This is a genomic window from Cytobacillus sp. ABV4_503 (assembly GCF_056158445.1).
The window spans coordinates 4,084,673-4,197,874 of sequence record NZ_JBSWTH010000001.1; the positions used below are offsets into that span (position 1 = coordinate 4,084,673).

Here is a 113,202-nt window from a genome sequence, read left to right on the forward strand (position 1 = left end):
CAAATATTATTAAATGTGTTCCTTGGGTTTATGTGGATGTTTTTAACAGGATCATACGAACCGGTTGCGTTCCTTAAAGGATACCTTTTTGGCCTGCTCATCATCTTTACTTTCAGAAGATTTTTCGAATCACGATTTTATCTATTAAGAGTTGTGGCGGTAATCAATCTTTTGTTCCTTTTCATCAAAGAGCTTATCTTAGCGAACATCGGTGTGCTCAAAGTATTGTTAAGACCCAAGCTTGATATGCGTCCAGGCATTTTTGCCTACCCCACTGTTCTGAAAAAGGACTGGGAAATTACAGTGCTATCGAATTTGATCACACTGACTCCGGGGACATTGGTTGTAGACGTTTCCCCCGATAATAAGATTCTTTACATTCATGCAATTGATATTGAAGATGCAGAGGAAACCATTGATTCAATCAGGAACTCGTTTGAAAAAGCAATCTTGGAGGTGAGCCGTTAATGCTGAATACTATTGTTCTAAGTGCCATCCTTATCATTTCGGCTGCCACCATCGGTTTGATTTACAGAGTGATTAAAGGGCCGACCACACCAGACCGTGTGGTTGCACTTGATGCTATTGGCATAAATCTTGTTGCAATTGTTGCATTGATTTCTATCGCCCTTAATACAAGTGCGTTTGTGGAGGTTATCCTTCTGATAGGGATTCTTGCATTTATTGGGACCGTAGCCTTCTCTAAATATCTGGAGAAGGGGGTTATTATCGAAAATGAACGAGATCGCTAATATCATCATTATTGTGCTGATTATTTTGGGAGCCTTTTTAAGCCTTGTCGCAGCGTATGGTGTTATCAGGCTTCCTGATATCTATACCAGGAACCATGCGGCATCAAAGTCCGCTACACTGGGGGTTATGTCCATACTCCTCGGAGCCCTGCTGTTCTTTTATGTTAAAGATGGCTTTTTCAATTCCAGAGTGCTGCTCGGAATTATATTCATCTTCCTGACTTCGCCTGTAGCCGGGCATTTAATTGCCCGGGCCGCATATAACTCTGGTGTAGAGCTATGGGATAAAAGTGTACAGGATGACTTAAAAGATGCACCACATATGAAAAAGGCAGGCAGCAAGGAACAATAATAAATGGGAAAACCGCAAGAAATCCTCTTGCGGTTTTTTTATTTTATTTCCTTTTTATTACGGCCATTGTGCATCTGGATGTGCAAATCAGCTTGTTATTTTCATCCGATATTTTTATATCCCATACCATTGTGGTTCTTCCCTGATGCAGCACTGTTGCGACAGCCGTCACAATTCCATCCTTTTTAGCACGTATATGGTTGGCATTGATCTCAAGCCCTGCAACAGATTCCGTTTCTTTGTCACAAAGCTCAAATGCTCCTATGCTTGCAACAGTTTCCGCAAGCGCGACAGATGCCCCTCCATGCAGCAGGCCAAACGGCTGGCGGGTGCGTTCATCAACAGGCATAGTAGCAACTACACGGCCTTTTTCAAGTGACACGATTTCCATTCCGAGTGTTTCGATTAAAGTATCTTTCAACTCCATTCCCCTAACCCCTTTCCATATGTAAAATGTTGTCATACTATACTTCATTATATAAGATCAAACTATTTATGTCCTGCAGGACAATCATAAAAAAAGAGGTGACCGTCATGAATCGCGTTCGCGAAGGATTAATTCCAACTGTTCTCGGCACCGCTGTTACTGCTGCTGGATATGCAATGAAACAAAACCGCAGAACCAATAACATGTTATCAGATACCATCGTTGGTTTCGGGCTCGCTCATATTGTACTTGGAGCCATCGACCTGGTAGAGCACCGCAATCAGTATTAAGTAAAAAAGGCAGCCTGGGAGCTGCCTTTTTATTTTAAAGTCCCAGCCCCTGATCATGCAGCTTTTCCTGATCCTTCCCCCGCTTTCTTCTGGTAAAGCGAAAAATAAGGAGGAGCAATGCAAAGCCTGCAAGGCCAAGCAGTAATTCTTTTTCATGTTTGATGATGGCATCAATATGATCTCCAAATACATAGCCAATCGTGAAAGTCACAGACAGCCATATTAGTGCGCCGCTGTACGCAAACAAAGCGAATTTTTTAAATGGCAATTTACTGAAGCCGTATAAGAAAGGGAGGAAATTTCTGATACCCGGAACAAAATAACTGAAAGAGAGGGAAAAGGCATGATACTTTTCCATTAGTTTTAAAGAAGCATTAATGGTTTTAGACATCCTTTTACTTTTATGGAAGTATTTAAGCAAGGGCCGGCCAATCAAACGTCCGATTGTATAACAGGTTGACAATGCAGCCAGGATGCCAAGATAAATGACAATGAAAGCAAGCACAGGGTGAAGTGTTTTTAAAGAGGCAGAAAGCCCAACAGTCATCACGATTAATTCATTCGGCACAGGAAAAATAAAGACCCCTACCCAAAGCCATAGAAACAGCCCCAAATATCCGTTATTCTCAATAATTTCCAAAACCAGTTCCAGTTCCATCCGGGGCCTCCCATCTATGTAAGCAGTGCTCACTTATTTATATTCATTACACTAATATATTCTTCATGCAGTTCTTATACCCCTTTTCTAATTATATCAAGCCTTATTAAAATTGCCTTTCTAATGCACCTTCTGCAACCCCTTTTTATCTATGCAGGGTGCAAGCCGCATTTATTCGCGAAAGCATTTTCATTTTGTTTTCTCATAGGAATAGCCTTCGTTTCATATATTGGGAATGCGTGCATTGATTATTAATCGAAAGGGGCAGAACCGGATGTACCCCTATTATTATTTTCGCTACCCAAAACCTGGATACAACCCTCAGCTTCAAACCTGCTGGAATTATCCGCAAGCCTGCCAGTCTTATTATCATCCTGTCCATCTCTACAGAACCTTTCCAGCTGTCGATCCTCAAATGTTCATGAGCTCCGCTAAAAAAATGGAAGTCCTCATGAAAGACGCCAGCACATTGCTTGTAAATATGGCAGAGTCAAAAAAGTTTTCTTATGAACTGATGTCAGCGGCTCAGCAGTCAAAAAAAGATGCAGTCGATAAAATGATAAAATCAACAGGAATATCCCGAATTCCTAAGGTGTCCTATACACCTGACGGGCTAAGCCTCCACTTTGAATCGGATAAAGAGGATCCCCAGAAATGCTGTGATCTGACACTAAAGCTGAGATGGTTGTAAGTAAACATTAATAAAAAAGCTCTCAATCAAGAGAGCTTTACATGTTTAGCGATAATAAGGGTTTCCATATGGTCCATAGCCAGGGTATCCGCCTCCGCCATAGGGAGCATATGGTGCAGCTGGCGGGCCATAGAATGGCGGCGGAGGTCCATAAAAAGGACGTGGAGCAAATAATGCTGCTCCCAGCCCTCCTCCCAGGAAACCGCCGAGCAGGCCGCCGACAAAAGGAGCTCCTAAAAAGAAGAACCTTTCGCCCCCGTTTCTATATGGGCCTCTATAATAATACATGCAGGGTAACCTCCTTAATTTTTAATGCCTTCTCTATTTAATATGCAGATGTCCTCATTTTGAGTGGGCTACTAGAAAAGCGGAAGGCGCCCTTTTCAACAAGGAACGCAGACTAAAAACGCCACGTCCTGTGGCAACGTCTGCATGACCCGCATCCTGCGGGCCTCAAGCATAAGACGAGCCGGCTGAAAGGTTGTTCTTTAACCTTTTGGACGGATTGAAGAAATGTTGAGGAGACTGCCCAGGGACGACTAGCATAAGACGGTCCCTGAAAGAAGGGGTTTTTTCCTTCTGGAAGGAACGGCTTATGACCTCGAGTCCCTAGGAGCCGAAACTAGACAAGCTTATGACCTCGAGACGATGGCGCCTGGAGCTAGACAACATTAGAAAAGCGGAAGCGCCTTGCTCACCCCCGACAAGCACAAGATGAGCCTCTCGGAAAGGCGATTTTTGCCTTTTTGGGAGGATTGGCTTGTGACCTCGAGGGGGTAGGCGCTGGAGCTAGACAGCATTAGAAAAGCGGGCACCCGCTTTAAAAGGAACGCAGACTAAAACCGCCACGTCCTGTGGCAACGTCTGCATGACCCGCATCCTGCGGGCCTCAAGCATAAGACGAGCCGGCTGAAAGGTTGTTCTTTAACCTTTTGGACGGATTGAAGAAATGTTGAGGCGACTGCCCAGGGACGACTAGCATAAGACGGTCCCTGAAAGAAGGGGTTTTTTCCTTCTGGAAGGGAACGGCTTATGACCTCGAGTCCCTAGGAGCCGAAACTAGACAAGCTTATGACCTCGAGACGATGGCGCCTGGAGCTAGACAGCACTAGATAAGCGGAAACAACTATGCATAAAACAAAATCCCCTTAGCCTCTGGCCAAGGGGATTTAAGATCTATTAGTTAGCTGCTTTTACTTTAGCAAATGCATCTTCGACAGAAACATACTCATAGCCAAGATCTTTCGCAACCGCTGGGTATGTGATGCTGCCGTTTACAACGTTAACGCCAAGCTTAAGTGCTGCATTGTCTTCAATAGCTTTAATAACGCCTTTGTTTGCAATCTGCAGCGCGTAGTTGATTGTAACGTTTGTAAGAGCAATTGTAGATGTTCTTGGTACGGCACCAGGCATGTTCGCAACAGCATAGTGAACAACGCCATGCTTATCGTAAGTTGGGTTGTCATGAGTTGTAATGTGATCAACTGTTTCAAAAATACCGCCCTGGTCAATCGCCACGTCAACTACTACTGAACCAGGCTTCATTGTCTTAATCATTTCTTCTGTTACAAGCTTAGGCGCTTTAGCTCCTGGGATTAGAACCGCACCAATTACCAGGTCAGCATCTTTAACAGCTTGTGCAATGTTGAAAGGATTAGACATTAAAGTTTGGATGCTGTTTCCGAAGATATCGTCAAGCTGGCGCAGACGTTCCGGGCTTAAGTCGATAATCGTAACTTGTGCGCCAAGCCCGATTGCCATTTTCGCTGCGTTGATTCCAACTACACCGCCGCCAATGATGGTAACTTTTCCGCGTGAAACGCCTGGAACACCTGCCAGAAGAATACCCATACCGCCATTTGTCTTCTGGAGGAATTGAGCTCCAATTTGAGCAGACATGCGTCCTGCAACTTCACTCATTGGAGTAAGAAGAGGCAATGTGCGGTTTACTTCTACTGTTTCATAGGCGATAGCTGTAACACCTTTTTCAGTTAATGCTTTTGCAAGCTCTGGCTCTGCTGCAAGGTGAAGGTATGTGAAAAGTACCAAACCTTCACGGAAATAACCATACTCTGAAGCTAGAGGCTCTTTAACCTTCATAACCATTTCAGCAGCCCATGCCTCTGCAGCAGTATCTACGATAACAGCTCCTACTTCTGTATAATCTTCATTTGTGAAACCGCTTCCAATTCCTGCATCGATTTCTACAAATACTTTATGTCCGGCTTTTACTAATGCGTCAACGCTTGCTGGTGTTGCAGCAACACGGTTTTCGTTATTTTTAATCTCTTTAGGTACTCCAATAATCATGGAAAAATCCCCTTTCAATCTATCAAATATGATATTTACTATTGACAGTATAATAATTTTAATAAAGCGCTGTCATTGTTGAATCGGTAAAATAAAAGAGCCTCCATTTGTGAAAATCTACAAATGGGGGCTCTTCTTTTCGATTCTCCGGATTTTAAGTTCAAGATATAATGAAAGTTTTGTATTTGTATTCTTCAAATCAACTTCCCCGATATCGGTTATCCTCTTTAAGCGATAATTCAAAGTATTCATATGGATATGCAGCTTTTTAGCTGTTTCATTCACATTGCTGTCATGATCAATGAAGGCTTCCAGAGTAGTGAGCAGATTGGTCCGATGCTCAAGATCGTATTTGTTAAGCTTTTCGATAGCCGGATGCTCATATGGTTCCAGCCGTTTCTTTTCGAGTATGGCATCAAGATAGCGGAAAATGCCAAGCTGCTGATAGCTATAGACATGATGGATCTCTTCCGGAAATTGTTCTTTAAGACGCAGGACCTGCAGTGCCTCCTGATAGCTTTTTTCAACTTTCTCATAGTGCTGATAAGTTGTTCCAGTTGCCCCGCTAATATGATCAATGTTAAATCGTGTCTTCATTTGATCAATGAAAAAATGGATGAAGTCTATAAAAGCATTTTCGGAAAGAGCAGGTTCCGGCGGCGCAGCCAGTATAATAAATTCATTTCCCATCGCTGCATGAAAGGTTATATGAACCTTTTGGCTCGTCGTGATCAGATAAATGATATTTTGTTCTATTTTAGAGGTAACTTCTTCTTTAAACCTAAAGACAAGTACAGCAAACGGCGTTGGCGGTTTAATGCTTAAGTCCTCAAATCTTTCTGCGATTTCATCATGAGTATGGAAATGGCCGGTTAACAGTTCCCAGAAAAAATCCCGGTATCCCTCAGCTCTTTTTTTCTTTTGGGCGTTTAATCTCAGCATTTCCGTCCTTGCAGACTTTGCAGCAAGCTTTAGCAGGTTCAGCTTGCTTTCTGTTAACAGGGCTTCTTCTTCGACTGCCCAAATGTAGCCTAATACTTCATTATGATTGCGTATGGAAATGGCTACCCGATTTCCCAGCCCTATTTCCTTTATTTCAGGGATTCTAAGTGGTTCTCCGCTTTGCATCAGCTGAGGAATCACACGTTCTTTCCATAAACGATTGATCACCTTTTCAGGAACCTTTCTGCTGATGATTGTTGCGATTCTCGCGGTATCTGTCTGGTCATCATGTGTACTGTAGGCCAGCAGGCGATGGTTAACATCTTCTATTGTAACAGGGCATTCCAGGACATCGCGAATCTTATCTACCAATTCCTCCAGATCACTAAATGCCCTCTTAAACGGATCTTTTTCCATTTTATCATCACCCAATCGTAAAACTCCTTTAAACGCCAATTCACTTTTTCTATCCTATTATATTATACCTCAATCCCAACCTGCACTCTACCAAAGCCATCAAGCCATTCGACATATTTCGCTCGGTGCCCGACCTCCTTTTTTAAAAAATTGCTAATAGTTTTACTTCTCCCATTTGACTTGAAGTTATATTCAGATAATTTTACAATAGGACATGTTCACAAAAAAAGCATATAATAATAGTTTTGTTCACAGCAATTGAAAGCGTTAACATATAGGAGGCGATGGAATTTATGCTTGAGACGCTTAATAAAATTAACGGGGTGCTCTGGGGCACACCAAGTTTGATTTTGCTTTTTGGTACTGGTGTTCTTTTAACATTCATGCTGAAGGGCCTTCAATTCAGAAGGCTGATATATGCGTTTAAATTAGGGTTTACCAGAGAAGGACAGGCTGGATCTAATGATGAGGGTGATGTCAGTAACTTTAAGGCGCTTATGACAGCCCTCGCAGCAACAATTGGCAATGGTAATATCGCCGGGGTTGCCACTGCGATTACACTTGGAGGACCAGGGGCCATCTTCTGGATGTGGATTGTTGGCCTGCTGGGAATGGCAACCAAATATGCCGAAGCCTTGCTGGCAATGAAATACCGGGTGAAGAACGCAAATGGCGAGTACTCCAGCGGACCAATGTATTATGTTGAACGCGGTCTTGGCAAAAAGTTCAAATGGCTTGCAGTTGCATTTGCAATCTTTGGAGCATTTGCAGCACTTGGAATCGGAAACAGTGTTCAATCGAATACGATTGCAGCAGTTATGGATACTTCATTCGGAATTAATAATTGGATTACAGGTGTCATTCTTGCTGTACTGGCTGCTTTAATCATTTTTGGAGGCATTCAGCGTATTAGTACAGTTGCTGGATTCTTTGTACCAGTCATGGCGGTTCTTTATATTGGCGGTGCTTTAATTATTCTGGCTGTTAATTATGATCAAATTATTCCTGGTTTCCAGACTATCTTCTACTATGCCTTCAATCCGGTTGCAGCGACTGGCGGTTTTGTCGGTGTTGTAGTATCTGAAGCGATCAAGAATGGTGTTTCAAGGGGTATTTTCTCTAACGAAGCCGGTCTTGGTACCGCAGCGTTAATCGCAGGCAACGCGAAGACAGACCACCCTGTAAAACAGGCTCTTGTTGCGATGACTGGCACATTTATTGTGACAATCGTTGTTTGTACGATGACTGGACTGGTGCTTATCATGACTGGCTTCTGGGATACAACAGGAGGATTGATCTCTGGTGTGGCGCACGATGGCAGCCTTGACGGCGGGGCATTAACAAGTGCAGCCTTTACTCATGTCCTTGGAACAGCGGGTGAATATATCGTTGCATTCTCTGTTATATTCTTCGGTTTCTCAACAATCGTCGGCTGGTATGTATACGGCGAAAAATGCTTTGAGTACCTGGTTGGCACAAAAGGAATAATGGGATACCGTGCCATTTACATCTTTGCGACTGGAATTGGTGCGGTTGCCAACTTAACTACCGTTTGGGCCTTCGCTGACATGGCAAATGCATTAATGATGATTCCTAACTTAATTGCATTAATCCTTTTAAGCAAAGTGGTTGTTAAAGATACTAATGAATTCTTTGAAAACCACTATAAAGCAGCAAATAAGCAGCTTAAGAAAGCTGGCTGATAAGAAAAGCCCCAGGCGCCCGCTTATCGGAGCCCGGAGCCAGAAAATTATCGAAGTTCAAAGTTTTATACTTTCTTATTTTGTATATGTAAAACAAACACAGGTCCTGAATCTGTGTTTGTTTTTGGTTTTAAGCTGTGATACTAAAATATCTGCCGATGGAATAACGAACCTTCATTTTTATCGTGAATATAGGCAAATATTCGATAGTGATAGAGAAAATTGTCAGTTAATATTGCTTCTCCTTCAAAAGAATAAGCATCTATAAAAGCTTCAATTTTGTCTTCATCCTCTTCATCCCATACCCCGGTCAACCAGATTTTATAGGCAAGCTTGCTGTTTAAACCGTGATATCCGCTATCTTCAAATAGCTCCTCTATTTGCTCCCTTTCCACCTTTTAAGCCCCCCTCCTCTATATTATCCAGCCTTTTCTGTTTTTATCTTCCTTATACATTTTGGGACAAGGCAAATATACAATTTTAGCACCACATGGAGTTAACTTGTCTATACTATATCGAAGTCTATTTTATTCAGAAGGATTGATTTTTAAAAAGACTAAGGGAGGGATAACGATGAAATTGAACGAGTTATTTCATTTAGGCAATAAAACAGCAATTGTAACAGGAGGAGGCCGCGGACTCGGCGAGCAAATGGCAAATGCACTTGGGGAAGCAGGAGCAAATGTTGTCGTCTGCTCACGAAGCATTGAAGCATGTGAGCATGTAAGAAAAAGCCTTGAAGCAAAGGGAGTTAAATCTCTGGCGATTGAATGTGACATAACCAATGAGGAAGACATTCAAATGGTCATCAGCAAGACCTTAGAGACATTTGGAAGCATTGATATTCTCATTAATAATAGCGGAACATCCTGGGTTGCGCCATTTCTTGAACTGCCTGCTGATAAATGGGACAAAGTCATGAATGTGAATCTAAAGGGACTGTTTTTATTTTCACAGGCTGCGGCAAAAGTGATGACGAAGCAGGGCAGCGGCAAAATCATCAATATTTCTTCAGTAAATGGATTGAGGGGTACTCATTCCGCATTTCTTGATGCAGTGGCCTACAGTACAAGTAAAGGAGCTGTTATCGCACTTACGAAGGATTTAGCTGTAAAATTAGCACCTGCCGGCATTCAAGTGAATGCTATTGCTCCCGGCTTCTTCCCTACCAGAATAACAAAGGTCCTGGAAAAATCGAGTTCAGTTATTCTCGGAAAAATTCCTGCCGGAAGATTTGGAAGTGAACATGACTTAAAAGGAGCTGCTGTCTTCTTATCATCCAAAGCGTCTGATTACGTGACAGGGCAGGTTCTAGTCGTAGATGGAGGAATGACAGTGTCACTCTAAGTCCGTTGATTTCCCTGGATTGACTTCATAGAAAGGAGAATGTTTATGTCTATTAACCATACTGAAGCCCTATTACAGGCAATAAAAAAGGTAGGGACAAAAGTGGAAAGAGAACTGAACGAATCCATTCAGAACTCTATTAACAAGGAAGAAATATTTAAAAATCTGATCACCCGTTCCGAGGTGACCGCTGCAAGCATGAAAAAACTCCAGGAAGCTATTGAGACACTATCCATCCCTCTTAATTTCCCTACCAAGACAGACGTGGCAAACGCAGCAAAATTAACTGTGCAGGCTGAAGAAAAAATGGATCTGATTGACGAAAAAGTCATTGCATTGGCTCAATCAGTAGAAGAAATAAAAAAAGCACTTGGCAGCAGTGAAAGCGCGGGAAAATAAATGGCACAACATACCGCTTCCAAAAAACTGCATGGATTCTTTAAGACCATGGTTCAGCCCGATCCGGAGATTCATTTAACTCCCAGGACTGCTGTCTGGAAAAAAAACAAGGCAACGCTCTGGCACTATGCCCCTTCCAGTAAAAAATACAGAATTCCGGTGTTCCTGGTTTATTCGCTTGTCAATCAGCCATTTATTTTAGATCTGGGGCCGCAAAGCAGTTTAATCGAAGCTTTGGCTAACAGCGGGTACGATGTCTATCTGCTGGATTTCGGGACTCCCGGTTATGAGGATAAAGACATTACGATGAATGACTATATTACGGAATACATCCAAAAGGGAGTAAAAAGAGCTTTATATCACGCCAGAGCAGAGGAAATAACCGTAATGGGCTTTTGCCTGGGCGGCACTTTTACAGCCATTTATGCGGCCATTGCGGAGGAGCCGGTCAAAAACTTAGTATTGTCTGTCTCACCAGTTGATTTCAGCACCGTGCCTGTCTTTGATAAATGGGCAGAAGAATTGCGGAATGGAGGAGGCAGCATGGATTCCATTTTTGATGCATGGGGACTTATCCCCGCCTTTGCCATCAAATCTGGTATGCGGCTATTTACTTCACCCGTTTATTACTCTCCTTATTTATCGCTGCTGGCGAGGGGCGACGATGAAGCATACGCATCCAGGTGGAAACGGTTTAACACCTGGACCAATGGCCATATTCCATTTGCCGGGGCAGCGCTGAAGCAAATCAATCATGATCTTGCAAAAGAAAATAAGCTTGTGAAGGGCACATTAACCATCGGTGATAAGAAGGCTGTTCTCAGTGCTATTAAAGCTAATTTACTCGCTGTTGCTTCGGATAATGATCGCCTTGTTCCAAAAGAGCAGATTCTTCCGGTCATGGACCTCGTGTCAAGCGCTGATAAAACTTTTCATCTGCTTCAGGGGGGACATGCCAACCTTACTTCAGAAGGAAAAGTTCCTGACTACATGGACAAATGGCTGTCATCAAGATCAGGACAAATATAATATTCCATTCCCCTGCATCTGCAGGGGATTCACGTTTAAAGGAGGTATCTTAATGACTTTCTGGAATTACCCAAATTATATTATAAGCGGCCATACCATCAGTGCCTATATGGGTTTCGCTTCATTTGTGTTTAAAGATTTATTCTATGTGTAGGCTTTTAAAACCATGCAGCTGCTGCATGGTTTTATTTTTTTAATGTCTTTACTGAAATTGTGTTTTTAAGTGCAGATTTGCAAATAATAAGATAATGAACAAAAGTTTGAAGTCCCTCCCAAAAGAGAGCCTGACAGCAGGAATAAGCCTAATGACAAGAGCAAAGGAGACTACTAATGGACATGAAGATTTTCAAGGCAATCAACCGGTTGTCCGGACGTATTGCTTTCATGGACTTTTTAATGATTCTTTTATCAAATAGGGCAAGGTATTTATTTTTATTTGTACTGGGATGCATGTGGCTGGCAAAAGGCCCCTCCAAAACAGCCGCTAAAAAAGCGGCTGCAGCTTCCCTGATCGCTATCCTGGTAAACAAGATCATTAAAATTTGTTATTTTAAGCCCCGCCCCTTCATAAAAAACAAGATTGGCATATTGATCCCAGCCAAAAGAGATTCCAGTTTTCCAAGCAAACATACAGTGGTGTCATTTGCTGCCTCTATCGTCATTTTTTACGGCAATCGATTTTTAGGTCGTATTTTGCTGTGGGTTTCAGCCCTTACAGGCTTCGCGCGTATCTGGGCTGGCCACCATTACCCTTCTGATGTAATAGGCGGCGCCCTAATTGGCGGCGCAATAGGCTGGATGACAGAAAAATGTCTATATATGAATTCAAAATCCGTAAATCAGGATGATAAAAAAATGTAAAATCCGCACTATCTTTGCCGAAAGAAAACTTGTTTTGTCAGCCTGGAAGGACTTCCCGTTATCCGGATAGAATCCATTGTGAAAACGGGAGGGGATCAGAATGAACACAAGTGCTGCTGCCAAATTGTTAGGAGTTTCGCCAAGCACTATTCAGCGATGGGTTAAACAACTGGGACTCCGGACGGAACGCAATGAACTAGGCCATTACTTATTTACGGAAGAAGATATTAACCTGCTTAAGCAGGTGCAGGATCAGCTTAACCAGGGGATTATATTGCAGGACGTTACGGTAAATGGCAAAAAGGCCAGAAAAGGTACGGTTCAGGGAGAAACAGCGGAACCAGCCATGGAGAAAATATATTTGAAGATCAGTGAGCTTGAACAGCGGCTGAACGGAAAAGCGGATGATGTTGTCTCCTATCAGCTGCTGCAGCACCGCAGCGAAATAGAAGAGCTGCAAAAAGAGAATGCACGCCTGCTCAAACGGATTGAGGTTCTTGAAGCCAGGACTGCTGTAAAAAGCCGAAGCATCCCCGCTGACACCCTTTTGGTTTTTGATCAGGAGAAGCCCAGGAAGAAATTGAAAAAGAAAAATATTTTTACTATGCTATTCGGGTTTTAAAAGGCAATAAAGCGTTACGTGATGTAACGCTTTATGCTGATTAATCATCCCAGCTGAATCGCTGCTCACGGAAGGGGTCACCATAGTTATGATAGCCGTTTTTCTCCCAAAATCCAGGCTTGTCAATTTCAGAAAACTCGATGCCTCTAATCCACTTTGCGCTTTTCCAAAAATAAAGATGCGGAATCACGGCTCTTAGTGGAAACCCATGTTCAGGAGTCAGGAGCTCACCGTTATGGGTATGGGCAAGCAGACTTGTGCTTTTTAAAAAATCTTTAATGGGGAGGTTCGTTGTCCAACCTTCTTCCGCATGGAGGATTACAAATTGTGCGGTTTCTTTTACACCTGCCTGCCTGGCAATTTCAGCGGCGGAGACTCCCTCCCAAACGTTATCAAGCTTTGACCAGCCCGTAACACAGTGGATATCATTTTTGTACTGTGTCTGAGGAAGGTTCATTACCTCCTCATGCGAAAAGGATAATTCCTTTTCCACTTCCCCAAATATCTGCAGACTCCATTCCTGCATATCCTTATAATGCGGAACATTTCCATAGTGCAGTACAGGAAAGGCAGTCGTAACATTTTGATTTGGCGGTACCCGGCTTGAGGCCGGTTTTCTGATTTTCCCAAAATACACTGAAGCCACCTCAGTTCTTTTTCCTTTATCGTACCCTAGTTTACGAACTGATAAAAGCAGTGAGAAAGCAGCCCCCTTTATGGAAGCTGCTTAAAATTATAAGATAATTGCCGCCAGCCATCCAAACAGGATGAGCGGAATGTTGTAGTGAAGGAATGTTGGCACACAAGTATCCCATATGTGATTGTGCTGTCCATCTGCATTCAAGCCTGCTGTAGGCCCCAATGTACTATCTGACGCAGGCGAACCGGCATCTCCAAGAGCAGCGGCGGTCCCTACTAGAGCAATAGTTGCCATCGGACTGAAGCCAACCTCTAGTGCAAGCGGCACAAATATGGTTGCAATAATCGGGATGGTTGAGAATGAAGATCCAATCCCCATTGTAACAAGTAAGCCGACAAGAAGCATAAGCAATGCAGCTAGTGATTTATTATCACCGATGATTCCTGCCGCCTGTTCAACAAGGCTTTCAACATCGCCTGTTTCTTTTAAAACATCTGCAAATCCAAATGCAGCCAGCATAACAAATCCAATAAATGCCATCATCTTCATGCCCTCTGTTAAAAGCTGATCTGCCTCGTTCCATTTGATAGCTCCGCTGATATAAATAACTAAAATACCTGTCAGCGCCCCAAAGATCATTGAATCCAGCTGCAGCTGTACAATGAGAGCTGCTGCAATCGCAATGAGAGAAAAAATAATGCTCTTTTTTGAATAGTTGCCTTTCTCCGTCTCCATTAATTCTGATGGGCGATAATCCCTTTTTTTACGGTAAACAAATAATGCAGCTAAAAGACCAGCTGCCATGCCGGCTACAGGAATAAGCATGGCTTTCGGGATGTCTGCCATTTCCACAGCCAATCCGCTATTCTCCATATTTTCCGCGAGTATTCCGTGGAAAATTTGGCCAAATCCCGCAGGAAGCAGTATATACGGAGCTGTTAAACCAAATGTCAATACAGATGCGATCAGCCGGCGGTCCATTTCGAGCTCATTCATAACCTTCAATAAAGGGGGAATTAATATCGGAATAAACGCAATATGAATTGGAATCAGATTCTGAGAAAAAATAGACATTAATAAAATAGAAAATATGATAAGTGCCTTTGATAAGGTTTTCCCTCTGGATTCCCCGTCTTTTCCGACCTTTGCCAGAACCCATTCCACTAATAGATTCGGAAGTCCGGCTGCGGAAATGGCTAAGGCAAATCCGCCCAATAACGCATAACTTAATGCAACCTCTGCACTGCCGCCGAGCCCATTTGAAAAAACTTCAATTGTTTTATCTATGCTTAAACCGCCTGCCAGCCCGCCTGCCAATGCTCCAGCCACTAGGGCCAGAACCACATTGACACGCAAAAGGCTGAGAACAAGCATAATCAAAACTGCAAGTATAACTGCATTCATGATGATACCCTCTTTCTGTACTTATATCCCATTACTTTACTCCGCTAAATTGGTAGAGAACTAAAACACAAGTATTAAACTATCATACTTCCACTTTTCGTGTCAATGATTTTGGGGAGATTCGAAAATGGGAGTTTGCGCCAGACGCTGTTTTCGCCGGTATTTTTTAGGAATTGGGCGGATAAATTGAGGGTTTTGGCCGGTATTTCAGGTTAACCGGCGGGTAAAGTTCATTTTCACCGTTCCATTGAGAATTCAAGCTAAAAAACTGCAAAAAAACTCCGGATTTCTCCGGAGTTCTGAATTCATCGTTAGTTTGCTTCAAACCTTTCAACCAGCAGTGCCAATGTACGCACCATAACGCCTGTCGCGCCGTCTGGTCCAAGATCATGGCTTTTGGCTGTTGTGGCTGTACCTGCAATATCAAGATGCACCCATGGTGTGTTTTCGGCAAATTCACCTACAAATCCTCCGCCCATAATGGCATGGCCGGCACGTCCAGGCGAATTGTTCAGGTCCGCAACCTTGCTGCTTCTGATTCTTTCTTTATCTTTTTCAAAAAGAGGCAGACGCCAGATTGGTTCGCCAGCTTCATAGGATGCTTCCAGCACCTGCTCAAACCACTCTTCATTATTGGTTAATGCACCAGTTGTTTCTTCCCCCAGTGCAACGATGACACCGCCAGTCAGAGTTGCAACATCCACCAGGTAATCTGCTCCATGATGCTTTGCATATGTGACCGCATCAGCAAGAGCCAAACGCCCTTCTGCATCCGTGTTAAGGACTTCAATGGTTTTCCCGCTCATGGATGTTATGATATCATCCGGCTTAAAAGCTGTTCCGCTCACCATATTATCTGTAGAAGGAATAACAGCGACAACATTTTGTTCAGGCTTCAGTTCGCCGATGACTTCCATTGCGCCAAGCACAGCGGCTGCACCGCCCATGTCGGTTTTCATCCCGACAATGCCGTCTTTCGGCTTAAGGGAATAGCCTCCTGTATCAAAGGTAATTCCTTTGCCCACCAGGCCGATGACATCCTTCCATTCCTCCTTGCCCTGATATTTAATGACAATCATCTTAGGAGGCTCTGCTGATCCCTGATTAACTGCCAGAAGAGCACCCATGCCAAGCTTAAGCATATCTTCTTTTTCAAGGATTTCCACTTCAAATCCGTATCTCCATGCCAGTTCAGAAGAGTAATTTGCCAGATCAGTGGCAGTCAGCATATTGCCTGGCAGGTTAACTAATGTACGGGCTGAGTTCGTTCCTTTCCCGTGGGCATACCCTACAGTAAGGGAGGCCTTTACATCTTCCTCATCTGCGGCTTCACAAAAAACGGCAATACTTTCAACTTCCTTTTCGGGTTCGTTCGACTTCTGTTTGTAATCTTCAAATTTATAGGTGGAAAGAGCAAACGCCTCGCTGGCTGCATGGGCTGCATCAAGCGCATCAACATTTCCTCCAATAAATGTATCAAGGTAAACACCCGCATTTTGAAGCCTGGACGATTTCACTTCCTTGAATGCCCTGCCCAATGCTTCACGCAACTCTTCAAAGCTGAATTCTTTTTCTTTTCCTAGGCCGACTGTAATTAATCGTTTAGGCCCGATTTTTCCAAAAGTATGTATTTTTGCAATGGCTTTTTTCTTGGCAGAAATATCCCCGCTTTTCACCAGTTCTGTCAGCTGGCCGTCAAATTGGTCATCTGCACGGGCCAGCACACCTTCAAACCTGGCTGGTTTATCGAAGACACCAACAATCAGGCATTCCTGTTCGGCTGAGAAGTCAAACTCTTTCTTTACTGAAAACATTCTCGCACCCCCATAATATATTTTTCATCTTATTATATCGAAAATATTAAATTATTTCGACTATCTAATTTTATGATGTTTCTGCTCTTGCTAATCTTCCAAATATAGCACCAGCTGCGGCAGTTTAGGAAGAGTTTCTATCATTTCAAATGGGATCCGATCGATATCTTCCGGAAAAATAGAGAGGCATTCTTCAATAAATCCATACACATGCTCAAGATTAATCCCCCAGTGTTTTGGCCGGTAAGACTGCAAGTATTCCTGTGCCGCCTGCATCATCAGCCTTGCTCCTTTGACATTGCCGTATTCATAATGATAGATGCTGACACTCATTTGCAGCAGGCCTTTCAAAAATAGATTGCCTTTGTCAGTCATCCATATTTCCTCAAGAAGATCATGGCATGTGTAATAGTCACCTTCATTGAAACTGACAAAGAATTCGTAATATTCAAGAGGATAATCTTCCATGAAATCACCCCATGTTCAGAACTTCCTATCACTTTCATTTTAACAAAAACGAAAGTGATTATCCTATATGTACAATCCTTAAGTATATTCTTTAATTATTGGGTAAAGAAAATAGAGACAGAAAGGAGAATGATATGGATCCTCTATTATTTGCAGCCTTTGCAGCGGGATATATCCTGCTATTCTTCTGGGCGCTATGTGCTGCAAAAGACAATGGCTCCATTAGTGCTGCTTTCCTGCTTCCTGTTCTTCTCGGGTTAATTTACGATAACGCTATTCTGGCTGCCGGCCGTTTTATCGGGGAGGGCAATATTTTAAAGCATCTGAATTATGCCCGTTTTTGGATACACGCTTTTTTCACCCCACTGCTTGTCCTTTACTCCTGGAAAACTTTAAAACAAGCAGATCTAGAATGGGCCAAAACAGGCACATCCAAATCGATGGCCTATTTGCTTACAGCAGGATTAATTATTCTGGAACTTGCTGCTGAAGTATTCGGACTTAATCTGGAACCAAAATGGGAATTTGGCGTTCTTAGTTATTCAGATTCAGAGACATCAGGAGGCCCTCCCCTTATGGTGCTGATTGTATCTGCTGTGCTGCTGGCGGCATCTGTTGTTGTTTGGCGCAAACAGGGCTGGTTCTGGTTTTTTTCCGGAACTGCATTGATGATTATCGGAAGCGCCATTGATATTCCAATTGAAAGTGAAGCTGCCATAAATGCCTTTGAATGGCTTCTTTTGTTTTCAATGACAGCAACAGCTTATTTTCAGAAAAAGCATCGATTAACAAAAACTTAAAATAGATCAGCTTGCAGGAAGGAACAATCTGTTGGAGAATATTAGTTAGTATAGCTTTCGGCAGTTCCGGTAAACTGCCTATTTGAAGCTGCAGCGGGAGTATCATACACTCAAGAGGTGGTCTCATATGGAATTATTGACGAATTTCCCTTTATGGTCTGCATTGGCAGCCATCTTCTTTGCCCAATTTGTAAAAGTACCCATTCAATTTATTGCCACCCGAAAAGTGGATTGGTCCCTTTTGACAAGTACTGGCGGAATGCCCAGCTCACACTCAGCAGCAGTAACTGCCCTTTCAACCGGAGTGGCACTAGAGACTGGAATAGACTCCGCTGTATTCGCTGTCTCAGCCGTATTTGCCATTATCACGATGTTTGATGCTACCGGAGTGCGACGCCAGGCTGGGGAACAGGCGATTGTATTAAACCAGCTTGTTGCCGACTTCAATAAATTTGTTGAAGAAGCAAAGACATGGCAGAAGAAAGAAGACCAAGAAAAACAGAAAGAATTGAAGGAGCTGCTGGGCCATAAGCCGATAGAAGTTCTATTTGGCGGCCTGACTGGAATCCTATTAACTTTAGGACTTCATTATTTATTTTCCTGAAGGTTGTGATTTGAAGTGAAAATCCTTTCCTTATGCCCAAGCAATACGGAATTAGTGGAATACTTGGGTTTTACTGATATGCTCGCGGGGGTGGACGATTATTCGGATTGGCCCGGCCAAATCTCCAAGCTGCCCCGGCTTGGCCCTGACTTGTCTATTAATATGGACAAAGTGGAAGAATTGAAGCCTGATCTTGTGCTCGCATCCCTTAGTGTACCCGGCATGGAAAAGAATGTAGCGGAGCTTGAAAAAAGGCAGATTCCCCACATTGTTTTAAATCCTCAAAGCCTGGCAGATATTGAACAGGACCTGGTTTTTGCAGCTGAAAAAATTGGGAAGCCTGAAAGAGGCATTTTGGCTGCTAAAGAGTTTGCTGCAAAAATAGAGGAACTTAAGCTCATCTCAAGCAGGATTGAAAAAAAACCTAGCCTCTATTGGGAATGGTGGCCCAAGCCCGTATTTACACCGGGCAAGGTCAATTGGCTGACGGAAATCAGTGAAATTGCCGGTGGAACGAATTTATTCAGGGATGTTGAGCTGGCAAGTATACAGACTGATTGGGAAGATGTCCTAAATCGCCAGCCTGATTATATCTGTCTCGCGTGGGTCGGTGTCAGAAGAGAAAAGGTAAATCCGGAAGTTATTCTGAAACGTCCAGGCTGGAGTGAAATGGAAGCAGTTAAGCAGAACAAAGTCCTGATTCTGGAAGAAGAACTTTTTTGCAGGCCATCACCACGCCTGATTGAAGGAGCTATCAAATTAGCTAAAAAAATTCATCCGCAGTCATTTTCAATGTTATAAAAATAAAGAGGCAAATCCGATTAGTTTCGCGGATTTGCCTGCATTCCGTAATTATTTTTTCTCAGATTTAATATATTGCTGTCTAAAAACCTGCATAGATTCATTTTCATTCAGTAACTTTAATTCTTCTTCCGTCAGGGTTCCATCGCCCATTTCAACGATGTAAACATCGAGCGTTTTCTTTCCCCAGTTATTGTAAACATCATCCACTGTTTCATAATAAAGGTCCAATTTATTCCCTTTAATGGCACCGCCCTTATCGGCTACAACACCATATCCATAATCAGGGATAAACAATATCGTTCCAATCGGAAAAACATTCAAATCTGCTGCGACGGTAGAGTATAAATCCCTTTTTACTTTAACACCTGAGTATGTAATACCAAAGGACGGATGATCCGGATTTTTGCCTGTCGACTCGTAAAATGCCGTATACCCAGTAGCTATTACTTGTTGTTTCTGATACTGTGACCAGTCAATCGATTCTTCCAGGGTCGGCGGCTGTTCACTTGCCACAACTTCACTTGCTGAAATCTTAGGCTCCAGACTCACTGCCTGCTTTAAAAACTTAAATGCTACGCCAACCGATTTTAATGTATGGTCAAACTTTGAATTTCCATCCTCGTCAGCTTGTTCAGCATCACTTTGATGCAGCTGAACAATTGATCTTGCATCCACTCCGGAAATCGAATGGAAAGTTGTCAATAACGCGCCAATAAATAAGGCTGACATTACCGAACGTTTCATCCATATTTTTAATTTGCTCATCTATTACACTCCTCCCAAAGTTATTCATTTCCCATCTTCGAGAGAAATATTCATAACTCAGGGGAGCGGCGGCCTCCGAGCATCCGTTTTCAGACAGGCTAAAGCCAGTGATACCATAGGCTTAGGCGATTTGATCACACTAATCAAAAAAAATAAAAAATCCCTGCCTTCAGCAGAGATTTCATAACCAATTTAAAACATCCGATATCCTTTTTTACGGAGCAGCCTAATCGTAATTCCAGCAACGATGGCGCCTGCCATTCCGCTGCTTAATATGAGGATGTCAGCCAGAGCGAGGCTGGACAATTCAACGCCAAGACTGGAAAACGATTCCCCCGGGTTTTGAAAATATTCAATAAAACGAACTTTATCAATGATAAAGATGGCGATAATAGGATAAATAATGGCCATGATCCAAGACATTCTTAACAGCATATTTAATATAAAACCTATCCCAAAAAACAGCACAAAAAATAGAAGCATCGAAATAGGCAAAACGAAAATCGTCATTTGCATGAACTTGTTTCCTCCCTTAGCACATCAATATTTAGTGTACTTTAATGTGGATTGGGGAGTCAACAAGAAAAGCGGAAGCGTCTTTCCCACTAAAAGATCGCAGATTAAGAACGCCACGTCCTGTGGCAACATCTGCATGACCCCCATCCTGGGGGCCTCCTCGAGGGGGCAGGCTGCTTGCGCTGGAAAGTTATCTAATTTCAGAATTTATGCTTTCTCCTTTGAAAAGAAAAACTTCGCATTCCGCGAAGTTTTTTGTTTATTCCTTTTTCTTTCCTGTACCGCCACAGCAGCTGCAAGTTTCAGATCCACCTAACAATAATTGGAAATACCCTTTCCCTGAACAATACATACACTCTTTATTTTCATAATTCTTAGCTGTCATTTCGTTCATCTCCTTTGAATTTCGTAACTGAATTTTCTGATAATATATCAAGGATATGAATAAATGAAAAGCTCCATATTTCATGAAAAACTATCGTTGGAAACGCATACAAGCACTGTTTGCTTCTAATTTCTCGTTCTATCTCTAAATTTCAGAAAATTATAAAAATAATTTATATGCTGTGTATCCGAAAGTATCTCCGGGATTAATGCCGTTAATCAAAGGCTTTATAGAGGAATCAGAAGAGTCTAATATGTATTTTAATAGAACTGATGCATCCGGATCATTGGCGAGCTCTTTCGGATCGCGATACTGCACGTCAAAAAGTTCACTTTCCTGAACTTTTAATGATTGTCCAGGTTCAGCCTCCAGTAAAAACAAAACCATATTATCGCTGACTTCCCCTTTGATGACGCCTGTACGCAATCCAAGCAAGCCTTTCACTGAACATTTGATTCCCGTCTCTTCTTCTACTTCACGAACTGCTGCTTCATCAGCAGTTTCGCCTGTTTCCACAAACCCTGCCGGCAGAGACCATTTGCCTTTAAGGCCTCCGTATTTCTTTTTAACGACCAGCCATTTGCCATCCGCGGAAATAACAAGCCCGGAAACCGCCAGCCAGACCTTTCCCCTTTTATGTTCGACTCCCATCCAAAAACCCCCTTTTACATAAATTCTACCACGAAAAATCTCCAATAAAAAAGGGACAGACTATAGAGTCCATCCCCTTATATAAATGATAGCTGATTTATTAAAGAACGTTGAATTTACCTTTTTTCAATACAAGAGATGGTCCGCCAACCATGTAAAGAGCACGGTTATCGATCATCTTCTTCATGAATGAAGCTTTAGTACCAACCATTTTCTTGCCGAATGCAACACCGATCGCATCGTGTTCACCAAGAGAACATACAGTACCTTTAATATCTGGAGTAAATGTTTCAAGTTCAGTTTTATTGCGGATTAATGCAGTAATGTTTCGTGCACATACTTCACCCTGCTGCATAGCAATTTGTGCAGTAGGAGGGTATGGACGGTTAATTTCTTCATTGATGATTAATGAGCAGTCACCGATGATAAACAGATTATCATGGCCAGGAGCACGCAAATCAGGCTGAACCTTTACACGGCCGCGCATTGCTTCAATGCCGGAATTTTCAATAATGGAATTTCCGCGTACACCTGCAGCCCAGACAACAGTTGCAGCTTTGATTTCTTCTACTTCATCCTCGCCCTTACCAACGATGATGCCTTCAGGCGTAGCTTCCTTAATAGCTGTTCCAATCATGAATTGTACGCCTTTTTTCTCCAGGTGAGATACAGCGTAATTAACAAGCTCAGGATCGAAGCCAGGAAGAACCATTGGTGCTGCTTCCACGCAAATGATTTTCACTTTGTGGTAGTCTACATCATACTCTTTGCAAAGCTCAGGAACACGGTTTGCCAATTCTCCAAGGAATTCAATGCCCGTGAAGCCTGCACCGCCGACAACTATTGTAAGGCGCTCGTCTTTTTTCTCGGCGTCTGTATTGTAAGTAGCAAATTGATATTCAATATGCTCACGAATCTGACGCGCAGCATTAACATTGACAATAGAAAATGCATGTTCCTTAAGCCCTTTAATACCGAATGTTTCCGGCTCAGCTCCTAGAGAAACAACTAGATAATCATAGTCAATTTCGCCATTTTCCAAAATGACTTTCTTTTCTTCTGTTTTAATTTCGAGAGCAACTCCCTGAACGAATTCAACTTTGTTGCGGTCAATAACATCTTTTATATCATAGCGTACACGATCGTGATGAAGTGTTCCGGCTGATGCCTCATGCAGCCATGTAGTTTCATAATGGTAGTCATTCTTGTTCACTAAAACGATTTCCGCTTCGTTTGCTCCTACAGATTTCTGCAAACGGGTTGCAACCATCAAACCTCCGTAGCCTGCACCGAGGATAACAATCTTTGGCTTTCTCAAGTGTATCACTTCCACCTTTTTTAAGTATTTTCTAATGTTTTCTTATCTTCCACTGCTTTATATTTTTTATAGCAAAAAACATAAAAAAACTTTGTGATGTTATTCACGAATTAGTTCAAAAAAACTCAACAAAATTGTCATAAAATATTAACATTATTCCTCCATTACATCTTATTCTACTTCATATAGTTTTTCAAGCCTAAAAAAATAGACGAAAAACTTAAAAATCTCAGGATAACTTAAAAGAATATACGTGTTTTAAATTCAGTGTTTCATTTGAAATCTTCCCATTATTCATAATATTTACCTCGATTGATGAGGTTTTAAACGATTTATGTTAGAATAAAGAGTGGAATTTCAATACATACGTGGGGGGATATTGCATGAAAGAAGATCAAAAAGTGTATGACATAACCATCATTGGCGGGGGGCCAACTGGTTTATTCACTGCTTTCTACGGGGGCATGAGACAAGCATCAGTTAAGATTATTGAAAGCTTGCCCCAGCTTGGGGGACAGTTATCTGCTCTTTATCCTGAAAAATACATATATGATGTTGCCGGCTTCCCGAAAGTCCGCGCCCAGGAATTAATTGATAACCTTAAAGAACAAATGGCTAAATTCGAGCCCACTGTATCACTTGAACAATCTGTTGAAAAATTAGAGAAACAAGCTGATGGAACATTTAAGCTTACAACCAATAAAGAAGTACATTACTCAAAAACCATCATTATCACTGCCGGCAATGGCGCGTTCCAGCCTCGCCGTCTTGAACTTGACAGCGCAGCTCAATACGAAGGCAAGAACCTTCATTACTTCATTGATGATTTAAATCAATTCGCCGGCAAGAAAGCAGTTGTTTTCGGAGGCGGGGATTCTGCAGTAGACTGGGCATTAATGCTTGAGCCTATCGCTGAACAAGTAACGATTGTTCACCGCCGCGATAAATTCCGTGCGCATGAGCACAGTGTAGAGAATCTGCAGAGCTCTAAAGTCGAAATCAAAACGCCTTATGTGCCCGCTGAGCTTATCGGTGACAGCGAAGGAATCAAACAAGTCGTCCTGGAAGGTGTTACTTCAAAGGAAAAAGAGGTATTTGATGTTGATGCTGTAATCGTAAACTACGGTTTCGTTTCCTCCCTCGGTCCTATTAAGGAATGGGGTCTTGAAATTGAAAAGAACTCCATTGTTGTTAACTCAAGAATGGAAACAAATATCGAAGGCATCTATGCTGCCGGTGACATCTGCACCTACGATGGAAAAGTGAAGCTTATTGCCTGCGGTTTCGGTGAAGCACCAACTGCAGTGAATCACGCAAAATCCTACATTGATCCAAAAGCGAAAGTCCAGCCAATGCACAGCTCTTCCATGTTTGGCAAATAAAATATGAAAAGGACGCCCCCTTTGGGGACCGTCCTTTTTTAAGGCAGCTATTCGAAATCAGTTCAGTAACTGTCTAGAAGCTTTAAATGCAGTATTTAGCACTCTTCCGGAGTACCTGTATTTGAAGCGGTACGGAAAGAGGATCCACATCCGCAGGATGCAATGGCATTGGGATTGTCGATTGTGAATCCGCCGCCCATCATGGATTGTTTGTAATCAATTTTTGTGCCTTTTAAGATAGGGGCGTCTTCCTTGCTGACAAGAACCTGGATACCATAGTGATCTGACTGGATATCATCTTCCCCGACTTCGTGGGCAAACCCCATTCCATAGGAAAGTCCGCTGCACCCGCCTCCTTTAACGGCTACACGCAAGAATGCATCTTCTTCCTCATTTTGTTTCATCATTTCTTTTATATGCAAAGCTGCAGCTTCTGTTATATCCACAATTTGTTCCATGTTATTCCCTCCTGTCCATGTAAGGATACTTCTATATTCATAGTATATACAGTAAAGTGCATGTGCTCAACTTAAGAGACTTTTTCTTTTTATTGTTTTTTCTGAACAATGCTTAATAAATAGTTCTTTACACCCTGAAACCAGCAGGAAATGGTACAATAGTCATAATAGTTATCTTCGGAGGTGGCATTCTATGCAGCAATTAAAGCCTGCTTATGATAAAAAATGCGGATGCAGAGTCTGCAAAAAGAGTTTCACCACAAAAAAACTCCGCTCCCGATTTGTAAAAGTATTTAATTATGACAGTGATTTTTGCCCAAATTATTCTGGTGAAAGCATGAATCCTCTTTTATATTATATTAATACTTGCCCGCAATGCGGCTACTCAGAATCAGAGGACTTCTCCCCTTATTTTCCGCCCGGAGCCCTGGACATGATCATTTCTAAAGTTGCGGGTGCCTGGATACCGCAGGATTATTGCCAGGAACGCACCATCACTGCTGCCATCAACACCTATAAGCTTGCCATTTATTGCGGAACTTTAAAAAGGGAGAAGCATATTATTATGGCTGGTTTATATATCAGACTTGCCTGGCTCTACCGGAGTATAAAGAATGATCATCAAGAACAGCGATTTTTGAAACTTGCTCTAAAAGAATATTCGGACTCTTATATGTCAGATGATTTTAAAGGATCATCCATTTCTGAAACGAGGATTTTCTATCTGATCGGAGAGCTATCCAGAAGGACATATCAGTTCGAACAGGCTGTTAAATACTACTCGAAAGTAATTGAACTGCAAAGCCGCTCCACTGAACCTAAATTAATTGAAATGGCCAGAGAACGATGGTATGAGATGAGACAGGCACAAAAAGATGCTGCTGCCAACTAAGGAAAGCAGCAGAACCATACCCGCCTCTGACTTCTCGAAGGGGCAAGTGATGGAGCCGTGAAACAAGAAAAGGAGCGAAATTTAATCGCTCCTTTTCTATATTAAAACATTGGATTTTCATCCAGATATTGATATATATTTTCAACCAGTTCATCTGGCGTTTCTCCAGTAACCACTTCTCCGTTCACAAGCGCAAAAAGAGTGCTTGCACATTTGCCGCAATACCCGAGACAGCCATATTCTATGACATCCAGGTCATAATCCTTTTCCAGCTTTTCCAGTGCTTTTTGAGAGCCGCTGGCCAAATTGCTGATGCAAAATTCGATGATTGGCTTAATCACATCTTTCACCTCTCTACCCTGTTAATGCTACCTTTTTTATTTGAATTCTGCAAGATTTGGATTCCGTTCTCGCCTTTAAAAGTGCACATATTTACCACTTCATGTCGTTTATTGTCAAGTTTTCTGCTGATATGTGTTGTGATTTTGACACAATTTCGTTATACTTTTTATGGGTTTGAGGTTATTAATATCATTAATTTATTTTTTTAAGATAACTAATTAACGTTTATTTGAGTTCGGATAAATTAAACAGTACGGACATAAAGGGGAAATATACTATGAAAAATCTTGTGATACTTGGCGGAGGTTATGGCGGTATGAGGGCGCTTGCCCGACTTTTGCCCAATCAGCTTCCTGATGAGGTCTCCATTACACTAATAGATCGTGTGCCTTATCATTGTTTAAAAACTGAATATTACGCTCTTGCAGCAGGCACCATTTCTGATCAGCATGTGCGCGTATCCTTCCCTGAACATCAAAGATTGACCATAAAATACGGTGAAGTGACAAAAATCAGCATCGAGGAAAACAAGGTATATCTTCAGGGTGAAGAGCCTGTATCATATGATGATATTATAATAGGCCTTGGATGCGAAGATAAGTACCACAATGTTCCAGGAGCCGACATTCACACATATAGCATTCAAACAATTGAAAAATCCCGCAGAACGTATGAAGCTTTAAATAATCTGCCGCCAGGCTCTGTTGTTGGAATTGTCGGTGCAGGACTAAGCGGAGTGGAACTGGCTTCTGAATTAAATGAAAGCCGTCCAGATTTGAAAGTCAAATTGTTCGATAGAGGGAAGCATATACTGTCCGCATTCTCTGAAAGATTAAGCACGTATGTAGAAAGTTGGTTCATAGAACATAATGTAGAAATTATTAACCAATCAAATATTACTAAAGTAGAAGAAAAAACCCTTTATAATCATGACGAAGCCATCCATTGTGATGCCATCGTATGGACCGCAGGCATCCAGCCGAACAAAGTGGTTCGTGAGATGAATGTGGAAAAGGATCAGCAAGGACGCGTAGTTTTAACGAAGCATCACAATATCCCTGGAAATGAACATGTCTATGTGGTAGGGGATTGTGCAAGCCTTCCCCATGCACCAAGTGCCCAGCTTGCTGAAGGGCAGGCAGAGCAAATTGTTCAAATCCTATTGAAACGCTGGAAAGGTGAGGAACTCCCTGAAACATTGCCAGTAATCAAGCTAAAAGGAGTTCTTGGATCTCTGGGCAAAAAGCACGGATTCGGTCTAGTCGCAGAACGCCCTATCACAGGACGCGTTGCCCGCCTGCTAAAATCAGGGATTTTATGGATGTATAAATACCATAATGGATAAGAGGGCCCATTGCGGGCTCTTTTTTTACGTTTTAACCCCAAATAGCGGATAACGATAGAGATTAATTCATATTTGCACCATGACTTAGCTGAAAACTTGATTTGAAGGGAAGTAACCGATTAAATCAAAAAACTGACCGATATTTATGGTAAACTGACCGATAAAATCAAAATCTGACCAATATTCTTGTATAAATGCTGGAGAGAAGAAAATTTAACTACAATTCCGGAAGAAAACAAAAAGTTTAATCACTGCCGTCAAAAAACGATAAAATCTAACCTCCAGCGCAGCAGAATCAACTGTTAATATAAAAAATCTTTCCAAATAAAAAATGAGCATCCCTTTCGATGCTCATTTTTTATTAAACTGCCTGGTACCCGTACTTTTCCATTTCCGCATAGATTGTTTTTAATTTCGGATTGCCCTCACCGACAATTTCATCCTCAATCAGAACAACAGGGTAAAACATATCTTCCTCTATCACTCGCATGGCGAACTCCTTTTTGGCCTCTTCTTCGGGTGGATTATGAATGTCAACATACACGATTTTAAAAGCCTGATTGGCGAATTTGCGGGATACTGCCGCCTCCAGCCATTCGTATGTCTCCTTGGATGATGGCAGATTCACACAGCTTGGACAAAGCTGCTCCGCACCATACACAGTGATTTCAATTTCTTTTTTCAATCTTTTCTCCCCCTATGCAAAACTTGGTCTTACCTTCATTTTACAACATTAACAAAGAGCAAACCTAATAAAATATTCTCCTAATGAGTGGAAATTACGCTCTTGGAATAGATTTTTAAGACTGATTTGATTATAATAAATGTATGGAAAGGAGTCGATTTCACATGGCAGAACAAACGACTATGACTGAACAAGTTCAGGAAGTATTAGATAAATTGCGCCCATTCCTTCTTCGCGATGGCGGGGACTGTGAATTGGTGGATGTTGAAGATGGCATCGTTAAATTGCGCCTTCTTGGTGCATGCGGCAGCTGCCCAAGTTCAACGATTACGTTAAAAGCCGGTATTGAGCGCGCTCTTTTAGAAGAAGTACCTGGTGTAGTCGAAGTAGAACAAGTATTTTAATTTTACCTTATTAAAAGCGATGTCGGCATGACATCGCTTTTTTTATTTATACTATATGGCCGACTTCCAGCTCAGCTAGGCTTTTTTTTAAAACAGTGCTGCCTTCCTGATCAATTTTAAGGCAAAGTATTTCCATTTCCGGGAGAACCCGCTGAAGCCCTTCAGTCACTGCTGGAGCACATTCTGATTCAGCAAGGCAAAGAACTGCCGGTCCAGCGCCGCTTAAGGCAACTCCAAATGCTCCTAAAAGAGGTGCTTCCTTTTCAATGACCTCCAAATGAGGAACCATTTTCTTTCGGTAAGGATGGTGGAATAAGTCAGCACTCATCATCTTGCCTGCCAGGGAATAATTCCCGCTAAGCAGAGCTGCTACCATGACATTGCCGACTGCCCCAGCCTGTACGGCTTCTTTAAAAGACCATTCTTCAGGCAGGACGCCTCTTGATTCCTTTGTAAGGAGCTCTTCTTTTGGCACCACTGCTATAACATCAAATTTTATATCTTTAATGCTTTGAACAGATACCTCATCCTCTGACATGCAGCCAATGACAAGGCCTCCGAGAAGGGAAGCTCCCGCGTTATCAGGATGCCCCTCCATTCGTGATGACAGTTCAAGCTTTTCATACTGGCTCAGTTGAAGATCACAAAGCGCGTCAGCCAATTCAATTCCCGCTACAATGGCTGCAGCGCTTGATCCAAGTCCGCGCGTTAAGGGAATATCACTTGAAATCCTAGCTTTACATCCTGGAAGCTCTTTTCCATATTTCTTTGCGGTATCCATTGCAACTTGAAAAATAAAGTTCGATTCATCTGAAGGGTAGATGCTTAGCGGCTCTGATAAAGGAACCATTTCAAACTTATCTGACTTCTCGGCTTCAAGCGTCAAATACAAATTTAACGCGAGGCCAATCGAGTCGAAGCCAGGTCCGAGATTTGCCGTGCTGCCCGGTACTTTGATGAGAACCATTTCACCTTCGCTCATATGTGAACGGCTCCTCTGATATGATCTGCTACTGCTTTTTCATCATTAGGCAGTGAAACTGGTTTAACAGGACTGCAATCAATGGCTGTATTAGGATCCTTCAGTCCGTTACCAGTCAGGATGGCCACAACCTTTGTTTGATGAGGAATCTCTCCATTGCGCAGCTGTTTGTATACACCCGCAAGCGAAGCACATGAAGCTGGCTCAGCAAAAATCCCTTCAGATGAAGCAAGTTTACGATACATGCATAGAATCTCTTCGTCGCTGACTTCATCAATTTTACCATTCGATTCAGCCAGCGCTGCATTGGCCAAGTGCCAGCTCGCAGGATTTCCGATTCGGATGGCTGTAGCAATCGTTTCGGGATTTTCAAACACACGGTTATGCACAATGGCCGCTGCACCTTCAGCCTGTACTCCATGCATTTTCGGAAGTCCTGTACTCCTTGCTTCATTGTATTCCTTAAACCCTTTCCAATAGGCAGAAATATTGCCTGCATTGCCCACAGGAAGAGCAAGGATATCCGGAGCGCCTCCAAGCTGGTCGCAGATTTCAAAGGCCGCTGTCTTTTGGCCCTCAAGACGATACGGATTAACAGAGTTTACGAGAGTAATAGGTTCTGTTTCGCTTATCTTCCGCACCATTGCCAGTGCCTGGTCAAAATTACCTTCAATAGATACAACTTCGGCCCCATACATAACAGCCTGCGCCAGCTTTCCCATGGCGATTTTCCCTTCAGGAATGACAACCACACATCTCATGCCGGCTCTGGCTGCATATGCAGCCGCTGCTGCAGAGGTATTGCCGGTGGAGGCACAGATGATGGCGTCACTACCTTCTTCTTTTGCCTTTGCAACAGCCATAACCATGCCTCTGTCTTTAAATGAACCTGTTGGATTTGCTCCTTCCGTTTTCACATAGAGGTCAATCCCCCAGTCCCTCGAGAGTTTATCCAGCCTGATCAGGGGAGTGTTGCCCTCATTTAAAGTAAGCATTGGTGTATTTTCATTAACAGGCAAAAAATCTTTATAAGTTTTTATAAGGCCTTCCCATCTCATACTCTGGCGCTCCCTTCCACACGATACGAACTTTTGATTGTTTGGACTGCCGGCAAATCTCTTAAACTTACTAAAATATCTTCATAATCCTTTAAAGATGCCTGGTGGGTAACCAGCACAATTTCAGCAAGCCCTTTTTCTTTTAAAGGAAGCTGCAGGATTTTTTCGAAGCTGACATGATGATCAGAAAAAATGGATGTGATGTTGGCAAAAGTCCCTACCTCATCTTTTACATGCAATCTTAGAAAATACTTCGAATATATCTCATCTGCACCTTTTAATTTCTTATCATATTGAGGTGCTACCGCGCTTTTTCCATTTACGCCAAGACGCATATTTTTCATGACACCAACAAGATCCGATACCACAGCTGTAGCTGTAGGCAGACTGCCCGCCCCGGGTCCGTAGAACATCGTTTCCCCTACCGCTTCACCGTAGACATATACAGCATTGTATTCATCCTGAACTGATGCAAGCGGGTGAGACTCGGACAGCAGAGTCGGCTGGACACTTACTTCCACCTTCTCCCCCTCCCGATGGGCAATCCCGATCAGCTTCATGGTGTAGCCAAGCTGATTGCCGTACTGCAGATCCTCTTCTGTAATCTCTGTAATGCCTTTAACCTTTACATCATCAAGGTCAATATTCATGGAAAAACCAAGTGTTGACAGGATCGCCATTTTCCTTGCTGCATCAAGGCCCTCCACATCTGCAGTCGGATCGCTTTCCGCATATCCCAGCTCTTGGGCTTCTTTTAGAACTTCCTCATAAGCGCTCCCATTCTTGCTCATCTTTGTCAAAATAAAGTTCGTTGTCCCATTCACAATTCCCATCATTTTTGTAATTCTGTCTGAAGCTAATCCATCTACCAGCCCTCTTAAAATTGGAATGCCGCCGGCCACACTTGCCTCATAAAAGAGATCACATCCGTTTTGCGCTGCAGCAGCCAGCAATTCAGGTCCATAAACAGCCATTAGATCCTTATTTGCCGTCACCACATGCTTGCCATTATCCAAAGCTTTCTTTAAATGATCTCTTGTTTCCTCTATGCCGCCCATTACTTCAATTACTACATCTATATCAGCATCATTAATAATATCTTCAGGATTTAGTGTCAGCAAATTCCTGTCCACTTTAACTGCTCTTTCTTTATCTGCATCTTTAACAAGAACTCTCTTTACAACAACCGGACAGCCGACTTGGTGCATGAGCTTATCCTGGTGTTTCTCAATGATTTGCACTACACCCGATCCAACTGTTCCTAATCCTAATAAACCGATTGAGATTGATTCCACGCTAGCTCCCCCTTTAGTGTTCACTATGTAAGTACATTTGTATTTGTATAGTAGACATTATAGGGGGCAAGCGGCATTTTTACAATAGGCAATTTTCCGAAAATAGTACTTGGAAGCGCTTAACATACTGTTTTATTGCGCTTTAATTTTTTTAAATTTTTTTATCTATCAATAAAGGCACCCTGCTTTGGGTGCCTTCATCACTTTTATTTGACTTGTGTCTTCGGTTTCTTTTCTGAAAGGACGAGATCAATGTTTTCCACACACAGCTTCATCATGGCATAGCGCGTTTCTATGCTGGCACTACCTATATGTGGAATAGCTACCACATTCTTCAGCCCCAACAGCGGGTGCTCTGCACCAATTGGCTCCTCCGCAAAAACATCCAAACCTGCAGCGGCAATCTCTCCAGCCTCCAATGCTTCATATAAATCTTGTTCATTTACAACCGGTCCTCTGGAGGCATTCACAAAAATAGCCTTGTCTTTCATCTTCTGGAATGCGTTCCGGTTAAATAAATTTCTTGTTTCTTCTGTCAAAGGCGTCAGGCAGACAACGAAATCTGAGCGTTCAAGCAATTCATCAAAGCTGACATATTGGGCTCCCAGTTCCTGTTCCGCATCCGGTTTCCTCGTGCGGTTGTGATATAGAATCTCCATATCAAATCCTGCGGCACGCTTTGCAACTGTTTTCCCGATATTCCCCATTCCCACAATACCGATTGTTTTATGATGCACATCAATACCTGCCAAAAGCAGCGGACTCCAGCTCTTCCAATTGCCCTTCTTCACAAACTCAGCAGCCTCCACCATTCTGCGGGCTGCAGCGAGCACAAGTGCAAAGGTCAGGTCGGCAGTTGAATCATTTAATACCTCTGGCGTATTGGTCACCGTGATTCCGAGTCTTTTTGCTGTCTCAACATCCACATTATCATAGCCTACAGCCATGTTGGCTATGATCTTCAGCTTCCCTCCTGTTTTCAGAACCTCTTCATTCACCGGCTCTGATAGCATAGTTAAAAGGGCATCTGCTTTTCTCGCCTCTTGTATGAATACATCGTAAGGAACCGGCACATCTTCCCGATCCCACATTTCAACTGTGTACTTTTCTTTTAAAATGGCAATAACATCTTCAGGCAGCTTCCTGCTGATAAATACGTATGGTTTCATAATAATATCCCCTCTTTACATTCTCAGCTTTATGTTCCTTTCGCCAAGAAAGAGGTATTTCCCTGCCTTTTTTCATCTCTTAATCCAATTCACCAGAGGTATCCTGAGTTTTTTGATGGGAACCTCGGCAAATTCAAAAAATCCCCCCAGGAAACGCTCATGGTCATCAGATTGCCAGAGATACTTCTGCAGGCGCTCCTGAAGCACTAGCTTCTGCTGTTCAGAATCTGCGCCATAATAATTTTCTACTGTTTCAAAATAATGGAGAGGAAACAATAGACGTGCGTAGTATAGCCGCCATGAGAAGGAGGATAATGGCCCTACACTTTGATATTCCGATAAAAATTGGCGGAGATCCGGCTGATACGTTTTGATATTATGGAAGTATTTTTCTCGCGTCCATTCCGCCAAATCTCTGGATGAATGGTCGAATACCCAGTCAAATGGATTTTTCATATAATAACTGTCGCCCCAGGTGGCCGATGTTAGTCTTATATGACAAACGGTTCCGCTGTCTGCCATTTCGGGTTCGTCATCAAGCTCTGTATCCACAAGATACTGAATCGAATTTTCAGCCAGCCCCATATAGTATGGAAACGACTCTAAAAACATTCTCTCAAAATCATTTTCAGGTTTTTGGAAAAGCATCTCATTCCACACCTTTTCCATTTGGTCCAGCCTCTGTTCCCAAAGCTGTTTCCACTGACCGATTCTGCTCGTTTTTTTCACTGGAAAAGAAATGCTCCTGCCCCTGTAATGGAACTTTGCCAGCTTGCGCCCAAACTGATTTTGTTTTCTGCTCAGTGTATGCCGATTAACAAGAATGCAAAAACGGCTATCGTTCCACTCAATTGACTGTTTGCCTTCCTTCGTTTTCAAAAAAGTGCTTATGTTCCTATCCCCGTTATTGGAAAGGTGTTCAGCCATTAGGTCCAATTCTTCGAGTTCCTCTTTATCTGTATGACCCGCAGGCACAAGCAAATAGAGCTGTCCCTGCTTTCGGCACGCATCATATTTTCCAATTCTCATCGTATCCTCAGCTTCTATGCCAAATTGTTCTTTCAAAAGTGTTCTAAACATTATACCACCTCATTTTGGAGTGATCCTTATGGGATATATATGATAGAAGACTTTAAAACTTGTTGTTTTCTTGGATAAGACTATGTACCATGGAAATGATATAGGAAATGAAATTTTTCCGTTTCAGCTGCAGCGGGCATATTTGATAAAAAAAGGGTATATACATAGTGAAAAGAATCTAAAAGTGCATAACCACAGGACCTTACGTTAGGCCAGGACTTTCCCGCAATTATTTAATAACCAGAAAAGGTGAAGCCAATGAATGAAGAAAAAAAAGCAGTTAACGTTACAGAGCAGACAGCACGTAAATGGCTCCATGAAAGAGGGGTAGAAATTCAGGATATAGCTGATTTAGTGTTCTTCCTTCAAGAGAAATATCACCCCAGTTTACAGATGAAAGATTGCATTTATAATGTTGAGCGTGTTTTATCAAAAAGAGAAGTCCAAAACGCCATTTTAACAGGCATTCAGCTTGATATGCTGGCCGAGGAAAAGAAGCTCTTAGAACCGCTGCAGTCGATTATCGCTACTGATGAAGGATTATACGGAGCGGATGAAGTATTGGCCTTATCCATTGTAAACGTATATGGTTCCATCGGTTTTACCAATTTTGGATATATCGATAAATTGAAGCCTGGCATTCTGAAGGATCTGAACGATAAAAGTTCAGGAAGATGCCATACCTTTCTCGATGATATTGTAGGAGCTATCGCTGCAGCCGCTTCGAGCAGACTGGCACACAGTGCCGAAAATGTGGAATAGAAAAGGATGGAGAGCTATTCTCCATCCTTTTTCTACTTAAAGTCCCAATCCGCTAATGATTCGAGCACAAACTCAGGCTTTTTCTCATACCCCTTCAATAACTCTTTCGTTGTTACACCCGTATGGACAAGCAAGGTGTCCATACCTGCATTCATTCCTGCTAAAATATCCGTATCATAGTTATCTCCAACCATCAGAGTTTCTTCCTTAGCTGTTCCCAGCACCTTTAAAGCCTGCTCCATGATAATCGATTCCGGCTTTCCGATAAATACAGGCTGTGTTTGTGTCGATACTGTGATGACAGAGGTTAGTGACCCATTACCCGGCAGCAGCCCTCTTTCTGTTGGAATGGCAATGTCACCATTTGTGGAAATGAATACTGCTCCATTCCGGACAGCCAGACAGGCGATGGATAGCTTTTCATAGTTAATCGAGCGGTCAATCCCCACCACAACGTAATCCGCATGCTCCTCAGCAAAGCTTAGCCCCTTTTCAGCCAGTGCTTCCCGTATTCCTTCCTCTCCGATCACATATACAGAAGCATCTTTTTGCTGTTCATATATGTAGTTAGCGGTGGCCATGCTCGTAGTAAAAACCTGACCCTCTTCGGCAGGGATGCCAAACTTCACAAGCTTATCCGCCACCTGGGCTGGTGTTCTAGAGGAATTATTCGTTACAAACAAATATGGCAAATCCAGTTCCCGAAGCTTATTGACAAAATCAGCTGCCTCACTGATCAGCTCAGTCCCTCGATACATGGTGCCATCTAAATCGATTAAGTATCCTTTATATTTTTTCACAGCCATCACTCCCAAATGATTTATGCTTTTAATATCCCTATTTTTCAACTGAACTATCGCCCATAAAAGCTATCTTAAAGGAACGTGGTGCATTGTGCAATTTTTCACGATTGAAGGGATAAATAAGACAGTAATTCCCGCAAAAAAACTCCTTGAATAGGAGCCCTCGCTTAATTTTGCTTTATTATATAATGACAGCACCCATCACCGGCAGCCATACACGATTTTATATCAACATGATCAGCAGAAAGAAAATCTTTGATAAACTCTTTTTCAGACCTGCAGATTTGTTTAAATTCTTCTGCTGTTTCAATATATGGACAATTAAACTCTTTAAGATGAACTTGGCCTTCCTCTATTCGCACTTCCGGCATAAAGCCTTCAAGCAGGAGGAGGTCCTCAAGAACTTGAAGCTTTTCTGAAAAAGGTTTCCCGGCTGTCTGAATCTCATACTGCTTTACAAGGCGGTTTTTTCTTCTGGAAAACAACTCTGTAATTAAATGGCCCTGCCCCATGCTTTTTAGTTCTGTTAATAATTCAACACTTAACTGCTTGTATTTTTTCGGAAACAGATCTTCGCCTTTTACAGTTAGCTGATAAAGCTTTGAAGGGCGCCCTTTAGTTTGCCTCTGGATGTCAGATGTAATAAAACCATCTTTTTCAAGAGTCTGAATATGTTTTCTGACGGCCATTTCTGATATTCTCAGCTCTTTGGCCATTTCCAGTATGGAAAGTTTCCCCGTTGTTTTGATTAATCTCAAAATAACTTCTTTTGTTGAATTTTCTCCAACATGCATGACATTCACCGCCCTTCTCTTTATTCAAGCTAATATGCTCCATAGAGAAAAAGATCGGATTTCTCCGATCTTTATTGAGGTTTAAAAGCAGAAACCGGTCCCAGCTCATTTATTAAATACTCCCTGACCCTGCCCGGAAACTCTTTAATCATGGGCATATGACTGTTTATAGCTGTTATTAGCCCCTCATGATTGACATCTGTGTAATTTTGGACGAGCATTTTACGATATGTAATGAACTGTTTAAAGCTATTGCTCATTTCTTTGCTGATTACTTTTTCGTCGTCAAGAATATCCACGATATCATCGTAGCTGCCTGGATCCCTCATGATAAAGCCGTCAATCATCGTATTTCCAGTATCAAGGACAGCTTCGATCATAATTTGGGCAATCCGTTCCAAGGCTGCCTTTTCAATAGGGGATGTCCACTCTTTCACTTCTTCAAAAAGGGAGATTTGCTGTTCCAGATAACTAAGTGTGTCTTCGATCTTTTCCCTGTCTACGAAATACATAATGCTTCCTTCCTCCTATGAAGATTTCAGGCTCTTGGTTAAAGTATCCGGCCGAGCGTAGAAATATCCCTGAGCTAAATCGACGTTGTTTCTGAATAGAACCGAAGCCTCCCCTTCACTTTCAATTCCCTCGGCAACCACCAGTGAACCCGCTTCTTTCGCCACTAAAAGAAGACCCTTCAGCATGGATTCTTTTACTCTGTTCGTATCAATGCCTTTAATGACGGAACGGTCGATTTTTATAATATCCGGCATAATCTCACTTATGGAATTTAAACTGGCATAACCTGCACCCGTGTCATCCACAGCCACCCGAAATCCTAATGTTCTTAATACCTTTATATTGTATATAAAGTTTTCAATACCTTCAATGGGATCACGTTCAGTAATTTCAAGTGTGATCTGCTCAGGGGGGATATTTTTATAGCCTGTGAGCATTTTCTTTACGTCCCTGACAAACCTTTCATTCCCCATTGTAATCGGGGTGAAGTTAATAAATATATCCTGGGTGCAGCCTGTCTTGGTTATTTGTTCGAGTGTTTTCTCAAATACGATAAGCTCCAGATCATAAAGACTGCCCGTCTGCCGCGCAATGCTAAAAAGCTGAAGAGGGCTTTCCAGGGAAGTGCCGTGCGGGCCTCGTGTAAGCATTTCCCATGCCTTCACCTCGCCTGTAGCCACATTAATAATGGGCTGTGCCAGCATTTTGATATCCTTTTTAGCTATAATCTTATTCATTTTGTACATCATTTCATTAAACTCGGATCTTGCCCTTTTTTCGGCCATTGCGAGAGCATGCTGATGGGCTTTGTAAATTGCTTCCTGAACAGACGAATGATGCTTCTTTTCAACAAACATATATCCCGCATCAATAACCTGCTTTATATGAGGTGTATCAATATTTATGTAGTTTTCAGCTTCCCTGACAATTTTTTTCAGTGTTTGATCAATCTCTGTCACACAATCCCTGCTATGGTCCACTTTCAATATTAAGGCAAGGCCATCGCTATAATGATCATGAAGGATAATAATTTGATTATCTTCAAGTTCCCGCTGAATGACAGCCAGAAATATTTTCTTGATGTTTTTTATAAACTTTCTGAAAGAAAGCTCACCCAGCTGTTCGGACAGGTCTTGCCAATTTCTAAAATTAAAAACAGCTACGGCCACTTCAAAACCTTGTTTCAGCGCCAGATTTACTCCTTCTGCAACCGGGTCACGAATAATGAATTGGGGAGGGAAATACTTTATCTTATTTAAAGGAAGCATAAGTTTGCCCCAATTTCCAATCGGATTAAATCTCTTTATGTAATGGTGGACCATACCTTTCATTCCTCTCAGGTGCCAGCTTTATTTTTAAATTGCCTATTAAGCCTTTATTACTATGCTACCCTACCAGCTATTGTATCACAATATTTTGAATTGAGTATTTATTCCTTTGGTAGAAAAAATTATCAATCCAGCTGCACTCGCACCCATTCAAGGGTGAAAAGAGAAAAAAGAATCATCACCTGCGGACATAAACCTGCTAAGGACATGCTATAATTGGATATAAAACAACTAAGGAGTGTTATATTTGGCAGAACGCTTTTTCTTATATGATGATCTTGAAGATACAAAAACCAGATTCGTCAGCTTTATGGGAGAAAACCAGCGATTCGATTTGGCTATTGTTCGTTCCGATCGCTATTACGGCAAACAATTGGTCCTTGATATCCAGGGAAGCAGATTCGCCATTATTGGAGAAGATGATTTAAAGGAAGAAGGCTATCTCGAGCATGTCTTTCAGCTTTCGGAGGAAGATGCAGAGGAGCTTAAGTCATTTCTAATGGAAATCGTTTAATATACGATAATAAACAGATACTAAGGGGGAACCTATTTTGGTGGGTTCTCCTTTTTCTTCTTTAAAGACCCTGCTCATATAACTTCCTAAGGAGTGATAGCATGGACGATAAAGAAAGACGCACATACACCGATTTCTCAAATGTGGAAACGCAAAGGAATTTCCTTATTCCCGAGGACTTGCCTGAAGGTGCCTATGGCTCTCCCAGAAATGCGGATGAGCCGGTAGAGAACAAAAGCACCCCATGGCGAGAGGGCCAGCGCTATTACAGCGCCTTCAATTATGAATTTAAGTCCCTTCACCAAAACTTGCCGCGGCAAATGCCAGGGGCGCACCCGCCGCATGATGACCCTGATAAAAACGAAGAGCCGCCATATACAGAGACTTAAAAAAAGCGCAAGCACACTCAAGGGGGCAGGCGCTGGAGCCGGACAGTATTTCAAAAAAGGGCAGGGTTTCCCCCAGCCCTTTTTTAGCTTTTCACTTTTTTCACAACAAAATAGGCACATCCGAAATTACAGAATTCATATAGATATTCTGTAAGTGTGCTGATTTTTGTATCAAATGAAGCCTTCTGGTTCTGATCATCGAAAAAACCGCGGAGACGAAGCTGTCCATATCCCCAGTCCCCAACAATATAGTCATATCTGGATAAAATTTCGCTATATCTACCCCGAAATGCTTCCTCATTGAAACCATTCCGTTCTTCTTGAATTAATTCATAACAAACATTATTAATGCAAACCATTTTTTCACCTCTTCTTAAGAGCATATGTACAAATATTATATTGGAAATAACAGGATATGAAAACAAACCAATGAATTGTCCTAATTAAATTATAACTGATTCCCCATCAATTACTAAGAGAAAAAAATTCAGCTGTGGCAATTCTATAGATGAGGAGGTGTCTATAGTGAAAAAATCACTAATTATTATTGGTATAAGCGGTATGGCTGCATTGACTGCCTGTCAAAACAATGCCGCAAAAGAAGATATTTATGAAGAAACCGGTCACACAATAAATGTAAATGACCAGCGTGCCGATTTGTATAATAGAGATATGGGCAACGGCCGAAATGGCCGAAACAATGTCAGCGAAGACTTTGGATATGTCCGCCATCAAAAAAGCCCAATCATGGGAGACAACGTTTCAGCGGACCATTATGCTGCTATCGACCGTGAGCAGGTGGCAGATATTATTGGGAAATATTGTACTGAAGTGCCGAATGTGGATGATATCTCCACACTTGTTACCGACGAAGAAGTCCTGATCGTATATAACACTGACACCAAAAATCGCAATCAGACAGCTGATCAGGTTAAAAAGATGGCCATGTCTGTTGTTCCAAGATGGTATCATGTCTATGTAAGTGATGATACATCCTTAAGAAAAAATGTTGAAAACTATGCAACGGTTGATTCCGATGGCCGAAATGCTGAAAATGGCATCAACCAATTAATTAAACAAATGCTTAACTCTCCTCAAGGAGAAAGAATGAGTGATAGTGAAAATGAAAACGGTGAAATGCAAGGCGAAAGAAATGATGATATGGATAAAGATGACCTTGGAGAAACCGTCAAAAAAGCAGGAAACCGTTAACCACGAAGAACGGAAGCGCCTTGCCTATCCTCCCCGATACCTTGAGGGGAAAGCAGGCTGCTTGCGCAAAACAGAATCGACGTTTAAAGTTCTTTACTTGCTATTTTTTAAAAAAAGAGTCCAGCGATGGCGCTGAACTCTTTTTCATTTTATGCCTGCTGGATTTCCTTTTCTCCCATAAGCTGCTTTTGTTTAGCTGCCGCATTTACCTGCTCATCTGCATGGTAGGAAGAGCGGACAAGAGGACCTGCTTCACAATGGCTGAAGCCTTTGCTCATGGCAATGTCCTTCAGCTCCTGGAATTCTTCAGGTGAATAGTATTTCAAAACCTTAAGATGTTTCTTGGATGGCTGCAGATACTGCCCTATTGTCATAATGTCAACATCATGAGCACGCAGGTCTTCCATTACTGCAATTATTTCCTCTTTTGTTTCGCCAAGCCCGATCATTAAGCTGGATTTTGTAGGGATATCTGGCTGCATCTCTTTTGCACGCTTTAAAAATTCAAGAGAGCGCTTATATTTTGCACGAGCTCTTACTCTTGGAGTCAGGCGCTCAACTGTTTCGATGTTATGGTTAAGAATATCCGGCCGGGCATCCATAAGCATTTTCAGGTTATCGTACACACCGCCCATGTCTGAAGGCAATACCTCAATCGTCGTGAAAGGGCTTTTTCTTCTGATGGCACGGACCGTTTCTGCGAAAACCGCAGCACCGCCGTCCTTTAAGTCATCTCTTGCTACAGCTGTCACCACTGCATGCTTTAAGTTCATTAGCGCTACTGAATCTGCCACACGTTCAGGCTCCTGAAGATCCAATTCAGTTGGCAGACCCGTTTTAACTGCACAAAAACGGCAGGCACGCGTACAAACATCCCCAAGAATCATGAACGTAGCAGTTCTTCTTACTGCCCAGCACTCATGAATGTTGGGGCACTTAGCCTCTTCACAAACAGTGTGCAAATTCTTTTCTCTCATCATTTTTTTCAGGCCAGTGTAATTTTCATTTGTGTTTAACTTTATTTTCAGCCACTCCGGCTTGCGCAAGTACTCTTCTTTTTTGCTCATTTTCCCACTCCTTAAAAGACTGAAGCTAGACGTATAGAAAAGCGGAGGCGCCTTGTTCACCCCCGACAAGCACAAGACGAGCCTCACAGAAAGGCGTCATTTGCCTTTTTGTGAGGATGCTCGAAATGTGGAGGCGACTGCCCAGGGACGACAGGCATAAGACGGTTCCTGTAAGAAGGCGTTTTTCCTTCTGAAAGGAAACGGCTTATGACCCCGAGTCCCTAGGAGCCGAAACAAGACAAGCTTGTGACCTCGAGGGGGTAGGCGCTGGAGCCAGACAGTAATCTAATTTCAGAATTTATACATTCTTGCCAATTAAAAAAGCCAGTCATAAGCAAATTCCGACTAAGCTGATTAGGCTTCACCTGATGCCACTTTATCATAATGAATGGAAGAGGACAAGCCGAAGATTCTGGTATTACCATTAATTGATATTTATTAAATTATCTATTCCTCACAAACTAAATAAGCAGACCATAAAAGAAGGGAGGATTTCCGTGCGGATATTACTTACCGCAGCTGCGGCCTTATCGTTTTTTCTGATTTCCTTATGCACAGTGAACGCTCAAGAAAATCCAGCTGATGTATATAAACAAAGAATGACCTTATATAAAAAAGTTGAAGCTGTTACGAATATTCCCTGGTATTACCTTGCAGGGATTGATCAGTATGAACGGAATGTCAGGCAGTCCAGAAGGGATATTCCCAAAGCCGAAGGCATTACAGGCATCTATTTCAAACCTGAAGAATGGGCGGGGATTTTGAATCCAGATCCATCTGATGAAAATCCTACATCCATTCAATTTTTCAACGGAATAGGAATAGACGGGGACGGGGACGGAAAAGCCAGCTTGAAAAGTGATGAAGATGTTCTTCATTCCTTTGCCAATTTCCTTCTCTCCTATGGTACAGACCATGATAATTTAAAAATTGGATTGTGGAACTATTATAAGCGTGATAAAGCTGTCGGCATCATTATCGGCAAAGCCCAGATTTATAAGCAGTTCGGCCGCCTTGATCTTGATGATCACGCCTTCCCTGTCCCCCTGAGGAGCAATTACAGCTATAGAAATACCTGGGGTGACGCAAGAGGATGGGGCGGAAGACGGATTCACGAGGGAACCGATATTTTCGCTGATTACGGGGTGCCCGTCCGGGCTACATCCTATGGAATAGTGGAAATGAAAGGCTGGAACAAATATGGGGGATGGAGAATCGGAATCCGTGATATTAATAACAACTATCATTACTTTGCCCATTTAAGCGGATTTGCAAAAGACCTGAAAGTTGGGCAAATCGTTGAACCCGGGATGATGATAGGAGGGGTAGGAAGCTCTGGCTACGGGCCTCCGGGTACATCAGGCAAATTCCCTCCCCATCTCCATTATGGCATCTACAAAGACAATGGCTATACTGAGTGGTCCTATGATCCATATCCTCATTTGAGATTATGGGAAAGACAGGATCGGATAAAAGCCAGGAGAAAATAATGTAAAAAAGGACTGCCCTTTAAACGGACAGTCCTTAATTTCAATTATTTAGCTTGTTTTGCTTTAGATACGGCATTCATGATACTTGCTGCCAGACCGCCCCAGATAATGAGCATCCCAACCACCATCATTGTAATTGCGCCACCGGACATTATTGAGATACCTCCTTATCATTTGGGATCGTAAGTTTAGTCTGTGTTTCGTTCTTTTTAATTGCCATAAATACAAAGCCTAAGATAATGGCTCCAATTGCTACTCCCCAACCTGAATAGAGCAGGAAGCTTGTAGGATATCCTTCATAATTATCTTTAACATTGGTAATAATGTTTTGAATCATCATATAACCAAGAACGATTGGTGTAATTCCAATTAGACACACTTTCCACCATGCTCCAAGTTTAATATCGGAAACAGCATCTGCATGGTTTTGAAGATTTTTCAATTCTTTCAATACCCATCCAACAATTACAACCTGGACAAGTCCTGCCAGGGCAACGCCAAACTGGTTAATGAAGTAATCCGCTGCATCAAGGAAGTATAAACCGCCCTGTGTCGCAAAAAGGATGGAAATAACAGCAGACAAACCGCCGCCAACAAGAACAGCTTTATTACGTGACACATTAAACTTATCCTGTACTCCGGCAACAAATGTTTCAACAATTGATATTAGCGATGTTAAGCCCGCAAGTGTTAAACAGATAAAGAAGAAAGACCCGAATAGCCCATTAAAAGCAGGGAATTCGTTAATGATTTGCGGGAATACCACAAATGCTAATCCTACACCGGATGATACCACTTCATTAATACCTACACCCTGCTGTGCAGCCATGAATCCTAATGCGGCAAAAACCCCGATCCCTGCTAGAAGTTCAAATCCAGAGTTTGCAAAACCTGTAATGAAAGCACTATTTGTCAGATCCGTTTTCTTAGGAAGGTAGCTTGAATATGTTACCATGATGGCAAATCCAATTGATAAGCTAAAGAAGATCTGGCCATATGCTGCAACCCAAACTTTAGGTTCTGCAATCATCTCCCAGTTAGGCTTAAAGAATGCATCCAAGCCTGCGATTGCTCCATCAAGCGTCAATGCGCGAACAACAATAATTAAGAATAAAACTACAAGGACAGGAATAAAGATTTTGTTCGCGATTTCAATACCTTTTTTAATTCCCTTGAACAGGATGCCAAGTGTTACTACCCAAACAATTATTAACGGAATGAAAACTCCTGGTACAATCCCGCCTACATCTCCTGGCGTTTCAGAAAGCTTCAAATATTCTCCAAATAGGAATCCGTTTGGATCGTCACCCCATTTAAGATTAAACGAGAAGCCTGCGAAGGACATTGCCCATGCGATAATAACCGCATAATATGTTGAAATGACAAATGAGATGGCTACCTGCCACCAGCCTAACCATTCGTATTTTTTACTTAATCTAGCATAAGACAGTGGTGCTGAACCGCGATACTTATGGCCAATGGTAAATTCCATAATCAGAAGCGGTATACCTGCTGTCAGCAGAGCAAACAAGTATGGAAAAAAGAATGCTCCCCCTCCATTTTCATATGCAACTGCAGGGAAACGCCAGATGTTTCCTAGACCAATTGCAGAACCCACCGCTGCCATTATAAAGCCAGCTCTGGATCCCCACTGCGGACGATTATCCATAGTAATTACTACCCCCTGTAAATATTCCCAATTAAAAAGAACAATGGGAACTTTTTATATTTTCAGATAATTAAATCTAACTAAGCCTAGTATAGCTAGTTTTTGATAATCTGTCAAAACATTATTTTCCTAATAGTATTATTTTTCGAAATAATAAATTTTAGTACATTGCCAGAGTAAAGCACATAAGAAAATTAGTATACTCGTATTTTAATTATCATTAGAATTCAACTCGGCCAGGAGTTATTCCAGCAAAGCTGATCAAGTATTTCTTTGTCCTCACCCCCTTAGTAAAATTTATTCTTAAAAGTAAAAAACTTTCGTTATTTATTCAGATAATTCAAAATAATATTGTCGGTATGCCAATATTATCCTCGTTTGGTCTACCAGGTCCCGGGAATATAACCAGTGTGCTTAACCATTACCAAATATAGCATAAAGCACTATAAAGGAGGTTTTACAAATGGATGCCAATATTATTGGAGTTTATAATTCACAAAGGGAAGTAGTAAATGCCATTCAAGAACTGCAGAATGACGGATACCCTGTTCAGGATCTATCCATCATTGGGCAGACAGAACACCTGGATACGTCTCTTGAAGATAAAACCGGTGTTCAAACAGAAACCTTCGAAACTAAGGATCGAGAGAGCAGTGAGAGCGCAGGATTCTTAAATAGTCTCGCATCATGGTTTGATGATGATCGCATGAGCAGTGACTCTCCAGTTGAAAAATTCAAGGAACTGGGCTTGTCAGATGATGAAGCCCGCAAATATGAAACTTATGTGAACGAGGGAAAAATCATTTTGTACAGCGATAGAATTGATACTGCAACAGGTCTTACCAATGCAGGGACTTCTGAAGCCAATGTGGATAGCACCTACACTGGGGGTTATAGCCAGCAGAGAAATCCCGCGGAAGAAGATGAACAATCATTAAAACTTCGGGAAGAACAGCTGGATGTGTCAAAAGAACGTGTTCAAGCCGGAGAAGTTGAAATCCATAAAGACGTTGTGGAAGAACAAAAAGCAATCAATGTACCGGTAGAGCATGAAGAAGTATATGTAGAAAGAAGAAAAGTGGATGATCCAACTGGCGCAAGCACCTCACCAATATCAGATGAGGAGACAATCAGGATCCCAATTACAGAGGAGCGAGTGGAAGTCTCCAAAAAGCCTGTTGTCACCGAAGAGATTGTCGTAGGCAAACGGGAGGTTCAGGAAACGCAGCAGGTTAAAGAAAACCTCAAGAAAGAAGAAGTGCATCTTGAGGGCGGCCGTGAATATGTTACTGACGATGAAGACTTAAATCGCTCTCTTAAAAGAAGAAATAATGACAACCTATAATTAAAAGGGTCCCTTCCGGGGGACCTCTTTAATCATGATGGATGAACACCAAAAAAGGCCTTCTCAAAGAGAAAGCCTTTATCTATGGTTTTTTAACTAGCTCTATTTTCCTGCCAGGCTTCTTTTTTGCCACGGGCAAGGAAAGCAAATGCCGCTACAAGAACAGCCACTGTAAGTAATGCGATTGCAGTACTGCCAGTAAAACCGACAATTAAATAACCAACAGCAGCGATTCCCGCTGAAATCAATGCATATGGAAGCTGGGTCATCACATGGTCCATATGATTACATCCAGCCCCGGTTGATGAAAGAATCGTTGTATCGGAAATCGGTGAACAATGATCCCCGAACACTGCACCGGCGAGAACTGCTGACATAGCCGGCAATAACAGAGAGATATCTGTTGCAGCAGCAATGTCTCCTGCAATTGGAAGCAGGATGCCGAAAGATCCCCATGAAGTTCCAGTACTGAATGCCATAATTCCAGCTATGACAAAAAGTAAAAGCGGAAGCCATGATGTGCTCATATTTGAACTTTCCACAAGACCGGCTAAATATTTTCCAGTTTCCAGACGGCCGATCAAATCAACAATCGCCCAGGCAAACAGCAAGATATAGACAGCTGGAAGCATAGACTTAATGCCTTCCCATACCCCTTTACCAAAAACATTTGGGTTAACACCTTTCAAAGCATAGGCTTGTCGGAAGAATAGTCCCAATGATACCAATAGACCCACCAGGCCTCCAAGGATAAGAGATTTTGAGACATCTGTATTCTCAAATATTTGTAAAATGGTCGCACTTCCTTCAACCGCCTGTGACCCAGTCCAAAACATCGAGCCCACTGTACCAATGACAAGTGCTATTATCGGCCACACAAGATCTCCGACCGATCCTTTTGAACTTGTAGGAAGGTCATCCTTCAGTTCACCAGGCGCCGGCTTCTCAGGATCCATTACTAGCCCCTCTTCAACTGCACGCTTCTCATGAACCTTCATTGGTCCAATTTCAAGGCCTCTTAATGCAACAATAAACACAATAGCGAGGGTAGCCCATACATAAAGATTCATTGGAATCATCTGAATAAATGCCGAGAAAGCTGAATACTCGGTAACATTATGGGCAGCAAGGATAGTTCCAATCAGCGCAATAATGTATGCTCCCCAGCTTGATACCGGTGAAACCACACAAACAGGTGCTGATGTGGAATCAATCAAATAGGCAAGTTTCGCACGGGATACACGCTGGCGGTCTGTAATCGGACGTGATATCTGGCCGACAGCCAGAGCATTGAAATAGTCGTCAATGAATATGATAATACCTAAAACAGCTCCGACAATCTGTGCGCCTGCACGGGTCTTGACCCGCTTCATCGCCCATTCTCCAAAAGCGCGGCTTCCGCCTGAAATAGATATAAATGCAGTAATAACTCCTAATACAAGCAAGAATAAAATAATATATACATTCCAGGTGTTCAGCTCTCCGTCTGAAACAAAAATTCCTTTTACAGCATCCCAAATGATGCTGAATGTTTCTGTGATGCTGAATTCAGCCAGCAATAGTGCGGCTGTTACGATCCCCACTCCCAATGACAGCAATACGCGCCGGGTCAGGATAACCATGGCGATTGCTACCAAAGGCGGCAGAAGGGAGAAAATCGTGTTTGCCATTACTTGTCCTCCTCTGAAATTTGATTGGTGTCCAGCTACAGGCTCCGATAAGCGGGCGCCTGTAGCTTTTCGTAGGGGAACAACAAGGATGATGACAGAGTCAAAATAAAAAAAGAGTAACGATAGAGAAAAATCTATCATTACTCTTTTGAAGTAATTAGTTTCTCCATCACGATCTGTAGCTCCCCATTATGAAGGCTTTGACAAAGTATATTCATACTTTCCCCTCATAATGACAGTGTTACTCCTATTCGAAGTAACCCCAGCAAGATTAGTTCTGACTCACTAATCATGCTTCGGCAACATTCCCTTTCGGCTGCGGTCCTAGTTGTCATCCTCGCACAGCGTACTCTTAAATCTTGCGCCTCTACCCCATCGGATATGATAAGGTTTTTATGAAATTATATTGAAATTTTATCAAAATACTAATCTTTTTGCAAGTGTTATTGGCCGGCCGGTATTTCTATTGAAGGCGAGGTGCCCCCTCCGCCATTGTAAAATTGCGGGACTTTTCCCGGATAAATGCCATAAGCGGCCAGTACATCCTCCTGTACAGTGATAATCTTGGTGGCAAAAGGTATAATGATTTGAACCTGCACATCCAGACGGACCAGTACCTTCACTTCAACATTATTAATGCCGTGATCCTTTGTTTCCGTTATAAAGTTGGAGGTAACAGAACCAACTGCATTAAATTTAACCGGTATCCGGGGACCCAGGTTTCCGAGAAGCGCATTATTGGTTGCCTGGCCAAGCGGCACGTAATAAACTATTCCATTTGTATTCTGCATTTGTTCCGTAGTAATTTCCACATCTGTAAAGGACTCCAATGCATCCAAATCGCCCTTTTCCGCTTTCTTAATATTATCCTGAACAAGTTCGGTTACTTCCGCTTTGACCCTGTTCAGCTTTTCTACGTTTATGCTGACAACCCCGCTTTCACTTGCTTCAAACATATCTTCCAAATCCATCACATTGGTAATTTTTTTATTAATCGCATTGTTTATCACCAATGATGCGATTTTCCTTGTCTGTGAATCGGCATAGCTCATGAGAGTGGGCTTAAGCCCTTCGTTGATAATCCATAGGCCGGCAGCAGTTGAGATGACGAAAAATATAAAGGTCAACAGAAATACATAGCGAAATGGCAGAGGACCTTTCCGGGGCAGCCGGCCTCGAAATTTTGCCAAAACAAATCCCCCCTTTACAAGCTATATGTATGCTGTAAAGGAGGGAACTAGGCTCAAAAATCCAAAATAGTTTATTGTTGTACAAAAGTCGTATCGCAGCCTATAATGACAGAATTCAATTCAATCCTCAAATCTGCTTCATACGGCTCCACATTCCTGCCCTTTTCTTCAAGTACGCGGATGACAGGCCTATCACTCAGACCCGTGTTCTGCCGGCAGACAACACCTTTCCTGCCATCATTCAGCTCGACTGTAACACCCACAGGATATACCGCGACCGCTTGACGAAAAACTTCTATTATCCTCTTATCAAATAACTTTTCTGCCCCTGCATACAAAATCTCCAGGCCTTCATGCGGGAGCATAGCCTGTCTGTAAATGCGATTAGATGTTACTGCATCAAACACATCTGCAATCGCAATAATCTTGCCGAAATCATGTATCTCGTCTCCCTCAAGGCCGCGCGGGTAGCCGGAGCCATTCAAACGCTCATGATGCTGAAAGGCACAATGTGCAACAAGGAGCGGAATCGTCTCTACTTTTCTTAATATATTAAATCCATCTTCAGGATGCTTCTTTATTGATTCAAATTCTTCAGCTGTCAATTTACCCGGTTTCAAAAGAATATCTGCTGGCACCTTCATTTTACCTACATCATGGAGAATAGCACCTAGCCCCAGGATTTCAAGTTCCTTTGGCAGGAGCTGTAGCTTCATCCCGATTGCCAGAGAATAAAGGGTTACATTCAGGGAGTGTGTGAAAATATAGTGGTCATATGTATAAACGTCTGATAGGATCGAAAGCAGCTCTCTATTTCCCCTTATTTCACCGATTAGCTGACGAATTAGCCCTGATAGCCGTTTTGAGGCTTTCTCAATCACTAAAGAGCCTGATAAATCTTTATTTGCTTCTACTTCCTTCAGAACAGATTCTATGGTTTCGATTGCCTTCGTGCGCATTTTGGCAGTCAGAGGGTCCCTATATTGGATATCCTCAGTGCGCCAATCCCTTATATACACATAAGTAATACCCATTTCCTGCAATTTATGTATCAATTTATCAGCCAGCTCCACACCTTCATGCAAGAGGACCTGACCCTTGTCATTATATATAGCCTTGGCCAAAACGCTGCCAGTCTCAATTGTATTGGTTGCTGCTAATCTCATATGTATCTCCCATATCCTTTTTTCAGTGCTACTTTTTATTTCGGGTATAATTTGGTTTTATTTACATTATACGACAAAATTCCGGCATTGGCGGAAGTTCTCACAGTTTTTATGAAAATTGATTCTTATGCCGTTTTTAAGGATAACTTTAGGGTGCCTGTCTTCACTCCGGGGAGCTATTTTCCTCAATTATGTATTTTATGTGCGGATAACCTTTTTTTATATGCGGATAGCTGTTTTTATGTGCGGATAAAAAAATTTATGTGCGGATAACCCTTTTTTACGTGCAGATAAAAATTTATGTGCGGCGAAGGCTCGTATATGACCAAATAAAAAAAGACAGCCCTATTAAGGCATGCCTTTAGATCATTTTTAAAAGTGCTTCTCTTCCAATAGTCCCTTTAACTATGCCCAGTTCCTCTGCTTCATAAGTGACAGATTCAAGGGGGGCATTTAACAGCTGCTCTATGGTTTTTACGCCGACCGCCCTGCCGGCAATTACTTTGCGGTCCTTAAGCTTCTCATTCAGTAATGCTACATCAAGGGCGCCGCACATGATATACCCTTTATCATTCGTTACCGCCAGCAGATTGGTCTTCGGCAATTGCACCGATACACTCAAAAAAGTATGGCCATCTATATCAATCGGTTTTAAATCAATCATACTTGCCGCCACTCCTTTCCTTTTCCCTTACACAATATGTGCGGACAAGAAAAAAGGTGAAAGTGCCAGGCACCGCTTAAAATAAATCAAGCTGTCTGGGAGCGAGCTGCTGGTATTCAATATTCAGCATTTCGATCATTTGTTTAGCGTTGTCTGCCGCGTCACCGCCAGAGTTGTTATTGAAGACGACGAATACAGTTTTACAATTTTTCTCAAGCTGTTTTAGATGTTCTGCCCATTCAGCCAGTTCTTTTTCGTTATAGCGGTAAAGATAGCGGACCTCGCGCCAGTTGTCTCCATTCTTCTTCTGCCAGCCATGAAAATTACGGCCATGAAACCGAACAAGCACCTTATCAGGACTGGTTGTTTCCAGGACAGTTGGAACTGAACCCTCACCGGCTTGCGGCTCGTCACAGATGCTGTGAATCCAGCCTTCTTCACTCATAAACCTTAATGTACTTTCCTTGAACTCCGGCCGAAACCATGATTGATGCCTGAATTCCAGGGCACATGGGATATCTGCCATCTGCTCTTTGCACCAGCGAAGATAGTCGACATTGGCTTTTTTGCAGTCAAACCATGGCGGAAATTGAAACAGCACCATAGCCAGTTTTCCCGATTCGATATAAGGCTCCAATGAGTCTTTGAAAGCTTCAAACATTTCTTCTTTGCTTTCAAAGGGGATTTCGCCTCTCTGATGGCCGGTCATGCCCTGGTAGGCTTTGACTATGAATTGAAAAGATTCAGGCGTGTCCTTTACCCATTTGGAAGAGTTGCGCTTTGGCTGCACCGCATAAAAAGCAGAGTCCACCTCCACAGTCGGAAAATGGCCGGCGTACTCCTTTAATTTATCTCTCGGCGAAATATTGCCAGCATAAAGGCTATCATGGTCGCCCCAGCCTGTTACGCCTATGATAATCATTAAAACACCTCCGTTTTTTTCTTTTTAAGAAGGTAAAATTAAATATTTATATAAAAACACCTCTTAAGCAGGGGATTTTCGATAAAAGCCCCACTTTAGGGCATGGAGACCATCTATAAGGGCTTATTAAGCTATATATAATCAACTTTAACAATTTTACATTCAATTTTCCAAATGTAACCTCATTATTAGCGAAATATCATCAAATTTTTTGATATAACAGCAACTTCAATTGTTCTAATTATGAAAATTCCTGCATGCATAAAATTTTTAAAAGATTCTACCTTTATCAGCAAAAAATTTTACGTGATTCTAAACCTCCTCCCAATATAAAAACCCGCTTACCATGACTGGTAAACGGTTTATCGTAAATATCTATTAACCCGTGAAACCTTCCATTTAACTTAATTTAGTCTTTAAATAAAGAATAAAATTGTTATAAAAGACTTTTAAAGTCTTGGTTTTCAAAAGCTTTAGTAGTATTTTTCTCTAGTTTTTTAAGATTTTTTGCGCATCGCAATCTAATAAAAAGTACCTGAAAAGTATTTAAATCCATTTACTTACTAATAGGTAAGCTTAACAAGTGAAAAAGCCCTAAGACGAGGTTAATTTTCTTACACTATAGGCACCTAATTTATTTCTATTCACATATGAAATCAATAATTCAATAAAGCCTTTTGCAGCAGTACCGATGTGTTTTTGTTTATGGTGTACAATGGTGACTTCCCTAATAATAGTTGGATTCATAATCTGTAACGCCTTCAATTCTCCTTCATTTTCAAGAGAAAAAAGTGTATTAGATATTATTGTTGCTCCTATCCCTTTCTTCACTAGATTCAATATTGATATTGAATCAGTTAATTCTATGATTGGCCTGATTTGAATTCCTGATGTAATGCAGGCTGCATCAAGTGATCGTCTAAAACAGTGGCCTAAAGGATTTAATATTAAGGGTATGCGCTGAATCTCTTTAAAATCTATCGAATTTCTATTTGACCAAACGTGATTCCTTTGTACGGCTAAGAGAAATTCTTCTTCGTATAATGAAATATTTGTTAACCTTTCATCTTTTTCTGGCAATAGTGTCAAGGCTAAATCAACTTTATTTTGTATAACATTTTCAACCACATCATCTAGAGAGAAAATCTGTATTTGGACATCCGGAAAAATGGAATGAAATTCCACTAATACCGTGGATGCAATTTGATTTAAATCTCCTGAAAGGGTTCCAATTACTAGTTTTCCTCTTTTAACATTTTGAAGCTCTTCTATTTGTTCTTTAGCACTTTCTAAATTAGCGAATACCATTTTACAGTGTTCAAGAAGGATTTTACCAGACTCTGTAATTGCTATTTTCTTTCCTAAACGATCAAATAAACGAACATCTAGTTCATCTTCTAAAGCTTTCATTTGGTAGCTTAAAGTAGGTTGCCCAATCCTTAGTTTTTCTGCAGTCTTTGTAAAATGCATTTCTTCACAAAGAGCCATGAAATGTTCTAATTGTCTTAATTCCAATATTCCACACCTACCCCTTAGATATCTATAAATCCATATTAAAGAAAAAGCCATATAATATACTATTGAAAATTTTTCCCAAAACCTCTATTATACATTTTTGATCTTAACTGAGCGTATGTGAAATCCCTCCTTGAAATTTAAAACTACTAGACCAAATGGTATAAGTATTCTGAAATATTAACAATACTGGATTTTTAATCAAATCGATTAAGTATTTAAATGAATAATAAAAAATGACTATCTAAAATTCCTGAATGAGAAAAAACCAAGCAGGCGTAGCCCATGGTTCAATTTAATAATAAAACGCCCAATACCGGCAGACCGGAATCGGGCGTTTTAGATTTTTATTTCATTTCATATGAAACGACAGAGCGAATCATCGGATTCTTTGCATCAAGATCAAATGGTCCAATCACCGATCCATCGTCTACTTTCATCCATGTGCCTTTGTAAAACCTCCAAAATCTGTCTGAGAAAGGGCTGTAATCGAATCCAAGGGCCGGCACATATGGATCTGGAGCTTGAACGCTGAATACAAGGAAATACTCCTTCGGTACGTAAATAGAGTAAGGGCTAAGATCTACTTTCACCCAGCCAGGAACGATATCCGATTTTGCAGGAATTGATTCCGTTAATTTCTTTCCAGGCCCTCCTTCATGTCCAGTTGCATCATATACATCAACTTGAAAACTTTCACCGCCTGGGCTATACCAGCGGGGGTCGATATAAAACAGTCCGGCGGTCAGCAATGCTTGTTCCTGTCCATCCTTCAATGACATTTTTACTGCGATCTCGTCAGTTCCAGAGACCAGCAAGACACTTTCAGCCGAGCCATCATCATAGCTGATTTCACCTTCTGTACCTATATATGGTTTTAAATGTATGTCAATTGCACGGATGGAATTGCCCTTAATTTCAATCTGTTCCCGGTAGGTATGAAAATAGGGTGCACTTACTTCAAGCGTATATGTTCCTTCAAAAGGGTTAAGCGAATATTTCCCGTCTGCACCTGTTTTTATCGGGGCGACTGCGGCGTCTTCAATGAGTTTCACCGTTGCTCCCTTTATCGTTTTTTTGGATTTGCTGCTCTTGACGGTTCCATGGACGACGCCTTTATCTAAGGGGGATAACTGTATAGCTGCATTGGTCGATTCATCTTTTGTTACTCTCGCCGTTTGAATCTTTTGCTTAAAGCCATAGGACTCAGCTAGCAGGTGGTATTCATCTGCTGGCAGTTTCATGCTGAAGCTGCCATCCGTTGGATCGGTCGTTAAAAGCCTTCCATTTTCAACAATCTGTATTTGCGCGCTAAGTGGGACGAGAACTTGTTTTTTATGGGTGCCTTGTAGCCTTGCAGTCTCCCCTAATGGTTCAAATGCAGTCGTTGATTGGGAGGGTTGATATACAGTGCCGGAAGGCTTGTCCTTTATGGAAATATCATCCAAGTACCACCCTAAGTTTGTTTCCGTACTGTCGGAATGGAAACGATAAGCTACATAAACCGTTTTTCCTGAGAAGGAAGACAAGTCGACAGAAACGTCTTCCCACTTTGCCTCTAAATGCCCTTCGTTTGTTTTAGCAACATGCCAGTTCTTCATGTCTTCCGAAACGAGCACTTGGCCATAATCATTCCACCCTACAAAAGTTGGAAATCCAAAGGTCTGTTTAAAGTTAAGGAATACCGCTTCTCCTTTCTTGACTTGGATCGGAGGCATAGTTAGCATGGATTCCTCATTATTGTAATAACTCCAGAAAAAATCAATGCTGTCTCTCCAGTCAGGAATCGAGGTGGCGTACACATTGTTTCCAGAAGGCGCCTTCAGGACGGGCGTCATAATCTTCCCCCAATTCCACGAACTGCTTCTACCTGTACTGTACCAACCTACAGGTATTTTTTCAAAGTCTGTAGCATACCCGACCGACAGCCCTTTCTTCAGTGGCAGGCGAACTGGGACAGTTTTCGAACTGTTTCCTGCATAGTCCGTAATTTTCCAGTAATACGTAATTTCTTTCCCCCTTACTTGTTCTAGAGGAATTTCACTTGAATAGAAACCGCTTTTAAAGTTTCCTTTAAAAAGTGTGCCATTTAATATTTTTCCTGGTGCTCTGTCAACTTTATAATGAAGTTCCACCGTGGAAACTGCAAAATCGTCAGAGGCTTGTACAGAGAGTTTTAGAGGTGCATTAGCATAAGCATAGGGAAGTGGTTCATGGCTTGCTAATGGTTTCTTTTTATCGGCAGCTTTATAACCTACTTTCCCTGCTAGAGTGCCTACCCCATTAGAACCGCTCTTAACCATACCAGTTAGGTCAAGTAACCCTCTCCCATAGGCATCATTTGGGGAAGATGAATAGTTTAAATCGGATAGCGGAATCAATCCGGCATACAAGGTTTCTTTTATCTTATCGATCGGCATGTTTGGCTGCATTTGCTTTAGAATGGCAATGGCGCCTGAAACATGTGGTGCGGCCATGGAGGTCCCCGATGACATCCCGTATTCGTTATTCGGGAGGGTTGAAAGAATTTCTTCCCCAGGTGCAACCAAATCCGGCTTTATCTCACTGCCGCCATAAGGAGAAGGTCCCCTTAAAGAAAACCATGAGATTCGGCTGGATGAATCCGTTGAGCCAGCTGCAATGGTTTCAGGATAATTAGCTGGATTGGTTATTGAACCTGGCCCAACCGGCGTCGAAGGGCTATGATTTCCTGCGGCAAAAACAGGTGTAATGTCGGCTGCCGCCCATGCCTTAACGATTGATCTAAACCATTCATTTAAGGTAGAACTGCTACTCCATGAGTTGTTAATAATGTCCGGTGCCATCTCAGGATGAGGAATTCCCTTATCATCCAGTGGAGCGAGAAGCCATTCCCCTGCTTTTAACAAGTCTGTATCCAGAGCGCCGTCTTCTGAAAATGCGCGAACTGCAATCCAGCTTGCCCCTGGTGCCACTCCGATATGTGTGCCCGCTTCAGGATCATAGCCCACCATTGTGCCTGTCACATGTGTCCCATGTCCATGTGAATCAACTGGAGCAGGACTATCTCCCACCAAGTCCAGCCAATTGAAGGTGTGTGTAAAGGTGCCATCCGCACTGAGTCCTCTGTATTGATTCTTAAGCGAGGGATGGTTTACGTCCACCCCCGTATCAAGTGTTGCGACCACGACCCCTGAACCATCCAACCCATTTTCCCATGCCTTTTTTGCCTGAATTTTTTCCAGGTTCCAAGGTAGCTCACTTGTTAATTTTTGGACTCCGGGTGCCTTTGGTTTAGGCAAAGCGTGCCTTTCGTTTAGGTAAATATGGTTGATTTCCGGAAAGGCTGCTATTTCCTGCAAAACGTCTTTTGTGGATGTAAATGAAACAGCATTTACGATGTAGTAATATTGTTCATCCTTCAGTTTGCCTTCAGCTTTCTTTTGAAGGATAAAATTCTTAATATGATACTGTGTTTGTTCAGCGTTCGTTTGCAGTCCTGACACAACAGCAGAACGGACGCGGAGTTTCTCTTGATAGCGGCTAGCCTTCACTTTCTTAGCCTCTTCCCGAGCTTGATTAGCGATTTGTCCAACATCCGCCTGGTTTTTCAATTCTACAATCACATTAGTGTACCTGTTTTTTTCAAAAGCTTTTATTACCTTTGGGTCCACCTTTTCATTTAATGGGTTTGGATTCGGTACCTTATTTTGAACCGCATATCCTTCTAGAGGGAATATTGTTCCCAGTAAAAATAAAATCATCAAAAAAGCTGATAAACCCCGTTTTCTCTTTTTTAAACCTTTCATTTAAAGCCTCCTTTTAATACTTGATAAAACTCATCATTCAATTTACCAACCACTAGACACAATAGTATTAGTATTCTGAAATTTAAACAATACAAGTTTTTTGATCATATTAATAAAAAATTTTAATAAAGAATAAGGATGAGCAGCACATAGCAGCAATATCTTTTTCTCGATATCTTTAACATTAAGGCACAGGCTTTAAGTCTTTTACTTAACAAACTGGCCCTTTTTTAATAAAAAAAAGATGTCCCTAATATAAAAAAGACATCTTTCAAATTTTTATAATAGTTCAGTATTCAATTGTTCAAATCCAAAGATCATAATAGGTTCTATGAGCATCATCTCGATGAATGTGTGCTGCAACATCACATAAATCAAAGTGAAAAATGAAACTGACCAAAATGTTGCTTTTGTTCCCGGCAAACATTTTTTACTTTGATATTGGCTCCCACTAAATTTCAAAAAAAAGCCTTAGCATATTCCTTATATGCCAAGGCTTTTCAAACTTTAACCGATGGAACCTTCCATTTCAAATTTGATCAGGCGGTTCATTTCTACTGCGTATTCCATTGGAAGTTCTTTCGTAAACGGCTCGATGAAGCCCATTACGATCATTTCTGTTGCTTCTTCCTCTGAAATTCCACGGCTCATAAGATAGAATAACTGTTCTTCTGATACTTTTGAAACCTTCGCCTCATGCTCAAGAGAGATGTTGTCATTCAGGATTTCATTGTAAGGAATCGTATCCGAAGTTGACTGGTTATCCATGATTAACGTATCACACTCGATGTTGGCACGTGCACCTTCCGCTTTGCGGCCGAAGTGAACGATTCCGCGGTATGTTACTTTACCGCCTTGCTTGGAAATCGATTTCGATACGATTGTTGAAGAAGTGTTTGGTGCAAGATGAATCATTTTTGCACCTGCATCCTGGTGCTGCCCCTTACCTGCTAATGCAATGGAAAGGGTCATGCCGCGTGCGCCTTCTCCTTTAAGAATAACTGCCGGATATTTCATCGTCAGTTTTGAACCGATGTTTCCGTCAATCCATTCCATTGTTGCGTTTGATTCACAAACAGCACGCTTCGTAACCAGGTTAAATACATTGTTCGCCCAGTTCTGGATGGTTGTATAACGGCAGTATGCGTCTTTTTTGATGATGATTTCAACAACCGCACTGTGAAGTGAGTTTGTTGTATAAACAGGTGCTGTACAGCCCTCTACATAGTGGACATGTGCGCCTTCATCAACAATGATTAATGTACGTTCAAACTGCCCCATGTTCTCAGAGTTAATTCGGAAATATGCCTGCAGCGGCGTATCAACTTTAACCCCTTTAGGAACATAAATGAACGATCCGCCAGACCAAACCGCCGAGTTTAATGCAGCGAATTTGTTGTCTGTTGGAGGGATAACCTTTGCCCAGTGCTCACGGAAAATATCTTCATTTTCGCGAAGAGCGGAATCAGTATCTTTGAACACAATTCCTTTCGCTTCAAGGTCTTCCTGCATGTTATGGTAAACAACCTCTGATTCATACTGAGCCGAAACACCAGCAAGATATTTCTGCTCTGCTTCAGGAATACCCAGTTTATCAAATGTCTGTTTAATTTCGTCAGGAACTTCATCCCAAGAACGTTCAGTTTTTTCAGAAGGCTTTACATAATACGTAATTTCATCAAAGTTTAATGACGCTAAATCTCCGCCCCATTGCGGCATAGGCATGTTATAGAAATGCTCCAATGATTTTAAACGGAAGTCAAGCATCCATTGTGGCTCTTCCTTCAATTTTGAAATCTCTTCAACAATTTCTTTTGTCAAACCGCGTTTTGATCGGAAAATGGAAACGTCTTTATCGGCAAAACCATACTTGTAATCGCCGATCTCAGGCATCTTTTTTGCCATCGTCGTATTCCTCCATTCGTATGAGAAAGGGTATTCACACCCCATCATTTTCTTTTATTTTAGCACACAAGGCAGATGAAAAATTCTTAATCAAACGTTTGATTGATTTATTCCTGTTCTTCTTTCTCCGTGCTAACGCCTTTTTCCATTGCTTTCCATGCCAATGTAGCACATTTGATTCTGGCAGGGAATTGGGAAACTCCCTGAAGGGCTTCAATATCGCCAAGGTCCAGATCGTCTTCATCATATTCTTTTCCCAGCATCATGTCTGAGAAAACTTTGGAAAGCTTTAATGCTTCTTCAATATTTTTGCCCTTGATGGCTTGAGTCATCATGGAAGCCGAGGACATGGAAATGGAACATCCTTCGCCTTCAAACTTCGCATCTGCCACTTTGCCATCTTCAAGCTTCAGCGTCAATTGAATGCGGTCTCCGCAAGTAGGGTTATTCATATTGATCGTCAGGCTGTCATCTTCAAGTACCCCTTTATTACGAGGGTTTTTATAATGATCCATAATAACCTGGCGGTAAAGGGTATCTAAATTTTTAGAAGACATCGCTGAAATACTCCTTTGTTTTGACAAGCCCTGAAACAAGCTTATCAATATCTTCTTCCGTATTGTACAGATAGAAGCTTGCACGTGCAGTTGCCGACACCTTGAGCCACTTCATCAGCGGCTGTGCACAATGGTGGCCGGCCCGGACTGCAATTCCTTCTGCATCCAATACAGTAGCCACATCATGAGGGTGGACATCATTTATATTAAAAGTAATTACTCCGGCGCGCTTTGACGCTTCTTTTGGACCATATATGGTCATTCCGTCTATAGCAGACATTTTTTCCAAGGCATATGCAGCCAGTTTATGCTCATAAGCTTCAATTTCATTCAGGCCGATCTGCTCCAGGAAATCAATGGCTGCTCCTAATCCAATCGCACCTGCAATGATTGGCGTACCGCCTTCGAATTTCCAGGGAAGCTCCTTCCAAGTGGATTCATAAAGGCCTACAAAGTCAATCATTTCACCGCCAAACTCAATCGGCTCCATTTTTTCCAGATGCTTTTTCTTTCCATACAGAACACCAATGCCTGTAGGGCCGCACATCTTATGGCCGGAAAAGGCAAGAAAATCACAATCCAGGTCCTGGACATCAACTTTCAAATGTGGAGCACTTTGTGCACCATCTACAACCATGATTGCTCCATTTTCATGGGCAATTTTCGCAATATCCTTGATTGGATTTATTACACCAAGAACGTTCGATACTTGCATGATAGACACAATTTTCGTATTGCTTGTCACAGCTTCCCGAACATCATCAAGCGATATTGTTCCATCTTCCTGAAGAGGAAGGTATTTTAAAGTGGCACCCGTTTGTTTTGCTACCTGCTGCCAGGGAATGATGTTGCTATGATGCTCCATATAAGAGATAACAATCTCATCGCCTTCTTTCAGATTGTCACGCCCATAGCTTGCTGCAACAGTATTGAGTGCAGTTGTTGTACCTCTTGTAAAAATAACTTCCTCAGTGGATTTAGCGTTAATGAATTTACGCACCTTTTCCCTGGCGCCTTCATAGCCATCAGTCGCTCTAGTACCCAGGGTATGGACTCCTCTATGAACATTCGAGTTGTATTCCCGGTAGTATTTGTCAAGCGCTTCAATCACCAGAACAGGTTTTTGGGAAGTAGCGGAACTGTCTAAATAAACAAGAGGCTTTCCATTGACTTCCTGGTCCAGAATGGGAAACATTTGCCGAATCTCACGGGCATTCATTATTTTACTTTCCTTTCAATAACGGCTGTAAGCTGCTTTTAACACCTTCGATAGGAAGAGCATTCACAACTGGCGCTAAGAAACCGTGAATAACAAGACGCTCTGCCTCTTTTTGGGATATACCGCGGCTCATTAGATAGTAAAGCTGCAATGGATCCACACGGCCAACTGAAGCGGCGTGTCCTGCTGTTACATCATCTTCATCAATTAATAAAATAGGGTTTGCATCTCCGCGCGCTTTTTCGCTTAGCATAAGTACACGTGACTCCTGCTCTGCATTAGACTTGGAAGCCCCATGCTCGATTTTGCCTATTCCATTAAAGATGGAAGAAGCAGAGTCTTTCATAACACCATGCTTTAAGATGTATCCTTCTGAATTCTTTCCGAAATGAACAACCTTCGTTGTAAAGTTTTGAGTCTGTTCCCCGCGACCTACAACAACTGTTTTTGTGTCTCCGAAAGAGCCGTCTCCAATAAGATTGGTTGTGTTTTCAGAAACTGTGTTGCCATCATTCATGAGGCCAAGAGCCCATTCAATGCGTGCATCGCGTCCTGCAACACCACGGCGATTCACATAAGCTGTAGTGCCTTTTGCAAGTGTGTCAACTGCACCATATTGAACTCTTGAATTTGCATTCGCTATCACTTCAGTAACGATATTGAAGATTCCGTTTGCTTCTTCGACAGTTGATACATAGTTTTCTACATACGTCACAGAGCTGTTATCATCAGCTACAACCAACACGTGGTTGAAAAGGTTGGCTTCTTTATCATCATGAATATATACAGCCTGAATAGGCGCCGAAACTTCCACGTTTTTCGGAATATACAAGAACGCTCCGCCGTTTAAAAGAGCTGCGTGCAAGGCAGTTAAACGGTGTTCATCCGTTTTGACGCCGTCCTTCATGAAATACTTCTGAAGAAGGTCGCTATGTTCTCTTGCTGCCGTAAAGATATCTGTGAAAATAACACCTTTTTCCTGTAATTCTTTAGAAACAGCCAAATGAGTTGGTCTATTATTACGCTGAATGTATAGGTTTTGATCGCCGGCTTCTGTGTCAATCAGATTTCTGACATCCTCAGGAAGGTCGTTCAGTGAAGAAAAATCTTCGCTTCCGACGATATGCTTTTCAAACTGTGTAAAGTTCCATTTATCTATCTTAGTTTTATCAGGCTTTGGCATTGGCAGGTTTTCCGCGTTTGCAAGCGCATTTAGACGGAGTTCTGTCAGCCATGCCGGCTCGCCCATATCTTTTGAAAAGGAACTAACATATTCCTTATCAAATGGTAATTTTATTTCCGTTGTCATAGTGATCCCCCTAACGCTTACGCTTCTTGCCCAACTGTTTCGTCTTCAATGCCCAATTCTTTTTTAATCCAGTCATATCCTTCTGCTTCTAAGCGCTGTGCAAGCTCTGGACCGCCAGATTTTACAACGCGTCCCTGCATCATTACGTGAACATGGTCAGGAGTGATGTAGTTTAGAAGGCGCTGATAGTGTGTGATGATTAGGCAGCCAAACTCTTCGCCGCGCATTTCATTGATTCCTTTAGAAACAACCTTTAATGCATCGATATCCAGTCCGGAATCAATTTCATCAAGAATCGCCATTTTAGGCTCAAGCATCATTAATTGAAGAATTTCATTGCGCTTCTTTTCACCGCCTGAGAAGCCTTCATTTAAATAACGCTGCGCCATATCAAGATCCATCTCAAGGAATTCCATCTTGCTGTCCATTTTGCGGATGAATTTCATAAGAGAAATTTCATTGCCTTCCTCAAGACGGCTGTTAATTGCAGAACGTAAAAAATCGGCATTTGTTACGCCGCTGATTTCACTTGGATATTGCATTGCAAGGAATAGGCCCGCACGTGCGCGTTCGTCAACTTCCATTTCAAGAACATCTTTACCATCTAAGGTGATGCTTCCCTGTGTTACTTCATACTTAGGATGGCCCATGATTGCAGAAGATAGAGTTGATTTACCTGTACCGTTCGGCCCCATTATAGCGTGAATTTCTCCGCCTTTGATTTCAAGGTTTACACCTTTTAATATTTCTTTTCCCTCAATAGCAACATGAAGGTCTTTAATTGTAAGTACTGATCCTGCCATAATATATACCTCCGTCAATAAAAGAAGATTTGTAAATCGGCCTTCAGCCGCAAATCTCTATTCTCATTTTATTCTCATTACAATCTTATAACAAATCAAATTTGATAGCAACTCTTTAAGACCATTAACAAACTTTTCAAACAAAAATGTTTAGAAAGCCTGTAAATATAGATTTTATCATATTAAGTTAATGGCATCAAAGTATAAAATAACCGGGAACCAGGCATGTCCTATCTATTTTTTCCCGGGACTGTTATTTCATGTATAGCAAAAAAGAAAACCAGTGCATAATTGGCACTGGTTTCTATTTTCTTCATTATTATATATACCTTTAACCTAGGAATGAATTTTTCTTTCAAGATCTGCAACTAAGCGCTGGCTTTGAAGATAATCTTCCTCGCGTCTTTTTTCAACTTCCATTCGAATATCATGTTTCCGGCTGTACACTTCATATCCAACTCCATGGGCAGCTTGCATAGCTTTTTCCATTTCACTCGTGTAGTTCAGCTGTAACTGACTGATAATGAATCAATCCTTTCGGTTTTTAATGCTTTTCGCATTTCGTTTTACATCTAAAATCTTAACACTCACCATATACCCAGCACAAAGCGGAAAAAACCTGATTTTTTTAGCAATATAAGGAATGAGAACCCGTGAAGCGCTTTCATAATGAGAATTCTTAAAATACTGGCCGTATCCTCTGGATTAATGGTTGTTTTAATAATTTTCTGAAAAATGATTATGATAAAATAAAACTCCTGCTATTGAGCAGGAGCTGGTTATCAGTGATTTTGCTGATTTAATTCTGTCATGGCCTCCTGGACGAGCGTAACCGCCTGGCTCATTGCAGCCCCCCCGCCAAAAGCTGCTGTAACTCCAACTGCCTCAAGAATTTCTTGTTCTGACGCTCCTTGATCGATGCATCCTTTCGTATGATAAATAATGCAGTATTCATCTTGAGAATATAAACTGATTCCAAGTGCAATCAGCTGCTTTTCCTTTTGGGATAAAACCCCATCCTTAAAACAGGCTTCTGTAAAAGCATTATAATGATCTGCTAAATCAGGCATTTTGTCAGTGAATACACCCAATCCAACTTTATAGTCATGAAGGGCTGCTTCTATTGAGTTTGAAGGTTCATGATAATGTTCCATTCGGCTCCACTCCATTTCGAAATAGTATCAAGGTTAGTATGTTTGATTACTTTTCAAACTATGCGGGTGACAGAGCCTGGAAGGGCAATTAAAAAACAGGCGATTTTAGCCGCCTGTTTTTTTCCACTATTACTCAGATACCGGTACAACGGCACCTTCATATTTTTCAAGAATGAAATCCTGAATTTCTTTAGAACGAAGCACTTCTACAAGAGCTTTAATTCCTTCTTTTTCTTCATCGCCTGTACGGACTGCAATTACATTAACGTATGGTGAATCTTTGTCTTCAATTGCAATTGAATCTTCAAGAGGATTCAATCCGGCATCAATTGCATAATTGGAGTTGATCAGGACTGCATCCCCTTCTCCATTATTGTAGATTTGAGGAAGAAGTGATGCTTCATATTCAGTATCAAACTTTAATTTTTTAGGATTGTCTTTAATATCTTCTAGAGTTGCTTCCGTTTTTTCTACATCTTCATTTAGAGTAATAAGTCCCTCTGCTTCAAGCATGGAGAGAATACGGCCATGGTCTGCTACTGAGTTGCTCATGATGATTGATGCACCCTCAGGAAGTTCATCAAGGCTCTTATACTTTTGGGAATATACTCCGATTGGCTCAATATGAATTCCGCCTGCATTTGTAAAATCATATCCATGTTCAGCTTTCTGTGACTCAAGGTAAGGAATGTGCTGGAAATAGTTTGCATCCAGCTCCTTAGACTCAAGAGCCTGGTTTGGCAATACATAGTCCTGGAATGTCACAACATCAAGTTCAAAGCCTTTTTCTTCAAGTAATGGCTTTGCTTCTTCAAGAATTTCAGCGTGAGGTACGTTGGAAGCCCCTACTGTAATTTTTGTGCTTTCTTTACTTTCTCCGCCTTCACCGGCATTGCCGTCTTCTTCTGAAGTTCCGCACGCTGCAAGAACAAGTGCTACTGCAAGTGCAAGAGCAAGTGATAACCATTTTTTCATGTTAATCTCTCCTTAACGTTTGTCTAATTTTGTTGTTATGATATCTCCAATAAACTGGATGATAAATACGATGATTAGAATAATGACAGTTGCCATAAGCGTCACATCACTGCGGCTCCTCTGGAATCCTTCCAGGTAAGCAAGGTTTCCAAGTCCGCCAGCACCGATCACACCGGCCATGGCTGTGTAGCCAACCAGCGCGATTGCTGTAACAGTAATTCCTGAAACAAGGGCGGGCATCGATTCCGGAAGCAGAACCTTCCAGATAATCGTGCTTGTTTTTGCGCCCATAGACTTGGCCGCTTCAATTACACCTTTATCTATTTCCCTCAAGCCGATTTCAACCATACGGGCATAAAACGGGGCAGCACCAATAATTAACGCAGGCAGTGCTGCATCTTCCCCGATCATTGTTCCAAGAAGAAACTTTGTAAATGGAATCAATAACACGATCAGAATAATAAACGGAATCGAACGGAATATATTTACGAAAGCAGAAATAATTTTATTGATTGCTGCATTTTCCCAAATATTTCCCTTCGAGGTCAAAAAGAGCAACAGTCCCAGAACTGCTCCCAAAATAAAGGTTGCGAGAACAGAAATGGCTGTCATATATAGAGTTTCCATTGTAGCTTCCCACATGGAATCCCATTGTACATTTGGAAACCATTCGTTAAGCATTGGAAATCACCTCCACGCCCACCTGCTGAGAGTGAATAAATTCGATGGCTTTTGCAACTTCCTCTGCCTCTCCATCAACATGGATGAATAAAGTACCGTAAGAACCATTCTGTGTTTGTGAAATCTTTCCTTGAAGGATATTTACGGTTACCTGGAAATTCCGGATCAGGTTTGTAATCAATGGCTGTTCAGCTGATTCGCCGACAAATCCTAATTGCACTACTTTTCCTTCTGGATACAAATCGACCAGGTGATCAATCGTTTCCTTAGTTTCTTCAGGCTCTGTTACCTGCTGTACAAAACGCTTTGTAATCGCAGCTTTAGGATTCCTAAACACATCCAATACTGGCCCGATTTCAACAATTCGGCCTCCCTCCATAACCGCAACCTGATGGCAGATTTTACGGATAACGTGCATTTCATGTGTAATTAGGACAATTGTTAAGCCCAGACGCTCATTGATATCAACAAGCAGCTCCAAAATGGAGTCTGTAGTCTGCGGATCAAGTGCAGATGTCGCCTCATCACAAAGCAGCACTTTCGGATTGTTGGCAAGGGCTCTCGCAATTCCAACTCTTTGCTTTTGGCCGCCGCTAAGCTGGGAAGGATAAGCATCTTCTCTTCCTTCAAGACCAACGAGTTTAATGAGCTCGTCTACCCTTTTCAGCCTTTCCTGCCGGGAAACACCAGCGATTTCAAGCGGAAATGCGATATTCTCCCTTACCGTTCTTGACCATAAAAGGTTGAAATGCTGGAAGATCATGCTGATTTCCTGACGCGCTTTTCTTAGCTGGCTTCCCTTTATCTTTGAAACTTCATTGCCTGCAACTGTTACACTGCCCTGGGTAGGAAGCTCTAACCCATTCAGCATGCGGATCAAGGTACTTTTACCTGCACCGCTATATCCGATAACTCCGAAAATTTCTCCCTCTTTCACCTCCAGGTTTACATCATCAACTGCTTTTACCTGGCCCTTTTTTGAAGGAAAAATCTTCTGTACATCTTTTATAGAAATCAACGTGAAATGTCACCTCTTTAATCGAAAAATACAGATTATAATTAATAGACTGCTCATATTCCTCTATTTTTTACTCCTTAATGGAGTTCATGCGCTAAAAGCAAAAATGCCTTTCTGCACATGAGCAGAAAGGCATTAAAAAATTAAGTCCTTTCTCTCATCTGTCAAAGCTATGCTTTGAGTGAATTGGCACCATTTCAAATAATTGACGGTTGCCGGGCTTCATAGGGCACTTCCCTCCACCTCTCTTGATAAGAGCGTAACGTTCTATATTCAATTAATACTTTAAGTAATTTAAGCAGTTTTTTAATTACGTTTGCTATCGTATCATAGCCACTAAAAAGGTGTCAACGATGAAATTTTAAACTTTCGGAAAAAAAATGAATGGTAAATTTTCCTTTATGCTTTTGCAGCAAGCGATGTGATGCCTGAAGCTGCTTCAATCGCCTGTTCCAGATCCTCAATCAAATCTTCCGCATTCTCGATTCCGATTGAAATCCGAATTAGGTCTTCCGCCACTCCGGCAGCTTTTAAACCTTCTTTATCCAGCTGCTGGTGAGTGGTGCTTGCAGGGTGGATAATCAGACTCTTTGCGTCCCCTACATTTGCTACGTGTGCCCAGAGCTGCAGATTATTGATTAGCTTGGCTCCAGCTTCTCTTCCGCCAGATATACCAAACACAGCCACAGCGCCTGCTCCTTTAGGCAAATATTTATCTGCCAACTCTTTGTCCGGGTGGCTTTCAAGCCCTGGATAAAGCACCCAATTAACGGCTGGATGCGCCTCCAGATATTCCACTACTTTTTTTGTATTGGCAATGTGCTCCTTCATTCTCACATGCAAAGTCTCAAGCCCCAACGCAAATTGAAATGCACTTTGCGCACTCATCGCTGGCCCCAGGTCTCTTAACAGCTGAACGCGTGCTTTAATAATATAAGCCGCCTCGCCAATTGCTTCGCTATAGACAATATCATGGTAGCTCGGATCCGGTTCTGTAAAGCCCGGGAACTTAGGGGAATTCCAGTCAAATTTTCCGCCGTCTACAATAATTCCTCCCATTGTTGTTCCATTGCCGAGCAGCCATTTAGTCGCAGAGTGTATAACAATATCAGCACCATGTTCGATAGGCCTGCAAAGATAAGGTGTAGCAAAGGTGTTATCGACAATCAGCGGCACACCATTCTCGTGTGCAATTGCTGCGACCTTTTCAATATCCAGGATTTTTAAGCTGGGGTTTCCAATCGTTTCCGCAAAGATGGCCTTTGTTTTATCCGAAATCGCGTTACGGAAATTTTCCGGATCTTTTGGATCGACCAGTTTCACTTTAATCCCATACTTGGGAAGTGTGACTGCAAACAAATTATAAGTGCCGCCATATAAATTGGACGCAGCAACTATTTCATCGCCTGCTTCAGCTATGTTTAATATGGCAAGAGTAATGGCAGACTGTCCGCTTGCAAGAGCCAATGCACCAACTCCTCCCTCGAGCAAGGCCACTCTTTCCTCAAATACACTTACAGTAGGGTTATGTATCCTGCTATATATATATCCTGGCTCTCTAAGGGCAAAGAGATCTGCAGCGTGATCTGTATTCTTGAACTGATAAGCATTATTCTGGTAAATCGGTAACGCCCTTGCACCAGTTACAGGGTCAGGCTTCAGTCCCCCATGCACTCCAATGGTTTCAAAACGGTAATTTTTTTGTTTGTCAGTCATTGCTTTCTCTCCTCTATAAAAATTTTAGTATTTCTTATCGAAGAACTAAGAAAAGCGCAAGGCGCCTGAAGCTAGACAGTTATCCATTTTAAAAGATTAAAATAAAGATAATATTAAAAAACCTCTTCATAAGAAGAGGGCCGTATCGTCTCTCCTTATCTTCCAGAGCATCCCGCTCTGCTGGATTTAGCACCGTGTACTTTACCGGTTGCCGGGCTTCGCTGGGCCAGTCCCTCCGCCTCTCTTGATAAGAATATTCAGTTAATTCACATTAAAACGATATTATCATACTATTAAAAAAACGGTCAAGCATTATGATATGAAATTTTTCCCAAACAGAAAAAAGACTCGAGAAACAATTTTTTTCTGAAGGTGGTTTCCATCATTACTTTATTTTGGGAAAGTGCATCCCTTAACTTTAACTCCCCTGAAATCAGTGACAGCACAGCTTCCTCAGTCCCCAATATCTCCACATCAAAATGGCTGGTGTGACTTGCCTTCCGGATTTCCCCATTCGAAACCATCAGAGGAATGCTTATAATTCCCGCCTTAATATGCAAAGAGAAATTTGATTTTCTTAAAAAGTATCCAAGATGCCCTTTAGCCTTTAATTCCCGGATAAATAAATCAGGTAAATCCTTCACGGCCTCACCTCTTTTAATGGGTTTATTATCTTTAATATTCAGTAATAAAGGGCTTCAATCCTTTAATTTTCTTTCGACAAGATCAGAAAAGCGGAAGCGCCTTGCCCATCCGGCTCCTGGAGCTGGACAGTTCTCAAAGTTTCAAAGTTATTAAACCTGATAGAACCAGAAAGACAATGCCCGTTTATTAGGCATTGTCCTTTCATTTCCCGAGAAATATGTCAGATTATACTATTTTTACAGAAGACGCTGCAGTTTTTGTCTTATTATAGCCTCTGAAAACAATGAAAAAATAGAGAGAGCCAATCAAATATAATGAAGCTGTAATGGTGAATACGAGTGCATATCCCCAATATTCACCATATCTCATGACGATTCCCGTTGAAATAGGTCCCATTACAGCCCATCCTAAATTGAAAACCATCTGATTGACGGAGTTTGCCAGTCCTTTCATCGAATCATTTACCTTAGACATCATCAGCGACATTTGTATAGGGTTTCCTGCATTCATTAATGCCTGCCGGAACAAAAAGCCGATGGCAGCCAGCCAGAGATTCTCGGTATAAGCAGTTAAAAGCAGAAATGGAAGTGACATGAGCTGAAGGATTACAACTGCTTTTACTTCTCCTACCTTCCTTACCACAACCGGGCCGATAATCATAGCAAAAGCGGTGGCAGCCTGCCCTAATGAAATAATAATGCCAATGGCTGAATTGGAAGCTTCAAAACGGTCTGCGAAGTATAAATTTAGATAAGGGATAACCAGTCCTGCGCCAATTCCTATCAGCAGCTGCGCAAAGGCAAACATGGCGATAATTTTGACGCCTTCATTTTTAGGGGAAAGCTTTTTGAACGAAAACTCTCTTAATCCTCTTACATCGTTTTTATTTTTCGGAGCTTCTGTGAAACGCAAGATAGGAACAAGGCCCGCTATGAAGAAAACACTTGCAATCAGAAGGGTAATGCGGATGCTGGTGAGCTGATCCACAAATATAGAAAATACATCCGTTAAGATGCCTCCGCTTAAGTTTCCGATTACATTTGCAGCCGTCATAATGGCAAAATGGATGCTGAATAAATGAACCCTTTGGTCAGCCTTTGAATTCTCAGCCAGCCATGGTATGCCGGATACTTGCAGAAGTGCTGTTGTCAGCCCTGTAAAAAAAGCAAATAATATCAGAAGTTCCTGCATTTCAACCATACTTCTGAAAAGCATAACGACACCCGTGGCAACAGCCCCAAGAAGCATCGCTCTTTTTCTGCCAAATCGGTCGCTGGCGATCCCTGCCGGCACTAGAATCAGTGCTGTGGCGAGAGCAGTCATGGATATGATTTGCCCATTAACACTTTCAGTGTAGCCGAGCTCCCTTATGTAGAAATTATAGATTACCATGAATATCCCAAAACCTATTTGTGTTAGGATATTCGCCATAAAGGCCAATTTGATATTGCGGTTATAGCCTTTAAATTGGCCAGCCCACTCCTTGTAAAATGCCATCCGGATCCCTTCCTGCACTGTTTAATTATTTCGATTCCCTAAGTATCATACTCTTCCGGAAAGGATTTGTAAATATATTTCGAATATTGAAAAGGCGGATTTCAATGTTTTTTAACCATGCAAAAAACCAGGCAGCTCTGCTCCTGGTTTTTCTCAATTAATGCTTCTGATTCTATCCAGCAAATAGGGAACTGATCGGAATGCATATAATTTTTCCTGTAAAACTCCTTCTTTAAAGATAAGGAGACAAGGTACGCTTTCCACTCCCCATTGTTCCGCCAAATTCGGCATATAATTTAAGTCCGCTTTCCCAATCTTTTGATCAGGCAGCAATTGTTCTGTAACTGTCAGCATCTTACCAGCCATCTGACAGGTACCGCACATAGGCGTGTACAAATAGACAAGGACCGTTTCTTGCCCGTTAACCGTTTCCTCAATCTCCAGCTGCGACCATTCCTGCATTTTATCATCCTTACTTTATCTATCTAAATATTGTGTATAAACGTCAATATTAGCTCCCAGCAGCACTGTAGCCAAATGATGTTCCGGTGCTGTCGCTACTTCTCTGTACATTCTATCGATGTATAGATGCTCTGCCTCTGGAAATTCCCTTTTAAACTGTTTTCTAAGCTTTTCACCTGCTGAATCGGCATCCACCAATATATATACATCCTTATCAAACAGTGTGTCAATTAATTCATCCAGTTTAGTAATGCTAATTGTTCCATTTGTGCAGATAATCTCTACAGGTTCTCTTATAATGTTTTTAACCTTCGTTTTATCTGACTTTCCCTCGACAATAATAACTTTTTCCGGAATTCCCTCGTTCATCGTCATCACCTGAAAGGAGTTATTTTGAAACTGTTGCGTTAAAGGTACGGCTGTTTTCCCATAGATTGATGTTAGATTATAAATGAAGCCGTTGATTTCGGCTGCGAGCACTTGCTTTCCGCGGGGAGGAATGAGAGCCTCCTCGGATTCGCCTGCGGGGTCTCTCACTTCCCTCTCCTCCCGCAGGACATTGAAAAATAGCTTCCTTGAATCAGCACCGCACGAAGAAAATGCGGAAGCATTTTCGAGGATCAAGTGCCCTCCGCTCCAATCAACTCAGTTGTCAAACTTAGTTGTCGTAAGCAAAGTTTACAAAAACAGCCAAAATTCAAAAACCAGTCATGCATTGGTTTTTATCTCAATATATTCATTATTCTCGGTAATGGTGTGAATCTCCTGCCCATATTGGAGGTAGCACTGCACTGATTTTATATATTAATTCTACAGTTTAGTAAAGGAAACGTTTTTGAAGAAAAATAATCATTGCAGTAATCTTAAAAGGCCTATTTCATTGTATGCCCGGTAATATTGCTTTAGCCTATTAAATAAACAGCGGAATCCATTCCGCTGTTTACAATAGTCAGCACCAGCCGCCTTCGTCACAGTCTGTGTAGCGCTCTTGCGCTTTATCTGGAACGGAGACATTCTGATATATTTTTTGGTGGTCGGTTTCATAATGATGGGACAAGTTAAAGGAAGATCCTTCAGGAAGGCTGATTTGGCCAATTTTTTCGTTTTCAAGATAAAGATCTATCCCATTATTTTGAAGCTTGCCGACAACCCGGTCTGTAATATCGATTTTCTGCTGATTCAATGTCATGGGTAACCAATCCTTTCATGCATTTAGGTATCTATAGTTTGCCCTTTCTCTGTAAAAGAAAAATAGCAATTAAAGCCAGTAAGAAAAGCGCAAGCGCCTTGTCCACCCCCGACAAGCACAAGACGAGCCTCACGGAAAGGCGTCCTTTGCCTTTTTGGGAGGATTGCCAGAAATGTGGAGGCGACTGCCCAGGGACGACAGGCATAAGACGGTTCCTGTAAGAAGGCGTTTTTCCTTCTGAAAGGAAACGGCTTATGATCCCGAGTCCCTAGGAGCCGCAACTAGACAAGCTTGTGACCTCGAGGGGATAGGCGCTGGAGCTAGACATGTCTCCAAGTACATAGATACAAATTCTAATAGGAGAACCCTTGATCAGCCCCTCAGTAACAGCGTAAAAGCCGGTTCTTAAAGAACCGGCTTTCACTCATTAGTCTTCGTTTGTCATTTCTTCATATTGCTCAGCAGTCATCAAGCTTTCTACTTCGCTTAAATCTGAAGGCTCCACCACAACCATCCATGCTTTTTCATATGGGGATTCGTTCACGAATTCAGGGTTGTCGTTAAGGTCTTCATTTACTTCAACCACTTTACCGCTTAAAGGCGCATAAAGTTCAGAAACTGTTTTTACAGATTCTACGCTTCCGAATGGCTCGTTTGCACTTAGTTCATCGCCAACTTCAGGAAGCTCAACGAATACGATGTCACCAAGTTCCGATTGCGCGAAATGCGTAATCCCAATGCGTACTTTCCCATCTTCTGTTTTTACCCACTCATGCTCTTCTGAATAACGTAATTCTTTTGGTGTGCTCATTATGTATCCCTCCATATTAATAGTTCAATTTATGATCAGTAAATCGATCTCATGGTTAATGATGGCTTCCAGCTATTAGGAAAGCCATTTCTTTTCATATTCCTCTTCTTTGAAGCCCACTGTTACTTTCTCTCCATCTGTCAGCAGCGGACGCTTGATCAGCATGCCGTCTGTTGCCAGAATATCGAGCAGTTCTTCTTCCGAAGAGGTCTTCATCTTGTCCTTCATGCCGAGTTCCCTGTATTTTTGGCCACTCGTATTAAAGAACTTTTTTAGTTCTAATCCGCTCTTTTTATAAAGCGTTTCAAGTTCACTTCGAGAAGGCGGATTGTTTGTTATATGTATTTCTTCATAGGAAAGATTATGTTCATCAAGCCATTTCTTGGCCTTTCGGCATGTCCCGCACTTAGGATACCAATAAAAAGTCAACGCCATTTTTTCACCACCCATTTTAGCAAATTCAGGCTTATCCAAAATTGCTGCCTTTTAATTGAATAGTAACATAAATGGATGACAAAGCATAACATTGATCACCAATTTAATATTCGACAAATTTCTATATAATCCTTCTGGCAAAAAAAAAAATCTTTTAAGGGCTATTTTTCCAAAAACTGTTTTAATAATAATTGTTGTTCGCTAATGTTGCCCGTTGATTTCCGCTCCAGGCACTTGCTTTCCGCGGGGAGAGATGAGAGCCTCCTCGGCTTCGCCTGCGGGGTCTCTCACTTCCCTCACTTCCCGCAGGACATTGATTAAGCCTCCTCGAACTTACACCGCACGAAGGAAATGCGGCAGCATTTTCGAGGATCAAGCGCCCTCCGCTCCAATCAACTCAGATATTTTAAACTTAGTTTGCAGCAAAAGAATATACGAAAACAGCTTTGAAAAAAGTAAAGCTCCCTTCTTGATAAAGGGAGCCTAAATCGATTAAACTGTGAAACGTTCCGCGTCGATCAGTTTTTCTGATGCTTCACGCTTCTTTGCAATGACGTTGATTGGGGTGTGGCGGGTGAATTTGCGAAGTGCAGACATCATCATGCGCAGGGCATCGCCATTTTCTACTGCTACAAGTGTTTCTTTTGCATCCTGCTCGATTTTGTTAAATGCTTCCTGGCAGAAGATTTGGGTGTACAGAAGTTTTTGCTTGCTCTTTTCAAGTCCTGCCTTTTCAATAGCCTTTTCAGTGCGGAGTACTACAGACTCCATTGCATAAGCATTTGAAATAATATCCGCAATGTTTACAAGTACTTCCTGTTCTTTTTCAAGAGCTTTTCCGTACTTCTGTGCTGCTAAACCAGCTGCAAGCAAGCCGATTTTCTTCGCGTTTTTCACCAGATATTTTTCCTGTGCAAGCGGCTCGTCACCTGGCTCTTCAGGCATCATCATCATGAGCTCTTCCTGCAGCGCCTGGGCTTTCTGAAATAATGGAAGCTCTCCTTTTAGTGCTTTGCGGAGGTACGTGCCAGGCACCAGCAGACGATTGATTTCGTTTGTTCCTTCGAAAATACGGTTAATGCGTGAATCACGGTAAGCTCTTTCAATCTCATATTCAGCCATGAATCCATAGCCTCCATGGATCTGAACACCTTCATCCACTACGTAGTCGAGGACTTCCGTATTAAAGAATTTATTCATAGAGCACTCAATAGCATATTCAGCGATTGACTTCGCCACTTCTTTTCCATCTTTCACTTCTTCGTCCGAAAGCTTGCTCATACGGTCCTCGAATAAGCCTACAGTCCGATATACTGCACTTTCAGCGGCATAAATCTTAGAAGCCATCGTTCCCAGCTTTTCTTTTGTCAAATTAAACTGCGCGATTGGTGTCTTAAACTGCTGGCGCTGATTGGCATATTGAACGGCAAGTTCGAATGCGCGCTTCGCACCGCCAACTGCTCCTACACCTAACTTATAGCGGCCAATATTTAAGATATTAAAAGCAATCACATGTCCCTTGCCAAATTCACCAAGAAGATTTTCTCTTGGCACCTGGGCATCTTCAAGAATTAACGTACGGGTAGAAGAGCTCTTAATTCCCATTTTCTTTTCTTCTGCCCCTACAGATACACCTGGGAACTCTCTTTCAACGATGAATGCAGAGAAGTGTTCGCCGTCAATTTTTGCGTATACTACGAATACATCTGCGAAGCCTGCATTCGTTATCCATTGCTTTTCTCCGTTTAATACATAGTGAGTACCCTCAGCATTCAGCTTGGCATTCGTTTTTGCTCCAAGAGCATCAGAACCTGAGCTTGGCTCCGTCAATGCATAAGCAGCAAGCTTTTCACCAGTAGCCAGTGCAGGAAGGTATTTTTGTTTTTGCTCTTCATTTCCGAAAAGAACAATCGGAAGGGAGCCGATTCCAACATGTGCACCATGCGATATGGAAAAGCCGCCTGCACGCGCCATTTTCTCGGCAATAAGTGCAGAGCTTACTTTATCTAAAGCAAGTCCGCCGTATTCCTCAGGAACATCTGCGCCTAATAGTCCAAGGTCTCCAGCTTGCTTCAATAACTTTACCGACCGGTCAAATTCGTGGTTTTCAAGATGCTCAATTTGCGGGACAACTTCATTTACAACATAATCTTCAGTTGTCTTAGCAATCATAATCTGCTCATCTGTATAGTCCTCAGGCGTAAAAACCCGGTCATAGGAAACATCTTCGATTAAAAAGCTTCCGCCTTTAATAAGATTTTCAGTTTGGTTTGACATTATCTATTTCCTCCATTCTATTTTGCGGGAAAAAGCTCTGGCTTCTCCTCCGGATTATTGGTTCATATTATAAAAGCTCAAATACTCCAGCGGCGCCCATTCCGCCTCCGATGCACATTGTTACAACCCCGAATTGCTGATTGCGGCGCTTCATTTCATGGATTAGAGATAGAGTGAGCTTGGCACCGGAGCAGCCCAGCGGGTGTCCAAGTGCAATCGCCCCTCCATTAACATTTACTTTCTCTTCATCTAAGCCCAGCTCACGGATAATTTGAATGGATTGGGACGCAAAAGCTTCATTCAATTCAAACAAACCGATATCGGAAAGCTCCAGCCCTGCAAGCTTTAACGCTTTAGGAATGGCAACAACTGGACCGACACCCATGATTTCAGGAGGAACACCGCCTACTGCAAAGCTTCTGAATTTAGCCATTGGCTTCAGCCCAGAAGACTCCGCCTTTTCCCGGTCCATTACCATCACAGCTGCAGCTCCATCGCTTGTCTGCGAGGAATTTCCAGCTGTGACACTGCCGGTTACCGAGAATGCCGGACGCAATTTTCCGAGTGTTTCAACTGTAGAATCCGCACGGACGCCTTCATCCTGGCTGAACTGGATTGTTTTTTCTGTAAGCTTATTGTCTTTTCCAATGGATCTAAACGTTACGTCTACTGGCACAATTTCATCTTCAAATTTGCCTTCCCGGATTGCCTGCGCAGCCCTCTGATGACTTCTGACCGCAAATGCATCCTGGTCTTCTCGTGTAATGCCATACTTCTTTGCAACTTCTTCAGCTGTATGTCCCATACCCATATAGTATTGGGGAGCTGTTTCGGCCAGTTTGGCATTCGGGCGGACTACATGCCCCATCATTGGCACAAGGCTCATAGATTCCGCTCCGCCCGCAATGATTGTATCTGCATGGCCAATCATGATTTTTTCAGCTGCATAGGCAATTGCCTGCAGGCCTGAAGAACAATAGCGATTGATTGTTATCCCCGGCACTTCATGTGAAAGTCCTGCAAGAGCTCCGATATTCCTTGCCATGTTCAGACCCTGTTCTGCTTCAGGCATTGAACAGCCGATAATTAGATCATCGATATTTCCTTCATAATTTCCTGCGCGCTTAAGGGTTTCCTTTACTGCAAGTGCACCTAAGTCATCCGGCCTGACGTTTGCAAGCGTACCTTTTTTGGCTTTTCCGACCGGTGTCCTGGCACCTGCAACTATTACCGCTTCTCTCATTACGTTCCCTCTCTTTCTCTTAATGTCCTAATCTATCATTTAGTTGCGCAATGGCTTTCCTTTTAAAAGCATGTGCTGCATACGCTGCTGAGATTTCGGTTCAGCCACAAGACTAAGGAATGCTTCCCGCTCCAGATCAAGCAGATATTGCTCATCTACTTCTGTTCCATATGGGACTTTTCCGCCTGCAATTACATAAGCCAGCTTTTTAGCGATTTTAAGATCGTGCTCTGAGATATAGCCGGAATAAAGCATTGCCTGAGCTCCAAGCAGAAGTGTTGCATATCCTGTTTCTCCGACAACCGGCACTTTTTTGCGGACTGGAGGCTTATAGCCTTTGTCATGAAGAGCCAGTACAGCCTGCTTTGCATCATAGAGAAGATGGTCTCCATTCACACTGATTCCATCAGCAAGGTTCAGGAAGTTATTATCCCTTGCTTCTTCTCCTGATGTAGAAACCTTTGCCATTGCAATTGATTCAAAAACTTTATTGGCAACCTTTTGAAGGTCAAAATCAACACCATTTGGCATACTTTCAAGATGTTTGAGGTATAGCTCCTTATTACCGCTGCCTCCCGGAATCAGGCCTACCCCCACTTCAACAAGTCCCATATATGTTTCACTTGATGCCTGAATATGTGCTGCCGGCAGACAAACCTCAGCCCCGCCTCCAAGCGTCATGCCAAATGGAGCCGCAACAACCGGTTTCGCACTGTACTTAATTTTCATCATGGCATTCTGGAACTGGCGGACTACCATATCCAGTTCATATATATTGTCATCCTGCGCTTCCATGAGGATCATTCCGAGGTTCGCGCCTACACAGAAATTTTTGCCCTGATTCCCGATAACAAGCCCTTTGTAGTTCTTCTCCACTTCATCCACTGCAAAGTTGATCATTTGGATAATATCCAGTCCAATGGCATTGCTTTGCGAATGGAATTCAAGCAGTGCAACACCATCGCCTAGATCAATCATGCTTGCACCGGTATTCTTTTTAATTACACCTTTTTGCTTCTTTAACTGTTTCAAATTGATTGCTTTAGGGTTTTCCTCAATCAATCTGTACTCGCCATTGTGATAGAAATATTGCTTGCCTTCCTCTTCTTTATAGAAAGAATCAAATCCTTTTTCCAGCATATCCTTTACCCATGCCGGCACTTCCTCACCTGCATCTTCCATCTTCTGAACAGATTTCCCTACACCAATGGCATCCCAGGTTTCAAATGGCCCCATTTCCCAGCCAAAGCCCCATTTCATCGCTTTGTCTATTGCTGTTACTTCATCAGCTATTTCGCCGAGTAATTGCGCCGAGTAAAGAAGAGCCGGACTCAGGATATTCCACAATAATTGGCCTGCACGGTCATCTGAATAGACAAGCGCTTTCAATTTTCCAGAAGTGCCTTTTTCCTGCTTGCTCAATTCCGTGGAAGCTGTCTTAAGCTTTTTGCGCGGACCGTATTCCAGAGATTCAGGATTCAGCTCAAGAATCTCTTTGCCCTTTTTCAAGAAAAATCCTTGCCCTGACTTGCTTCCAAGCCAGCCTTTTTCCTGCATCACTTTCATAAAGCCCGGAACTTCAAATACATCCTTTTCTTTCCCGTCCACCTGGTCATAAACATTGTTTGCCACGTGTATAAATGTATCAAGCCCTACAACATCAAGTGTTCTGAATGTAGCACTTTTTGGCCGGCCAATCAGCGGTCCGGTTATGGAATCTACTTCACCGATACTGTACCCGCCCTTTAGCATCTCCTGCACTGTAACCAGCAGGCCATAAGTTCCGATTCGATTGGCGATAAAGTTTGGTGTATCTTTTGCTTCAACTACTCCTTTTCCCAGTACATCTTCTCCAAATTGCTTCATAAATGACAGCACTTCAGAAGAAGTCTTTTTAGTAGGGATGACCTCAAGAAGCTTTAAGTAGCGAGGAGGATTAAAGAAATGTGTTCCAAGAAAGTTTTTTTGGAAATCTTCCGAGCGCCCTTCTGACATTGCTTCTACAGATATTCCAGACGTATTGGAGCTGACGATGCTACCAGGCTTGCGGAATTGGTCCACTTTTTCAAAAACCTGCTTCTTTATGGCGAGATTCTCAACAACAACTTCAATAATCCAATCGACATCCTTTAGACGCTCCATGTCATCTTCAAAGTTTCCCGCCTCAATCAACGCAATGTTCTTTTTGGAAGTTAATGGAGCCGGTTTTTGCTTTAATAATTTTTGGCGGTTTCCTTCACTGATTCGATTGCGGACTGCTTTATCTTCAAGAGTAAGCCCCTTTGCCTTTTCAGCATCCGTTAGTTCGCGAGGAGCGATATCCAGTAATAATGTCGGGATTCCGATATTGGCCAGATGGGCTGCGATTCCTGAACCCATGACTCCGGAGCCTAAAACTGCCGCCTTCTTTATTTGTTGGATCAACTTTATTTCCCCCTTTAACTTTTTTGAATGAATACTCATTCATTTTAATCTCAAAAAAAATATGCTTCTCTTCTGAATGAGTTCTGTTAGTTATAACTATAAAATATTTGCAAAATTTACGCAATGATTTTAAGTGGAAATTTAGAAATGTTTTGAATTCTTTTAACGCCTCAGCTGTTATTTATATATTTTATGCGAAATGTAAATAAGTGTTTTGGACACTCTAAAAGGGAAACATTTTTTGTTCGTTACGGAGGTGAAAGAAATGGGAAAAATGAAAAAAGATCCTTCTAAAGCAGGTGTCAGCGCTGCAAGTGTCCAGGGAGATGCGGGTCCTACCGTTGAAAGGCAAGGGCCTAAAAAAAGGAATAGCCAAAATAATCAATATAAGCGATAACCTGCTGTTTAAAGGCTGGCTGCCGTCAGCCTTTTATAGTTTCCATTATGTATACAGGTGATTCATTTTCTGCAGAATAGTAAACGTTTTTAAGAGGAAAGATATCCTCGAAAAGAAATGCAGTTATTATAGCGCTAAAAGAATTGGAGGGACAATTAATGCAACAGCCAAATATGAATATGCAGAACCAGCAGGGCATTATGCAGCAGCCTCCTGCTGTTATTTCCACTAAGGATGCCCTTTACTTAACAGATATGCTTTCCTGGAACCTTCTCGCCTGTAAAAAAGCGCATTTTTACGCTCAGCAATGCCAGGACCAGGAGCTAAAAACACACTTCGAGCAATGCGGCCAAATGCATCAGCGACACTACGAACAGCTGCTTGTTCATTTAAACCAGCAAAATCAGCAAAGCTTTATGGGAATGCAATAGGAAGGAGCCTTGAAAATGAACCAGAACCAGAATCCAAATACGATTCAAAATCCTGAGACACAGGTGAATAAAACACCGCAAATGAATGAACGGGATTTTACGAATGATATTTTATCTACAGAAAAATATATGACTGATGCCTACTCTGTTGCCCTAAATGAGGCAAGCCATCAGAGCCTGTATCAGGATATTCTTGCGGCTTTTAACGAAACACAAAACCAGCAGAGAGAATTTTATAATCTAATGTTCAAAAAAGGCTGGTATAAAGTTGAAGCGGCTGACCAGCAGAAGCTTCAGCAATCTTATCAGCAATTTCAGGGCTATACAAATCAATTGCCATATGGCAATGGTCAGATGCAATAAGAAAGCTGCATTTAACAAGTGCAAAACATTCCTCAAAAAAAACCGCTGATTTTTTATCTGCAGCGGTTTTTCCAGATCCTAAAATTATTACCTATTTTTTGTTTCTAATCTCTTCATTCATTGTTTTAATTTCGGCGATCAGAGCCTTCATTTCCTCTTTTGCATCAGGGTATGTATCATTCCAATGTTTGGCTAGAGGCGGCATGGATTTCGCTATAAAAGAGTACAGCGCCCAAGCTTCAACCTTTTCTTTTAACTCCGGGGAGGTCTCTCCGATTAGAAGTTCGGTATATTTTTCAAGCAGGCCATCCAGCTGTTCCTTCAACTTCTCATTCATTGCGATCCTCCTTTATCCTGCAAGCCTGTGGACATGTTCCGCATCGTTTGCCGCTGCTGGTCAAATAGGAAAAGCAGCATGTTTTTCTTGGCCTCACTGTTTTGCCGGTACTTTCTATCAGTATTTTATTACTGTCAAATTTCTTTAAGGGATTAGTATTTCCGCAGCCGAACAAATTGCCAGAAGCCTCTTCAAGGATAAACTTAAAATCTTCAGCAGCCTGTTCCGAATGTGTTTCCGAAGGTAAAATCTTTTCATAAAGCCAGAACAGATAAATCGCTATATTCTCCCAAAGAATTAATTTAGAAACATTTGCTTCGTTTGCTATTCTATTCAATACCGGAAAGATATGGCCATTAAAAAGAGTTCCTACAGCATCCTCTCTCCAATTTTCCCTTTCCGTCTCAATACCTTTGCCTTGAAGGTGAATAAAACTAAAGCCGGGAAGCCATAGTCCATCTTGTTCCTGACTGACAAATGTTACATTTTCATGCCTGATATCCAATTTGATATTCCAGGACGTCATGCTATACAAGTAAATTACAGGCAGAAAGGCATATCTTTTAATTAATATAGAAGCAGCCGTTTTTTTATCAGCTGCTCCTATATGATTTTTCACTTTATCCAGGTATGAACCTGTCTGACCGGTATCCAGCAGCTTTTTCACTTCAATGGTTAAAGGAGACCGTTCTCCTGAATCCTGGGCAAGTCTGAACTGCCTGAGAGCTTCTGCCTGTTCTCCTGTTAATTTAATCATCCCTGGAATCCTTGCCCTTTTAAAATACATCTGCCTTTCCCATAAGGGATGCAGAGCGGTGTGCCGAATAATGGATCTATCGTAACCTCGCACTCCATGCCGAATACGGTTTTGACTAATCCGCAATTTATGACATGTTCGGGCTTGCCCTGAGCGAAAACCTTCTGATTCTTTATGGCAACAATATTATGGGCATAGCGGCAGGCCAAATTCAGATCATGCAGCACCATGACGATGGTACGCTTTTCTTTTTCATTTAATTCAAATAATAAGTCCAGTATTTCAATTTGGTGGGTCATATCTAAATAGGTAGTAGGCTCATCAAGAAGAATCGTATCAGTATCCTGAGCCAATGTCATGGCAATCCAGGCGCGCTGGCGCTGTCCCCCGGATAATGAATCGACAGTCCGGTCTTTTAATTCTTCCATGCCTGTGGCCTTTAAGGCATTTCTGACCTTTAATTCATCTTCAGTTGACCATTGCTTCAGCCATGTTTGATAAGGGTACCGCCCCTGTTTGACAAGCTGCAGCACAGTGAGTCCTTCTGGCGCAGAAGGGGATTGGGGCAGAATCGCCATCTTTCTGGCAACATCTTTGGTCGATAGTCTTGCTATAGCCTCACCTTCCAATAAAACGGCACCTGATTTAGGCTTTAGCAGCCGGGCAATGGACCTTAGCAATGTCGATTTTCCGCAGCCATTTCCACCGATAAATACTGTGATTTCTCCCTTAGGAATTTCCAAGTCCAATTCATTAATAATAATGGTGTCCCCATATGATAAGGTTAAGTCTTTTGTTGCGATCGCTTGCCCTGCTGTCATTTCTGCCCCTCTCCTTTTCGTTATTATCTATATCTATAGGCTATCCAGTTACTAATACGATACGAGTTTCAAGCTTTTCCAGCTTATGCGTTTCTTGTCTTGAAAAGCAGGTAAATAAAGTAAGGTGCGCCAATGCTGGCTGTAAAAACACCCGCCGGGATTTCAAGCGGAGAGAACAAAGTCCTGCCTATCAGGTCGGCTGCCATCACAAGGATTCCTCCAATCAGTGCGGAAGCCGGAAGCAAAGCGCCAAAAGCAGAGCCAACCAGCCTCCGGGCCATATGAGGAGCCATTAATCCAACAAAGCCTATTCCGCCGCCAAATGCAACAGCCCCGCCAATTAATGCTGTGCTGACCATCAGCAAAAGAAACCGGTATTTCTGTACTGTGCTCCCTACACCCTTTGCAATATCATCTCCAAGTTCCTGGATATTGACATTTCGTGCTAAAACAAACGCCAATACCAGAAACACGATTGTCCACGGGACCAAAATTGCGACATTATCCCAATTTGAACCGTAAACAGTCCCGGTGATCCAAATATTCGCCTGGCTTGCCTGGTAAATCGGCCCAAAGACCATCATCAAGGTGGTCAATGCCTTCATTAGGCTTGCAAGTCCGATCCCAATTAAAACAAGCCGTACTGGCGACACACCATCCTTATAGGCAAGAAAATAAACAAGGAAGGCCAAAATAGCAGCACCAGCAAAAGCTGCAAGAGGCATCCAATTAATACTTACAGTTAAGGCATTATTTTTATCACTAAAAAAAGCAAGAAAAGCCACAACTGCTACAGATGCCCCTCCTGTAATGCCGATTATGTCAGGAGATGCAAGCGGATTTCTGATAATTCCCTGCAGGATGCCCCCCGCTGCAGCAAGCGCTATTCCTACCATTAAGGCGACGATAATTCTTGGAAGTCTGAATGACTGAATGACCAGCCTATCCATATCCGAACCCCCGCCAAAGAATACCTGCACTACCTTCAGAGGGCTGATTTTCATTTCACCCGTGCCGGTGCTGATGACAAAAACTCCGGCAGCAGCTGCTGCCAATAATAAAAAAGTGATAAGTGCTTTCCGGTTTACTAAAAAAGAAATTCTATCGCTAAACAAACGCAAGTTATAATATTTTTTCATTACTGATTGAACCCCCTTCTGGCAATATACACAAAGAAAGGAGTTCCAATTACAGCTGTCATGACTCCAACAGGAACTTCCTGCGGCATGATGATATACCTTGATGCTATGTCCGCTACAAGAAGGAGCATCCCCCCGAAAAGGCCAGCATAAGGTATCACCCAGCGATGATCAATGCCGACAACTGCACGGGTTAAATGGGGAATGACGATGCCCAGAAAGCCAATAGGACCAGCAACAGCCACCGCTCCTCCTGAGAGAAGCACAATAACAATCCCCGCACCCAATTTCAGCAGTCCTGTTTTCAGGCCAAGCCCCTTCGCTACATCCTCGCCCATTGATAAGACGTTCAATTTCCCCGCAATGATCATCGAGAAGATCCAGCCGGCTAATAAATATGGGAATACAGCTGCGAGGGTCTCCAGCTTCCTCCCCGATACCGATCCTGCCAGCCAAAATAGCACCTGTTCCAGGGCAGTCTCATTAATAACGAGAAAGCCTTGTGTCATCGAAGCAAACATGGCACTCATCGCAGCACCGGCAAGGGTTAATTTCATGGGTGTCAGCCCTTCCCTGCCGATAGAGCCAATTATATATACAAAAATAAATGAAACAGCAGCTCCCAGAAATGAAACCCATGTAAAGACCTGCAAGTTACTAATTGAAAAGAGCGTTACTGTAATAACGACAGCAAATCCAGCACCCGCGTTTATTCCGAAAATCTCAGGAGCTGCAAGGGGATTCTTTGTCAATGTCTGGAGCAATACGCCCGCTATCGCAAGGCTTGCCCCTACCGACGCCGCAATCAAGGCTCTAGGCAGTCGGACTGATTGAATGATTATGTGCTCATTCGTTCCATCGAATTTTGTAAATGCATCAATTGCCATCTTCCAGGTTGTGTCAGTATATCCGTATACAATACTGAAAGACATTAATACTAGTAATAGCAGGATAGCTGCAATTAACCCAGCCCACCTTGCAGAATTTGTTTTTAGCTCCATAGATAATACCTTTCTTGCATCAAATAATAAAGTTTACTTATATTTTCAGTCTATTGTACGGGAGTATAGCTGTCAATGAGTTTGAAAATCATTTTCACTGATCATTTATCAAATTAAATGAAAATGATTTTCAATTACCTATTGACAATTTTAAGTGTCCACAGTACTATAAAAATGTCAAATGAAAATGATTATCATTAACAACGCAAAATTGGAGGAGTACATAATGAAATTCAAGTCTTTACTTGCAATTCTTTCAGTTTTCACTATCTTGTTCCTGGCTGCCTGCGGGAATAACAGCGAACAGGATGAGACAGCTGATAAGGAAAAAGAAGGAAACAAAACAGAAAATACAGGCTATACAGTTGAGCATGCAATGGGCACAACTAAGCTTGATAAAGCGCCTGAAAAAGTTGTTATTTTGACAAACGAAGGTACAGAAGCATTACTTTCCTTGGGTGTTACACCAGTTGGTGCCGTTCAGTCCTGGACTGGCGATCCATGGTATGAACACATCGCTGATGATATGAAAGATGTTCAGGTTGTGGGGACAGAAAGCGAAGTCAATGTTGAAGCAATTGCAGCGCTGCAGCCGGACCTTATCATTGGCAACAAGATGCGCCAGGAAAAAATCTATGACCAGTTAAATGATATTGCCCCTACTATTTTCGCTGAAACATTGCGCGGAAACTGGAAGGAAAACTTTGAATTATATGCAAAAGCACTTAATAAAGAAGAAGAAGGCCAAAAAGTCATTGCAGATTATGACAGCCGTATCGAAGAAATTAAAACAAGCCTTGGCGATAATTTAAACCAGGAAGTTTCCATTGTCCGCTTTATGGCTGGCGATGTCCGCATCTACCATAAAGACTCCTTCTCAGGCGTCATTCTTGATCAAATTGGACTTGCACGCCCGGAAAGCCAGAATGTAGATGACTTCGCTGAGGTAAATGCAACAAAAGAACGCATTCCTGCTATGGATGGAGATGTATTATTCTACTTCACATATGAAACTGGTGATGGCGAAGCAAACAAGCTTGCAAAAGAATGGATTGAAGATCCATTATTCAAAAACCTTAAAGTAGCACAGGAAGGCAATGTTCATGAAGTCAGCGATACCATCTGGAATACTGCCGGCGGCGTTATTGCTGCTAACCTGCTATTGGATGACTTAGAGAAATATCTAGTGAAGTAATGCTAAACTCGTGATTGCGCTCCCATAATACCCCCTCTTTTATAGGAGCTCAAATATATTAAAAGGAACCTGAACCAATCAGGTTCCTTTTTTATTTGTCCATATTACATTTTCCCCGCTATTACTGCCATACAACCAAAACTTTCTTTTTTTATTGCCTTCCATTCATAAGTTTTCCAAAACCGGCAACAATAAGCGTAATGCCAAAAATGATGGTGATTTTCCTATGAGAAAATGGTTGAAAAATAAGCGGATTAAAGAGGATATCCAGCATAAGGAATGGGAAAAATCCTTGATTAAATCCAAAGACTTCAAAAAAATCTTTTATTATAACCAAAAAACAAATGTGCGCTTTGGACTTACTTTCATGGCTACTTTAATTGATGAAAATATTATTCAGGATGGTGTTCTCCCCAATCTGCTTGAAGAAGAATTCAGGGAAATAGAGGATATTAAACAGCTTGTCCCTGTGGCCGATGTTCAGATTTGTGATGATCCTTCTCTAATCGAACAAAAGCTTTTAAATGGCTACGTCATGCTGACGATTGAGACAGAACTTAAACATTTCGGCTTTATAGCTGCACAAAAAGAAATCGTCAGGGGGCTAAGCCAGCCTGAAGTTGAATTTTCCGTTATCGGTCCTAAAGAAGCCTTTGTCGAGTCAATGGGCCAAAATTTAAATTTAATCCGGAAACGTCTGCCGGTAAAAGAACTGATTATTGAAGAATTCACACTGGGAAGCCTGTCAAAAACTTCAGTCGCTATCCTTTATATGGAAGATATCACAAATGAGGATAATGTAAACACTGTCAGACAGAGACTTACAAATGTGAAATTTGATGCCATTACAGACAGTTCCTATATTGTTCAGCTGATTAGTGATAACTCTAATTCCCCTTTCCCTCAGCTGCTTGATACAGAGCGGCCTGACAGGGTCGCGGGAATTTTGGCAGAGGGAAAAATAGCCATTGTGGTTGACGGTTCACCTCATGTGTTAATTACACCAACCACGCTTGTTGAATTTTTCAGTTCTTTTGAAGATTATTTTTTAAATTGGATTTTATCTTCTTTTTTCCGGCTCATCCGTTTGTTCGCAGTTGCGTTTTCCATACTGGTTACACCTATTTATGTAGCAACCCTTTCATATCATTATGAACTTATTCCAAAGGATTTGCTTAGTACATTAATTACATCAAGGCGGGAGATTCCACTCCCTCCGATTCTGGAGGCATTGTTTCTGGAGCTGACCATTGAATTGCTGCGTGAGGCAGGAGCCAGACTTCCGACCAAGGTCGGCCAGACAATCGGTATCGTGGGAGGAATCGTAATTGGGACTGCATCTGTAGAAGCAGGCTTAACGAGTAACGTCCTGCTCATTATTGTAGCTCTCGCCGCTCTCGCCTCCTTTACAACACCTGTATACAGGATGGGCAATACGATCCGTCTGCTGCGCTTTCCCTTCCTGTTTTTCGCAGAATTATGGGGCCTGCTCGGGATTGTATTTTGCTTCTGTTTACTGCTGACTCATTTAATACGGCTGACTTCACTTGGCAGGCCATTCCTTGAGCCGCTCTATCCGCCTCGTGTTGTGGATATGAAAGATGCCCTTATCAGGCTTCCATTTGAAAAGCAATCCAAAAGGCCGATATTTTTGCGGACAAAAAATCCAATCCGCTTCAGTAAGAAAAAGGCGGAAGAGAAAAAAGATATCGACGAATAATGCCAAATGTACCAACTTAAATGGAGGTGAACCAGATGAAGGAACAGCCAATACCAGAAAGATTGCAGATTTCTCCCTTTTTAGTATTTTACTTGGTCATGTCCATGCAAATAGGGATTGGTGTATTAGGATATCAAAGGATAATTGCAATGGATGCAGGATACGATGCGTGGATTTCCATATTATTTGCCGGCGGATGCATCCATGTAATTATTTGGATGATTTATAAAATAGGCGAGACCGTTGGCGGCGATATTGTAACAGCTCACAAATACGTCGTAGGGAACTTTTTCGGCAAGGCACTCTGCTTCATTTTTATTGGCTATTTTATCCTGTATTCCTTAACAGTAGTAAGGACATTTATTGAAGTCATACAGGTTTGGATGTTCCCTGAATTAAGCACTTTCTGGTTCTCCTTCGGCTTTATGATTCTTTGTGTTTATATTATTTTTGGAGGATTTAGAACAGTAGTCGGTACAGCCTTCTTCGGGCTTGTACTGCCGGCTTACCTCCTCCTCACATTCGGCTGGGCGATTAAATTCTCCAACTTTTACAATCTGCTGCCAATCTGGGATCATTCCATTAAAGAGATTCTTACAGCTTCTTATCATATGTCCCTTACTTTTATTGGGTTTGAAATCATCCTTTTTTTCTATCCATTTATTAAAGAGCCAAAAAAATCACAGAAGTGGGCTCATCTGGGCGCATTAACAACCACTCTTATTTACACAATTCTAGCGATTATTACTTTTGCCTATTTTGCCGAAGACCAGCTGGCTAAACAAATTTGGGCCAGCTTAACGATGTGGAAAATTGTTGAAATGCCCTTTGTTGAACGATTTGAATATATCGGGATTGCCAACTGGAACCTAATCATTCTTCCGAATGTGTGCATTTCCATCTGGATCGCCTCCAGGCTTATTAAACGGGTCTTTAATATCCGCCAGAAAGTGGGAGTGTTTTTTGTAGTTGCTGCAGTGCTGTCCGTTATATATTTTCTGGATACAAGAGAAAAGATCAATACACTTAATGACTATGTAGGAAAAATGGGATTTGCTTTTACCTTTATTTACATTCCTTTGCTTTTCGCTGCTGTGATGATCGCCAAGAAGCTGAAAAAGGGGAAGAAAAAATGAGGAAGCTTATACTATTCTGTCTTGTTTTGCTGCTTACCGGCTGTGTGGACAAAGAAATACTCGATGATATTAATATTGAAGTAGGAGTTGGCTATGATGTAGCAGATGATTCAAAAGACAAATATAGAGGTACTGTATTATTCCAGGAATTCCAGCCTGATAAAAGTGTGATTAACCGGACATTCTCAGGAAGTGGGAAGCTGCGCCAGGACCTTCTTCTCGAAGTGACTAAACAATCATCAGAGCCAGTCGTAACAGGCGGGTTAAAACTGGCAGTTTTTGGACCGGAACTTTCCAGGAAAGGAATTTATGATCTTGTAGATTCCTTTCAAAGAGACGCAAGTATTGGAGCTCGGGTATTTGTTGCAACTTCGGAGGGAAAAGCGGAGGATCTGATGGCAGGAGAGTATGGAACAAGAGGGAATTCAACCTATATTTATAATCTTATACAGCATAATATTGACCATCGGGATATTCCCAAAACCAATCTGCATATCTTGGCCAATGATTATTATCAGAATGGCAAGGACCCTTTTCTGCCTCGTCTAAAAAAAATCGCTGATGATAAAGTGGAGATAGTTGGAATCAGCCTTTTTAAAGATGATAAGGAAGTAGAAATCCTTCCTGTAAAAGATATGTTCTTTTTTAAATTGCTGGTCGATAAATATAGTGAAGGAAACTTCGATGTTAAATTAAAAAAAGGTGAGTTAGCTGCTGTAAAGAGTTTAAGGTCCAAGCATAAAATTAAGATAACTGATCATCATGCTTCCATAACGATTAACATTGAAGGGATTATTCGGGAGTATACCGGAGATAAGTTAGCATCAGAGGTTGTTAGCGCTGTTCAAAAGAACCTGGAGAATAAGGTCGAAAAGGAATGCCTCAGACTATTAAAACAGTTTCAGGAACTCGGAATTGATCCAATTGGGCTTGGCCAAATGAAAAAATCCAAGCATCGGAATTTTGATTTTAAAAAGTGGGAAGATGACTACAAAACGCTGAGTTTTGATGTGAAAAGCAATGTAACAATTGAAGAAACCGGTGTAATTGAATAAAGAGCGGGCTTTCGCAGCCCGCTCTTTCAATTTTAATCATTTGTCGAGAACATATACTTTTTATAGTGATAGCGGATCGAGAAAATCAGCCCCATGGCCAGCATATTCCCCATCAGCGAGCTTCCTCCATAGCTGATGAAAGGAAGCGGTATGCCTGTGATTGGCAAAAGGCCGATGGTCATCCCGATATTTTGAAAGACATGGAATGTAACCATGCTGATGACACCTACACAAATATAGGTATAAAAATTGTTATTGGTTTCCATGCCAATCTTGGTAATATGGTAAATCAGCAGAAAGAAAAGGCTGACGACAATGCTTGCGCCTACAAAACCAAATTCTTCCCCTACGATACTGAAAATAAAGTCGGTATGGCTTTCAGGAAGATAGACTTCCCTCGTTCCATATCCTTTCCCGCTTGTTTCCCCTGATCCAATGGCAAGGAGGGAGCGTGTCAGTTGAAATCCGGTTGAACTTTGATAGTTATAAGGATCAATCCAGGAATAAATACGTGCAAACTGATATTCCTTTACCCCTAAATACTTCTCCAGAATATCCGGATGCCATAAAACAAAATACAGAATAGTCCCTGCAAGAGCGGCTCCTGTTCCAAATATTGGCGCCAGAAGCTTCCAGCTGATTCCTGAAATGAATATCATGCCAAGCATGATTGCCAGAAATACAAGGCTTGTCCCTAAATCAGGCTGCTGCATAACCAGCAGCAGCGGCACCATTGTTAAACCAACCAGTTTAATGAGCAGCCATAAATCAGTCTGCATGGTTTTATATGCATTTTTTTGGTGATGCTCGTCAATTGTTTTCGCTAATACCAGAATAATAAACACTTTAACAAGTTCTGCAGGCTGCAGGGAACCCATACCCGGAACCTTGTACCATGCCTTCGCCCCATTAATGACCGGGGCAATGCTTGATGGCGCCACAATCAGGAATCCAAGCAGTACAATTCCCAGGCCGTACACATACCAGGAAATCTTCTTCAGCTGATCGGAATCCAGTGTGATTACCGCAGCGATGATTCCTGTTCCAACGGCATACCAGACAACCTGCTTCAAAAGGAAGTTTTCTGTATATTGTCCCGTTGTCTGTGCGCTGTAAATGGAAACGGCACTTACTAGAAATAAAAGCATCAATATTAATACTAAGCCCCAATCCAGCTTAGGAGGTGTATATCGATTTGAGGTCATGATCATTCTCCTTTAAAGAAAAGCGGAAGCGCCTTGCCCACCAAGGAACGCAGACTAAGAACGCCACGTCCTGTGGCAACGTCTGCATAACCCGCATCCTCCCAAAAGCTGTCGCTTTTGGTCGTGCGATGTTTATGCTGACGAAGCCTTCCTTGTCCTGCGGGCCTCAAGCACAAGACGAGCCTCACGGAAAGGCGTCCTATGCCTTTTTGGGGGGCTCGGCTTGTGACCTCGAGGGGGCAGGCGCTGAAGCTAGACAGTAATCTAACTTCAGAATTCATATATTCTTATCAATTAACAAAACCATTTGCCTTTAGCTTTTAAGGCATAACGGAGCACAGCGCAAGGAATAGGTATGTACCTCACATTATTCCCCGCTACAATATTTCATTATATTTTTTATAGAGATAAATCACAACTTCTAAAAGCGAATGGGTATTATTTCAAATTTTTACGATTACTGAGAATGGTTATTTCCGTCCATATTCAGCATCCGTCTAAGGTACCCATCAATCGGGTACACAAGGCATTAAGGCCTGGCTTTAAACTTCCCGCTGAAATATCTCACTTTTATATCATCTCTCATCCATTCAAGATTATTAGGTACCTGAGGGATGCTGTAGCCAATAAAAATTGGTGTGGTAATATAGCGGGGAACAATTTTTGCGTAAATATCCCTGCCCAGCCTGTAGAAAAACAAATTATAACTATTGCTTGGAAATGGAAAGGCATTCAGAATATAATGGGCAGCTGCCTGGATGCATTTTGCAAAGTACGGAATATCATCCTGATCGGCAAGCTTTACATTGAATTCATAAAAACCGATTCTAGGTGAAGTGGATAAAGTGAACACCGTATTGCTTTCCTCATGTATAAGGAGGCCTTCAAAGTCCTCTGCCTGAATTTTTTCCTTGTAATCAATATTTCTCAATCCGACTATTTGCATATGCGGATGGGCAATACTCCCCCCGGATAATGGACCGTGGTTTTTGAAAAATAAAACAGACTCATATTCTCCGCTCTCTTCCATTTGAAGCCAATGTTTTAATCCAAATGAAATCAGCCTGACCAAATGCTCCTCAGGATAAATGGATAGCTCACCGTCACATAGATCCGTTTCAATCAGCACGGTCTGATAGGAGTTTTCCAGAACAGGAAACTTATTTTTCAGCAAAATAATTGAATCCTCAACGGCGATAATATCCGTCAGCTCCTCCCTTGCACAAAAAGGGCAGTTTATATCCTTATTCCGAATGCTATTAGGCTTTTGGACCCCAATTCCCGTATTAAAATGCAAATGTGTTTCTGACATCTCTTTGACACCTGCTTTTCTGTAATCTCTCCCCTTATATTATCATGAAAATGAAAGCGGAGTATCTGAGGCAGTTTCTTTGGCGCTCTTGCCCGAAGGAGACCCAGGTTCGGACAGACTCCGGCCTTTTTCTGCCTTTCCTGTCCGAACTTGCCCTGCAGGATCCCAAACTACAGCTAAAGTTCATCTGTATAATTAAATAACTCCTGCCTGACCCAACAAAAAATCAGCAGGGCATGAAAGAACCCCGCTGATTAATGCTTTATTGCACCGTTAGTTCAGTTTCTGTGTGCTCGTGAATATCGTCGCCTTTTTCAACATGTGTCGTGATGGTGTATGTGCCCGCATCGCTAAACTGATGGTCGGCAGTGTATTTGCCCGGTTCCGTTTCAGGCATGTTCACCCATTGAGGCGTTGCGCCATTAAGTGAGATTTCAAGCTTTACTTTAGCATCCGCCAGCGGTTCCCCTTCATTATCAACCATGGCAGATAAAGCTGTTTGTTCGTTTACATGAATTTGGTCAGGTGCCTGCAGCTCAATGGATACTTCTCCGCCATGGCTGTGAGAGTGGCCTTCTTCATGTCCCTCATTTTCTTGTTCATGCTCCGTTCCCGGGTCCTCCGCTTTTGCCTCGCCAACTTGTATGGAAACCATTGGCATTGTATGCTGGCTTCTTGCCGTTACATGGGACTGAACATAGTAGAGGCCTTCTTCTGTAAATATATGATCAGCTGTATATCTCCCCTCTGAGTCGTGCTTTGCCTCTGCCATTTCACCGTTTTCTTTTTGTCCTTCCTGCCATATTTCAAATTTCACCTCATCCGCATCCGTTACGGCCTCACCGCCTTGTCTGACAGTGACGGCAAGGGTTGCCTCCTCACCCGGATCAATGGTTTCAGGCACCTGGATGACTGCTTCAATGATTTGCGGCACTTCGTCGTTTTTGGCAGGCTTTTCTTCTTCTGATTGGCTGCATCCGCCAAGAACAAGCAAGCTCGCCATTATGCTGAATAATAACTTTTTCAATTTAGTGTCCCTCTCTTTTTCTATATTGTCTTTTGATATTATCAATATAAAAGCCATTTGTGATAAAACAATGAAATCTTTTCAAAAAATAAAAGACCCTTTCAGGCCTTTTGAGATTCAGTACAAAGGATTGCTTTTAATTATGAGTTATATACTAGATGGAAGCAAGATCATTCAGGACCACTTTTTTGTCCCCTTCTTTCGCTATCTCTTCTGCAGCCTCGCAAGCCAGCTTTTTATACTGGTGTGCATTTTCCTCATCGCCGGCTAGTTTATATGCACGGGCTAGAGCTTCATAAGAAAATGCCAGATCAAAGTCTCCAATTTTGTTAGAAAGACAAATTTCAAGATTTCTTTTAGCATGAAAGAGAGCAGGCTCAGCTCTGTTTAAGACTGTATATACCCTGGATATCTGCCACTCTCCCCTTGACAGATTAACAGGCTGACCTGCGACACCCCAATGATAGCACGATGCATGCGCCATATGTATCATTTCGTGGTCTTCCTCATCGGTTCTATCAGGATTTTCCATTAAATCCCACACTTTATTGAATAAGCTTATGGCTATTTTTTTATGTTCGTCTTTTTCAATTAATGCTGGCTGTGCCATATAATGCATCTCCTTTATACAGGCTTATAAATCTAAATACAAATAGAATTAGTTCATTTCAGCATCTCTTTTTATGATTTCGGCATTCTGCCCGGTTTTTCCTTTTCTTTAGAGCGTTCCCCATCTTCTAAATCAGCTTATCCGTCATATATTTAGAGAATGGAGGGATTTATATGAATTCTAAATTAAGAGTCCATTCTATTTTCTTTTATATAAACAGCTGGATTTTCAGTATTTGTGCAGCAGTGGCGCTCGCTGGGGTTGTTGCGCTTTATCCGGCTGCCTTCACCTCGTCACATATGAATGTGCTGCTTAAGGACATTAAAGCCGACCAGCTCTTCATTCACATTTTGAAAGCTGAGAATCATTATTTTCACAAGGAATTTCCCGCTGAAAGCTATTCCCTATCCGGAACCCTATTTAAGCTGGCAACCAACACACAGCCGAAGGATATCAGAACGTTCCTTGGCCGGGAGCTGCCTGGTTTTTCGATCTTCGACACTGGTATTGCTGTTGCCGGAGAAGGTACCGACTTTACCAACCTTCCAGTGGAATCTGCCCCTCCCCTAGAAGTCCTTTTAAAAGAAAAAGAACTTGCTATGAATGACGGTCAAAATGAAGAAAATACGGCTCCTCCAGTTATTCCGGACAAAAAAGGGGTTCTTATTTACCATTCCCACAGCTGGGAATCGTTCGCTCCGCTTTTAAAAGATGTAAAGGATACTGATGAGGCCGTTAGTCCAAATGAACAGGTGAATGTTATTGCTGTCGGGAAAAAGCTTAGTGAAGAGCTGGCGAGAAAAGGCATTGGTGCTGAGCATGATAAAACCAATATTGCCTCAGAACTGAAAAAGAAGGGCTGGAACTGGGAAAATTCCTATGCCATGTCCAGAGAAACTGTACAATCCGCCATGGCAGAGAATAAGGATGTTAAATTCCTGATTGATATCCATAGGGATTCGCTTCCCCGAGGGAAAACAACCGCAGTAATTGGCCAGGAACCATACGCGCGACTGTTTTTTGTCGTCGGCAAAGAGCACAAAAACTATGAACAGAACTTAAAAGTGGCTACCGAGCTCCATAAAGCATTGGAAGCAAAATATAAAGGAATAAGCAGGGGAGTTTTTGTTAAAGGAAAAAGTGAAGGCAACGGCATTTACAATCAGGATCTTTCCGAGCGGGCTCTTTTGCTGGAATTCGGAGGTGTTGAAAACAATCTGGATGAACTGAATAACTCCATCAAAGCATTTGCTGATGTGTTTAGTGAATATTACTGGAAGGCAGAGCCAGTCAATGCGGAAAATTAAGGCTTGCCATTATTGTCTCCTGTTTACTTTTTTCAGCACATGTATTCTTTACCTTCTGTTTGGCATAAGCATCATTACGATTGCCAGCCTATTTTCAGGAATTATCCTCTCAATCATCAATTTAATAGAAGATGAAATGAAGGCATTCAGAAAGGACCACAATGGCTGATTAAGGAAAAAATAATTATTTTCTGTTTTAATAGAAGAATCAAACAGGAAATAGGAGTGATAAAATGAAAATAGCTATCATAACAGGTGCATCCAAAGGTTTAGGAGCATCCATTGCCAAAAGAATGATTACAGAAGGAACTGGCATCATATCTGTATCAAGGACTGAAAACCCTGAGCTGGCAACACTTGCTGCAGAGAATCAATTATTCTTTGCCCAATATTTCTGCAATTTGTCCTCACCGGATGAGCTTGAATCTGCTTTCAGAGAACTGACAGCACTATTGAAGGAAAAACAGCCGGAAACCCTATATGTATTTAATAACGCAGGGGTCATTGATCCAATTGGTACTGCCGGAAACCTTGATCATGCGGCATTAATTCAAAATGCTCACGTTAATCTGATTGCTCCTATTATGATTTCCAACATCCTGCTGTGTGAAGTTTCAAGTGAAATGACCATTGTCAACATTACTTCAGGTGCTGCTGAAAGGCCCATACAGGGATGGAGTGCTTACTGCAGCACAAAAGCCGGAATTAATATGTTTACGGAAACAGCTGCATTGGAGCTGCTGACAGCAGGCAGCACCCACAAGATTATTGCCTTTAGTCCCGGTGTTATGGACACTGCTATGCAGGGAACCATACGTTCATCAGCGAAGGAAGCATTTCATGATCTTGAAAAATTCCAGGCATATAAGGAGAAAGGCATGCTAAGAGATACGGAAACTGTGGCTAATGCACTAGTCAATTTGCTTCTGCAGAAGGAAATTGAGAGCGGAAAAGTTTATTATGTAAATGACTTAATCTAAAAAGCAGCAAAAGCCGGCTGGATGAGCCGGCTTATTTATCTCCCAATATATTACTATCTACAACACCATGGTGAATACGGAGCACTTCATGGTTATTATCTTTTTGTATAACAAAAAAACCGTTCGAGAAGTCGGATGATAATTCTTTAAAAAAGATGCCCTTTACTCCATTTTCATGATCTTCTCCAATGATTAAATGATAATCGGAGCCTTTCTTGACGATCATGGCCGGCAGCCCCTTATCCCAGTCGTCAGAAGGATCATGAACCTTTCTTGAAACTTCTACGACATGTATATCTACTCCTTCAAGCAGCTGGAATAAATCATTGATCAGCGAATGCTTTACCATCCGCTCCAGCTTGGTTTGAACAGCCTGCCCAAGGATAATCTGGGTAATATTATGCTCCTTTACCACATCAGCTATCACCCTGGCGATTTTTTTGCCCTCGGCATACTTGGAGAGCATCTTCAGTCCATATTTATCTGCTAAACTTTCGAATAAGTATTTTGTCTGAAGCTCGTTAAAGTTAAGCTCTTCGTGCTTCCGGTTTTCTACGGAGAGAATATAGCCATCCCCCTGAAATGCTTCCTTCAGTTTTTTGCCTCTTTGGGTCAGTATTTCCGCATGATTGGGATTGCTTACACATATTAAAATATTTTCCTTCATCTTTACACCTCTATCACCGGATTCTATTTTCAGTATAGCACGAATACCATGAAATAAACCCCGCAGCGAAAGGGATCCATGAGAATGTGTTTAAATCAATTATTAATTTTTAGAAGGTATGAATAAGAAATACTCTGCCCGGGCATACTAATTCTACAAGTGTAAATCCCCCTTTTTTTCCGCTTCCTGTTAAGGAAGCATTTTTTTTTGATAAAAATAGACCTCTGCCTGTCTGCAGAGGTCTGTCTATTGAATTAAATTCAGGAACTGGCTGGTGCGGACTTCTTTTGGACTGGAGAATATCTGTTCAGGTTTGCCGCGTTCCACTACAATACCGCCGTCCATGAAAATGACTTCATCCGCTGCTTCCCTTGCAAATCTCATCTCATGAGTAACGACCACCATTGTCATTCCTTCAGCGGCCAGATCCTTCATCACCCTCAGCACTTCTCCAACTAGTTCAGGGTCCAGTGCCGAAGTAGGCTCATCAAATAGCATAACCTTTGGCTCCATTGCAAGAGCGCGTGCAATCCCTACCCGCTGCTGCTGGCCGCCTGAAAGCTGAAAAGGATAATAGGCAGATTTATCAGCTAATCCAACTTTTCTTAAAAGCATTTCCCCCTTTTCCTTTGCCGCTTCCTTTGATTCGCCTTTCACTGTAACCGGCCCCTCCATGACATTTTCGATTGCAGTCATATGCGGAAATAAATTATAGTTCTGAAAAACCATTCCCGTAAGGCGTCTGAAGGGAGGTATTTGCCTTTTCGAGACCTGCTGAGAAAAGTCGAGGACTTGATCTCCAATGGCAAGCAGGCCTGAAGTAGGCTGCTCCAGCACATTTAAGCACCGCAGCAAGGTCGTTTTTCCGGAGCCGGATGGCCCAATCACTACAACCACTTTTCCTTTCGTCACTTCCAAATTAATTCCTTTCAGTACTTTCAGCTGATCAAATTGCTTATGCAAATCCTTAATATTAATCATTAATAGCATTGCCTCTTTTCATGAAGAAATATATCGGTCCAGACGGCGTTCTAGCCTCCCCTGCACGATCGAGAGCATAAAGCAAATCACCCAATATATGAAGGCAGCCTGCGTATAAAGAAGCAAAAATTCATAATTAGTAGCGGCTATTTCCTGTGCTCTTCGGAACATCTCTGTAACCAGAATCATGGAAGCCAGAGAGGTATCTTTTACAAGACTGATGAATGAATTGGATAACGGCGGTATTGATACTCTGGATGCCTGCGGTAGGATAATCCTCTTAAGCGTCTGCGAATAAGACATGCCTATGGAATATCCCGCTTCCCATTGTCCTTTTGGGATTGAAAGGATGGCTGCCCGGATAATTTCGGAAGCATACGCCCCTACATTCAGCGAAAATCCTATGATCGCTGAGGGGAAAGGATCTATAATGATACCAATCGTCGGAAGCCCGTAAAAAATGATGAACAGCTGCACAAGAAGCGGTGTGCCCCTTATGGCTGATACATAAATTCTGGCTATCGTCTCCAGCGCCTTATTTCCTGAAATGCGGGCGAGTGCCGTAAAGATTGCCAATGCCAGCCCGCATATAAATGAAATCAGTGTTAATGGGATGGTATAGACAATGGCACCCTCCAGCAATGGCTGAAATGAATTCTTGCCAATCTCTATAAGTCTTTCGACCCTTTCCGGATTGATGAATATACTATTTAAGTACATCTTCACCAAACCATTTTTCTGAAATTTTCAAGTAAGTGCCATCCTCAATCATTTCTTCCAAGGCTTTATTGACTTCATCAACCAATGTACCGCTTCCCTTTCTGAACATTAGGCCGCTTTGGGAAGCGTCTTCGGATTCGTCTGCGATTTTGACTGGAGCATCAGGCTTTTGTTTTTTAAAATCCAAAAAAGACAAATTATCGTTGAGTGTAACATCTGCACGCTTTGAATTAATCAGTTCAATCGCCTGGTTAAATCCGTCGACTCCTACAATTTCCGCTCCATATGACTTTGCCAGATCTGCATAATTGCTCGTCATGGACTGTGCGGCTTTCAAACCCTCTATATCTTCAAAGCTTGAAACTGAATTGTTGGATTCATGTGTAATCAAAACAGCTGCAGAAGAAATATAAGGATCCGAAAAGTCGTATTTCTCCTGGCGATCAGGGCGAATCCCCACCTGGTTTGCGATCATATCAAAACGTTTTGAATCCAATCCGGCGAACATGGCATCCCATTGTGTTTCCAGAAATTCCGGCTTCACACCAAGCCTTTTGGCCACTTCCTTTGAGATTTCCACATCAAAACCGGTAAGCTCGCCTTTGTCGTCATGGAACGTGAATGGCGGATAAGTGCCTTCTGTTCCTATTAACAGCTTTCCCTCATCCTGGACTTTTGCCCATAAATCCTGCTCTTCTGAAGCATTTTGATCCTGATTTTCAGGATTTGCTTTATTCGTTCCGCACCCTGAAATAATTAAAACTAAACAGATTAGAACAGCACTAAAAATAGTCTTTTTCATGTGTTTGCCTCCTGTTTGAGAAATGGATTATATTTTATCTTTTCCTAAAGTGGTTAGTTTATAGGAGGCTAAAGAAAAAAACCCTCTTTCTATAAGAGGGCTTAAGGATGCTATGAATAAGATGGTTTTTTCAAAGAACATTTAGAAGCTTCTTCACCCAGTTCGGGAGCATAGTAGCTGAGTTTTTTAATTAAATAACAGGCTTCAGGGAAATGATGTTCGAGAAATCGAAGCGTCGCTTTATTAAGAATTCTTTTGCCGGTGTATTTTTGGACAATGTCTTTAATGTATTCATTCATTTCAATCACAGCCATCCCCACATCCCGGGCCATTTCCTGCTGGCGCGGAAACCCTGGCAGAGTAAACCGGAGATATCCCTTCATATGCCTGTTCTGTACAACGAAGCCCTGAAAAATCCTAGTATAGGTTTCTGCCTGGTCATCAACAAAAACCTCAATTGGATCAATCGAGTTTCTTAAAAGAATGATATGTCCCAGCTGGTCCTCAAGCCACAGATCCAGCAAATCAAAAAGGGATTGCGGCGGCGGTGTCTGCCCATTTGTAAAATAAGTCAGCAGGCGCAGATATTCCTGATTTTCATTTAATGTGCCATTAAAGTAGGTTGGCGAGAGATTAAGATTGATCAAATTATTGATTCTCAAATTCTGCAGCTTTCCTTCGAACTGAAAATAACCGTTTGCAACCGGCCATATCTCCATGGCCATCGCAATTGCTTCCTGTGAGCTGGCCTGTGCAGAAGGAGGTACCAGATTAAGCTTATTCCTAAGATTACGGAAGGCTTGTCTGTATTCATCCGCTCTTTTTACATACTTGCCTTCTGTTGGAGAAAGAAAGTCCCTGACAAAGATCGCATGGTCTTCAAGAATCTCCAGCCAAAAGGCATGCTCCTCCCAAGGCGTCAATCCTATTTCATTCATATAGATCCCCCCATCATAATCCTTTTAGATGTATATGCTTTTCATAAAGGAAAGATGAAGGCCGGTCCGGATAAAAAAGGAGCGCTTTAGAAAAAATAAGGAAGCATTTATAAGAAAGGAGAATCGCTATGACAAAAAAGTTCAATAAAGGCAGTAATAATCAAAACTCACCAAAAGGAAATCAATCAGCCATCAGCGGAGATAACAGCAAGGGCAATAAGAGGAATAAAGATCAAAAGGATAAGACTGATTTGGATTAAGAAAAGCGCAAGGCGCCCGCCTACCTAGGAACGCAGACTAAAACCGCCACGTCCTGTGGCAACGTCTGCATGACCCGCATCCTCCCAAAAGCTGCCGCTTTCGGTCGTGCGATGCAATGCTGACGAAGCCTTCCTTGTCCTGCGGGCCTCAAGCATAAGACAAGACTGCTGAAAGGTTGTTCTTTAACCTTTTGGACGGATTGGCTTAGACCCGAGAGCCGATGGCGCCTGGAGCTAGACAGTTATCGAAGTTCAAAGTTATACTTTTAATCTTTTAATAGAAAACCGGCTTCCTTGTCGAAGCCGGTTTATTCGTCATCTCCTGAAATTTTAATGGCTGGCGTGTTGTTATAAAGATAGGCTGGAGCCATGTTTTGTTCCTCATCACGATTATTCATTGCTTCTTGCAACTTTAGGTTGGCATCCTCTGTTTCTGTCTTGCTGTTCATTTGGGAGTGAATAGTCTGATCCTCCAGCTTTTCATTTAGCTTGATATTGGTTTCAGCAGTTTTATCATCCATTTGCCTAATCCTCCTTTTGTTATAGTTTGTTATAAGTGGTTATAAAATATTTACCACATCCTGTTCCCATAAAACAAAAAGCATAAACCCATGGTCTATGCTTCTAAAAATTCTCCATAACCGAATTTTCCGGCATCTTGAACGGGTCATTTTTATCAATTCGATCATAAAACATTATTCCGTTCAGATGGTCGATTTCATGCTGCATAATAATGGCCGGGATACCCTTGAACCGGAGTGTCACTTCTTCTCCCTCAAGATTATGGGCTTTTACCTTAATGCGTTCATAACGGGGCACATACCCTTTTACGTCACGGTCAACAGACAGGCAGCCCTCACCCTCCGGCAGGAAAATCACACCGACAGAGTGGCTGATGATCTTCGGATTAATTATGAAATACTCCTGAGGCTCACCTTTTTCATTGGTAAAATAGGCAGTAAACATGCGTTTGTTTAGGCCAATTTGGTTGGCAGATAGCCCAATGCCCGGACGCAAGCCATATTTTTTTGCAATGGCAGGATCCTGGCTGTTCTTCAAATATTGCATCATCGCAGTCAGTGTTCCGCGATCTTCTTCAGTTAAAGGCAATGCGACTTCTTTTGTTGTCTCCCGCAGGATAGGATCCCCTTCCCGCACAATATCTTTCATAGTGATGGTCGTATCCGTATTAAATTTACTCATAAATAAACAATTCATCTACCTTTACTTTTAATGTTTTAGAAATTTTAAAAGCGAGCTCCAGTGTGGGATCATATTTATTATTTTCTATGCAATTGATTGTCTGCCTGGCCACACTGCACTCTTGAGCGAGCCTTTTCTGAGTTATGCCCAGCTTTTTTCGTATTTCCTTTATTTTATTTTTCATCCTATCACCTTTTGGGCCGAAACTGTTTTTATAGTAGCATTTCAGGCGGCAGAATGTCCAATACTTTGGACATTAGTAGCTGTTCAAAAATTTATCCGCTAATATATAGAAGATTACCGCGAAATTTCCAGTTTATCCGCAATTTTACTTGCCATATCCGCGAAAGTGCAAAAAAACCAGTGCAGATCTCCTCCACACTGGTTCCTTTTTTGACTACGCCTCTGCTTCTACCAAAGTTTCAGCTGGTTTTTTCTTTTTCAGCAGCAGCTTGAGATCTCTTTTATATTTTCTTTTTGTAAGGATATAAAGAAAATCTCCCTGCTCAATTTGGGTGTTGCCTGTTGGAGTAATTAACTCATCTTTACGAATGATTGCGTTGACAAGTGCGCCTTCAGGAAAGGGGATCTCCATCAGATTTTGCCCGATAATGAAGGCATCTTCTTCTATTTCGAATTCAATCATTTCTGCATCTGCTTTTCCAAGGGAAACCAATTCCAGTGAATGCATGGGAGTAGCCTTTTCAGGACCAGTCAAACCGAGCTTTTCTGCTAACAATGTAATCGTTGATCCCTGGATAAGAGCGCTGGTCAGGACAACGAAAAAGACAACATTGAAAATTTCATGACTTCCTTCCACACCGGATAACAGCGGGAAAGTTGCCAGAACGATTGGCACGGCACCTTTTAATCCTGCCCAGGATAAGAAGATCAATTCTTTCATCGAAAAGCCCATTTTAATGGTGGTTAGAAACACAGCAGCAGGTCTGGCAACAAATATAAGAAGTGCTGAAAGAGCCAGGCCTTTTAGCAAAATATCAGAATGGAAAAGTTCATTTGGAAAGACCAGAAGGCCCAAAATAACGAACATCGCAATTTGCATCATCCAGGCAAAACCTTCCGTAAAACGGAAAACAGAGTGGCGATAGGCAATGTCTGCGTTCCCAATCATGATACCCGCCACATATACAGCGAGAAGGCCGCTGCCCCCCAGATAAGCAGTTATTCCATATGTCAGCATGGCAAATCCTGTGGCAAAAACGGGATAAAGCCCGCTTGAATCCAAGTTAATTTTATTCAATGACCATATTGCGAATTTGCCAAACAAGAGACCAGCTATAGCTCCCACTCCCATTTGGATAAAGAAAGAACCAACAAGTGAGAATATGCCGGAGCCGGGAGTCATAATCAGCTCAATCATGGCAACTGTCAGGAATACTGCCATGGGATCATTGGAGCCAGACTCTGCTTCCAGTGTTGCGGAAATCCTGGGCTTTATATTTTGCCCTTTTAATACAGCAAAAACGGCAGCTGCATCAGTCGAACCGACAATCGCACCAAAAAGCACCGCAACAGTCCAATCTACACCGAGAATAAACTTTGCCGCCACGGCAACAAGCCCGGTGGTAATCACCACGCCTAAGGTTGCCAATGATAAGGAAGGTGCAATGACTGTCCGGGCTGTTTTCCAGTTCGTCTGCAGTCCTCCTTCAAACAAAATAATGATAAAGGCCAAAACCCCGATCATCTGCGCAATTCTCGCGTTATCAAAATAAATGAATTGCCCCAATCCCATTCCTACCGCGATAAAGAGAACAAGAGCAGGCACCCCAAGCCTTGCAGAAAATTTAGTTGTCATAACTCCGGTAATAAAAAGAATAGCAGCCAATAGGATAAGTGCATCTGTGTGCCAAATAAATTCAGCCAATACGAATCACCTTCTTTATTTAGATTTTTATCAAGGTTACATAAAAAGTTTATCCATAGTGGAGAATGACTTGTGTTTTGAAAGAAAAAAAGGCGGATTTGAGTTTAACTTAGTGTAATGCCCGGAGAGATGATGACAGCAGCTCGTGACAAGCCTTTAGCATGGTTCAGAGCTGATATTTGTATTTAAGAAAAGAAGTGACAGTGAATCGCCGGCTGTTTCCAGCATAAGATTATCTTTTACCGCTTTCACTGTCTTTATCGATTTTTTAATGTAACATAAATACATTATAACATATATTATGTAACATCGCACCTCATATGCATGCTTTTAAATAAAAATCGGACTTGCCATTAGGCAAATCCGCTAAATTTCTTTAGATAAATGAATCATCTCATCTTCCATATAATACTCCATATATCCGCAGCGTTTATAGAGGTTCACAGCGCTATCCCAGGCCATATTTGTTTCGAGAACAACCTTTCTATAACCGGCTGCTCTGGCGCGATCCTCCAGTTGGCGTACCATCATTCCGGCAATGCCCTGACCCCGGAATTCCTTTTTTACAGACATTCGCTGCAGCCTGCATTCCCCTTTGCCTACATTGGTAATTGCACCCGTACACACCAGTTCATTTTCAATCAAACCAGCCAGAAAAAAATCTCCTTCAGCGCTATACGTCTCTGTAAGGCAATTCAAATCAGGATTTAAAGAATGGTCAATAAATCCGAAGCGTTCCTGGAATCCTTTCAGTATTAATTCTTTTGCAGCAGTCTCGTAATCTTTTGAGATCTGTACAATCTTAATATCCTTTTTAATCATTTTCTGATTAGCATCAGCCCTTTTTTTAGCGCATAGCTCAGGCATACCTGCATTAATTGTTTTTCCATTGACAATTGTGGTTTTCATAGATTCTCCTGTTTTTTCCTTTTATAATAAGATATTAGGAGTGAAAAGAGAATTCTTTTTGACAGTTATATATGCAAAGCCTCTGTAGAACTTCTGCTGCTCTGTATATATTCAAGTTGCAAATTCCCGCCGGACAAAAGAGCGTTATACTAAAGTCTGTACGCCTCAAGTCTTAGCAGAAATTAAAGCTGGGGCTCAATGTGCATGAATGGGGATTATCATAAAATATAAGTAAGAAATTTATGAAGGAAAGCAGGGGTTCATTGTGAAAAGGATTTTCGCCATTTTTATCATTTTAGTCTGTTCCTATTTGCTCTTTACTGGCGTAAACAGCTGGCTGAGTTTTGGAGAAAGCAGTACCGAGGCTTCTCTAAGCAAGAGGACAGATCATATCAGCATAGATGTATCAAGTTCCGATACAGTCATTATTCCTGAAAAGAGGAATGACGTTAGAGCTGAGCTTGACGGCAAAGGGAAAGTGACCGTAAATAAGGCTGGAAACGAAGTTCGCGTGGAATACAAAAGAAAGTGGTTGGATGGCTTTCAGTTTTTCAATAATAAAAGCAATCTGAAGATTTACATTCCTGAAGATTTCAATAAGTCCATGTCAATTAACATTGGTTCCGGCCGTTTGAATTTTGCCGGTGAATCTGAAAGCAGGCCTTTCGTGCTTGAGAGTCTGAATGTTAATATGAGTTCCGGCAAAGTCAGCCTTGCCAACATTAAGACTGATGAATTTGAGCATGAAGGTTCATCAGGAATGATGGAAGCAGATCATATCATTACCCGTACTGGAGAAATAGATATGAGTTCCGGCAAAGTGAAGGTCCGCAACTATCAAGGCAAGCTTGATGCCGGGGTATCATCAGGACAGCTGGATATAATGGTCGGCAAACTGACTGACTCTATTAAAGTGGAAGCAAGTTCAGGCTTTGTCCGCCTTGATTTGCCTGATGATGCGGACTTTACCTTAAAAGGCAAAGCAAGCAGCGGCCATATCAGCAGCCATTTTGAATTGGATGATGAGAAACGCGATAAAAATGATATTTCCGGCAAACATGGATCAGGAGAACATGACATCCGTATCTCTGTATCCAGCGGGAAAGCTGAGATTAATTAACTGCTGCATTGAAGTCCGGGAAACCGGGCTTTTTTTGATGCTGAATGTGGATTAAGGCTGGACACTATGGGGAAATAGTCTTATACCTATTATTTTGACAAGCGAAATTTTCACAAAGGGGTGTAAGTCTTGAAGAGAGCTATTTTACTGGCATCCATTCTGCTGTCAGGCTGCTCTTCACCATCCTGGTTTACCGGCCAGGAAAGTGAATCTGAATCCGCAGAACAGGAAGACGGCAAAGTGTTAATTGATGCCCCTCATTATTCGCAAAAGCCTGAGCTTGAAAGAGGATGTGAAGTAACCAGTCTTGCCATGCTCCTGAATCATGCAGGAGAAGAGACCGATAAAATGGAATTAGCCGAAAAAATAAACCGTGTTCCTTTCGAAAAGGATGGCTTTAGGGGAAACATTCATAATGGCTTTGTTGGCAATATGCAAACATTGGATAAACCTGGACTCGGCGCCTACCATGAACCCGTTGCAGAACTGGCTGAAAGCTATTTGCCCGGAAAAATTGAAGACCTGACAGGCAGCAGATTCGACAAAGTAATCGAGCAGCTTGATGAAGGGAGACCAGTCTGGGTGATCATCACCAGCACTTACGACGTATTGCCTGATTCAGAATGGGAAACCTGGGAAACTAAAGATGGCCCGGTCAAAATAACCTACCGAATGCATGCTGTATTAGTCACAGGCTATGATGAAGATCATATCTATGCAAACGACCCGCTTAAGGAGAAAAACACCCAATTCCAAAGGGACAAGTTCATTGCCGGATGGGAACAGATAGGAAGACAGGCAATCACTTATGTGGATAAATAAAAGAGAATGATGTTTGGGGATAACTTTTTGTCTCAATCATGATCGCCTATGTGGATAACTCTTTTGTCTGCTTAGATTATCCACTTAGTGTGGATGAATCGGGCAAAAAATGCCTTTAATTGTGGATACTTCTGAAAAATTTAAAAAATCAATGAATTAGTTATGCACATTTTGAAATCCGGGAAGCTCAAAAGGAAAATACTTCTATCGGTGGATTAATTGGGGTTTATAAATTCTCAACTTAAGCCGAAAGCTTCAGCCAGCATTGTGTATGAATTCAGCTTGCCTTGAAAATCATGAATATTGGTGATGACCATAAACTCATCCGTTCCGTAGACTTCGCTGAGCAGCTGCAATTCTTTTTTTATTTTTGCTGGGGTACCGATTAACATCCGATTGCGGTTAACAGTGATTTTTTCTTTTTCTACGTGTGTGAGCTGGATACTTTCAGCTTCAATGCTTGGGATTAATCTCGTATCCCTCCCTTTTTCAACTGCCAGCAGCCACATATCCTGGCTCAAAGCCAGCTTCTCAGCCTCTTCCTGTGTCTCGGCGCATACAACAAAAATACACACATTTGCTTTCGGCTCAGACAAAGCTGCTGAAGGCTGAAATTGACTGAAATATGTATCCATTGCTCTCTTCCCATTTGCAGGATTGATAAAGTGTCCATACGTAAAGGCAGCTCCATGTTCCGCTGCCAGTCTTGCTCCGCGATGCGTGATTCCAAGAAGCCACAACAGTGCAGGATCTTCAGCCTGTGGAAAAGCTTTCACTTGCTGATAAGGATGTCCTTCTGGAAGCTCTTTGTTCAAAAACCACTGCAAATCCCTAAGCTGTCTCGGAAACTCATTCAGACTTTTCCTTACTCCATCTGTCAGGGCAAGCCGGGTGGATGCCGATCCTCCGGGAGACCTCCCAATGCCCAAATCGATCCGTCCTGGAAATAGAGTTTGGAGCACATTAAAATTTTCGGCTATTTTATAAGGGCTGTATTGCGGCAGAAGGATGCCGCCTGAACCGACCTTAATTCGGCTGGTGCTTGATGCAATATGGGAGATAAGAATTTCCGGTGAGGAGCCAGCTATTCCATTCGAATTATGATGCTCAGCCACCCAAAAACGGGTGTAGCCAAGGTTTTCTGCCACTTGGGCGAGCTTGACTGTTTTACGAAAAGTTTCAGCTGCAGTATCCCCTTTTGCCACGACAGATTGGTCCAAAATACTAAGCTTCATTAAAATCCCCCCTTTTATTGAAGATGATCTTATCACAAGGGAAACTGCTTCCTCAAATGTCCCGGCTGCGCAAGCGATTTATTAGGAAATTTACAGCCTTTCTGGTAGTATATGAATGATTTTTTTAGAGGAGGAAAAACGATGCATACATTAAAAGGCAAAACAGCTCTAATCACAGGAGCAGGCAGAGGGATCGGGCGTGCAGCAGCTATCGCGCTCGCGAAAGAAGGCGTCAATATTGGATTACTTGGCCGTACGATTGAAAATCTTGAAAAAATGGCGGATGAACTTAGCCAGTACGATGTGAATGTATCTGCTGCAGCAGCCGATGTTGCCGACCTTGAAGCCGTTACTCATGCAGTCGAGCATATTAAATCAGACCTTGGCTCTGTGGATATCCTGATTAACAATGCCGGAATTGCTAAGTTCGGAGGATTCCTGGAGTTATCGCCTGATGAGTGGGAAAGCATCATCCAGGTCAACTTGATGGGTGTTTATAATGTTACAAGAGCTGTTCTTCCTGAAATGATCGAACAGAAGTCCGGAGACATTATCAACATCGCATCCACAGCCGGACAAAAAGGAGCGCCTGTCACTAGTGCATACAGTGCATCCAAATTTGCTGTTTTAGGCTTAACAGAGTCTCTGATGCTTGAGGTTCGAAAGCATAATATCCGAGTTAGCGCATTGACTCCAAGTACGGTGGCCACTGACCTTGCGATTGAAACAAACCTGACAGACGGCAACCCGGAAAAGGTTATGCAGCCGGAAGACCTCGCAGAATTCATGGTGGCACAGCTGAAATTGAACCCTCGGGTGTTTGTGAAAACAGCCGGCATGTGGTCGACTAATCCATAAGCAAGTGGAAGCAGACCTTCGTAAGGTCTGCTTTTTATGAACCTTTTAATTAATTTACTGAAGATTTTTCTTCATCAGAGCTGCTATTTGGATATTTTCGTGTATAGAGGTTTTTTCTAGATTCTTAATAATTAATTCTTGCCGCTCCACGGAATGATTTTGACTTAATTTAGCTTTTGCTTCAATTTTTGTGATTTTTATTCTGAAAGCAGCAATCCCTTTACTCATTCCTTCTATAAAACCAGGTTCAACATTTTTTAAATTGTATGGACTATCATTGCTTTCATATTTATTGACTAAGTTATTTAAAGAATCGAAAATTATTTTTCTATCTTCGACTATCTCCATCTCTCCATATAAATGAATAGACACATAATTCCAAGTCGGAACTGCATTAGTTGTTTCGTACCAGGAAGGCGAGATATAACAATGGGGACCTTGGAAAACAGCAAGGACTTGTTGGTTTTGAGCGTCCTTCCATTGTTCGTTCGGACGTGCAAAATGACCATATAATGCATTTTCAGATTTATTAAACATGAGGGGAAGATGAGTAGCGCAGGGTTCCCCATTATGCTGAGAAAATAAGGTGGCAAATCCGTATGCTTCAATAAATTCATAGATTAATTCTTCATCATCCATTTTAAAATGATTCGGTATATACAAATTAATTCCTCCTCGTTTTAAGGGTATGGGAAACCCTTTTAAATCTTTCTACACAACCCACTCGGTATGATTTACCAAAACAAATTTTAAAAAGTCCAAGTATTAAAAAGCTACTGACAGAAGCCATTGGTTCTAAGATTGATTTCTTCTTTGCACTCCCTGCCGCGTATTCCGAAACAAAATAACGGTCCAGACTGCACAAAGCGTTGCCACAACAGGGGCAACGCTTTCATAAAAACTATTTATTACTCGGGAATGCAAATGACAAACCACTGTTTTCGCTTGGGACCAGCCAGCGTTCTGAGACCATCTTTGATTTTGTATAGAAATTTGCCTGATCTGGACCAAACATTTGACCATCACCAAATCTTGAACCTTTAAAACCTGCAAAGTTATGATAGCCAACCGGAATCGGAATAGGTACATTTACACCAACCATTCCTACATCAATTTCAGTTGTGAACTTCCTTGCTGCCAGACCATCATTGGTGAAAATTGTTACACCATTCCCTAATTCATGCTGATTGATTAAGTCAATCGCTTCTTCTAAATTATCTACGCGTACAATATTTCGAACTGGACCAAAGACTTCTTCCTCATAAATTTCCATTCCCGGCTTAACATTATCAAGCAAGGTTGGTGCCAGAAAGAAGCCATTGCTATTTTTTGTAATGTCTTTGTAACGTCCATCGCAAACGATTTTTGCACCTTCTTCTTCACTGCGGTCTATGGCTTTTAGAATATTTTCTTTCGCTTGTCGGGAAATAACAGGGCCATAATCGGCATTGTCTGTATAAGCCCCAACTTTTAAGTTTTCAATCTTTTCTTTTAATATTTCTACTAAACGATCAGCGGTTTCTTGTCCTACCGGCATTAATGTAGAGATCGCCATACAACGTTGGGAAGCAGCTCCATACCCTGCACTGATGAAAGCATTTGCTACTTGTTCCAGATCAGCATCCGGCATGACTACCATATTGTTTTTTCCTCCGCCTAAAGCAACAACACGTTTGCCATATTTAGCGCTTGTTTCATAAATATAATGTGCTACCGGTGTTGAGCCAACAAAAGAAACTGCCTGTACTGCCGGATTCTCAAGCAGTTCATTGACTGCCTCTTTATCTCCATTGATTACTGTCCAAATACCATCTGGGAGTCCTGCTTCTTTCCATAACTCACTCATGAATAAAGCTGTCATAGGAACCCGCTCAGACGCTTTTAAAATAACCGCATTTCCAACCGCTACCGCCATACTTGTCTGAGCGAGCGGCACCATGATTGGAAAATTGAATGGAGAGATTGCTGTTACTACACCTAGCGGATATTTAGCAGAATAAGCATTTATTTGCCCGCCAACATTTACTGAATATTCGCCTTTCATCAAATGAGGAGCATTAATAGCTAAATCTACAGATTCGATTCCACGGGTAATTTCACCTAATGCATCTTCTTCGGTTTTCCCGCTTTCCGTGCAGATTAATTCAATTAATTTTTCTTTATTTTCCGTCAGCAAGTGCCTGAATTTCATTACAATTTCTGCACGCTTGGCTACTGAGAGATCACGCCATGCAGGGAACGCAGCTTCTGCTTTTTCAATTGCCTCCTTCACTTCCTCTGCGGAAGCTAATGGCACTTTCGCAATGACCTCTCCTGTTGCAGGATTGAAAACTTCGGAGAAACGGCCGCTTTTACCAGTGATCATTTTTCCCTCAATAAAATGTGTAAGTTCTTTTACATCCGTAATGTTTGCCATCTTCATTTTCTCCTTTCTATATTAACAGGATGCCGCTTCATAATTCTTAGGCTGTCCCTGCTTTATTTCACCGGAAATTCTGCTGGTTGGAATGTTTACTTACTTATAAAGTTTCAATTGCCTGCACTATGCCTGCAATAATAAAATCTTTCTCCTCAAGGGTAATGTTTAACGGCGGGGAAAGTGTTAATACATTGTTGTATCCTGCAACTGTCACGCCATTTTTCCCAATAATCAGACGCTTCTCCCTGCACTTAGCAATCACTTGATTCACTTTCTCTGCAGGTAAGGGACTTTTTGTAATGCGGTCTTCTACCAGCTCGATTCCTATAAGCAATCCTTTTCCTCGAATATCCCCAACATAAGGACAATGTGATATTTTATCTTTTAATTCAGAAACAAGAATATCACCCATTGTTGAAGATTGTTCAAATAAATTCTCACGTTCCATTATTTCAAGATTTTTTAATGCAACTGCACATGCAGCGGGAGAGCCCCCGAATGTATTAACATGGCGGAAAAAATCATAGTTTCCGTTTCTAGTAAACTCTTCATAAACTTCTCTCTTTACCGCTGTTGCAGAAAGCGGCATATAAGCACTCGTAAGCCCCTTTGCCATCGTAACAATGTCAGGCTGCACTCCATAATGCTGATGCCCAAAGGCTTTTCCGGTACGCCCAAAACCGCAGATTACTTCATCTACTATCAATAAAGCGCCATGTTTCTCGCAAACTTCCTTTACACCTTTTAAATAGTTATCAGGAGGCATGATTACTCCTCCTCCTGTAATAATCGGTTCCAAAATCATCGCCGCTATTGTATCTGAGTGTTCCCATGTCATAATTTCGTCTACCGCTTGAACAGAAGGTAAATCAGCTGCACTCTTATATCCATCCTCATTGTAACGATACTGATCCGGAGCTTTAGCATGAATAAATCCTGGAGCTAATGGTTCATACTTGTATTTCCGCTCAGCTTGCCCTGTTGCTGCGAGTGCACCCATAGAGTTTCCGTGATATGCGCGATAACGCGAAACAATTTTATACCGGGTTCCTTGCCCTTTCTGCTGATAATACTGGCGGGCGATTTTAAATGCTGTTTCATTTGCCTCAGAACCGCTGTTGGAGAAAAACACAACATAATCTCCGCCTAATAGATTACTTATTTTCTCGGCAAGTAAAATCGCTGAAGGATGACTAACAGTTAAGGGAGTATAATTATTCTCAAGGAGCTGGTCATATGCAGCTTTTGCAATTTCTTCCCTTCCATAACCAACGTTTACACACCATAATCCTGACATGGCATCCAGATAACGATTCCCCTCAATATCCGTCAGCCAGGCTCCTTGCGCTTTTTGAATAATGGCTGTTGCTTGCGGGTTATATGGCTTCATTGAATGCCAAAGGTATTTTTCATCTTTCGCTGCTAAATTATCTGCAATATGAACATTACCCATTTGAGTCACTCCTTTAGAAATATAATTCATCTGTCTTTATTGTGAAGTGAAATTTCGTGTTTATCATCAGACATAATGTAAAATGTTTGCTAAATATCATTTCACATATTGACTCTGTCTGATGTCTATTAAACTCGCTTTTCAGAAGATCCGCGAACGGAAAATGCGGTCAGGGAGACTCCTTTTAGCAAGACTTTGTGCAGTATTTGAATGTGAGATGCCAAGGATTAACTTTTTTGCTTTCAGCCCATATGCTTAAAGAGGCAGTGGGCTTTAACAACACTTATATTTACTATTTGACAAATGAAAGGAGCGCTTTCCTTCTTGATGGATAAAACTTCACGCGAAACAATAACTGAAGATTCTAAAATTAATGAGTGTAAAACCTCTAATCCTGATTTTCGATGCCGGCAGACTGAAAGTTATATTGAGTAGCCAGCAGCATTATTTCTACAGCAAGGCGCTTGGGAGGAAGCATATAATCACTTCCTATTAAACTTTCAATTTTGGACAAACGATGATATAGCGTCTGGCGAACAATGAATAGCTTTTGAGCGGTTTCTTTTTTGAGACAATTACACTGCAGATAAACTTGTAACGTTACAATCAGCTGTCCATTATTTTTTGCATCGTATTCATAAAGAGGCTTTAAATAGTTTTTAGCTAAATCCATAATTGCTTTATTTTTTTGCATTTGCAGAACTAATTGATGTATGTAAAGATCTTCATAAAAATAGGAAAGCTGAAGAGCGTTATTCCGGATTAACAGAGTATCCTGTGCAGTTTCGAAGCTTTGGCGGACTGATTTATAATTATTGATAATCTGCCCGACAGCAGTAGTGACCGATAGATTTATATAATTATTGTTCTTTCTAAAGTTTCTGATTTTCTCAATGCAGTCTATGATACGGTGTTTTCTATCATGTCCATAGATATCAGCAATTACATATAT

At 41.9% G+C, this 113,202-nt stretch carries 119 protein-coding genes, 2 pseudogenes and 3 riboswitches (2 of these 124 only partly in view); of the genes and pseudogenes, 38 read left to right on the forward strand and 83 right to left on the reverse strand.

What is annotated here, in order from left to right:
* The 3 genes in view from ACXAD1_RS20570 to mnhG are tightly spaced (each overlapping or abutting the next) and all read left to right on the forward strand, a layout consistent with a single transcriptional unit that may run on beyond the window.
* Positions 1-468: the 3' portion of a Na+/H+ antiporter subunit E gene (locus ACXAD1_RS20570; protein WP_258744518.1), read on the forward strand. 9 nt of this gene lie to the left of the window's left edge; the window shows 468 of its 477 coding nt (coding positions 10-477); its start codon lies off the left edge, out of view; its stop codon occupies positions 466-468.
* Complete coding sequence (locus ACXAD1_RS20575) at positions 468-752, forward strand: Na(+)/H(+) antiporter subunit F1 (protein WP_009331658.1); 285 nt, start codon at positions 468-470, stop codon at positions 750-752. Before ACXAD1_RS20570 ends, ACXAD1_RS20575 begins: the two co-directional genes overlap by 1 nt.
* Positions 736-1,104, forward strand: coding sequence for a monovalent cation/H(+) antiporter subunit G (gene mnhG / locus ACXAD1_RS20580; RefSeq protein WP_258744519.1), 369 nt, complete (start codon positions 736-738; stop codon positions 1,102-1,104). Before ACXAD1_RS20575 ends, mnhG begins: the two co-directional genes overlap by 17 nt.
* 43 nt (positions 1,105-1,147) lie before the next feature.
* On the opposite strand, the gene ACXAD1_RS20585 is transcribed toward mnhG, so the two are convergent.
* The gene (locus tag ACXAD1_RS20585; RefSeq protein ID WP_206840359.1) at positions 1,148-1,531 is read right to left on the reverse strand and encodes a hotdog fold thioesterase; all 384 of its coding nucleotides are present in this window, start codon (positions 1,529-1,531) and stop codon (positions 1,148-1,150) included.
* 107 nt (positions 1,532-1,638) lie between these two features.
* Here ACXAD1_RS20585 and ACXAD1_RS20590 point away from each other — a divergent pair, with 107 nt between their 5' ends.
* Positions 1,639-1,821 carry a hypothetical protein gene (locus tag ACXAD1_RS20590; RefSeq protein ID WP_009331661.1) on the forward strand — a complete coding sequence of 61 codons (183 nt, stop codon included), beginning with the start codon at positions 1,639-1,641 and terminating at the stop codon, positions 1,819-1,821.
* Positions 1,822-1,855: 34 nt separating this feature from the next.
* On the opposite strand, the gene ACXAD1_RS20595 is transcribed toward ACXAD1_RS20590, so the two are convergent.
* Complete coding sequence (locus tag ACXAD1_RS20595) at positions 1,856-2,479, reverse strand: DedA family protein (RefSeq protein ID WP_370224481.1); 624 nt, start codon at positions 2,477-2,479, stop codon at positions 1,856-1,858.
* Between the two features lie 274 nt (positions 2,480-2,753).
* Here ACXAD1_RS20595 and ACXAD1_RS20600 point away from each other — a divergent pair, with 274 nt between their 5' ends.
* A complete protein-coding gene (locus ACXAD1_RS20600) occupies positions 2,754-3,170 on the forward strand; it encodes a YuzC family spore coat inner layer protein (RefSeq protein WP_206840356.1) in 417 nt (138 codons plus the stop codon).
* A 45-nt stretch (positions 3,171-3,215) separates the two neighbouring features.
* Here the strand turns inward: ACXAD1_RS20600 and ACXAD1_RS20605 are convergent, their stop codons facing one another.
* The 3 genes from ACXAD1_RS20605 to ACXAD1_RS20615 all read right to left on the reverse strand — a co-directional run bounded on the left by ACXAD1_RS20605 (position 3,216) and on the right by ACXAD1_RS20615 (position 6,854).
* Positions 3,216-3,458: a hypothetical protein gene (locus ACXAD1_RS20605; RefSeq protein ID WP_019380049.1), complete on the reverse strand. Its 243-nt coding sequence runs from the start codon at positions 3,456-3,458 to the stop codon at positions 3,216-3,218.
* Between the two features lie 891 nt (positions 3,459-4,349).
* A complete protein-coding gene (gene ald, locus ACXAD1_RS20610; RefSeq protein ID WP_206840353.1) occupies positions 4,350-5,480 on the reverse strand; it encodes an alanine dehydrogenase in 1,131 nt (376 codons plus the stop codon).
* 117 nt (positions 5,481-5,597) lie between these two features.
* Positions 5,598-6,854, reverse strand: a complete 1,257-nt coding sequence (locus ACXAD1_RS20615) for a PucR family transcriptional regulator (protein WP_474910864.1) — start codon at positions 6,852-6,854, stop codon at positions 5,598-5,600.
* A 278-nt stretch (positions 6,855-7,132) separates the two neighbouring features.
* Between ACXAD1_RS20615 and ACXAD1_RS20620 the strand changes: the two genes are divergently transcribed.
* Positions 7,133-8,542: an alanine/glycine:cation symporter family protein gene (locus ACXAD1_RS20620; RefSeq protein ID WP_474910865.1), complete on the forward strand. Its 1,410-nt coding sequence runs from the start codon at positions 7,133-7,135 to the stop codon at positions 8,540-8,542.
* Between the two features lie 143 nt (positions 8,543-8,685).
* On the opposite strand, the gene ACXAD1_RS20625 is transcribed toward ACXAD1_RS20620, so the two are convergent.
* Positions 8,686-8,937, reverse strand: a complete 252-nt coding sequence (locus ACXAD1_RS20625) for a hypothetical protein (RefSeq protein ID WP_206840350.1) — start codon at positions 8,935-8,937, stop codon at positions 8,686-8,688.
* Between the two features lie 178 nt (positions 8,938-9,115).
* Between ACXAD1_RS20625 and ACXAD1_RS20630 the strand changes: the two genes are divergently transcribed.
* The 5 genes from ACXAD1_RS20630 to ACXAD1_RS20650 all read left to right on the forward strand — a co-directional run bounded on the left by ACXAD1_RS20630 (position 9,116) and on the right by ACXAD1_RS20650 (position 12,800).
* Positions 9,116-9,889, forward strand: a complete 774-nt coding sequence (locus tag ACXAD1_RS20630) for an SDR family oxidoreductase (RefSeq protein ID WP_206840349.1) — start codon at positions 9,116-9,118, stop codon at positions 9,887-9,889.
* A gap of 45 nt (positions 9,890-9,934) precedes the next feature.
* Positions 9,935-10,288, forward strand: a complete 354-nt coding sequence (locus tag ACXAD1_RS20635) for a hypothetical protein (protein ID WP_244671203.1) — start codon at positions 9,935-9,937, stop codon at positions 10,286-10,288.
* Positions 10,289-11,317 carry an alpha/beta fold hydrolase gene (locus ACXAD1_RS20640; RefSeq protein WP_474910866.1) on the forward strand — a complete coding sequence of 343 codons (1,029 nt, stop codon included), beginning with the start codon at positions 10,289-10,291 and terminating at the stop codon, positions 11,315-11,317.
* 330 nt (positions 11,318-11,647) lie between these two features.
* A complete protein-coding gene (locus ACXAD1_RS20645) occupies positions 11,648-12,178 on the forward strand; it encodes a phosphatase PAP2 family protein (protein WP_370223735.1) in 531 nt (176 codons plus the stop codon).
* Positions 12,179-12,278: 100 nt separating this feature from the next.
* Complete coding sequence (locus ACXAD1_RS20650; protein WP_206840345.1) at positions 12,279-12,800, forward strand: MerR family transcriptional regulator; 522 nt, start codon at positions 12,279-12,281, stop codon at positions 12,798-12,800.
* A gap of 40 nt (positions 12,801-12,840) precedes the next feature.
* On the opposite strand, the gene ACXAD1_RS20655 is transcribed toward ACXAD1_RS20650, so the two are convergent.
* From ACXAD1_RS20655 to ACXAD1_RS20670, 4 genes are all read right to left on the reverse strand, one after another.
* Positions 12,841-13,437, reverse strand: a complete 597-nt coding sequence (locus ACXAD1_RS20655; protein WP_206840344.1) for a sulfite oxidase-like oxidoreductase — start codon at positions 13,435-13,437, stop codon at positions 12,841-12,843.
* 96 nt (positions 13,438-13,533) lie between these two features.
* A complete protein-coding gene (locus ACXAD1_RS20660; protein WP_370223732.1) occupies positions 13,534-14,844 on the reverse strand; it encodes a Na+/H+ antiporter family protein in 1,311 nt (436 codons plus the stop codon).
* A 311-nt stretch (positions 14,845-15,155) separates the two neighbouring features.
* Positions 15,156-16,658, reverse strand: coding sequence for a leucyl aminopeptidase (locus ACXAD1_RS20665; protein ID WP_370223731.1), 1,503 nt, complete (start codon positions 16,656-16,658; stop codon positions 15,156-15,158).
* A gap of 90 nt (positions 16,659-16,748) precedes the next feature.
* Positions 16,749-17,126, reverse strand: a complete 378-nt coding sequence (locus ACXAD1_RS20670) for a DUF309 domain-containing protein (RefSeq protein WP_206840341.1) — start codon at positions 17,124-17,126, stop codon at positions 16,749-16,751.
* A 134-nt stretch (positions 17,127-17,260) separates the two neighbouring features.
* On the opposite strand from ACXAD1_RS20670, the gene ACXAD1_RS20675 reads away from it, so the two are divergent.
* The 3 genes from ACXAD1_RS20675 to ACXAD1_RS20685 all read left to right on the forward strand — a co-directional run bounded on the left by ACXAD1_RS20675 (position 17,261) and on the right by ACXAD1_RS20685 (position 19,331).
* Positions 17,261-17,926: a hypothetical protein gene (locus ACXAD1_RS20675; protein WP_370223730.1), complete on the forward strand. Its 666-nt coding sequence runs from the start codon at positions 17,261-17,263 to the stop codon at positions 17,924-17,926.
* A gap of 127 nt (positions 17,927-18,053) precedes the next feature.
* Positions 18,054-18,530 (forward strand): divergent PAP2 family protein, encoded by a 477-nt coding sequence (locus ACXAD1_RS20680; RefSeq protein ID WP_206840339.1) that lies wholly within the window; start codon positions 18,054-18,056, stop codon positions 18,528-18,530.
* A gap of 15 nt (positions 18,531-18,545) precedes the next feature.
* Positions 18,546-19,331, forward strand: a complete 786-nt coding sequence (locus tag ACXAD1_RS20685) for a cobalamin-binding protein (protein ID WP_206840337.1) — start codon at positions 18,546-18,548, stop codon at positions 19,329-19,331.
* A gap of 51 nt (positions 19,332-19,382) precedes the next feature.
* Here ACXAD1_RS20685 and ACXAD1_RS20690 read toward each other — a convergent pair whose 3' ends face one another.
* The 5 genes from ACXAD1_RS20690 to ACXAD1_RS20710 form a co-directional block, all read right to left on the reverse strand.
* A complete protein-coding gene (locus tag ACXAD1_RS20690) occupies positions 19,383-20,099 on the reverse strand; it encodes a 3D domain-containing protein (RefSeq protein ID WP_206840336.1) in 717 nt (238 codons plus the stop codon).
* 192 nt (positions 20,100-20,291) lie between these two features.
* On the reverse strand, positions 20,292-20,615 hold the full coding sequence (locus ACXAD1_RS20695; RefSeq protein ID WP_206840335.1) for a YuiB family protein: 324 nt from the start codon (positions 20,613-20,615) through the stop codon (positions 20,292-20,294).
* A 259-nt stretch (positions 20,616-20,874) separates the two neighbouring features.
* Positions 20,875-21,000, reverse strand: coding sequence for a YuiA family protein (locus ACXAD1_RS20700; RefSeq protein ID WP_019380032.1), 126 nt, complete (start codon positions 20,998-21,000; stop codon positions 20,875-20,877).
* A 159-nt stretch (positions 21,001-21,159) separates the two neighbouring features.
* Complete coding sequence (locus tag ACXAD1_RS20705) at positions 21,160-21,651, reverse strand: NUDIX domain-containing protein (RefSeq protein WP_370223728.1); 492 nt, start codon at positions 21,649-21,651, stop codon at positions 21,160-21,162.
* A gap of 100 nt (positions 21,652-21,751) precedes the next feature.
* Positions 21,752-22,969 carry an NAD(P)/FAD-dependent oxidoreductase gene (locus ACXAD1_RS20710; RefSeq protein WP_206840333.1) on the reverse strand — a complete coding sequence of 406 codons (1,218 nt, stop codon included), beginning with the start codon at positions 22,967-22,969 and terminating at the stop codon, positions 21,752-21,754.
* Positions 22,970-23,352: 383 nt separating this feature from the next.
* On the opposite strand from ACXAD1_RS20710, the gene ACXAD1_RS20715 reads away from it, so the two are divergent.
* Positions 23,353-24,351, forward strand: coding sequence for an NAD(P)/FAD-dependent oxidoreductase (locus tag ACXAD1_RS20715; RefSeq protein ID WP_206840332.1), 999 nt, complete (start codon positions 23,353-23,355; stop codon positions 24,349-24,351).
* Between the two features lie 95 nt (positions 24,352-24,446).
* On the opposite strand, the gene ACXAD1_RS20720 is transcribed toward ACXAD1_RS20715, so the two are convergent.
* Positions 24,447-24,809: a HesB/IscA family protein gene (locus tag ACXAD1_RS20720; RefSeq protein ID WP_206840331.1), complete on the reverse strand. Its 363-nt coding sequence runs from the start codon at positions 24,807-24,809 to the stop codon at positions 24,447-24,449.
* 193 nt (positions 24,810-25,002) lie between these two features.
* On the opposite strand from ACXAD1_RS20720, the gene ACXAD1_RS20725 reads away from it, so the two are divergent.
* Positions 25,003-25,701: a DUF2225 domain-containing protein gene (locus ACXAD1_RS20725; RefSeq protein ID WP_474910867.1), complete on the forward strand. Its 699-nt coding sequence runs from the start codon at positions 25,003-25,005 to the stop codon at positions 25,699-25,701.
* A gap of 101 nt (positions 25,702-25,802) precedes the next feature.
* Here ACXAD1_RS20725 and ACXAD1_RS20730 read toward each other — a convergent pair whose 3' ends face one another.
* A complete protein-coding gene (locus tag ACXAD1_RS20730) occupies positions 25,803-26,042 on the reverse strand; it encodes a YuzB family protein (protein ID WP_009331689.1) in 240 nt (79 codons plus the stop codon).
* 278 nt (positions 26,043-26,320) lie between these two features.
* Between ACXAD1_RS20730 and ACXAD1_RS20735 the strand changes: the two genes are divergently transcribed.
* Positions 26,321-27,388 (forward strand): NAD(P)/FAD-dependent oxidoreductase, encoded by a 1,068-nt coding sequence (locus tag ACXAD1_RS20735; protein ID WP_474910868.1) that lies wholly within the window; start codon positions 26,321-26,323, stop codon positions 27,386-27,388.
* A gap of 361 nt (positions 27,389-27,749) precedes the next feature.
* Here the strand turns inward: ACXAD1_RS20735 and ACXAD1_RS20740 are convergent, their stop codons facing one another.
* On the reverse strand, positions 27,750-28,073 hold the full coding sequence (locus ACXAD1_RS20740) for a YuzD family protein (protein WP_206840327.1): 324 nt from the start codon (positions 28,071-28,073) through the stop codon (positions 27,750-27,752).
* Positions 28,074-28,255: 182 nt separating this feature from the next.
* Here ACXAD1_RS20740 and ACXAD1_RS20745 point away from each other — a divergent pair.
* A pseudogene (locus tag ACXAD1_RS20745) lies at positions 28,256-28,477 on the forward strand (NifU family protein); the annotation flags it as partial.
* A gap of 46 nt (positions 28,478-28,523) precedes the next feature.
* On the opposite strand, the gene thrB reads toward ACXAD1_RS20745, so the two are convergent.
* The 5 genes from thrB to yutH form a co-directional block, all read right to left on the reverse strand.
* Entirely contained in the window at positions 28,524-29,459 is a 936-nt protein-coding gene (gene thrB, locus ACXAD1_RS20750; RefSeq protein WP_474910869.1) for a homoserine kinase, read from the reverse strand.
* Positions 29,456-30,517, reverse strand: a complete 1,062-nt coding sequence (gene thrC, locus ACXAD1_RS20755; RefSeq protein WP_206840323.1) for a threonine synthase — start codon at positions 30,515-30,517, stop codon at positions 29,456-29,458. Before thrC ends, thrB begins: the two co-directional genes overlap by 4 nt.
* Positions 30,514-31,812: a homoserine dehydrogenase gene (locus ACXAD1_RS20760; protein WP_206840321.1), complete on the reverse strand. Its 1,299-nt coding sequence runs from the start codon at positions 31,810-31,812 to the stop codon at positions 30,514-30,516. The genes thrC and ACXAD1_RS20760 overlap by 4 nt, the downstream gene beginning before the upstream one ends.
* A gap of 206 nt (positions 31,813-32,018) precedes the next feature.
* Positions 32,019-32,981 (reverse strand): 2-hydroxyacid dehydrogenase, encoded by a 963-nt coding sequence (locus tag ACXAD1_RS20765; RefSeq protein ID WP_474910870.1) that lies wholly within the window; start codon positions 32,979-32,981, stop codon positions 32,019-32,021.
* A gap of 72 nt (positions 32,982-33,053) precedes the next feature.
* Entirely contained in the window at positions 33,054-34,061 is a 1,008-nt protein-coding gene (yutH, locus tag ACXAD1_RS20770) for a spore coat putative kinase YutH (RefSeq protein ID WP_206840319.1), read from the reverse strand.
* A 258-nt stretch (positions 34,062-34,319) separates the two neighbouring features.
* Here yutH and ACXAD1_RS20775 point away from each other — a divergent pair, with 258 nt between their 5' ends.
* Positions 34,320-34,823, forward strand: a complete 504-nt coding sequence (locus ACXAD1_RS20775) for a phosphatidylglycerophosphatase A family protein (RefSeq protein ID WP_474910871.1) — start codon at positions 34,320-34,322, stop codon at positions 34,821-34,823.
* 32 nt (positions 34,824-34,855) lie between these two features.
* On the opposite strand, the gene ACXAD1_RS20780 is transcribed toward ACXAD1_RS20775, so the two are convergent.
* The 4 genes from ACXAD1_RS20780 to ACXAD1_RS20795 all read right to left on the reverse strand — a co-directional run bounded on the left by ACXAD1_RS20780 (position 34,856) and on the right by ACXAD1_RS20795 (position 38,201).
* Positions 34,856-35,623, reverse strand: a complete 768-nt coding sequence (locus ACXAD1_RS20780) for a TIGR01457 family HAD-type hydrolase (RefSeq protein WP_206840317.1) — start codon at positions 35,621-35,623, stop codon at positions 34,856-34,858.
* A gap of 170 nt (positions 35,624-35,793) precedes the next feature.
* The gene (locus ACXAD1_RS20785; RefSeq protein ID WP_206840316.1) at positions 35,794-36,420 is read right to left on the reverse strand and encodes a helix-turn-helix transcriptional regulator; all 627 of its coding nucleotides are present in this window, start codon (positions 36,418-36,420) and stop codon (positions 35,794-35,796) included.
* Positions 36,421-36,491: 71 nt separating this feature from the next.
* Complete coding sequence (locus ACXAD1_RS20790; protein ID WP_206840315.1) at positions 36,492-36,932, reverse strand: DUF86 domain-containing protein; 441 nt, start codon at positions 36,930-36,932, stop codon at positions 36,492-36,494.
* A gap of 15 nt (positions 36,933-36,947) precedes the next feature.
* Positions 36,948-38,201 (reverse strand): EAL domain-containing protein, encoded by a 1,254-nt coding sequence (locus tag ACXAD1_RS20795; protein ID WP_474910873.1) that lies wholly within the window; start codon positions 38,199-38,201, stop codon positions 36,948-36,950.
* Between the two features lie 307 nt (positions 38,202-38,508).
* Here ACXAD1_RS20795 and ACXAD1_RS20800 point away from each other — a divergent pair, with 307 nt between their 5' ends.
* Both ACXAD1_RS20800 and ACXAD1_RS20805 read left to right on the forward strand, forming a co-directional pair.
* On the forward strand, positions 38,509-38,775 hold the full coding sequence (locus tag ACXAD1_RS20800; protein WP_206840312.1) for a DUF3055 domain-containing protein: 267 nt from the start codon (positions 38,509-38,511) through the stop codon (positions 38,773-38,775).
* Between the two features lie 101 nt (positions 38,776-38,876).
* Positions 38,877-39,164, forward strand: a complete 288-nt coding sequence (locus tag ACXAD1_RS20805; RefSeq protein ID WP_113883627.1) for a cytosolic protein — start codon at positions 38,877-38,879, stop codon at positions 39,162-39,164.
* 83 nt (positions 39,165-39,247) lie between these two features.
* On the opposite strand, the gene ACXAD1_RS20810 is transcribed toward ACXAD1_RS20805, so the two are convergent.
* Positions 39,248-39,523: a YutD family protein gene (locus ACXAD1_RS20810; protein ID WP_206840310.1), complete on the reverse strand. Its 276-nt coding sequence runs from the start codon at positions 39,521-39,523 to the stop codon at positions 39,248-39,250.
* Between the two features lie 166 nt (positions 39,524-39,689).
* On the opposite strand from ACXAD1_RS20810, the gene ACXAD1_RS20815 reads away from it, so the two are divergent.
* A complete protein-coding gene (locus tag ACXAD1_RS20815) occupies positions 39,690-40,376 on the forward strand; it encodes a YhcN/YlaJ family sporulation lipoprotein (RefSeq protein ID WP_370223714.1) in 687 nt (228 codons plus the stop codon).
* Between the two features lie 149 nt (positions 40,377-40,525).
* On the opposite strand, the gene lipA is transcribed toward ACXAD1_RS20815, so the two are convergent.
* The gene (lipA, locus tag ACXAD1_RS20820) at positions 40,526-41,443 is read right to left on the reverse strand and encodes a lipoyl synthase (RefSeq protein ID WP_206840306.1); all 918 of its coding nucleotides are present in this window, start codon (positions 41,441-41,443) and stop codon (positions 40,526-40,528) included.
* A gap of 497 nt (positions 41,444-41,940) precedes the next feature.
* On the opposite strand from lipA, the gene ACXAD1_RS20825 reads away from it, so the two are divergent.
* Positions 41,941-42,933 (forward strand): M23 family metallopeptidase, encoded by a 993-nt coding sequence (locus ACXAD1_RS20825; RefSeq protein ID WP_474910874.1) that lies wholly within the window; start codon positions 41,941-41,943, stop codon positions 42,931-42,933.
* Between the two features lie 44 nt (positions 42,934-42,977).
* On the opposite strand, the gene ACXAD1_RS20830 is transcribed toward ACXAD1_RS20825, so the two are convergent.
* Positions 42,978-43,085, reverse strand: coding sequence for a methionine/alanine import family NSS transporter small subunit (locus ACXAD1_RS20830; protein ID WP_206840302.1), 108 nt, complete (start codon positions 43,083-43,085; stop codon positions 42,978-42,980).
* Positions 43,085-44,602, reverse strand: coding sequence for a sodium-dependent transporter (locus ACXAD1_RS20835; RefSeq protein WP_206840301.1), 1,518 nt, complete (start codon positions 44,600-44,602; stop codon positions 43,085-43,087). The genes ACXAD1_RS20830 and ACXAD1_RS20835 overlap by 1 nt, the downstream gene beginning before the upstream one ends.
* A 463-nt stretch (positions 44,603-45,065) precedes the next feature.
* Between ACXAD1_RS20835 and ACXAD1_RS20840 the strand changes: the two genes are divergently transcribed.
* The gene (locus ACXAD1_RS20840; RefSeq protein WP_206840299.1) at positions 45,066-45,947 is read left to right on the forward strand and encodes a YsnF/AvaK domain-containing protein; all 882 of its coding nucleotides are present in this window, start codon (positions 45,066-45,068) and stop codon (positions 45,945-45,947) included.
* Positions 45,948-46,039: 92 nt separating this feature from the next.
* Here ACXAD1_RS20840 and ACXAD1_RS20845 read toward each other — a convergent pair whose 3' ends face one another.
* The 28 genes and pseudogenes from ACXAD1_RS20845 to ACXAD1_RS20980 all read right to left on the reverse strand — a co-directional run bounded on the left by ACXAD1_RS20845 (position 46,040) and on the right by ACXAD1_RS20980 (position 79,179).
* Positions 46,040-47,617, reverse strand: a complete 1,578-nt coding sequence (locus ACXAD1_RS20845; RefSeq protein ID WP_206840298.1) for a Na+/H+ antiporter NhaC family protein — start codon at positions 47,615-47,617, stop codon at positions 46,040-46,042.
* A gap of 171 nt (positions 47,618-47,788) precedes the next feature.
* Positions 47,789-47,995, reverse strand: a riboswitch (Lysine riboswitch).
* A gap of 65 nt (positions 47,996-48,060) precedes the next feature.
* Complete coding sequence (yunB, locus tag ACXAD1_RS20850; protein WP_206840297.1) at positions 48,061-48,807, reverse strand: sporulation protein YunB; 747 nt, start codon at positions 48,805-48,807, stop codon at positions 48,061-48,063.
* Between the two features lie 71 nt (positions 48,808-48,878).
* Positions 48,879-49,973, reverse strand: a complete 1,095-nt coding sequence (locus ACXAD1_RS20855; protein WP_370225059.1) for an HD-GYP domain-containing protein — start codon at positions 49,971-49,973, stop codon at positions 48,879-48,881.
* 361 nt (positions 49,974-50,334) lie between these two features.
* Positions 50,335-50,637, reverse strand: coding sequence for a YunC family protein (locus ACXAD1_RS20860; RefSeq protein WP_206840295.1), 303 nt, complete (start codon positions 50,635-50,637; stop codon positions 50,335-50,337).
* A gap of 76 nt (positions 50,638-50,713) precedes the next feature.
* The gene (locus ACXAD1_RS20865) at positions 50,714-51,559 is read right to left on the reverse strand and encodes a DUF72 domain-containing protein (RefSeq protein WP_474910875.1); all 846 of its coding nucleotides are present in this window, start codon (positions 51,557-51,559) and stop codon (positions 50,714-50,716) included.
* A gap of 594 nt (positions 51,560-52,153) precedes the next feature.
* Positions 52,154-53,074, reverse strand: coding sequence for a LysR family transcriptional regulator (locus ACXAD1_RS20870; protein WP_474910876.1), 921 nt, complete (start codon positions 53,072-53,074; stop codon positions 52,154-52,156).
* 347 nt (positions 53,075-53,421) lie between these two features.
* Positions 53,422-56,862: a S8 family serine peptidase gene (locus ACXAD1_RS20875; RefSeq protein WP_474910877.1), complete on the reverse strand. Its 3,441-nt coding sequence runs from the start codon at positions 56,860-56,862 to the stop codon at positions 53,422-53,424.
* Positions 56,863-57,369: 507 nt separating this feature from the next.
* A complete protein-coding gene (gene sufB, locus ACXAD1_RS20880; protein WP_206840289.1) occupies positions 57,370-58,767 on the reverse strand; it encodes a Fe-S cluster assembly protein SufB in 1,398 nt (465 codons plus the stop codon).
* Positions 58,768-58,874: 107 nt separating this feature from the next.
* A complete protein-coding gene (sufU, locus tag ACXAD1_RS20885) occupies positions 58,875-59,324 on the reverse strand; it encodes a Fe-S cluster assembly sulfur transfer protein SufU (RefSeq protein WP_009331729.1) in 450 nt (149 codons plus the stop codon).
* Positions 59,314-60,543 (reverse strand): cysteine desulfurase, encoded by a 1,230-nt coding sequence (locus tag ACXAD1_RS20890; protein ID WP_474910878.1) that lies wholly within the window; start codon positions 60,541-60,543, stop codon positions 59,314-59,316. Before ACXAD1_RS20890 ends, sufU begins: the two co-directional genes overlap by 11 nt.
* A pseudogene (gene sufD, locus ACXAD1_RS20895) lies at positions 60,543-61,852 on the reverse strand (Fe-S cluster assembly protein SufD). The gene ACXAD1_RS20890 and the pseudogene sufD overlap by 1 nt, the downstream one beginning before the upstream one ends.
* 17 nt (positions 61,853-61,869) lie before the next feature.
* Complete coding sequence (gene sufC / locus ACXAD1_RS20900) at positions 61,870-62,655, reverse strand: Fe-S cluster assembly ATPase SufC (RefSeq protein WP_035329355.1); 786 nt, start codon at positions 62,653-62,655, stop codon at positions 61,870-61,872.
* A gap of 336 nt (positions 62,656-62,991) precedes the next feature.
* Positions 62,992-63,144 carry a YuzK family famiily protein gene (locus ACXAD1_RS20905; RefSeq protein ID WP_169799774.1) on the reverse strand — a complete coding sequence of 51 codons (153 nt, stop codon included), beginning with the start codon at positions 63,142-63,144 and terminating at the stop codon, positions 62,992-62,994.
* Between the two features lie 293 nt (positions 63,145-63,437).
* A complete protein-coding gene (locus ACXAD1_RS20910; protein ID WP_206840283.1) occupies positions 63,438-63,809 on the reverse strand; it encodes a carboxymuconolactone decarboxylase family protein in 372 nt (123 codons plus the stop codon).
* Positions 63,810-63,938: 129 nt separating this feature from the next.
* Positions 63,939-64,784: a MetQ/NlpA family ABC transporter substrate-binding protein gene (locus tag ACXAD1_RS20915; RefSeq protein WP_474910879.1), complete on the reverse strand. Its 846-nt coding sequence runs from the start codon at positions 64,782-64,784 to the stop codon at positions 63,939-63,941.
* Positions 64,785-64,796: 12 nt separating this feature from the next.
* Positions 64,797-65,465: a methionine ABC transporter permease gene (locus ACXAD1_RS20920; RefSeq protein WP_159345494.1), complete on the reverse strand. Its 669-nt coding sequence runs from the start codon at positions 65,463-65,465 to the stop codon at positions 64,797-64,799.
* The gene (locus ACXAD1_RS20925) at positions 65,458-66,483 is read right to left on the reverse strand and encodes a methionine ABC transporter ATP-binding protein (protein ID WP_206840279.1); all 1,026 of its coding nucleotides are present in this window, start codon (positions 66,481-66,483) and stop codon (positions 65,458-65,460) included. Before ACXAD1_RS20925 ends, ACXAD1_RS20920 begins: the two co-directional genes overlap by 8 nt.
* 154 nt (positions 66,484-66,637) lie before the next feature.
* Positions 66,638-66,741: riboswitch (SAM riboswitch) on the reverse strand.
* Between the two features lie 141 nt (positions 66,742-66,882).
* A complete protein-coding gene (locus ACXAD1_RS20930; RefSeq protein WP_206840277.1) occupies positions 66,883-68,199 on the reverse strand; it encodes an O-acetylhomoserine aminocarboxypropyltransferase/cysteine synthase family protein in 1,317 nt (438 codons plus the stop codon).
* A gap of 152 nt (positions 68,200-68,351) precedes the next feature.
* Positions 68,352-68,453, reverse strand: a riboswitch (SAM riboswitch).
* Positions 68,454-68,504: 51 nt separating this feature from the next.
* Complete coding sequence (locus ACXAD1_RS20935; protein WP_474910880.1) at positions 68,505-68,843, reverse strand: SCP2 sterol-binding domain-containing protein; 339 nt, start codon at positions 68,841-68,843, stop codon at positions 68,505-68,507.
* 226 nt (positions 68,844-69,069) lie between these two features.
* Positions 69,070-70,341: an MFS transporter gene (locus tag ACXAD1_RS20940; RefSeq protein WP_474910881.1), complete on the reverse strand. Its 1,272-nt coding sequence runs from the start codon at positions 70,339-70,341 to the stop codon at positions 69,070-69,072.
* Between the two features lie 153 nt (positions 70,342-70,494).
* Complete coding sequence (locus ACXAD1_RS20945; protein WP_370225043.1) at positions 70,495-70,803, reverse strand: thioredoxin family protein; 309 nt, start codon at positions 70,801-70,803, stop codon at positions 70,495-70,497.
* A 15-nt stretch (positions 70,804-70,818) separates the two neighbouring features.
* Entirely contained in the window at positions 70,819-71,172 is a 354-nt protein-coding gene (locus ACXAD1_RS20950; protein ID WP_034296067.1) for a toprim domain-containing protein, read from the reverse strand.
* A 580-nt stretch (positions 71,173-71,752) separates the two neighbouring features.
* Complete coding sequence (locus ACXAD1_RS20955; protein ID WP_206840273.1) at positions 71,753-71,992, reverse strand: YusG family protein; 240 nt, start codon at positions 71,990-71,992, stop codon at positions 71,753-71,755.
* Positions 71,993-72,419: 427 nt separating this feature from the next.
* Positions 72,420-72,803, reverse strand: coding sequence for a glycine cleavage system protein GcvH (gene gcvH, locus ACXAD1_RS20960; RefSeq protein ID WP_009331744.1), 384 nt, complete (start codon positions 72,801-72,803; stop codon positions 72,420-72,422).
* 75 nt (positions 72,804-72,878) lie between these two features.
* Positions 72,879-73,238, reverse strand: a complete 360-nt coding sequence (locus tag ACXAD1_RS20965) for an arsenate reductase family protein (protein ID WP_206840272.1) — start codon at positions 73,236-73,238, stop codon at positions 72,879-72,881.
* Positions 73,239-73,730: 492 nt separating this feature from the next.
* Positions 73,731-75,515 carry an acyl-CoA dehydrogenase family protein gene (locus ACXAD1_RS20970; RefSeq protein WP_206840271.1) on the reverse strand — a complete coding sequence of 595 codons (1,785 nt, stop codon included), beginning with the start codon at positions 75,513-75,515 and terminating at the stop codon, positions 73,731-73,733.
* Between the two features lie 67 nt (positions 75,516-75,582).
* Positions 75,583-76,758, reverse strand: a complete 1,176-nt coding sequence (locus tag ACXAD1_RS20975; RefSeq protein WP_474910882.1) for an acetyl-CoA C-acetyltransferase — start codon at positions 76,756-76,758, stop codon at positions 75,583-75,585.
* A 39-nt stretch (positions 76,759-76,797) separates the two neighbouring features.
* A complete protein-coding gene (locus ACXAD1_RS20980) occupies positions 76,798-79,179 on the reverse strand; it encodes a 3-hydroxyacyl-CoA dehydrogenase/enoyl-CoA hydratase family protein (protein ID WP_474911337.1) in 2,382 nt (793 codons plus the stop codon).
* Between the two features lie 268 nt (positions 79,180-79,447).
* Between ACXAD1_RS20980 and ACXAD1_RS20985 the strand changes: the two genes are divergently transcribed.
* The 3 genes from ACXAD1_RS20985 (at position 79,448) to ACXAD1_RS20995 (ending at position 80,373) form a co-directional block, all read left to right on the forward strand.
* Entirely contained in the window at positions 79,448-79,579 is a 132-nt protein-coding gene (locus tag ACXAD1_RS20985; RefSeq protein ID WP_019383262.1) for a YuzL family protein, read from the forward strand.
* 158 nt (positions 79,580-79,737) lie between these two features.
* Positions 79,738-80,010, forward strand: a complete 273-nt coding sequence (locus ACXAD1_RS20990) for a hypothetical protein (protein WP_206840267.1) — start codon at positions 79,738-79,740, stop codon at positions 80,008-80,010.
* Between the two features lie 15 nt (positions 80,011-80,025).
* Entirely contained in the window at positions 80,026-80,373 is a 348-nt protein-coding gene (locus tag ACXAD1_RS20995) for a spore coat protein (RefSeq protein ID WP_206840266.1), read from the forward strand.
* A gap of 91 nt (positions 80,374-80,464) precedes the next feature.
* On the opposite strand, the gene ACXAD1_RS21000 is transcribed toward ACXAD1_RS20995, so the two are convergent.
* The 5 genes from ACXAD1_RS21000 to ACXAD1_RS21020 all read right to left on the reverse strand — a co-directional run bounded on the left by ACXAD1_RS21000 (position 80,465) and on the right by ACXAD1_RS21020 (position 84,428).
* The gene (locus ACXAD1_RS21000) at positions 80,465-80,710 is read right to left on the reverse strand and encodes a YusU family protein (RefSeq protein ID WP_206840265.1); all 246 of its coding nucleotides are present in this window, start codon (positions 80,708-80,710) and stop codon (positions 80,465-80,467) included.
* On the reverse strand, positions 80,703-81,467 hold the full coding sequence (locus ACXAD1_RS21005; RefSeq protein WP_474910883.1) for an IucA/IucC family C-terminal-domain containing protein: 765 nt from the start codon (positions 81,465-81,467) through the stop codon (positions 80,703-80,705). The genes ACXAD1_RS21000 and ACXAD1_RS21005 overlap by 8 nt, the downstream gene beginning before the upstream one ends.
* Complete coding sequence (locus ACXAD1_RS21010; protein ID WP_206840263.1) at positions 81,464-82,288, reverse strand: ABC transporter ATP-binding protein; 825 nt, start codon at positions 82,286-82,288, stop codon at positions 81,464-81,466. The genes ACXAD1_RS21005 and ACXAD1_RS21010 overlap by 4 nt, the downstream gene beginning before the upstream one ends.
* Positions 82,289-82,371: 83 nt before the next feature.
* Positions 82,372-83,427 carry a FecCD family ABC transporter permease gene (locus tag ACXAD1_RS21015; RefSeq protein WP_206840262.1) on the reverse strand — a complete coding sequence of 352 codons (1,056 nt, stop codon included), beginning with the start codon at positions 83,425-83,427 and terminating at the stop codon, positions 82,372-82,374.
* A complete protein-coding gene (locus ACXAD1_RS21020) occupies positions 83,427-84,428 on the reverse strand; it encodes a FecCD family ABC transporter permease (protein WP_206840261.1) in 1,002 nt (333 codons plus the stop codon). The genes ACXAD1_RS21015 and ACXAD1_RS21020 overlap by 1 nt, the downstream gene beginning before the upstream one ends.
* A 226-nt stretch (positions 84,429-84,654) precedes the next feature.
* On the opposite strand from ACXAD1_RS21020, the gene ACXAD1_RS21025 reads away from it, so the two are divergent.
* From ACXAD1_RS21025 to ACXAD1_RS21040, 4 genes are all read left to right on the forward strand, one after another.
* Entirely contained in the window at positions 84,655-85,623 is a 969-nt protein-coding gene (locus ACXAD1_RS21025) for an ABC transporter substrate-binding protein (protein ID WP_206840260.1), read from the forward strand.
* A 226-nt stretch (positions 85,624-85,849) separates the two neighbouring features.
* Positions 85,850-87,343 (forward strand): spore germination protein, encoded by a 1,494-nt coding sequence (locus tag ACXAD1_RS21030; RefSeq protein WP_206840258.1) that lies wholly within the window; start codon positions 85,850-85,852, stop codon positions 87,341-87,343.
* 35 nt (positions 87,344-87,378) lie between these two features.
* Positions 87,379-88,479: a GerAB/ArcD/ProY family transporter gene (locus ACXAD1_RS21035; RefSeq protein ID WP_206840257.1), complete on the forward strand. Its 1,101-nt coding sequence runs from the start codon at positions 87,379-87,381 to the stop codon at positions 88,477-88,479.
* Positions 88,476-89,534, forward strand: coding sequence for a Ger(x)C family spore germination protein (locus ACXAD1_RS21040; protein WP_206840256.1), 1,059 nt, complete (start codon positions 88,476-88,478; stop codon positions 89,532-89,534). The genes ACXAD1_RS21035 and ACXAD1_RS21040 overlap by 4 nt, the downstream gene beginning before the upstream one ends.
* A gap of 32 nt (positions 89,535-89,566) precedes the next feature.
* On the opposite strand, the gene rodA is transcribed toward ACXAD1_RS21040, so the two are convergent.
* The 4 genes from rodA to ACXAD1_RS21060 all read right to left on the reverse strand — a co-directional run bounded on the left by rodA (position 89,567) and on the right by ACXAD1_RS21060 (position 93,688).
* The gene (gene rodA / locus ACXAD1_RS21045) at positions 89,567-90,739 is read right to left on the reverse strand and encodes a rod shape-determining protein RodA (RefSeq protein WP_206840252.1); all 1,173 of its coding nucleotides are present in this window, start codon (positions 90,737-90,739) and stop codon (positions 89,567-89,569) included.
* Between the two features lie 529 nt (positions 90,740-91,268).
* On the reverse strand, positions 91,269-92,051 hold the full coding sequence (locus ACXAD1_RS21050; RefSeq protein WP_370221543.1) for a DUF4931 domain-containing protein: 783 nt from the start codon (positions 92,049-92,051) through the stop codon (positions 91,269-91,271).
* Positions 92,052-92,313: 262 nt separating this feature from the next.
* Entirely contained in the window at positions 92,314-93,078 is a 765-nt protein-coding gene (locus ACXAD1_RS21055) for a FixH family protein (protein WP_244671199.1), read from the reverse strand.
* Between the two features lie 154 nt (positions 93,079-93,232).
* Positions 93,233-93,688, reverse strand: a complete 456-nt coding sequence (locus ACXAD1_RS21060; RefSeq protein WP_244671198.1) for a hypothetical protein — start codon at positions 93,686-93,688, stop codon at positions 93,233-93,235.
* Between the two features lie 173 nt (positions 93,689-93,861).
* Between ACXAD1_RS21060 and spoIIP the strand changes: the two genes are divergently transcribed.
* The 3 genes from spoIIP to ACXAD1_RS21075 all read left to right on the forward strand — a co-directional run bounded on the left by spoIIP (position 93,862) and on the right by ACXAD1_RS21075 (position 95,975).
* Positions 93,862-94,995: a stage II sporulation protein P gene (spoIIP, locus tag ACXAD1_RS21065; protein ID WP_206840249.1), complete on the forward strand. Its 1,134-nt coding sequence runs from the start codon at positions 93,862-93,864 to the stop codon at positions 94,993-94,995.
* The gene (locus ACXAD1_RS21070; RefSeq protein WP_206840248.1) at positions 94,982-95,164 is read left to right on the forward strand and encodes a hypothetical protein; all 183 of its coding nucleotides are present in this window, start codon (positions 94,982-94,984) and stop codon (positions 95,162-95,164) included. The genes spoIIP and ACXAD1_RS21070 overlap by 14 nt, the downstream gene beginning before the upstream one ends.
* Positions 95,165-95,228: 64 nt before the next feature.
* A complete protein-coding gene (locus ACXAD1_RS21075; RefSeq protein ID WP_474910884.1) occupies positions 95,229-95,975 on the forward strand; it encodes a (S)-benzoin forming benzil reductase in 747 nt (248 codons plus the stop codon).
* 31 nt (positions 95,976-96,006) lie between these two features.
* Here ACXAD1_RS21075 and ACXAD1_RS21080 read toward each other — a convergent pair whose 3' ends face one another.
* The 5 genes from ACXAD1_RS21080 to ACXAD1_RS21100 all read right to left on the reverse strand — a co-directional run bounded on the left by ACXAD1_RS21080 (position 96,007) and on the right by ACXAD1_RS21100 (position 100,083).
* The gene (locus tag ACXAD1_RS21080) at positions 96,007-96,642 is read right to left on the reverse strand and encodes an adenine nucleotide alpha hydrolase family protein (protein ID WP_474910885.1); all 636 of its coding nucleotides are present in this window, start codon (positions 96,640-96,642) and stop codon (positions 96,007-96,009) included.
* A 246-nt stretch (positions 96,643-96,888) separates the two neighbouring features.
* A complete protein-coding gene (locus ACXAD1_RS21085) occupies positions 96,889-97,623 on the reverse strand; it encodes an amino acid ABC transporter ATP-binding protein (protein WP_474910886.1) in 735 nt (244 codons plus the stop codon).
* An 18-nt stretch (positions 97,624-97,641) separates the two neighbouring features.
* Entirely contained in the window at positions 97,642-98,343 is a 702-nt protein-coding gene (locus ACXAD1_RS21090; protein ID WP_474910887.1) for an amino acid ABC transporter permease, read from the reverse strand.
* Complete coding sequence (locus ACXAD1_RS21095; RefSeq protein WP_474910888.1) at positions 98,330-99,145, reverse strand: amino acid ABC transporter substrate-binding protein; 816 nt, start codon at positions 99,143-99,145, stop codon at positions 98,330-98,332. The genes ACXAD1_RS21090 and ACXAD1_RS21095 overlap by 14 nt, the downstream gene beginning before the upstream one ends.
* A gap of 110 nt (positions 99,146-99,255) precedes the next feature.
* Positions 99,256-100,083 carry a DUF2935 domain-containing protein gene (locus ACXAD1_RS21100; protein WP_474910889.1) on the reverse strand — a complete coding sequence of 276 codons (828 nt, stop codon included), beginning with the start codon at positions 100,081-100,083 and terminating at the stop codon, positions 99,256-99,258.
* A gap of 128 nt (positions 100,084-100,211) precedes the next feature.
* Here ACXAD1_RS21100 and ACXAD1_RS21105 point away from each other — a divergent pair, with 128 nt between their 5' ends.
* The gene (locus ACXAD1_RS21105) at positions 100,212-100,343 is read left to right on the forward strand and encodes a hypothetical protein (RefSeq protein ID WP_280516093.1); all 132 of its coding nucleotides are present in this window, start codon (positions 100,212-100,214) and stop codon (positions 100,341-100,343) included.
* Between the two features lie 308 nt (positions 100,344-100,651).
* On the opposite strand, the gene ACXAD1_RS21110 is transcribed toward ACXAD1_RS21105, so the two are convergent.
* From ACXAD1_RS21110 to ACXAD1_RS21130, 5 genes are all read right to left on the reverse strand, one after another.
* Positions 100,652-100,864: a hypothetical protein gene (locus tag ACXAD1_RS21110; protein WP_474910890.1), complete on the reverse strand. Its 213-nt coding sequence runs from the start codon at positions 100,862-100,864 to the stop codon at positions 100,652-100,654.
* Positions 100,865-100,967: 103 nt separating this feature from the next.
* Positions 100,968-101,546, reverse strand: coding sequence for a peptide deformylase (def, locus tag ACXAD1_RS21115; RefSeq protein WP_474910891.1), 579 nt, complete (start codon positions 101,544-101,546; stop codon positions 100,968-100,970).
* A complete protein-coding gene (locus ACXAD1_RS21120; protein ID WP_009331775.1) occupies positions 101,539-101,730 on the reverse strand; it encodes a helix-turn-helix transcriptional regulator in 192 nt (63 codons plus the stop codon). The genes def and ACXAD1_RS21120 overlap by 8 nt, the downstream gene beginning before the upstream one ends.
* Before the next feature lie 213 nt (positions 101,731-101,943).
* Positions 101,944-103,434 (reverse strand): potassium/proton antiporter, encoded by a 1,491-nt coding sequence (locus ACXAD1_RS21125; RefSeq protein ID WP_206840237.1) that lies wholly within the window; start codon positions 103,432-103,434, stop codon positions 101,944-101,946.
* A 366-nt stretch (positions 103,435-103,800) separates the two neighbouring features.
* Positions 103,801-104,343: a GNAT family N-acetyltransferase gene (locus ACXAD1_RS21130; protein WP_474910892.1), complete on the reverse strand. Its 543-nt coding sequence runs from the start codon at positions 104,341-104,343 to the stop codon at positions 103,801-103,803.
* A gap of 265 nt (positions 104,344-104,608) precedes the next feature.
* Between ACXAD1_RS21130 and liaG the strand changes: the two genes are divergently transcribed.
* Positions 104,609-105,463 carry a LiaG family protein gene (liaG, locus tag ACXAD1_RS21135; RefSeq protein ID WP_474910893.1) on the forward strand — a complete coding sequence of 285 codons (855 nt, stop codon included), beginning with the start codon at positions 104,609-104,611 and terminating at the stop codon, positions 105,461-105,463.
* Between the two features lie 129 nt (positions 105,464-105,592).
* Positions 105,593-106,285, forward strand: coding sequence for a C39 family peptidase (locus tag ACXAD1_RS21140; protein WP_474910894.1), 693 nt, complete (start codon positions 105,593-105,595; stop codon positions 106,283-106,285).
* Between the two features lie 236 nt (positions 106,286-106,521).
* On the opposite strand, the gene ACXAD1_RS21145 is transcribed toward ACXAD1_RS21140, so the two are convergent.
* Positions 106,522-107,520, reverse strand: a complete 999-nt coding sequence (locus ACXAD1_RS21145) for an LLM class flavin-dependent oxidoreductase (RefSeq protein ID WP_474910895.1) — start codon at positions 107,518-107,520, stop codon at positions 106,522-106,524.
* Between the two features lie 141 nt (positions 107,521-107,661).
* On the opposite strand from ACXAD1_RS21145, the gene ACXAD1_RS21150 reads away from it, so the two are divergent.
* Complete coding sequence (locus ACXAD1_RS21150) at positions 107,662-108,378, forward strand: 3-ketoacyl-ACP reductase (RefSeq protein WP_009331790.1); 717 nt, start codon at positions 107,662-107,664, stop codon at positions 108,376-108,378.
* A 54-nt stretch (positions 108,379-108,432) separates the two neighbouring features.
* On the opposite strand, the gene ACXAD1_RS21155 is transcribed toward ACXAD1_RS21150, so the two are convergent.
* From ACXAD1_RS21155 to ACXAD1_RS21170, 4 genes are all read right to left on the reverse strand, one after another.
* On the reverse strand, positions 108,433-109,041 hold the full coding sequence (locus ACXAD1_RS21155; RefSeq protein WP_206840230.1) for an FMN-binding negative transcriptional regulator: 609 nt from the start codon (positions 109,039-109,041) through the stop codon (positions 108,433-108,435).
* Positions 109,042-109,279: 238 nt separating this feature from the next.
* Complete coding sequence (locus ACXAD1_RS21160) at positions 109,280-110,794, reverse strand: CoA-acylating methylmalonate-semialdehyde dehydrogenase (protein ID WP_474910896.1); 1,515 nt, start codon at positions 110,792-110,794, stop codon at positions 109,280-109,282.
* A gap of 103 nt (positions 110,795-110,897) precedes the next feature.
* Positions 110,898-112,250: an aspartate aminotransferase family protein gene (locus ACXAD1_RS21165; RefSeq protein ID WP_206840226.1), complete on the reverse strand. Its 1,353-nt coding sequence runs from the start codon at positions 112,248-112,250 to the stop codon at positions 110,898-110,900.
* Between the two features lie 388 nt (positions 112,251-112,638).
* Positions 112,639-113,202, reverse strand: the 3' end of a protein-coding gene (locus ACXAD1_RS21170) for a PucR family transcriptional regulator (protein ID WP_474910897.1). 1,020 nt of this gene lie beyond the right edge of the window; 564 of the gene's 1,584 nt are visible here — the last part of the coding sequence; its start codon lies off the right edge, out of view — the gene reads right to left on this strand; the stop codon is at positions 112,639-112,641.

What these genes read in the sequence shown, in the direction of transcription:
- ACXAD1_RS20910 (WP_206840283.1), bottom strand. Translation starts at nt 63,809, where the DNA reads ATGGAACATTATCATGAACCTTCAAACTCAATAGAAGCAGCCCTTCAT.
- ACXAD1_RS20855 (WP_370225059.1), bottom strand. Translation starts at nt 49,973, where the DNA reads ATGAGATTAGCAGCAACCAATACAATTGAGACTGGCAGCGTTTTGGCC.
- ACXAD1_RS20660 (WP_370223732.1), bottom strand. Translation starts at nt 14,844, where the DNA reads ATGAATGCAGTTATACTTGCAGTTTTGATTATGCTTGTTCTCAGCCTT.
- ACXAD1_RS21025 (WP_206840260.1), top strand. Translation starts at nt 84,655, where the DNA reads ATGAAATTCAAGTCTTTACTTGCAATTCTTTCAGTTTTCACTATCTTG.
- ACXAD1_RS20985 (WP_019383262.1), top strand. Translation starts at nt 79,448, where the DNA reads ATGGGAAAAATGAAAAAAGATCCTTCTAAAGCAGGTGTCAGCGCTGCA.
- ACXAD1_RS20890 (WP_474910878.1), bottom strand. Translation starts at nt 60,543, where the DNA reads ATGAATGCCCGTGAGATTCGGCAAATGTTTCCCATTCTGGACCAGGAA.
- ACXAD1_RS20645 (WP_370223735.1), top strand. Translation starts at nt 11,648, where the DNA reads ATGGACATGAAGATTTTCAAGGCAATCAACCGGTTGTCCGGACGTATT.
- ACXAD1_RS20765 (WP_474910870.1), bottom strand. Translation starts at nt 32,981, where the DNA reads ATGAAACCATACGTATTTATCAGCAGGAAGCTGCCTGAAGATGTTATT.
- ACXAD1_RS20680 (WP_206840339.1), top strand. Translation starts at nt 18,054, where the DNA reads ATGGAATTATTGACGAATTTCCCTTTATGGTCTGCATTGGCAGCCATC.
- ACXAD1_RS20795 (WP_474910873.1), bottom strand. Translation starts at nt 38,201, where the DNA reads ATGCTTCCTTTAAATAAGATAAAGTATTTCCCTCCCCAATTCATTATT.
- ACXAD1_RS20735 (WP_474910868.1), top strand. Translation starts at nt 26,321, where the DNA reads ATGAAAAATCTTGTGATACTTGGCGGAGGTTATGGCGGTATGAGGGCG.
- ACXAD1_RS21090 (WP_474910887.1), bottom strand. Translation starts at nt 98,343, where the DNA reads ATGTACTTAAATAGTATATTCATCAATCCGGAAAGGGTCGAAAGACTT.
- ACXAD1_RS20590 (WP_009331661.1), top strand. Translation starts at nt 1,639, where the DNA reads ATGAATCGCGTTCGCGAAGGATTAATTCCAACTGTTCTCGGCACCGCT.
- ACXAD1_RS20630 (WP_206840349.1), top strand. Translation starts at nt 9,116, where the DNA reads ATGAAATTGAACGAGTTATTTCATTTAGGCAATAAAACAGCAATTGTA.
- ACXAD1_RS20950 (WP_034296067.1), bottom strand. Translation starts at nt 71,172, where the DNA reads ATGAACGAGGGAATTCCGGAAAAAGTTATTATTGTCGAGGGAAAGTCA.
- lipA (WP_206840306.1), bottom strand. Translation starts at nt 41,443, where the DNA reads ATGAGCAAAAAAGAAGAGTACTTGCGCAAGCCGGAGTGGCTGAAAATA.
- ACXAD1_RS20775 (WP_474910871.1), top strand. Translation starts at nt 34,320, where the DNA reads ATGAATGAAGAAAAAAAAGCAGTTAACGTTACAGAGCAGACAGCACGT.
- ACXAD1_RS21145 (WP_474910895.1), bottom strand. Translation starts at nt 107,520, where the DNA reads ATGAAGCTTAGTATTTTGGACCAATCTGTCGTGGCAAAAGGGGATACT.
- ACXAD1_RS21085 (WP_474910886.1), bottom strand. Translation starts at nt 97,623, where the DNA reads ATGATTAATATTAAGGATTTGCATAAGCAATTTGATCAGCTGAAAGTA.
- ACXAD1_RS21080 (WP_474910885.1), bottom strand. Translation starts at nt 96,642, where the DNA reads ATGAAGGAAAATATTTTAATATGTGTAAGCAATCCCAATCATGCGGAA.
- ACXAD1_RS20840 (WP_206840299.1), top strand. Translation starts at nt 45,066, where the DNA reads ATGGATGCCAATATTATTGGAGTTTATAATTCACAAAGGGAAGTAGTA.
- ACXAD1_RS21040 (WP_206840256.1), top strand. Translation starts at nt 88,476, where the DNA reads ATGAGGAAGCTTATACTATTCTGTCTTGTTTTGCTGCTTACCGGCTGT.
- ACXAD1_RS20790 (WP_206840315.1), bottom strand. Translation starts at nt 36,932, where the DNA reads ATGTATTTCGTAGACAGGGAAAAGATCGAAGACACACTTAGTTATCTG.
- ACXAD1_RS20955 (WP_206840273.1), bottom strand. Translation starts at nt 71,992, where the DNA reads ATGACATTGAATCAGCAGAAAATCGATATTACAGACCGGGTTGTCGGC.
- ACXAD1_RS20835 (WP_206840301.1), bottom strand. Translation starts at nt 44,602, where the DNA reads ATGGATAATCGTCCGCAGTGGGGATCCAGAGCTGGCTTTATAATGGCA.
- ACXAD1_RS20690 (WP_206840336.1), bottom strand. Translation starts at nt 20,099, where the DNA reads ATGAGCAAATTAAAAATATGGATGAAACGTTCGGTAATGTCAGCCTTA.
- ACXAD1_RS20785 (WP_206840316.1), bottom strand. Translation starts at nt 36,420, where the DNA reads ATGCATGTTGGAGAAAATTCAACAAAAGAAGTTATTTTGAGATTAATC.
- ACXAD1_RS20830 (WP_206840302.1), bottom strand. Translation starts at nt 43,085, where the DNA reads ATGTCCGGTGGCGCAATTACAATGATGGTGGTTGGGATGCTCATTATC.
- ACXAD1_RS20920 (WP_159345494.1), bottom strand. Translation starts at nt 65,465, where the DNA reads ATGCTTAACGAATGGTTTCCAAATGTACAATGGGATTCCATGTGGGAA.
- ACXAD1_RS20905 (WP_169799774.1), bottom strand. Translation starts at nt 63,144, where the DNA reads ATGGAAAAAGCTATGCAAGCTGCCCATGGAGTTGGATATGAAGTGTAC.
- ACXAD1_RS20585 (WP_206840359.1), bottom strand. Translation starts at nt 1,531, where the DNA reads ATGGAGTTGAAAGATACTTTAATCGAAACACTCGGAATGGAAATCGTG.
- ACXAD1_RS21165 (WP_206840226.1), bottom strand. Translation starts at nt 112,250, where the DNA reads ATGGGTAATGTTCATATTGCAGATAATTTAGCAGCGAAAGATGAAAAA.
- ACXAD1_RS20990 (WP_206840267.1), top strand. Translation starts at nt 79,738, where the DNA reads ATGCAACAGCCAAATATGAATATGCAGAACCAGCAGGGCATTATGCAG.
- ACXAD1_RS20575 (WP_009331658.1), top strand. Translation starts at nt 468, where the DNA reads ATGCTGAATACTATTGTTCTAAGTGCCATCCTTATCATTTCGGCTGCC.
- ACXAD1_RS20915 (WP_474910879.1), bottom strand. Translation starts at nt 64,784, where the DNA reads ATGAAAAAATGGTTATCACTTGCTCTTGCACTTGCAGTAGCACTTGTT.
- ACXAD1_RS20635 (WP_244671203.1), top strand. Translation starts at nt 9,935, where the DNA reads ATGTCTATTAACCATACTGAAGCCCTATTACAGGCAATAAAAAAGGTA.
- ACXAD1_RS20725 (WP_474910867.1), top strand. Translation starts at nt 25,003, where the DNA reads ATGCAGCAATTAAAGCCTGCTTATGATAAAAAATGCGGATGCAGAGTC.
- ACXAD1_RS21030 (WP_206840258.1), top strand. Translation starts at nt 85,850, where the DNA reads ATGAGAAAATGGTTGAAAAATAAGCGGATTAAAGAGGATATCCAGCAT.
- ACXAD1_RS20940 (WP_474910881.1), bottom strand. Translation starts at nt 70,341, where the DNA reads ATGGCATTTTACAAGGAGTGGGCTGGCCAATTTAAAGGCTATAACCGC.
- ACXAD1_RS21100 (WP_474910889.1), bottom strand. Translation starts at nt 100,083, where the DNA reads ATGAATGAAATAGGATTGACGCCTTGGGAGGAGCATGCCTTTTGGCTG.
- ACXAD1_RS21095 (WP_474910888.1), bottom strand. Translation starts at nt 99,145, where the DNA reads ATGAAAAAGACTATTTTTAGTGCTGTTCTAATCTGTTTAGTTTTAATT.
- ACXAD1_RS20650 (WP_206840345.1), top strand. Translation starts at nt 12,279, where the DNA reads ATGAACACAAGTGCTGCTGCCAAATTGTTAGGAGTTTCGCCAAGCACT.
- ACXAD1_RS20715 (WP_206840332.1), top strand. Translation starts at nt 23,353, where the DNA reads ATGAAAGAAGATCAAAAAGTGTATGACATAACCATCATTGGCGGGGGG.
- sufU (WP_009331729.1), bottom strand. Translation starts at nt 59,324, where the DNA reads ATGTCTTCTAAAAATTTAGATACCCTTTACCGCCAGGTTATTATGGAT.
- ACXAD1_RS21060 (WP_244671198.1), bottom strand. Translation starts at nt 93,688, where the DNA reads ATGGCACAGCCAGCATTAATTGAAAAAGACGAACATAAAAAAATAGCC.
- ACXAD1_RS21120 (WP_009331775.1), bottom strand. Translation starts at nt 101,730, where the DNA reads ATGAAAAATAAAATAAAGGAAATACGAAAAAAGCTGGGCATAACTCAG.
- ACXAD1_RS20965 (WP_206840272.1), bottom strand. Translation starts at nt 73,238, where the DNA reads ATGGCGTTGACTTTTTATTGGTATCCTAAGTGCGGGACATGCCGAAAG.
- ACXAD1_RS20930 (WP_206840277.1), bottom strand. Translation starts at nt 68,199, where the DNA reads ATGACTGACAAACAAAAAAATTACCGTTTTGAAACCATTGGAGTGCAT.
- ACXAD1_RS20675 (WP_370223730.1), top strand. Translation starts at nt 17,261, where the DNA reads ATGGATCCTCTATTATTTGCAGCCTTTGCAGCGGGATATATCCTGCTA.
- ACXAD1_RS20875 (WP_474910877.1), bottom strand. Translation starts at nt 56,862, where the DNA reads ATGAAAGGTTTAAAAAAGAGAAAACGGGGTTTATCAGCTTTTTTGATG.
- ACXAD1_RS20700 (WP_019380032.1), bottom strand. Translation starts at nt 21,000, where the DNA reads ATGACAGCTAAGAATTATGAAAATAAAGAGTGTATGTATTGTTCAGGG.
- ACXAD1_RS20720 (WP_206840331.1), bottom strand. Translation starts at nt 24,809, where the DNA reads ATGGAACAAATTGTGGATATAACAGAAGCTGCAGCTTTGCATATAAAA.
- ACXAD1_RS21050 (WP_370221543.1), bottom strand. Translation starts at nt 92,051, where the DNA reads ATGTCAGAAACACATTTGCATTTTAATACGGGAATTGGGGTCCAAAAG.
- ACXAD1_RS20805 (WP_113883627.1), top strand. Translation starts at nt 38,877, where the DNA reads ATGGACGATAAAGAAAGACGCACATACACCGATTTCTCAAATGTGGAA.
- yutH (WP_206840319.1), bottom strand. Translation starts at nt 34,061, where the DNA reads ATGTTTAGAACACTTTTGAAAGAACAATTTGGCATAGAAGCTGAGGAT.
- ACXAD1_RS20810 (WP_206840310.1), bottom strand. Translation starts at nt 39,523, where the DNA reads ATGGTTTGCATTAATAATGTTTGTTATGAATTAATTCAAGAAGAACGG.
- ACXAD1_RS21005 (WP_474910883.1), bottom strand. Translation starts at nt 81,467, where the DNA reads ATGATTAAATTAACAGGAGAACAGGCAGAAGCTCTCAGGCAGTTCAGA.
- ACXAD1_RS20945 (WP_370225043.1), bottom strand. Translation starts at nt 70,803, where the DNA reads ATGCAGGAATGGTCGCAGCTGGAGATTGAGGAAACGGTTAACGGGCAA.
- ACXAD1_RS20670 (WP_206840341.1), bottom strand. Translation starts at nt 17,126, where the DNA reads ATGGAAGATTATCCTCTTGAATATTACGAATTCTTTGTCAGTTTCAAT.
- ACXAD1_RS21130 (WP_474910892.1), bottom strand. Translation starts at nt 104,343, where the DNA reads ATGAAAACCACAATTGTCAATGGAAAAACAATTAATGCAGGTATGCCT.
- ACXAD1_RS21105 (WP_280516093.1), top strand. Translation starts at nt 100,212, where the DNA reads ATGACAAAAAAGTTCAATAAAGGCAGTAATAATCAAAACTCACCAAAA.
- gcvH (WP_009331744.1), bottom strand. Translation starts at nt 72,803, where the DNA reads ATGAGCACACCAAAAGAATTACGTTATTCAGAAGAGCATGAGTGGGTA.
- spoIIP (WP_206840249.1), top strand. Translation starts at nt 93,862, where the DNA reads ATGAATTCTAAATTAAGAGTCCATTCTATTTTCTTTTATATAAACAGC.
- ACXAD1_RS20845 (WP_206840298.1), bottom strand. Translation starts at nt 47,617, where the DNA reads ATGGCAAACACGATTTTCTCCCTTCTGCCGCCTTTGGTAGCAATCGCC.
- rodA (WP_206840252.1), bottom strand. Translation starts at nt 90,739, where the DNA reads ATGACCTCAAATCGATATACACCTCCTAAGCTGGATTGGGGCTTAGTA.
- ACXAD1_RS20975 (WP_474910882.1), bottom strand. Translation starts at nt 76,758, where the DNA reads ATGAGAGAAGCGGTAATAGTTGCAGGTGCCAGGACACCGGTCGGAAAA.
- sufC (WP_035329355.1), bottom strand. Translation starts at nt 62,655, where the DNA reads ATGGCAGGATCAGTACTTACAATTAAAGACCTTCATGTTGCTATTGAG.
- ACXAD1_RS21010 (WP_206840263.1), bottom strand. Translation starts at nt 82,288, where the DNA reads ATGACAGCAGGGCAAGCGATCGCAACAAAAGACTTAACCTTATCATAT.
- ACXAD1_RS20995 (WP_206840266.1), top strand. Translation starts at nt 80,026, where the DNA reads ATGAACCAGAACCAGAATCCAAATACGATTCAAAATCCTGAGACACAG.
- ACXAD1_RS20970 (WP_206840271.1), bottom strand. Translation starts at nt 75,515, where the DNA reads ATGTCAAACCAAACTGAAAATCTTATTAAAGGCGGAAGCTTTTTAATC.
- ACXAD1_RS20865 (WP_474910875.1), bottom strand. Translation starts at nt 51,559, where the DNA reads ATGATTATCATAGGCGTAACAGGCTGGGGCGACCATGATAGCCTTTAT.
- ACXAD1_RS21020 (WP_206840261.1), bottom strand. Translation starts at nt 84,428, where the DNA reads ATGGAGCTAAAAACAAATTCTGCAAGGTGGGCTGGGTTAATTGCAGCT.
- ACXAD1_RS20695 (WP_206840335.1), bottom strand. Translation starts at nt 20,615, where the DNA reads ATGCAAATGACGATTTTCGTTTTGCCTATTTCGATGCTTCTATTTTTT.
- ACXAD1_RS21035 (WP_206840257.1), top strand. Translation starts at nt 87,379, where the DNA reads ATGAAGGAACAGCCAATACCAGAAAGATTGCAGATTTCTCCCTTTTTA.
- ACXAD1_RS21075 (WP_474910884.1), top strand. Translation starts at nt 95,229, where the DNA reads ATGAAAATAGCTATCATAACAGGTGCATCCAAAGGTTTAGGAGCATCC.
- ACXAD1_RS20640 (WP_474910866.1), top strand. Translation starts at nt 10,289, where the DNA reads ATGGCACAACATACCGCTTCCAAAAAACTGCATGGATTCTTTAAGACC.
- ACXAD1_RS20705 (WP_370223728.1), bottom strand. Translation starts at nt 21,651, where the DNA reads ATGGGAGTCGAACATAAAAGGGGAAAGGTCTGGCTGGCGGTTTCCGGG.
- ACXAD1_RS21000 (WP_206840265.1), bottom strand. Translation starts at nt 80,710, where the DNA reads ATGAATGAGAAGTTGAAGGAACAGCTGGATGGCCTGCTTGAAAAATAT.
- def (WP_474910891.1), bottom strand. Translation starts at nt 101,546, where the DNA reads ATGAGTAAATTTAATACGGATACGACCATCACTATGAAAGATATTGTG.
- ald (WP_206840353.1), bottom strand. Translation starts at nt 5,480, where the DNA reads ATGATTATTGGAGTACCTAAAGAGATTAAAAATAACGAAAACCGTGTT.
- mnhG (WP_258744519.1), top strand. Translation starts at nt 736, where the DNA reads ATGAACGAGATCGCTAATATCATCATTATTGTGCTGATTATTTTGGGA.
- ACXAD1_RS20595 (WP_370224481.1), bottom strand. Translation starts at nt 2,479, where the DNA reads ATGGAACTGGAACTGGTTTTGGAAATTATTGAGAATAACGGATATTTG.
- ACXAD1_RS20860 (WP_206840295.1), bottom strand. Translation starts at nt 50,637, where the DNA reads ATGATTGATTTAAAACCGATTGATATAGATGGCCATACTTTTTTGAGT.
- ACXAD1_RS21160 (WP_474910896.1), bottom strand. Translation starts at nt 110,794, where the DNA reads ATGGCAAACATTACGGATGTAAAAGAACTTACACATTTTATTGAGGGA.
- ACXAD1_RS20620 (WP_474910865.1), top strand. Translation starts at nt 7,133, where the DNA reads ATGCTTGAGACGCTTAATAAAATTAACGGGGTGCTCTGGGGCACACCA.
- thrC (WP_206840323.1), bottom strand. Translation starts at nt 30,517, where the DNA reads ATGAGATGGGAAGGCCTTATAAAAACTTATAAAGATTTTTTGCCTGTT.
- ACXAD1_RS21015 (WP_206840262.1), bottom strand. Translation starts at nt 83,427, where the DNA reads ATGAAAAAATATTATAACTTGCGTTTGTTTAGCGATAGAATTTCTTTT.
- sufB (WP_206840289.1), bottom strand. Translation starts at nt 58,767, where the DNA reads ATGGCAAAAAAGATGCCTGAGATCGGCGATTACAAGTATGGTTTTGCC.
- ACXAD1_RS20600 (WP_206840356.1), top strand. Translation starts at nt 2,754, where the DNA reads ATGTACCCCTATTATTATTTTCGCTACCCAAAACCTGGATACAACCCT.
- ACXAD1_RS21110 (WP_474910890.1), bottom strand. Translation starts at nt 100,864, where the DNA reads ATGGATGATAAAACTGCTGAAACCAATATCAAGCTAAATGAAAAGCTG.
- ACXAD1_RS21150 (WP_009331790.1), top strand. Translation starts at nt 107,662, where the DNA reads ATGCATACATTAAAAGGCAAAACAGCTCTAATCACAGGAGCAGGCAGA.
- thrB (WP_474910869.1), bottom strand. Translation starts at nt 29,459, where the DNA reads ATGAGCGAAGGTGAAATGGTTCTCATCAAAGTACCGGGCAGCACGGCA.
- ACXAD1_RS21070 (WP_206840248.1), top strand. Translation starts at nt 94,982, where the DNA reads ATGCGGAAAATTAAGGCTTGCCATTATTGTCTCCTGTTTACTTTTTTC.
- ACXAD1_RS20605 (WP_019380049.1), bottom strand. Translation starts at nt 3,458, where the DNA reads ATGTATTATTATAGAGGCCCATATAGAAACGGGGGCGAAAGGTTCTTC.
- ACXAD1_RS20665 (WP_370223731.1), bottom strand. Translation starts at nt 16,658, where the DNA reads ATGTTTTCAGTAAAGAAAGAGTTTGACTTCTCAGCCGAACAGGAATGC.